This is a genomic window from Streptomyces sp. NPDC051907 (assembly GCF_040681075.1).
Taxonomy (GTDB): domain Bacteria; phylum Actinomycetota; class Actinomycetes; order Streptomycetales; family Streptomycetaceae; genus Streptomyces.
The window spans coordinates 1-90610 of sequence record NZ_JBFAYB010000021.1; the positions used below are offsets into that span (position 1 = coordinate 1).

Annotated in this window: 65 protein-coding genes, 2 tRNA genes and 1 pseudogene; 21 read left to right on the plus strand and 47 right to left on the minus strand. The window is 71.6% G+C overall.

Annotated elements, in window-relative coordinates:
* Positions 1-62 precede the first annotated feature (62 nt).
* Positions 63-1361, minus strand: a complete 1299-nt coding sequence (locus AB0M39_RS14385; RefSeq protein ID WP_365364036.1) for an acyltransferase — start codon at positions 1359-1361, stop codon at positions 63-65.
* Positions 1362-1706: 345 nt separating this feature from the next.
* On the opposite strand from AB0M39_RS14385, the gene AB0M39_RS14390 reads away from it, so the two are divergent.
* Complete coding sequence (locus AB0M39_RS14390; RefSeq protein WP_365363899.1) at positions 1707-3728, plus strand: glycosyltransferase; 2022 nt, start codon at positions 1707-1709, stop codon at positions 3726-3728.
* A gap of 54 nt (positions 3729-3782) precedes the next feature.
* Positions 3783-4382 (plus strand): dTDP-4-dehydrorhamnose 3,5-epimerase, encoded by a 600-nt coding sequence (gene rfbC, locus AB0M39_RS14395; RefSeq protein WP_365363901.1) that lies wholly within the window; start codon positions 3783-3785, stop codon positions 4380-4382.
* A 158-nt stretch (positions 4383-4540) separates the two neighbouring features.
* Here rfbC and AB0M39_RS14400 read toward each other — a convergent pair whose 3' ends face one another.
* The 11 genes from AB0M39_RS14400 to rplU form a co-directional block, all read right to left on the minus strand.
* Entirely contained in the window at positions 4541-5335 is a 795-nt protein-coding gene (locus tag AB0M39_RS14400; RefSeq protein WP_365363903.1) for a class I SAM-dependent methyltransferase, read from the minus strand.
* Between the two features lie 77 nt (positions 5336-5412).
* Positions 5413-6312 carry a dTDP-4-dehydrorhamnose reductase gene (rfbD, locus tag AB0M39_RS14405; protein ID WP_365363905.1) on the minus strand — a complete coding sequence of 300 codons (900 nt, stop codon included), beginning with the start codon at positions 6310-6312 and terminating at the stop codon, positions 5413-5415.
* Positions 6309-7295: a dTDP-glucose 4,6-dehydratase gene (gene rfbB / locus AB0M39_RS14410; RefSeq protein ID WP_365363908.1), complete on the minus strand. Its 987-nt coding sequence runs from the start codon at positions 7293-7295 to the stop codon at positions 6309-6311. Before rfbB ends, rfbD begins: the two co-directional genes overlap by 4 nt.
* Positions 7292-8359 (minus strand): glucose-1-phosphate thymidylyltransferase, encoded by a 1068-nt coding sequence (locus tag AB0M39_RS14415; RefSeq protein WP_365363910.1) that lies wholly within the window; start codon positions 8357-8359, stop codon positions 7292-7294. The genes rfbB and AB0M39_RS14415 overlap by 4 nt, the downstream gene beginning before the upstream one ends.
* A gap of 73 nt (positions 8360-8432) precedes the next feature.
* On the minus strand, positions 8433-9665 hold the full coding sequence (locus tag AB0M39_RS14420) for a glycosyltransferase family 2 protein (RefSeq protein ID WP_365363912.1): 1233 nt from the start codon (positions 9663-9665) through the stop codon (positions 8433-8435).
* A gap of 207 nt (positions 9666-9872) precedes the next feature.
* Positions 9873-11948 (minus strand): hypothetical protein, encoded by a 2076-nt coding sequence (locus AB0M39_RS14425; protein ID WP_365363914.1) that lies wholly within the window; start codon positions 11946-11948, stop codon positions 9873-9875.
* Positions 11949-12090: 142 nt separating this feature from the next.
* A complete protein-coding gene (locus AB0M39_RS14430; RefSeq protein WP_365363916.1) occupies positions 12091-13590 on the minus strand; it encodes a bifunctional cytidylyltransferase/SDR family oxidoreductase in 1500 nt (499 codons plus the stop codon).
* A 428-nt stretch (positions 13591-14018) separates the two neighbouring features.
* Positions 14019-16046 (minus strand): glycosyltransferase family 4 protein, encoded by a 2028-nt coding sequence (locus tag AB0M39_RS14435; protein ID WP_365363919.1) that lies wholly within the window; start codon positions 16044-16046, stop codon positions 14019-14021.
* A gap of 1234 nt (positions 16047-17280) precedes the next feature.
* Positions 17281-18717 carry a GTPase ObgE gene (gene obgE, locus AB0M39_RS14440; protein WP_365363922.1) on the minus strand — a complete coding sequence of 479 codons (1437 nt, stop codon included), beginning with the start codon at positions 18715-18717 and terminating at the stop codon, positions 17281-17283.
* A 135-nt stretch (positions 18718-18852) separates the two neighbouring features.
* Positions 18853-19110 carry a 50S ribosomal protein L27 gene (gene rpmA / locus AB0M39_RS14445; RefSeq protein WP_326649883.1) on the minus strand — a complete coding sequence of 86 codons (258 nt, stop codon included), beginning with the start codon at positions 19108-19110 and terminating at the stop codon, positions 18853-18855.
* A 14-nt stretch (positions 19111-19124) separates the two neighbouring features.
* Entirely contained in the window at positions 19125-19445 is a 321-nt protein-coding gene (gene rplU, locus AB0M39_RS14450) for a 50S ribosomal protein L21 (protein WP_016643790.1), read from the minus strand.
* A 335-nt stretch (positions 19446-19780) separates the two neighbouring features.
* Here rplU and AB0M39_RS14455 point away from each other — a divergent pair, with 335 nt between their 5' ends.
* Complete coding sequence (locus AB0M39_RS14455) at positions 19781-22891, plus strand: glycosyltransferase (protein ID WP_365363925.1); 3111 nt, start codon at positions 19781-19783, stop codon at positions 22889-22891.
* 123 nt (positions 22892-23014) lie between these two features.
* Here the strand turns inward: AB0M39_RS14455 and AB0M39_RS14460 are convergent, their stop codons facing one another.
* The 13 genes from AB0M39_RS14460 to AB0M39_RS14520 form a co-directional block, all read right to left on the minus strand.
* Complete coding sequence (locus AB0M39_RS14460) at positions 23015-26995, minus strand: Rne/Rng family ribonuclease (RefSeq protein ID WP_365363927.1); 3981 nt, start codon at positions 26993-26995, stop codon at positions 23015-23017.
* A gap of 230 nt (positions 26996-27225) precedes the next feature.
* Positions 27226-28005 (minus strand): TIGR03936 family radical SAM-associated protein, encoded by a 780-nt coding sequence (locus AB0M39_RS14465; protein ID WP_365363929.1) that lies wholly within the window; start codon positions 28003-28005, stop codon positions 27226-27228.
* Positions 28006-28130: 125 nt separating this feature from the next.
* Entirely contained in the window at positions 28131-29303 is a 1173-nt protein-coding gene (locus AB0M39_RS14470; RefSeq protein ID WP_365363932.1) for a hypothetical protein, read from the minus strand.
* A 300-nt stretch (positions 29304-29603) separates the two neighbouring features.
* Positions 29604-31532: a TIGR03960 family B12-binding radical SAM protein gene (locus tag AB0M39_RS14475; protein WP_365363935.1), complete on the minus strand. Its 1929-nt coding sequence runs from the start codon at positions 31530-31532 to the stop codon at positions 29604-29606.
* A 51-nt stretch (positions 31533-31583) separates the two neighbouring features.
* Positions 31584-33224, minus strand: coding sequence for a CYTH and CHAD domain-containing protein (locus tag AB0M39_RS14480; RefSeq protein WP_365363937.1), 1641 nt, complete (start codon positions 33222-33224; stop codon positions 31584-31586).
* A gap of 49 nt (positions 33225-33273) precedes the next feature.
* Entirely contained in the window at positions 33274-34476 is a 1203-nt protein-coding gene (gene rodA / locus AB0M39_RS14485; RefSeq protein WP_365363939.1) for a rod shape-determining protein RodA, read from the minus strand.
* A gap of 4 nt (positions 34477-34480) precedes the next feature.
* Positions 34481-36643 (minus strand): penicillin-binding protein 2, encoded by a 2163-nt coding sequence (gene mrdA / locus AB0M39_RS14490; RefSeq protein WP_365363941.1) that lies wholly within the window; start codon positions 36641-36643, stop codon positions 34481-34483.
* A 13-nt stretch (positions 36644-36656) separates the two neighbouring features.
* Positions 36657-37331, minus strand: coding sequence for a rod shape-determining protein MreD (gene mreD, locus AB0M39_RS14495; RefSeq protein ID WP_365363943.1), 675 nt, complete (start codon positions 37329-37331; stop codon positions 36657-36659).
* 15 nt (positions 37332-37346) lie between these two features.
* A complete protein-coding gene (mreC, locus tag AB0M39_RS14500; RefSeq protein ID WP_365363945.1) occupies positions 37347-38402 on the minus strand; it encodes a rod shape-determining protein MreC in 1056 nt (351 codons plus the stop codon).
* A 144-nt stretch (positions 38403-38546) separates the two neighbouring features.
* Positions 38547-39566, minus strand: a complete 1020-nt coding sequence (locus AB0M39_RS14505) for a rod shape-determining protein (protein WP_020610253.1) — start codon at positions 39564-39566, stop codon at positions 38547-38549.
* Positions 39567-39820: 254 nt separating this feature from the next.
* Positions 39821-40234, minus strand: coding sequence for a nucleoside-diphosphate kinase (gene ndk, locus AB0M39_RS14510; protein WP_365363947.1), 414 nt, complete (start codon positions 40232-40234; stop codon positions 39821-39823).
* A gap of 250 nt (positions 40235-40484) precedes the next feature.
* On the minus strand, positions 40485-40820 hold the full coding sequence (locus AB0M39_RS14515; protein ID WP_365363949.1) for a DUF4233 domain-containing protein: 336 nt from the start codon (positions 40818-40820) through the stop codon (positions 40485-40487).
* 6 nt (positions 40821-40826) lie between these two features.
* A complete protein-coding gene (locus tag AB0M39_RS14520) occupies positions 40827-42317 on the minus strand; it encodes a folylpolyglutamate synthase/dihydrofolate synthase family protein (protein ID WP_365363951.1) in 1491 nt (496 codons plus the stop codon).
* Between the two features lie 100 nt (positions 42318-42417).
* On the opposite strand from AB0M39_RS14520, the gene AB0M39_RS14525 reads away from it, so the two are divergent.
* Positions 42418-42567 carry a hypothetical protein gene (locus AB0M39_RS14525; RefSeq protein WP_365363953.1) on the plus strand — a complete coding sequence of 50 codons (150 nt, stop codon included), beginning with the start codon at positions 42418-42420 and terminating at the stop codon, positions 42565-42567.
* Here the strand turns inward: AB0M39_RS14525 and AB0M39_RS14530 are convergent.
* Together AB0M39_RS14530 and AB0M39_RS14535 are read right to left on the minus strand one after the other, a co-directional pair.
* Positions 42564-43721 carry a histidine kinase gene (locus AB0M39_RS14530; RefSeq protein ID WP_365363955.1) on the minus strand — a complete coding sequence of 386 codons (1158 nt, stop codon included), beginning with the start codon at positions 43719-43721 and terminating at the stop codon, positions 42564-42566. The two genes, AB0M39_RS14525 and AB0M39_RS14530, sit on opposite strands and share 4 nt — an antisense overlap.
* A gap of 171 nt (positions 43722-43892) precedes the next feature.
* Entirely contained in the window at positions 43893-46514 is a 2622-nt protein-coding gene (locus tag AB0M39_RS14535) for a valine--tRNA ligase (protein ID WP_365363957.1), read from the minus strand.
* A 136-nt stretch (positions 46515-46650) separates the two neighbouring features.
* Here AB0M39_RS14535 and AB0M39_RS14540 point away from each other — a divergent pair, with 136 nt between their 5' ends.
* Positions 46651-47568, plus strand: a complete 918-nt coding sequence (locus AB0M39_RS14540) for a hypothetical protein (RefSeq protein WP_365363960.1) — start codon at positions 46651-46653, stop codon at positions 47566-47568.
* Positions 47569-47637: 69 nt separating this feature from the next.
* Here AB0M39_RS14540 and clpX read toward each other — a convergent pair whose 3' ends face one another.
* From clpX to AB0M39_RS14565, 5 genes are all read right to left on the minus strand, one after another.
* Entirely contained in the window at positions 47638-48930 is a 1293-nt protein-coding gene (gene clpX / locus AB0M39_RS14545) for an ATP-dependent Clp protease ATP-binding subunit ClpX (protein WP_365363962.1), read from the minus strand.
* 145 nt (positions 48931-49075) lie between these two features.
* Positions 49076-49759, minus strand: coding sequence for an ATP-dependent Clp protease proteolytic subunit (locus AB0M39_RS14550; protein ID WP_365363964.1), 684 nt, complete (start codon positions 49757-49759; stop codon positions 49076-49078).
* 71 nt (positions 49760-49830) lie between these two features.
* Complete coding sequence (locus AB0M39_RS14555) at positions 49831-50436, minus strand: ATP-dependent Clp protease proteolytic subunit (RefSeq protein WP_365364038.1); 606 nt, start codon at positions 50434-50436, stop codon at positions 49831-49833.
* Positions 50437-50746: 310 nt separating this feature from the next.
* Entirely contained in the window at positions 50747-52141 is a 1395-nt protein-coding gene (tig, locus tag AB0M39_RS14560) for a trigger factor (RefSeq protein ID WP_365363966.1), read from the minus strand.
* 196 nt (positions 52142-52337) lie between these two features.
* Positions 52338-52414, minus strand: a tRNA-Pro gene (locus AB0M39_RS14565).
* 164 nt (positions 52415-52578) lie between these two features.
* Between AB0M39_RS14565 and AB0M39_RS14570 the strand changes: the two genes are divergently transcribed.
* Positions 52579-52649 (plus strand) — tRNA-Gly (locus AB0M39_RS14570).
* A 199-nt stretch (positions 52650-52848) separates the two neighbouring features.
* Here AB0M39_RS14570 and AB0M39_RS14575 read toward each other — a convergent pair.
* On the minus strand, positions 52849-53043 hold the full coding sequence (locus AB0M39_RS14575; RefSeq protein ID WP_365363969.1) for a hypothetical protein: 195 nt from the start codon (positions 53041-53043) through the stop codon (positions 52849-52851).
* A 424-nt stretch (positions 53044-53467) separates the two neighbouring features.
* On the opposite strand from AB0M39_RS14575, the gene AB0M39_RS14580 reads away from it, so the two are divergent.
* Positions 53468-54634 carry an acyltransferase family protein gene (locus tag AB0M39_RS14580; RefSeq protein ID WP_365363971.1) on the plus strand — a complete coding sequence of 389 codons (1167 nt, stop codon included), beginning with the start codon at positions 53468-53470 and terminating at the stop codon, positions 54632-54634.
* 69 nt (positions 54635-54703) lie between these two features.
* Here the strand turns inward: AB0M39_RS14580 and AB0M39_RS14585 are convergent, their stop codons facing one another.
* The 4 genes from AB0M39_RS14585 to AB0M39_RS14600 form a co-directional block, all read right to left on the minus strand.
* Positions 54704-55168 (minus strand): HD domain-containing protein, encoded by a 465-nt coding sequence (locus AB0M39_RS14585; RefSeq protein WP_365363973.1) that lies wholly within the window; start codon positions 55166-55168, stop codon positions 54704-54706.
* A 67-nt stretch (positions 55169-55235) separates the two neighbouring features.
* Positions 55236-57689, minus strand: a complete 2454-nt coding sequence (locus AB0M39_RS14590; protein WP_365363975.1) for an FtsX-like permease family protein — start codon at positions 57687-57689, stop codon at positions 55236-55238.
* Entirely contained in the window at positions 57689-58498 is an 810-nt protein-coding gene (locus tag AB0M39_RS14595) for an ABC transporter ATP-binding protein (RefSeq protein ID WP_365363977.1), read from the minus strand. Before AB0M39_RS14595 ends, AB0M39_RS14590 begins: the two co-directional genes overlap by 1 nt.
* A 151-nt stretch (positions 58499-58649) precedes the next feature.
* A complete protein-coding gene (locus AB0M39_RS14600; RefSeq protein ID WP_365363979.1) occupies positions 58650-59795 on the minus strand; it encodes a PP2C family protein-serine/threonine phosphatase in 1146 nt (381 codons plus the stop codon).
* A gap of 106 nt (positions 59796-59901) precedes the next feature.
* On the opposite strand from AB0M39_RS14600, the gene AB0M39_RS14605 reads away from it, so the two are divergent.
* Entirely contained in the window at positions 59902-61131 is a 1230-nt protein-coding gene (locus tag AB0M39_RS14605; RefSeq protein ID WP_365363982.1) for a GNAT family N-acetyltransferase, read from the plus strand.
* 51 nt (positions 61132-61182) lie between these two features.
* On the opposite strand, the gene AB0M39_RS14610 is transcribed toward AB0M39_RS14605, so the two are convergent.
* Positions 61183-61992, minus strand: a complete 810-nt coding sequence (locus AB0M39_RS14610) for a DNA-formamidopyrimidine glycosylase family protein (RefSeq protein ID WP_365363985.1) — start codon at positions 61990-61992, stop codon at positions 61183-61185.
* Complete coding sequence (locus AB0M39_RS14615; protein WP_365363988.1) at positions 61992-62480, minus strand: ribose-5-phosphate isomerase; 489 nt, start codon at positions 62478-62480, stop codon at positions 61992-61994. Before AB0M39_RS14615 ends, AB0M39_RS14610 begins: the two co-directional genes overlap by 1 nt.
* A gap of 183 nt (positions 62481-62663) precedes the next feature.
* Between AB0M39_RS14615 and AB0M39_RS14620 the strand changes: the two genes are divergently transcribed.
* Positions 62664-64151, plus strand: coding sequence for an amino acid permease (locus tag AB0M39_RS14620; RefSeq protein ID WP_365363990.1), 1488 nt, complete (start codon positions 62664-62666; stop codon positions 64149-64151).
* On the opposite strand, the gene AB0M39_RS14625 is transcribed toward AB0M39_RS14620, so the two are convergent.
* Positions 64148-66115, minus strand: coding sequence for a serine/threonine-protein kinase (locus AB0M39_RS14625; RefSeq protein WP_365363993.1), 1968 nt, complete (start codon positions 66113-66115; stop codon positions 64148-64150). The genes AB0M39_RS14620 and AB0M39_RS14625 overlap by 4 nt on opposite strands.
* Before the next feature lie 133 nt (positions 66116-66248).
* Between AB0M39_RS14625 and AB0M39_RS14630 the strand changes: the two genes are divergently transcribed.
* Entirely contained in the window at positions 66249-66968 is a 720-nt protein-coding gene (locus AB0M39_RS14630) for a hypothetical protein (RefSeq protein WP_365363995.1), read from the plus strand.
* Positions 66969-67330: 362 nt separating this feature from the next.
* On the plus strand, positions 67331-68671 hold the full coding sequence (locus AB0M39_RS14635; protein ID WP_365363999.1) for an FAD-binding oxidoreductase: 1341 nt from the start codon (positions 67331-67333) through the stop codon (positions 68669-68671).
* On the opposite strand, the gene AB0M39_RS14640 is transcribed toward AB0M39_RS14635, so the two are convergent.
* A complete protein-coding gene (locus AB0M39_RS14640; RefSeq protein WP_365364001.1) occupies positions 68652-69245 on the minus strand; it encodes a biotin transporter BioY in 594 nt (197 codons plus the stop codon). The two genes, AB0M39_RS14635 and AB0M39_RS14640, sit on opposite strands and share 20 nt — an antisense overlap.
* 275 nt (positions 69246-69520) lie before the next feature.
* Here AB0M39_RS14640 and AB0M39_RS14645 point away from each other — a divergent pair, with 275 nt between their 5' ends.
* Together AB0M39_RS14645 and AB0M39_RS14650 are read left to right on the plus strand one after the other, a co-directional pair.
* Complete coding sequence (locus AB0M39_RS14645) at positions 69521-70909, plus strand: amino acid permease (RefSeq protein ID WP_365364003.1); 1389 nt, start codon at positions 69521-69523, stop codon at positions 70907-70909.
* A 120-nt stretch (positions 70910-71029) separates the two neighbouring features.
* Entirely contained in the window at positions 71030-72460 is a 1431-nt protein-coding gene (locus AB0M39_RS14650) for an amino acid permease (RefSeq protein WP_365364005.1), read from the plus strand.
* A 141-nt stretch (positions 72461-72601) separates the two neighbouring features.
* Here AB0M39_RS14650 and AB0M39_RS14655 read toward each other — a convergent pair whose 3' ends face one another.
* Positions 72602-73240 carry a histidine phosphatase family protein gene (locus tag AB0M39_RS14655; RefSeq protein ID WP_365364007.1) on the minus strand — a complete coding sequence of 213 codons (639 nt, stop codon included), beginning with the start codon at positions 73238-73240 and terminating at the stop codon, positions 72602-72604.
* Positions 73237-74634 (minus strand): FGGY family carbohydrate kinase, encoded by a 1398-nt coding sequence (locus tag AB0M39_RS14660; protein ID WP_365364009.1) that lies wholly within the window; start codon positions 74632-74634, stop codon positions 73237-73239. The genes AB0M39_RS14655 and AB0M39_RS14660 overlap by 4 nt, the downstream gene beginning before the upstream one ends.
* Positions 74635-74979: 345 nt before the next feature.
* Here AB0M39_RS14660 and AB0M39_RS14665 point away from each other — a divergent pair, with 345 nt between their 5' ends.
* From AB0M39_RS14665 to AB0M39_RS14675, 3 genes are read left to right on the plus strand one after another with little or no spacing between them, the layout of a single operon-like run.
* Complete coding sequence (locus tag AB0M39_RS14665) at positions 74980-75774, plus strand: DeoR/GlpR family DNA-binding transcription regulator (protein ID WP_365364011.1); 795 nt, start codon at positions 74980-74982, stop codon at positions 75772-75774.
* An 18-nt stretch (positions 75775-75792) separates the two neighbouring features.
* Complete coding sequence (locus AB0M39_RS14670; protein ID WP_365364013.1) at positions 75793-75945, plus strand: hypothetical protein; 153 nt, start codon at positions 75793-75795, stop codon at positions 75943-75945.
* Positions 75942-76955 (plus strand): 2-hydroxyacid dehydrogenase, encoded by a 1014-nt coding sequence (locus tag AB0M39_RS14675; protein ID WP_365364015.1) that lies wholly within the window; start codon positions 75942-75944, stop codon positions 76953-76955. The genes AB0M39_RS14670 and AB0M39_RS14675 overlap by 4 nt, the downstream gene beginning before the upstream one ends.
* Before the next feature lie 61 nt (positions 76956-77016).
* Here the strand turns inward: AB0M39_RS14675 and AB0M39_RS14680 are convergent.
* A pseudogene (locus AB0M39_RS14680) lies at positions 77017-77154 on the minus strand (5-methyltetrahydropteroyltriglutamate--homocysteine methyltransferase); the annotation flags it as partial.
* Between the two features lie 286 nt (positions 77155-77440).
* On the opposite strand from AB0M39_RS14680, the gene AB0M39_RS14685 reads away from it, so the two are divergent.
* The 4 genes from AB0M39_RS14685 to AB0M39_RS14700 all read left to right on the plus strand — a co-directional run bounded on the left by AB0M39_RS14685 (position 77441) and on the right by AB0M39_RS14700 (position 83234).
* Positions 77441-78226: a 2,3-dihydro-2,3-dihydroxybenzoate dehydrogenase gene (locus tag AB0M39_RS14685; protein ID WP_365364017.1), complete on the plus strand. Its 786-nt coding sequence runs from the start codon at positions 77441-77443 to the stop codon at positions 78224-78226.
* 180 nt (positions 78227-78406) lie between these two features.
* The gene (locus tag AB0M39_RS14690; RefSeq protein WP_365364019.1) at positions 78407-79048 is read left to right on the plus strand and encodes an isochorismatase family protein; all 642 of its coding nucleotides are present in this window, start codon (positions 78407-78409) and stop codon (positions 79046-79048) included.
* Between the two features lie 5 nt (positions 79049-79053).
* Complete coding sequence (locus AB0M39_RS14695; protein ID WP_365364021.1) at positions 79054-79284, plus strand: phosphopantetheine-binding protein; 231 nt, start codon at positions 79054-79056, stop codon at positions 79282-79284.
* The gene (locus tag AB0M39_RS14700) at positions 79281-83234 is read left to right on the plus strand and encodes an amino acid adenylation domain-containing protein (protein ID WP_365364023.1); all 3954 of its coding nucleotides are present in this window, start codon (positions 79281-79283) and stop codon (positions 83232-83234) included. The genes AB0M39_RS14695 and AB0M39_RS14700 overlap by 4 nt, the downstream gene beginning before the upstream one ends.
* A 112-nt stretch (positions 83235-83346) precedes the next feature.
* On the opposite strand, the gene AB0M39_RS14705 is transcribed toward AB0M39_RS14700, so the two are convergent.
* Genes AB0M39_RS14705 through AB0M39_RS14715 form a run of 3 tightly spaced genes read right to left on the minus strand, consistent with a single transcriptional unit; the run spans position 83347 to position 89128 of the window.
* Positions 83347-84405: an iron chelate uptake ABC transporter family permease subunit gene (locus tag AB0M39_RS14705; protein ID WP_365364026.1), complete on the minus strand. Its 1059-nt coding sequence runs from the start codon at positions 84403-84405 to the stop codon at positions 83347-83349.
* Complete coding sequence (locus tag AB0M39_RS14710; RefSeq protein WP_365364029.1) at positions 84402-85460, minus strand: iron chelate uptake ABC transporter family permease subunit; 1059 nt, start codon at positions 85458-85460, stop codon at positions 84402-84404. Before AB0M39_RS14710 ends, AB0M39_RS14705 begins: the two co-directional genes overlap by 4 nt.
* On the minus strand, positions 85457-89128 hold the full coding sequence (locus tag AB0M39_RS14715) for an ABC transporter ATP-binding protein (protein ID WP_365364031.1): 3672 nt from the start codon (positions 89126-89128) through the stop codon (positions 85457-85459). The genes AB0M39_RS14710 and AB0M39_RS14715 overlap by 4 nt, the downstream gene beginning before the upstream one ends.
* Positions 89129-89367: 239 nt before the next feature.
* On the opposite strand from AB0M39_RS14715, the gene AB0M39_RS14720 reads away from it, so the two are divergent.
* Positions 89368-90525, plus strand: a complete 1158-nt coding sequence (locus AB0M39_RS14720; RefSeq protein WP_365364034.1) for a nucleotide disphospho-sugar-binding domain-containing protein — start codon at positions 89368-89370, stop codon at positions 90523-90525.
* The last annotated feature ends 85 nt before the right edge of the window (positions 90526-90610 follow it).

Genomic DNA, 90610 nt, shown 5'->3' on the forward strand with positions numbered 1-90610 from the left:
GCCCGTACGGCGATCTATACGCCGTACGGGCCCCGCTCCACGTCCAGAGGCGCTCGGCGGCCTCAGCGACCCCCGCCGCTCGGGGCTGGGCCCGTGCCGGTACCCGCTCCCGCTCCGGTGAGGACCTTCTCCGGCTCCGGCGGCGCGGCAGCCGCCGGGACGCCCGGTCCCGGGCGCCCGCGGCCCAGGTCCTTGAGCTTCATCGCCGGACGCTCCACCAGATGCCAGGAGAGCACGGCCGCCAGCAGGGTGCCGGCCAGCGCCATGGCCAGGTAGGGCCAGAACCCCCAGCGGGCCAGGTCGAGCACGACGAGGGACTGCTCGACGACGAAGCCGTAGATGTAGATGCCGTACGAGTAGTCGTGGCGCGCGCCGATACGACGGAAGGGCGCCGGCAGCCGGATCGCGAGCCACAGCAGCAGATAGGCGAAGGCCGGCAGGCCGACCGTGTAGAGGTACCCGAAGCGCAGGCTGCCGAGCAGCGCGAGGGCGCTGAGCACGCCCAGCACGTCGCTGACGGGGATCCGCTCACGGTAGAGCTCGATCAACGTGCCCAGGGCGAACGCGAAGCCGAGGTAGACGATCACGTCCGGGTCGACCGAGCCCATCGCCGGGATCAGCGTGATGCTCTTGTAGTAGGAGGCGTCCGGGGTCCCGCTCCAGAACGCGTGACCCACGGACTCCCTGACGACCAGCCAGCCCAGCACGGCCGTGATCAGCAGGACCATGCGACGGGCCCGGGCGAGCGCGCCCGTCAGCGCGAGGAGCGCCACGCCGAAGTAGCAGAGCACCTCGTAGCGGAGCGACCAGAGCGCGCCGTCGAAGCTGGGGCTGGTGGCAAGGCCGGACTCACGGGCGGTGGCCATCACCCCGGAGATGTCGCGCTGCTCGAGCGCGACGAACCAATTGGAGCGCAGATAGTCCAGCGGACCGGACGCATGGCCGAAGAAGCCGTCGAGCGTCCCCTGCTGCCGCCAGTAGAGGAACGGGGCGACCAGGAAGGCGGTCACGGCGAGGCAGACCCAGAGGCCGGGCAGCAGTCTCAGCGCGCGGTGCCACAGGAAGCGCCCGATCGGGAGCCGCTTCCCGCTGCGGGTGACGAGGATGCCGGACAGGACGAAGAATCCGTATACGGAGAACTTGCCAAGATCGGTCTGTCCTTGGCTGAAGTCGTGGCCGAACTCGGAGTCGCCGAAGCCCAGGATGCTGGCGTGGGAGACCACGACCGCCGTCGCGAGGCACAGCCGGATGAAGCCCAGACTGTTGTCCCTGCCGGAGAAGCGCTCAGCGACCGAGCCGTGAGACCAGCGCAGACGATCGGCCGGGCTGCCGAGTATGTGCCGAGAAATGGTGCCCCCAATGACGAACTCGGGCGCCAGTCTCCCTATCGCTCACAGGCCTGTCAAAGGATCGTAAGGTACGTCACTTGAGCACGCTGCTGTACGACAGAAGCACGCAGAACCTCCATATCTCCTCACCACATCGTGAACCAGGATTCACAGCTACCACACAGCTCACTCCAGGTATGGTCGTGCACACTCACCGCATGCGAAGGTGGCCGGGGTCGGGAACAAAGTGTTCGATCGGTAGCGGATAGAGTGCTGGGCGGGCGGTAGCCCTGCGCCCCTCGTCGGCCGAGCCGGCTCAACCCCCCACCTTCTAGTCATGGTTTCCACAAGAGATGGGGCACAGTCGTGTCAGTCAAAGTGAGTGTCGTCATCCCGGTGTACAACCCCGGAAAGTACATCGATCCGTGTGTCGACTCGCTGATTCGCCAGACGCTCCCGGCAGAGGACTTCGAGGTCCTCTTCGTCAATGACGGATCGACCGACGACACCCCGGCCAGACTGGACGCGCTGGCGGCTGAGCACCCCCACTTCCGGGTCATCCACATTCCGAATTCCGGCTGGCCCGGAAAGCCGCGGAACATCGGCGTCGGCGAGGCCAAGGGCGAGTACATCCAATTCGTCGACCAGGACGACTATCTGGCGACGGACGCGCTGCGTCGGCTGTACGAGATGGGCCACCGCAACGGCTCGGACATCGTCATCGGCAAGGTGGCCAGCAACTTCCGCGGCGTTCCGCACGGGGTCTTCAAAAAGGACCGCGAGAAGTGCACCCTCCAGGACGCACCGCTGTACGACAGCCTCACACCGCACAAGATGTTCCGCAAGGAATTCCTCGTCGAGAACAACATCGCCTACCCCGAGGGCAAGCGGCGGCTCGAGGACCAGCTCTACATGATGGAGGCGTATTTCCCCGCCAAGGTCGTGTCGATCCTCGGCTCGTACACCTGCTACCACTATTCGCGGCGTGACGACGGCAAGAACGCGGGCTCCGCGAAGATCGTGCCGTCCGGCTACTACGGAAACCTCCGCGAGGTCCTCGACGTCGTCGTCGCCCATACCGAGCCCGGTAAGTTCCGGGACCAGCTGCTGCGCCGCTTCTACCGTGTGGAGATGCTCGGCCGGCTCAGCGAGCCGCAGATCCTCAAGTACGAGCCCGAGTACCTCGCCGAGGTCGCCGACGCCGTCCGCCCGCTCGCCGAGGACTTCATGGGCGAGGGCGTGCGCAAGGGCCTCGGCCCCGTACTGCGCCTCCGCTCCACCCTGCTGCGCGAGAACGACCAGGAAGGGCTGGTGCGGCTCGCCCGCCTGGCCTCCTCCGTCAAGGCCGCGGCCCGCCTCGAGGAGCTCGACTGGCAGCCGGACGGCCGGATCGCGATCAAGGTCAGCGGCCACCTGGTGCACGGCGAGGAGAAGAAGCCGCTGACGCTGCTCCGCCGCGACGGCCGGCTGTTCGTGCACCCCGAGGTCACCGAGGGACTGCTGCCCGAGGGCGAGCTCCTCGACGTCACCGACGACCTGGGCACGTTCCACGCGGAGATCTCGCTGCGCAACCGCGAGACCGCGGTCGAGTGGTCCTGCCCGTCGTCCTTCAGCACCGAGGTCGAGGACCTGGGCGGCGACGTCTGCCAGGTGGTCCTGCACGGCAGCGGCTACCTCTCCTCGGAGGGCGGCCCCGGCCGCGGACCGGTCGAGCGCGGCTTCTGGGACGTGTGGGTGCCACTGCGCGGCCTGGGCCTCGTGCGCAAGGCGCGTCTGGGCGCCGACCGCGCCGGCCACGTCGACGCGAACTGCCTGCCGGGCCTGCTCGCCTCCCCGGCCCGCGCGGTCATCCCGTACTTCACGGACCCGCACGGCAACCTCACCCTCGACGTCGCCCGCCGCGGCAAGAAGATCGTCACCTACCTCGAGGGCCGCCCGGTGGTCCGCATCCCCGGCGCTGCCAACGAGCTCCGGCTGGACGTCTTCACCACCGCATCGACCGGGAACGCCAAGGCGGAGCTCCTGCTCAGCGCCCCGGGCGCGGCGGAGGAAGCCGAGCCCGTGCACACCGTCGCCGTCCCGCTGCGGGCCGTCCTGGGCCGCGCGCACCTGACCGTGCCCGGCCGGGTGCAGGGCACGCCCGAAGGCGCCTGGCGCCTCTCCGTCCGGCTGGACGGCGCGAAGGGCCCCCAGCTGCCGCTGTGCGGCGTCACGGTGGACAAGGGCGGGCGGTTCCGGCTCGACGAGAGCCTGCCCGCGGCCGACGAGGCCCTTGTGCGCGAGCTCGCGCACCTGCGGCGCAACTCCAAGCTCAAGCACGCGCTCGGCCCGCTCGTGAGCAAGCTGCCCGCCGGCGCCCGCAAGAAGGTCCGCCGCCTCGCATCCAAGGTCATCGGCTGACCGGCCCTCCTGTCTCCACCAGTACCTGAAGCATCAGAACAAGGACGTGATCACGTGCGGCAGCTCTCCATCGCCGGAGCCTGGGTGCATGAGCCGAAGATCTTCCCGGACAGCCGGGGCAGCTTCCACGAGTGGTTCAAGGGCCCCGACTTCTCCGAGGCGGCCGGGCACGCGCTGAACCTCGCGCAGGCCAACTGCTCCGTCTCCAGCAAGGGCACGCTGCGCGGCGTCCACTTCGCCGACGTCCCGCCGAGCCAGGCCAAGTACGTGAAGTGCGTGCGCGGCGCGGTCCTGGACGTCATCGTGGACATCCGCGTCGGCTCCCCGACGTACAAGCAGTGGGAGGCGGTCCGCCTCGACGACGTCGACCACCACTCCGTGTACCTGTCGGAGGGCCTCGGCCACGCCTTCATGGCGCTGACCGACGACGCGACCGTGGTCTACCTCTGCTCCGAGGGGTACTCCCCCGGCCGCGAGCACGGCATCAACCCGCTCGACCCGGACCTCGGGATCGAGTGGCCCGAGGGCATCGAGGCGCTGCTGTCCGACAAGGACGCCGCGGCCCCCTCGCTGGCCGAGGCCGAGGAGCAGGGCCTGCTGCCGACGTACGAGGCGTGCCAGGCGTACTCCGCGGAGCTGCGCGCCCGCGGCTGACGCACGGACGCACAGAAGCCCCCGGGGTCCTGCGTGGACCCCGGGGGCTTCTGTCGTGTCTGCGGAGCAGCCGCTGATCGGCCGCGTGTCCGCGGAGCAGCGCTGATCGTCCCGCGCGCCCGCGGATCAGCCGGCGACCTTCTGTGGTCCCTGGCAGATCAGCCGGTGATCGCCTTGATGCTCCTGCGCACCGGGGCGAAGGCCGAGCGGGGCCGGCGCAGCGTGCGGGCCCGGACCAGGCCGGGCCAGAAGTCGGCGCTCAGCAGCGCCTCGGGCTGCACGGCGTTCTTGCGCACCAGCACCTCGTCCGGGACCTTCTGCGGGTCGGGGACGACGTACTCCTCGATGATCTTGTCGTACGCGTCCTTGAGCACGGTGCTCTCGGGGTTCGCCCCGAAGACCGCGACCACGCCGGTCGGCTGGGTGTCGACCTCGACGACCACCAGGTCGGGGCGGTACTTGCGGAGCACCTCGGCGACCTTGTAGACGTCGCCGGCCCAGAACTTGGTGTGGCGGTCGCGCGCCGCCTCGTCGACGTCGCGCGGCAGCATGTCGTCGAGCACGATCACGCTGGACCAGCGGGAGTGCTTCTCGACGTTCATGAAGTCGCGCAGCGCGTACTCGAACAGGTGCATGCCGTCGATGAACGCGAGCTCGAGCTTGGGATCCGCCCCGAGGAGATTCATCGGGTCCTTGCGGGCGAGCGCGCGGAACGGATTGCGGCCGTTGCGCAGGTGCAGCAGCGGGTCCTTGCGTGCGAAGAAGTCGTCGCTGGTGGCTCTGACCAGGTGGACGTCGCAGCTGATGTCCGTCACCACCTTGAAAGCCGGGTCGATGGCGACGGAGGGAACGCGAGACAGCGCCAGACTGCGCCCGTCGTTGACCCCGATCTCGAGGTAGTTCCGGGGCTTGGAGACGCGGTGCAGATGGCGCAGAAAACCGTGGCGGTCCACCTATGGGGCCCTTCACTGGGAATCAACTTGATTGATTCCCAGTGAAGTTAGCCTGTCTCTGGCCTGTACGTAAACATCTACTGGTGAGTAGAACCGATTCCGCGCTCAGCTTCGAGGAGCGAGGGGAACGCTTCCGCCAAGGCCTCGCGCCAGTCCCGAATGGGTTCGACGCCCGTCTGAAGCCACCCCTCATGGCCCAGCACGCTGTAGGCCGGACGGGGGGCCGGCCGCACGAACGCCGCGCTGGTCGTCGGGCGCACCCGCTCCGGGTCCGCTCCCAGCAGCCGGAAGATCTCCCGGGTGAACCCGAACCAGGTGGTCTCGCCCGCGCTGGTGCCGTGGTGGACGCCCGCCTTGGCGCTGCCGTCCAGGGCCGCGAGGCCCAGCTTGACCAGCTGGTCCGCCAGGTCCACGGTCCAGGTGGGCTGGCCGCGCTGGTCGTCGACGACGTCCAGGGTGTCCTTGACCCCCTCGAGCTTGATCATGGTGCGGACGAAGTTTCCGCCGCCCGCGCCGTACAGCCACGCCGTACGGACCACATGACCGGTCTCCGGGAGGATCTCCAGCACGGCGCGCTCGCCGGCCAGCTTGGTGCGCCCATAGGCGCTGCGCGGGCCGGTGGGGGCGTCCTCGGCGTACGGCTGGTCGCCGTCGCCGGCGAAGACGTAGTCCGTGGAGACCTGGAGCAGCACGGCGCCGCTCTCCTTGCACGCCTCGGCCAGGACGCGGGGGCCCGTGCCGTTGACGGCGAGGGCCGCCTCCTCCTGCTCCTCGGCGCCGTCGACGTCGGTCCAGGCCGCGCAGTTCACGACCACGGCTGGACGGTGGGCCGCCATGGCGGCGCGCACCGAGTCCGGGTCGGTGATGTCGAGGTCCGCGCGGCCGGCGGCGACGGCGTCGACGCCCTGCGCCGCCAGCCGGGCCATGACGTCGCGAGCGAGCATCCCGCGACCGCCGGTGACGAGCCAGGCGCTCACAGCGCCGCACGCTCCTTCAGGGGCTCCCACCAGGCGCGGTTGTCGCGGTACCACTGCACTGTCTCGGCCAGGCCGGTGGCGAAGTCCTTGCGGGGCTCGTAGCCGAGCTCCTCGCGGATCTTGGTGCAGTCCACGGAGTAGCGGCGGTCGTGGCCCTTGCGGTCGGTGACGTACTCGACGCTGGTGTCCCAGTCCGCTCCGCACGCCTCGAGCAGCAGGCCGGTGAGCTCCTTGTTGGAGAGCTCGGTGCCGCCGCCGATGTTGTAGACCTCGCCCGCGCGGCCCTTGGTGCGGACCAGCTCGATGCCCTGTACGTGGTCGTCGATGTGCAGCCAGTCGCGGACGTTGCCGCCGTCGCCGTACAGCGGGACCTTCTTGCCGTCCAGCAGGTTCGAGATGAACAGCGGGATGACCTTCTCGGGGAAGTGGTGGTGCCCGTAGTTGTTGGAGCAGCGGGTCACGCGCACGTCCAGGCCGTGGGTGCGGTGGTACGACAGCGCGATCAGGTCGCTGGAGGCCTTGGCCGAGGAATACGGCGAGTTCGGCTCGAGCGGGTGCGTCTCGGGCCAGGAGCCCTCGTCGATGGAGCCGTAGACCTCGTCGGTGGAGATGTGCACGAAGGTCTGCACGCCGGCCCGGTGGGCCGCGTCGATCAGGGTGTGGGTGCCCACGACGTTCGTGCGGACGAACTCGGCGCCCCCGTCGATGGAGCGGTCCACATGCGACTCGGCGGCGAAGTGCACCACCTGGTCGTGCTCGGCCATCAGCTTGCCGACCAGCTCGGGGTCGCAGATGTCGCCCTGGACGAAGGAGAAGCCGGGGTGCTCGCGGACCTCGTCGAGGTTGGCCGGGTTGCCCGCGTAGGTGAGCTTGTCCAGAACGGTGATCGCGACGTCGCCGGGGCCCTGGGACCCCAGCACCGTACGGACGTAGTGGGAGCCGATGAAGCCGGCGCCGCCGGTCACCAGGATCTTTGTCGTCATGAGGAGATCTGCACCTTGCTGTGGTCGCCGAGCACGAGTCGGTGGGCTGAGGGGTTGCGGGGCGCGGGGGTCACCTCGACGTCGCGGCCGATGAGCGAGGCCTCGACACGGCGTACGCCGGTGATGGAGGCGCCCCGCAGGACGATGGAGTACTCGATCTCGCTGTCCTCGATCCGGCAGCCCTCGGAGACGGACGTGAACGGGCCGACGTACGCGTCGCTGATCACGGTGTCCGCGCCGATGATCGCGGGGCCGACGATCCGGCTGCCGGTGACCTTGGCGCCCGCCTCGATCCGGACCCGGCCGATGATCTCGCTGGCCTCGTCGACGACGCCCTCGACGACCGGCTCGACCGTCTCCAGCACGGAGCGGTTGACCTCCAGCATGTCGGTGACGTTGCCGGTGTCCTTCCAGTAGCCGGCGATCGTCGTGGAGCGGACGTCGCGCCGCTGGTCGATCAGCCACTGGATGGCGTGCGTGATCTCCAGCTCGCCGCGCCAGGACGGCTCGATGGAGCGCACGGCCTCGTGGACGGCCGGGGTGAAGAGGTAGACGCCGACGAGCGCGAGGTCGCTCTTGGGCTTCTTCGGCTTCTCCTCCAGGCCCACCACACGGCCGTCGCCGTCGAGCTCGGCCACGCCGAAGGAGGTCGGGTTGGGGACCTTGGTCAGCAGGATCTGCGCGTCGGGGCGCTCGGCGCGGAACTCGTCGACCAGGCCGCTGATGCCGCCGACGATGAAGTTGTCGCCGAGGTACATCACGAAGTCGTCGTCGCCGAGGAAGTCCTTGGCTATGAGCACCGCGTGCGCCAGGCCCAGCGGCTTGTCCTGCGGGATGTAGGTGACCTGGATCCCGAGCTTGGAGCCGTCGCCGACCGCTTCGCGGATCTCGTCGGCGGTGTCGCCCACGATCACGCCGACCTCGGTGATGCCCGCGTCCGCGATGGCCTCGAGCCCGTAGAAGAGCACGGGCTTGTTCGCCACCGGGACCAGCTGCTTGGCCGAGGTGTGCGTGATGGGACGCAGGCGAGTGCCTGCGCCGCCGGAGAGTACGAGTGCCTTCACGAGTTCCTGTCCTCGAATTGAAAGTGTGTTCCCCGAGCGGGTATCGCTCCGGCGGCTCGATTTTACCTATGCGTCAGGTTCTTTCCGCGCCAGACCGTCGCGTTCCGGCCATCAGGCTCCTTACATGCCGGCGGACTTTGCGGACGCCGCGCCGGGCCAGGGACGGCGTCTGCTTCGGCGGCAGCACCCGTCGGCTGCCCGCCCAGTCCGGCACCGTGACGGCGTACGAGGAGACGGGGATGCCCGCCCGGCCGTCGCGGAAGTGCGGATAGACGAGATACGGCTGTTGGAGTCGCCCCTCGATCACGACCTCCGGCGTCTCCTTGGCCGCGACGAACGCCAGCACGTCTTTCAGCAGGTCGAGCCTGCCCAGGGCGACGCACTCCAGGATCAGCCGCTCGCCGACCTTGATCTGGTCGGCGACGCCCTTCGTCCAGTACGCGGTCGCCATAGGCGCCGCCAGCGCCATCTTGTGCAGCTGCTCGCTCTCCGGCCGCCGCAGCAGGCTGGGGCCGAACTGCTGGAGCAGCCCCACCGTGAACGGCCTGACCATCAGCCGGTCGCGCCGGACGCCCGGCGGCTCCCGTCGCGCGATGAGCTCCATAAGCGCCCCAAGGGCCTGGAAGCGGGTCTCGTAGCCGCCCCTGCCGGTGACGTGCTTTCCGTCCTCTCGGCCGACCAGGTAGTAGCAGGCGTAGTCGGCGACGATCGAGACGCCGGCGCCCTGGAGGTAGGCGTCCATGGTGAACAGGGCGTCCTCGCCGGTCGCCAGCTCCTCGTCGAAGCGCAGGCCGAGGCGGTCGAGCAGGGCCCGCCGGTACAGCTTCTGGGCGCTGAGCGCGAAGATGATCCGCGAGGTATAGACGTCGGCGCGCTCCTGGGTGCGGGTGAACATCGATCGCGGGACGCTCCGGTTCACGCCCTCCATCTTGCCGAGGACCACGTCGGTGCCGGCCAGGTCGGCCATGGCGACCATTCGCTCCAGCGCCTCGTCGCCGAAATAGTCGTCGGCGTCCAGGAAGAAGACGTAACGGCCGCGAGCCAGGCCGAGGCCCACATTGCGGGGGCCGCTGGGCCCGCCGGAATTGGCCTGGTGGATCACCCGGGTGGACACTTTGGATTTGGCGGCGAATTCCTCGAGGTACTCGCCGGTCCCGTCGGTCGAGCCGTCGTCGACGGCGACGATCTCGATTCGGTCGGCTCCCAGCGTCTGCGTCTCGACCGACTCCAGGCAGCGGACGAGATAGGGCATGGCCTCGTACGCTCCGACGACCACGGTGACATCGGGCTCAGGTTTGTCATCCATGAACACCCAGACAACCCGACAAGAACAAAGGTTGTCCGGAATGAAACCATCCATATACATTCACGGCGCCTGCACAAACAGCGGGCGAAAGGCCGAGAACGACGGCGGTCCGGGGCCGCCCCCGTGCTGGGGGCGCCCCCGGACCGTGTCCGAAACCGCGGAGGGCCGGCTAGGCCGTACGAGTGGCCTGCCGTGCCGTCGTCCGGCTCAGCCGCCGACGGTCGAGTCGTCGAGGCCCGGCGACTGCTCCGGCTCGGCGAGCCGCTTCTCCACGCCGACGTTGCGCGCCTCGGACTTCAGCGCCAGCGCCTGCACCGCCGCGTTGAACTGCGCCATGGAGGTCGGCTCGTCCGGGCCCAGCAGGTACTCCTTCAGCGCGTGGCGCGCCTCGGCGCGGGTGTCCGCCGCCGGGTCGGCGACGGCCGCGAGCAGCTCGTCGAGCTCCTCAGCGCTGTTGGAGAGGATCACCGCGGCCCGCACGGCGGTGTTCTGCCGCTTGAACTCGGCCTCGCCGAGGCCGGCGGAGTCGGTGACCGCGTACGGCTTGCCGCTCGCGATGAAGTCCGACACCACGCTGGAGATGTCGGAGACCATGCCGTCCGACTCGTTGAAGCAGTCGTACAGGCGCGGCTCCGGGCCCGTGACGACCCGGTGCTCCCACCAGCCGAAGGAGCGCCAGTACGCGGCGTTCCACTCGTCCTTCAGCCGCGCCGTCTCGGCCTCGCGCGCCGGGTCGGCCAGCGAGTCGCGGGACTCCTCCGCCTCGTCGCGCACGGGGCGGGCGGTGCTGGAGAGCGCGGCCAGACGGTCCTCGACGCGCTTGAGCTCGGCGAGCGCGGCGGCCTGCTCCTCGGCGTACGAGGCGGCCTCCTTCGCCCAGCGGGGGTCGGCGGCACGGGCCGCGGCGGCCTGCTCGACCATTGCGGTGACGCGCTCGTGCACGGCCTTGGCCTGCGCGCTGCGGGTTCCGGTGAAGGGGTGCGGCTTGTAGAGCAGCCGGACCGGCTTGTCGGCGCCGAGCAGCTTCCTGACGATGTTCTCGCCGGCCAGCAGCAGGGAGGTGTTGCCCGGGTTGTCGTCCCAGCCCTCCCAGGTGGGCGCGTACAGCACGGTCGGGATGGGGTTCTTGGTCGTGCCCGAGCCGGTCTTGATGGGGGCGAGCTGGGGGCGGCCCACCTCGGCGATGTCCTCGCCGCGCACGCCGACGTCGGCGAGGGCGTACCGGTCGCGGCCGGCGCGGCCCGCGGTCCACACCTCGTCGTAGGCCTTGCTGAACGGGTTGACGCTGGCCAGCTTGTCGCTGTCGCCGTGCCCGATGAAGACGTGCTTCATGGTCGGGACCCGCAGCAGGTGGATGTTCTTGCCGACGTTGGCCGCGTACAGCGCGACCCGCACGGACGACAGGTCCATGTTCATCAGGTGCACACCGCCGGGCACGCACACCACCGGGACCGACGTGGAGCCCAGCTGCGGCACGATGTTCCGCTCGCGCAGGAAGATCACCGGCCGGCCCTCGAGCTCGGCCATGGTCTCCAGCCACATGTTGACCTGGTAGGCGGAGTCCTTGGAGCCGGAGAAGTACAGCATCACCGTCGGCTGGTACTCGCGCAGCCAGACGTCGACGCCCGCGAGCACCTTGTCGGCGGGCGGGACGAGCCGGCTGGGGCGCAGGTAGGGCATCAGCACGCCGAGGTAGCCGAACGCGAGGCCCAGGGTGAGGGCGAGGCCGATGTACGCGAAGACGTTCTCGTCGGTCCCTATGGCGACCAGGACGCCCACGACGGCGAAGACGTCCAGGTGCAGCATCTTCTCGGCGGAGCGGTCCAGCAGCACGCGCGGCGGCGCGTCGGGGATGCGGATCGTCTTGAGCTCGATGTTGCGGGTGACCACCGGCAGCTTGCGGCGCAGGCGCAGCAGCGTGACCATCGCGCCGTGCGGGGCCTGCAGACCGTAGAAGCCCAGCAGGCAGGCGACGGTCACATAGAACACCGCCTCGTCCGCCAGGCCCATGCGGGCCATCAGCAGCACGAGCAGCAGCTGGCGCACCAGGAAGCGGATCGAGAGACCGGCCCGCACCTTGGCGAGGCGATTGATCAGATAGCTGGAGCGCTGGTGCAGAAACTGATCCGAGAGGTACGTGACGGCTACGGCCGCCGCGAAGAACCAGATATTGGGGATTATCGCCGCGAGCATGACGCACGGGAATCCCAGCACCAGCAGCAGTGCGGCGGCCAGCTCTGATCCGCTGCCTACGCGAGCCAGGCGAATGGCTTTCGAAATCACGAAGAACCTGCTCCAGAAGGTGCCGACGTTGGTATTGCACATTGTCTTGCGAAGGAGGTGTGAAGGCGCGCCCTCACGAGTCGGGCCCCCGCAGTGCGCTATGACGGCGACTACAGAGGCCCGAAAATATTGTCAGGAAGTATTACACATCTTCCTGACGGTCCAGGACGGAGGCGAGCGCCTGCTCGAAGCCCGACGCCTCGGACGCGCCGCGGGTCGGGTCCTGCTGCCGTACGTCGATGACGTGGCCGGTCAGCTCGGAGAGCAGCACGTCGAGCGAGGTGCGGGCCACCGCCTCCGAGGAGAGCAGCGAGCCGGCGGGCTCCTCGCCGAAGGCCTTGGTGCGCATCGGGGTCGCGGTGCGCTCCGGGTTCACGCAGTTCACCCGGATGCCGTCGCCGGCCCACTCGTCCGAAAGGGCCTGGGTGAGGTTCACCATGGCGGCCTTGGTGGAGGAGTACAGGCTGTACTCGGCGCGGCCGCGGGTGTAGCTGCTGGAGGTGTAGAGCAGCAGCTGGCCCTTGGTCTCGGCGAGGTACTTGTGCGAGGCGCGGGCGATCTGCACCGGGGCCAGGTAGTTGACGTTCAGCGCTTCCTGGATGGTGGTGTTGTCCGTCTCGGCCAGCTTGCCGATGCGCAGCACGCCCGCCGTGTTGATGACGTAGTCGATGCGGCCGGTCTCGCCGTACGCCGTGGACAGCGCGTCGTCGACGTGCTCCGGGTTCTCCACATGGGTGCCGGTGGTGGAGCGGCCCAGGGCGTAGACCTTCGCGCCGTAGGACTCGGCGAGCGAGGCGATGTCCGCGCCGATGCCGTACGAGCCGCCGAAGACGACCAGGGTCTTGCCGGCGAGCAGCTCGCGGTAGGCGGCCTCGTCGGCCTGGCGCGGGGCGGCGGTGGAGGCCAGCTGGAAGAGCTTGTCGGCGATGAAGACGTCGACCGGCTGGGTGACCTTCATGTTGTACTCGTCGCCCGCGACGACGTAGATCGGCACGTCGGGCAGGTACTTGAGCACGACGGAGCAGTCGTCGGTGGCCTGGAAGTTGGGGTCGCCGGCCGCGACCTCGTACGCCTTGCGGATCGTCGAGAGCTTGAAGGCCTGCGGCGTCTGGCCGCGGCGCAGCCGCGAGCGGTCGGGGACGTCGGTGATGAACTCGCCGTCCTCGCCGTGGGTGCGGGTCACGATGATGGTGTCCGCGGACGGGATGGCGACGTCGACGGCCTGGTAGCGGTCGAGGGCGTCCACGCAGTCCTTGATGACGCGCTCGGAGAGCAGCGGGCGCACGGCGTCGTGGAAGAGGACATTGCGGTCCTCGCCCTCGGCCAGGCCCTCGCCGAGGGCCGCGATGGCGCGCTCGGTGGTCTCGTTGCGGGTCGAGCCGCCCTCGATCACCTTGGTGACCTTGGTCAGGCCGGACTTGGCGATGATCTTCTCGACGTCGGGCACATAGCCGGGCGCCATCAGCACGATGACGTCGTCGATGCAGTCGGCCTGCTGGAAGATCGACAGCGTGTGCTCGATGACTGCCTTGCCTGCGATCTTCAGCAGCTGCTTGGGGATGGACAGGCCCACCCGCTGACCGGTTCCACCGGCGAGCACGACTGCTGTGGTTCGGGGTTTGGCTATGTGCTGCACAGACACAGACGACCTACCTTGCGAGGGCTGGGGAACAAAACTGATGGTTGCACTCTCCGTTACCGTCCCGCAAGGCGAGTGACGCCCGGCCCACAGTACGGGGAAACCTTCTGTTCACTGCGCGATCAGGGGGATTGGCCGGGGCCGGGAGCGGCGAAAGGGTGACCGACGCCACACATCTGAGTGGCGTGAACCACTCTTGAGCGGGACAGGGGCGGATGAGGCGCCCCTGTGCGCCGCGAACCGGGCCCGGCCTGCGCGCGAACCCGGCCCTGGCCTGCGCGAGTCCGTTCCCAGCCCGCACGCGTCCGGTTCCAGCCCGCAGACGGACGAGTCCCAGCCGCACGTTAACCCGGTCCCAGTCCGCAGACGGACCAGTCCCAGCCGCACGCTAACCCGGTCCCAGCCAGATGGAGCAGTCCCGGCCCGCTCGGCTACAGGTCGACGACGTTCAGCGCGACGTCGTTGGAGAGCGTGTAGTAGACGCGGGTGCGGACCCGGGCTCGTGGCTTGCCCAGGGCTCTCTTGGCCACCGCGCGGGCGAGGCTGCCCGTGCGCCGCTTGGGCAGCACGCTCTGCGGGTAGATGTAGATGTCCTTCTTCATCACCACGTCGTCCAGGACCCGGCCTATCTTGACCGGCTTCGCGTCCGGCGCGTACCGCACGAAGGCGTCCCAGACGTCGTGCGCGGTGACCTGGGCAGCGGCCGGCGCGGTGGAGGAGAAGGTGAAGCAGAAACCATTCGCCCCGTGCTTCTCTCCGGGGAAGGAGATCTCGTCGGCGGGCTTGCCGCGGCGGCGCAGCAGCAGGGTCGGGGCGCCGGTGACCTTGGCCGGGCCGAACAGGCTGCCGGTCAGCGTTATCTCGTCGCCGTCGACCTCGACGTCGTCCGCCTCGGCGTGGACCGGCCGGGACCAGGCGCGCAGCATCAGGGCGTTGCCCTTGGCCTTGTCCTCGTACGGGACGAGGTTGCGCACGGCCTCGCCGGGGGCGAGCCGCTCGGCGGCGTGCATGGCGCCGCGCTGGTCGATGACGCGGGCGGTGACGCGGCCCCGGGAGCCGGAGCCCTGGATCTCGACGTAGACGTTCCACAGGCCCTCGGCGAAGGGCTCGTCGGCGGGGACGGTCACCGAGCCGCCGCCGTTGAAGTCGAACGCCCGGACCTCGGCGCGCGCGCCGGTGCGGGTGCAGATCAGCCGCGCGCCCCGCTCGGCGCCCTCGGGCAGCGGGGTCGTCAGGGTGAGGGTGAGCGACCCGTCGGCGGCGACCGCGCAGTCGGCGACGGGCTTGATGCCGGGACCGGCCACGCGCTCCGCGGCCTCGGCGAGGAGCTCGTCGAAGAGCGACTCGTACTGCTTGGTGACGACGCCGGGGTCGAAGCGGCGGGCGTTGCGGACGGCGGCCGCGCCCATCTGGCGGCGCAGGTCCTCGTCGTCGATCAGCTTCAGCAGCGCCTGGGCGATGGCCTTGACGTCGCCGACGGGGACGAGGAGGCCGTCGACGCCGTCCTCGATGATCTCGCGCGGGCCGTAGTCGCAGTCCGTGCTGACCATCGGGACGCCGCAGCGCATGGCCTCGACGAGGGTCATGCCGAAGGACTCGTGGCGCGAGGTGGAGGCGGCGATGGCGCCCTTGGCCCACTCGGGCTCGATGGGCGAGTGGGCGCCCATGAGGTGGATCTGGTTGTAGAGGCCGAGCTCGTCGATGCGGGCGCGGAGCTTGTTGCGCTGGTCGCCGGAGCCGTAGATGCGCAGCACCCAGTCGGGGCGTACGGCGACGACCTTGGCGAAGGCGTCGACGAGCACCTGGTACTGCTTCTCGGACGCGAGGCGGCCGGCCGCGACGACGGTCTTGCCGGTGCCGTCTGACGGAGCGACGGGCGGCTCGGGGACGCTGTTGGGTATGGAGAGCACCCGGGTGGTGGGCAGCGGCATCTTCTGCCGCCAGACCGCGGCGTCGCCCTCGGAGACGGTCACAAAGGCGTCGATCGCGTCGAGGTGCTCGTACATCTCCTCCCGCAGCGCCGCCTTGTGGTGATTGTGCGTCATGTGCTCCTGCCCGACGCGCACGGCGCCGGCGGGGGCGAACTGGGCGACGTAGGCGACGAGTCCGGGCCGGGTGCCGATGACGATGTCGGCGTCGGAGGCGGCGTAGTGGTCGCGCACGCGCTCGTCGATGAGCTGGTTGTACTCCTTGTAGCGGGCCTCGGCGCGGGGGAAGGCCTTGGCCGGCTGGGAGTAGAGGGGGTGCTTCTGGTCGTTGGCAGGGCTGTTGGGACGGGTGTCCACGAGCGGTACGACCGTGATGCGGGGGTCGATGGCGAAGGCGGATGTGTCGCGGTGGTGGAAGACCGAGACGATCTCGACCTCGTGCCGGTTGGCGAGTTCCTCGGCCAGATTCAGCGTCGTGCGGATCGTTCCGCCGATGCCGTAAATGGTGTGGATGAGGAAAGAGATCTTCATCAGCGCTCCGTTCAATTCTGCTCGGGGACGAACGGGTAGTCCCGTTGCGGCTCGCAGGCTCTACGACTCTTGGCCTTGGCGAGGGCAGCCCCAGCCGGAATTTTACGGCATTTCCGATGATGTCCGCCCCGTCACGAAATGTTCCGCAACCGGACGAGCAGCCCCGCCATTCACCCACATGAGACGGGTAAAGCCGGGGAAGGGTTGCGTCGCGGGCGGGGGTGAGATGGGTGGCGTACACAACATAGTTGGTACGGCGATTCGGGTGGCGTGGGGGGCGGGGCGTGGGGTGCGGCGGGGGGCCGGCGGGCCTCCAACTCCCCCGGCCTGGGGGCATGGCTGGGAACCGTTCCTCGAGGCGGGACGCACCGGACGCGGGGACGAGATCCCCGGGCCCCAGACGCGGTCTGGGGTGACCCCAGCGAGGCGGGATTGGGCACCCAGGCCCGGGTGCCGGGCCACGCCCGAGAAAGGACGGGCCTCCGGCCGAGGACCCGGGCGCCGCCCCGCCCTGCGGGCGTTGGCGGGAACCGGCCTCCGAGGCCGGGCGCGAGACGGCACCGGTCAGGGGGTGCCGCCCCAGACGCCGTCCGGGGGAACTCCTAGCGAGGCCGGCTTGGGCACCCCGGCCCGGTGCCGGGCCACCACACGGCAAGCACCGGCCTCCGGCCGAGGACCCGGGCGCCGCCCCGGCCTCCGAGGCCCGGCACGCCGGACCCGAGACAGCACCGGCCAGGGGGCACCGCTCCAGACACCGTCCGGGGGGACCCAGCAAGGCGGGATTGAGCCCCGGCGCACGTGCCGGGCCACCACACCCGAGGAGGCACCAGCCCCCGGCCGAGGACCCGGGCGGGCGTGGGCGGGAACCGGCCTCCGAGGCCCGGCACGCCGGACCCGAGACGGCACCGGTCAGGGGCGCCGCCCCAGTACACCGTCCGGGGAGACCCCGGCGAGGCGGGATTGGGCCCCGGCCCAGTGCCGGGCCACCACACCTGAGGAAGCACCAGCCCCCAGCCGAGGACCCGGGCGCCGCCCCGGCCTGCGGGCGACGCCAGGAACCGGCCGGCCCGGCACGCCGGACCCGAGACGGCACCAGCCCCCAGCCGAAGACCCACGGCACCGCCCCGGACCCCAGCGAGGCTGGCCCCGGCGCCCCAGCCCAGGCACCCCGCCGCCACCCGCGAGAAAGCGGCCGCCGAGAACCAGCCGTCCCAGCCCGCCTGAGCAAAACGCGCTAGAAGGGCTCGAAGCCCTCGTACTCCTTCTGCGCCTCGTCCCGTTCCGCGTCGCGGTCGCGGCGGCGTTGCGCGGCCGGGCGGGGGGCCTCCAGGCGGTGGTCCTCGCCTCGGCGGCCGAGCATCTCCGCGCCCGCCATCATCGTCGGCTCCCAGTCGAAGACGACCGCGTTGTCCTCGGGGCCGATCGCCACGCCGTCGCCGGACCGTGCGCCCGCCTTCATCAGCTGGTCCTCGACGCCCAGGCGGTTGAGACGGTCCGCGAGGTAGCCGACGGCCTCGTCGTTGTTGAAGTCCGTCTGGCGCACCCAGCGCTCCGGCTTCTCGCCGCGCACCCGGAAGAGGCCGTCCTCCTCCTGGACCACCGTGAAGCCCGTGTCGTCGACCGCCTTCGGGCGGATGACGATCCGGGTCGCCTCCTCCTTCGGCTTCGCCGCACGCGCCTTGGCCACGACGCCCGCGAGCGCGAAGGACAACTCCTTCAGACCCGTGCGCGCCACGGCGGAGACCTCGAAGACCTCGTAGCCGCGCGCCTCGAGATCCGGGCGGATCATGTCCGCGAGGTCCTGGCCGTCGGGGATGTCGATCTTGTTGAGGACGACCATCCTGGGCCGGTCGTCCAGCCCGCCGTACTGCCGCAGCTCCTCCTCGATCACATCGAGGTCGGAGAGCGGGTCGCGGTCCGACTCCAGCGTCGCCGTGTCGAGGACGTGCACGAGCACGCTGCAGCGCTCGACGTGGCGGAGGAATTCGAGGCCCAGGCCCCGCCCCTGGCTCGCACCCGGGATCAGGCCCGGCACGTCGGCGATGGTGTAGACCGTCGAGCCGGCGGTGACGACGCCCAGGTTCGGGACCAGCGTCGTGAAGGGGTAGTCCGCGATCTTCGGCTTCGCCGCGGACAGGACGGAGATCAGCGAGGACTTGCCCGCGCTCGGGTAGCCGACCAGGGCCACGTCCGCCACGGTCTTGAGCTCGAGGACGACGTCACGCGACTCGCCGGGCTCGCCGAGCAGCGCGAAGCCGGGCGCCTTGCGGCGGGCCGAGGCCAGCGCCGCGTTGCCCAGGCCGCCGCGGCCGCCCTGGCCCGCGACGAAGGTGGTGCCCTGGCCGACCAGGTCCGCCAGCACGTTGCCCTGCTTGTCGAGGACGACCGTGCCGTCCGGGACCGGCAGGACCAGGTCCTGGCCGTCCTTGCCGGAGCGGTTGTCGCCCGCGCCGGGCTGGCCGTTGGTGGCCTTGCGGTGGGGGCTGTGGTGGTAGTCGAGCAGCGTGGTCACCGACTGGTCGACGACCAGGATGACGTCGCCGCCACGCCCGCCGTTGCCCCCGTCGGGCCCGCCGAGCGGCTTGAACTTCTCCCGGTGAACGGAGGCGCAGCCGTGGCCTCCGTTACCCGCGGCGGCATGCAGCTCGACGCGGTCCACGAAGGTGGTCATGGGGTGTGCCTCCAGTTACGTACGGACAGTTTTTGTACGGAATGTCTTACGGGTAACACGCGAAAGGCGGACCCGCTTCCCGATGCCGGGAAGCGAAGTCCGCCCTCGCAGAAAATCGCTCTACAGCGGCCGAATTTATTCGGCGACCGGAACGATGTTCACGACCTTGCGGCCACGGTGGGTGCCGAACTGCACCGCACCGGCGTTCAGCGCGAACAGGGTGTCGTCGCCACCGCGACCGACGCCCGCACCCGGGTGGAAGTGGGTGCCGCGCTGGCGGACCAGGATCTCACCGGCGAGCACGACCTGACCGCCGAAGCGCTTCACGCCGAGCCGCTGAGCATTGGAGTCGCGACCGTTCCGAGTGGACGATGCGCCCTTCTTGTGTGCCATGTCTCCTCAGTCCCTTACTTCGCAGCCGTGGGGATACCGGTGACCTTGATCGCCGTGTACTGCTGACGGTGACCCTGGCGGCGGCGGTAGCCGGTCTTGTTCTTGTAGCGAAGGATGTCGATCTTCGCGCCCTTGTGGTGGTCCACGACCTCGGCCGTGACCTTGATGCCGGCCAGCACCCACGGGTCGCTGGTCACGGCTTCGCCGTCGACAACGAGCAGGGTCGAGAGCTCGACCGTGTCGCCAACCTTGGCAGTGGAAATCTTGTCAACCTCAACGATGTCGCCGACAGCAACCTTGTGCTGGCGACCACCGCTGCGCACGATGGCGTACACGCGGATCTCTCTCTCACTCGGGACGGAACCCCTGATGCCAGCCGCTCACACGGGCCGGGGCCCGGAGTGATCCGAATGGACGAGCGGCCTCTCCCGGCGGACCGGGAGGGAGTTGCTCAGGGATGGGCGCATAAAGGAAACACGCCGAGGGTCAAGGCTACGGGCCGCCGTCCGGCGGGTCAAACCGGGTCCCCGCCCCTCACCCTGCCTCCGACCCCATGATCCCACGCTCGGCCGCGCGTTCGAGCCTGTGTACAGTCCGTGAATCTGGCGTGAGGAGCGCGTGGTCCGCATGCGGGGATCGGCATGCGTGGAAAGAAAATATGGGGTGGGGGATGACCGTCAAGGTCACCGTGGTGGTCCCGACGTACAACTCGGGGAAGCTGATCGAACCGCTGATCGACTCGATGCTGAGGCAGTCCCTGCCGCCCGAGGAATTCGAGGTCCTCTTCGTCGACGACGGCTCGAAGGACGACACCCCCGCCCTCCTGGAGGGCCTGGCCGCCGAGCACGAGCACTTCCGCGTGGTCCGGATACCGAACTCCGGCTGGCCCGGAAAGCCCCGCAACGTCGGCGTCGAGCAGGCCAGGGGCGAGTACGTCCAGTTCCTCGACCACGACGACCGCATGGCGCCCCAGGCGCTGGAGCGGCTGTACGAGACCGCCCGGCGCAACGGCTCCGACATCGTGATCGGCAAGGCCGCGAGCAACTTCACCGCCCGCGGCGTCGCCCACGCCCTGATGAGCCGCGCCCGCGAGTCCTGCACCGTGTGGAACGCGCCGCTCGTCGACAGCCTCACCCCGCACAAGATGTTCCGCACCGCGTTCCTGCGCGAGAACCAGATCGTGCACCCCGAGGGCCCCTGGATCCTCGAGGACCAGCTGTTCATGGTCCGCTCCTACCTCAAGGCCGCCGTGGTCTCGATCCCGGGCGACCACGTCTCGTACTACTACTGGGCCCGCGAGGACGAGGGGAACAGCGGCGCCCGCGCCTTCGAGCCGCGCGAGTACTACGGGAACCTGCGCGAGGTCATGCGGACCGTCGTCGACGGCACCGAGCCCGGCCCCCAGCGGGACAGGCTGCTGCGCCGCTTCTACCGGGGCGAGATGCTCAGCAGGCTCGGCGTCCCGGCGCGGGGCGTGACCCACGACCCGCCGTTCACCGAGGACCCCTTCGAGGTCGTCCGCGAGCTCGCCGAGGAGTTCGTCACCGACGGCGTCCACGACGGCATGAACGCCGGCCAGCGGATCCGCTCCACGCTGCTGCGGCAGAACCGGCAGGGCGACCTCGCCGAGTTCACCCGCCGCCAGTACGACCTCAAGGCCCGCTCTGCCCTCGAAGGCGTCTCCTTCGGCCGCGAGCGCGTCCGGGCCTCCTTCACCGCCCGCTTCGAGGAGGAGCCCGGCGGCCCCGGCCTGGTGCTGGCCCGCCGCGGCGACCGCTACTACTACGCGCCCGCGCTCACCGAGGGCGTCCTCGACGAGCTGGTCGACGTCACGGACGAGCTGAAGAGCTTCAAGGCCGAGGTGCAGCTGCGGCACACCGAGACCGCGCACCTGTGGGCGCTGCCGCAGAAGGCGTCCCTGGACCTCCAGGAGGAGGGCGAGCCGGACGCCGAGGGGACCGTGCTCGTACGTCCCGTCGTGCGCGGCGTCGTCGCCGTCGACCCGCGCCGGGCCGCGGGCGGCGGCCCGCTGGAGGACGGCGTGTGGGAGCTGCGGATCCGGCTCACCGGGGCAGGCTTCGACCGCTATGCGCGCCTGGGCGAGAGCAGGGCGGAGGATCTGGCGACGGCCGGACCCGAGGTCGTCGACGGCCGCGCGATACGGCCGGTCCTCGCCGAGGACGGGCTGAGCATCGAGATCGCCGCGACCGACGCGGCGCCGGCGCCGCGCGGCCCGAAGGTGAGCGTGGTCCTGCCGACCGCCGGCGCCGCGCCCGAGGCCGTCCAGGAGACCCTCGCCTCGCTGGCCGCGCAGTCGCTGCCGGCCGCCGACGTCGAGGTGGTCGAGGTCGACGCGAGCGCGGTCCCCTCCGGCGCCGACCCCCGCAACGCCGGGATCGACGCGGCCGGCGGCCAGTACGTCCTGTTCATGGAGGCCGGCGACAGGCTCGCCCCCGAGGCCCTGGAGCGGATGTACGCGTACGGCATGGAGCACGACGCCGACGTCGTCGCCGGCAAGCTCGCGGGCAAGGGCCGGGCCGTGCCGCGGGAGCTCTTCGTGCGCGACCGGCCCGACGCGAGCCTCGCCAAGGACCCGCTGGCGGACAGCCTCACCGCGAACAAGCTGTTCCACCGGGACCTGCTCGCCGCGCACGGCCTGCGCTTCCCCGAGGGCGGACGGCCGCTCGCCGAGCAGGAGTTCACGGTCGTCGCCTATCTGCGGGCGCTGCGCACCGCGGTGCTCGGCTCGTACGTCTGCTACCACTACGGCCCCGCCAAGGCCGCGCCCGCCCCGGCGTGGAGCGCGTACTACACCGCCCTGCGGACCGTCCTGGAGACCGCGAACCGGCTGAGCGAGCCCGGCCCCGCCCGCGACCGGCTGCACCGGCGCTGGCTGCGGGTCGAGATGCTCGACCGGCTCAGCGGCAAGCGGCTGCTGGAGCTGGACGAGGAGGCCCGGCGCGAGCTGTTCCAGGAGATCCGCACGGTCCTCGCCGCCGGCGTCTCCGACAGCGCGATCGGCGGGCTGCCCGTCTCACGGCGGCTGGCCGTCGGCCTGATCGCCGACGACCGGCTGGAGGACCTGGTGGCTCTCGCCGCCTGGGAGGACTCGGTCGCGGGCCGGGTCCGCCTCGACGAGCTGTCCTGGCAGCAGGGCGATCTGTCCCGGCAGCAGGGAGAAACGATTCACCTCGCCTTCGAGGCCGAACTCCACGCCGCCGACGGCCCGGTGGGGGTCGCCGCCACCAGCCCCGGGCAGTACGCGCTCGCCCCGGCCGGACTCCCCCAGGGCCTGCTCGACCGCTTCGCCGGCGAGCCGCTGACCGGCGGCGCCGCCCCGGGCAAGGCCACCGCGGTGCTGGTGCTGCGCGAGCGCGGCAGCGGCGCCGAGTACCGGCTGCGCACCGAGACGACCGTGCGCGGCGCGGACGGCGACAGCCCGCTGACCGTACGGGGAACGGCGCGGCTCGACCCGGCGACGGCGGTCGGCGGCGCACCCCTCGGCGACGGCGTCTGGGACCTGTCCGTGCGCCTGAGCGCGCTCGGCTGGACCAAGTCCGCCCGGCTCGGCGCCCGGCGCGGTCCCCAGGTCCCCGAGGAGCTCGCCGCCATAGCGCACCCGACCGAGCGGGACCGGCGCATCACGCCGTACTGGACCAAGCCGCACGGCGACCTCTCCCTGCGGGTCGCCGTGCCCAAGCCGCCGAAGCCGGCCCCGGCGAAGCCCACGCCCAAGCCGAGCCTGCTGCGACGGGTGGTCCGTCGGCTGCGCCGCGGCTGAGGGCCGGCAGAGCCCCGCGTACGAGACTCGCGTACGAAAAGGGCGGTGGCCCCCTCCGAGGAGGGGGCCACCGCCCTTCGTGCCGAGTGCGACGACCGCGGTCACCAGACCCGCGAGCGAGGCCTACGAACCGGACGCGTCCGCGGACACTCCCGGAAGCGACGTCTGCTCGGCGGCCGCGGTCTTCTTCGAGACCTTCTTCGCGGCCGTCTTCTTCGCCGTCGTCGTCTTCTTCGCCGTCGTCTTCTTGGCGGCGGCCTTCTTCGCCGTGGCCTTCTTGGCGGTCTTGCGAGCCGCCTTCTTGGCCGGAGCGGGAGCCTCGGCGTCGACGTCGGCCGCGGCCTCGGCCGGGGCTTCGGCTGCGGGCTCGGGCTTGGCCTCCGCGGCCGCGGGGACCACGACGATCGCGGTCTCCTCGGCGCCCGAGGGCGAGCCCGCGGGGGCGGTGACCTTGCGGGTCACCCGACGGCGCGCACGCGGCGCCGCGACCGGGGCCGCCTCGGCCGCAGGAGCCACAGGGGCCTCGACCGCCGCCTCGGCCTCGGGGGCCGGCTCGGGCTTGGCCTCGATGACGATCTCCGGCTCGGCGGCCTTCGGGGCGCCGGCGGGAGCGGACGCCTTGCGGGTCGCCCGGCGACGGCCACGAGCGGGCGCGGCCTCGGGCTCTACGGCCGGCTCGGCGACGGGCGCCTCGACAACGGCCTCGGCGGCGGCCTCGACCGGGGCCTGAGCCTCGGCCTTCGGCTCCGTGACGATCTCCGCCGCCGCGGCCTTCCTCGGGGCGCCGGCCGGGGCAGACGCCTTGCGGGTCGCCCGACGACGGCCACGACCGCGTCCTGCGGCCGCCTCCGCCTCGGCGGCGCTGCTGTACAGCTCCTCGTCCGGCACGAACTCCGGCTCCGGGAGCGCCGCCGGGGCGGCGACCTCCGCGGCGAGCTCCGCCTCGGACTCGGCCTCGGTCTCGACGGCCTCGACCTCGTGGACGTGGTCGGCGCCGCCGCGGCCGCGCTTCTTGGCGCGCTTGCCGCCACCGCCGCCGGCCGACGTGGGCTGCTCCATGTGGACGATCACGCCGCGGCCGTTGCAGTGGACGCAGGTCTCGGAGAAGGACTCCAGCAGGCCCTGGCCCACCCGCTTGCGGGTCATCTGGACCAGGCCCAGCGAGGTGACCTCGGCGACCTGGTGCTTCGTACGGTCCCGGCCCAGGCACTCGAGCAGTCGCCGCATGACCAGGTCCCGGTTGGACTCCAGCACCATGTCGATGAAGTCGACGACCACGATGCCGCCGAGGTCGCGCAGCCGCAGCTGGCGCACGATCTCCTCGGCCGCCTCCAGGTTGTTCCTGGTGACGGTCTCCTCGAGGTTGCCGCCCTGACCGGTGAACTTCCCGGTGTTGACGTCGATGACGACCATGGCCTCGGTCTTGTCGATCACCAGCGAGCCGCCGCTGGGCAGCCAGACCTTGCGGTCCAGCGCCTTCATCAGCTGCTCGTCGATGCGGTACGTCGCGAAGACGTCGACCTCGCTCGTCCACCGCTGGAGGCGGTCGACCAGGTCGGGCGCGACGTGCGAGACGTAGCCGTGGATGGTCTCCCATCCCTCGTCGCCGCTGACGATGACCTTCGAGAAGTCCTCGTTGAAGATGTCGCGCACGACGCGGACGGTCATGTCCGGCTCGCCGTACAGCAGGGTGGGGGCGTTCGAGCTGCCGCCGCCCTTGGCCTTCTTCTGGATCTCCTCCCACTGCGACTGGAGCCGCTCCACGTCACGGCGCAGCTCGTCCTCGCTGGCGCCCTCCGCGGCGGTGCGGACGATGACGCCCGCGTCCTCGGGAACGATCTTCTTGAGGATGGTCTTCAGCCGGGCGCGCTCGGTGTCGGGCAGCTTGCGGCTGATGCCGGTCATCGAGCCCTCGGGCACGTAGACCAGGTAGCGGCCGGGCAGGGACACCTGGCTGGTCAGACGCGCGCCCTTGTGGCCGATCGGGTCCTTGGTCACCTGGACCAGGACCGACTGGCCGGACTTGAGCGCGGCCTCGATGCGGCGGGGGCCGTTGGCCATGCCCAGCGCCTCGAAGTTGACCTCGCCGGCGTACAGGACGGCGTTGCGGCCCTTGCCGATGTCGACGAAGGCGGCCTCCATGGACGGCAGGACGTTCTGCACCTTGCCCAGGTAGACGTTGCCGACGTACGAGGTCGACTGCTCCTTGTTGACGTAGTGCTCGACGAGCACGTTGTCCTCGAGGACGCCGATCTGGGTGCGGTCGCCGTGCTGGCGGACGACCATCACACGCTCGACGGCCTCGCGGCGCGCCAGGAACTCCGCCTCGGTGATGATCGGCACCCGGCGGCGGCCCTGCTCGCGGCCCTCGCGGCGGCGCTGCTTCTTCGCCTCCAGACGGGTCGAGCCCTTGATGGACTGCACCTCGTCGGACGGCTCGTCGCTCTTGCGCGGGGCGCGCGGCTCACGGACCTTGACGACCGTGCGCTCCGGGTCGCTGCCCGCGGACTCCTCCTCGCCCCCGGGCTCGCCGCTGCGGCGGCGACGGCGGCGACGGCGACGGCTGCTGCTGGTGCCGGCGGCCGACGGGGTCTCGGTGTCGCCCTCCTCGTCCTCGGCGCCCTCTTCGTCGTACTGCGCCTCCTCGGCGGCGGGCTCCTCGGACTGCTCCTCGCCGCTCTCGTCGGACTCGGCGCTCTCGCCCCGACGGCGGCGACGGCCGCCACGGCGGCGGCGACGCGACGGGCGGTCCTCGTACTCGTCCGACTCCTCGCCCTCGCCGGCCTCGGCGGCCTGCTCGGGCTCGGCCTCGGGCTCCTCGGCGGCGGCGGGCGCGGGCGTCTCGACCGGCTCGGCCTGCTCACCGCGGCGACGGCGACGGCGGCGTCCGGCGGGCTCGGGAGCGACGGTCTCGGCGACCGGCTCGACGACGTCCTCTTCCTCTTCCTCCTGCTCCGCCACGGCGGCGGCGGCCGCGGCGGCGGCCGTCTCCGGGGTCTGGAACATCGGCTCGGTGAACACCGGCGCCTGGAAGACGGCCACGGCGGGCCGCGCGGCACGACGGCCGCGTGCGGGGGCCTCGGACTTCTCCTCGGCCTTCTCGGCCTTGGCGGGCTTCTCCGCCTTCTGGGCCTGCGCCGGCTGGGCCGTGAACTCGGGCGAGACCGCCCGGCGGCGGGAGCGGCCACGGGTGGCGGCCTTCTCGGCGGCGGCGACCTCGGCCTCTTCGGAGGCGATCTGGGCGACCGCGTCGGCGGGCAGGCTCTCGCCGTCCTCGGGCTCGGTCTCCTCGGCGCCGGCCTCGGCGGCCTTCGGGGTCTTGGGGGCGCCGGCGGGCGCGGAGGCACGGCGGCGGGAGCGGCCACGGGGCGCGGGGGCCTCAGCGGGCGCCTCGGCGGGGGCCTCAGCGGCCTCCGGCTCGGCGACGGCCTCGGGGGCCTCAGCGGCTACCTCGGGCTCGGGCGCGGTGACCTTGCGGGTCGCACGACGACGCGTACGCGGCGCAGGGGCCTCAGCAGCGGCCTCGGCCTCCGGCTCGGCGGCAACCTCGGCCACAGGGGCCTCAGCGGCAACCTCAGCCTCGGGCGCGGTCGCCTTACGGGTCGCACGACGACGCGTACGCGGCGCGGGAGCCTCAGCAGCGGCCTCGGCCTCCGGCTCGGCGGCAACCTCGGCCACAGGGGCCTCAGCAGCTACCTCAGCCTCAGGCGCGGTGACCTTGCGGGTCGCACGACGACGAGCACGCGGCGCAGGAGCCTCAGCAGCGGCCTCGGCCTCCGGCTCAGCGGCAACCTCGGCCACAGGAGCCTCAGCGGCAACCTCAGCCTCAGGCGCGGTCGCCTTACGGGTCGCACGACGACGAGCACGCGGCGCAGGGGCCTCAGCAGAGGCGGCCTCCGGCTCGGCGGCGGCGGAAGCAGCGGCGGACCCCGTCTCGGCAGCGGCGGCGGCAGAGGTCTCCGTGACCTCCGCGGACTCGCCCGCGGCCGCCGACGGCGGACCCGCGGGACGCGACGCGGCGCGACGCCTACGGCGAGGCGGCAGCGTGTCGCTGGGGGAATTGTTCTCGGTCTCTCCGGCGGTGCCGGATTCGTTCTCGAGCATGCGGGCGGTTCTCCCGTCACGCTCCCGGGCGCCGCGCCTGATCCGGTCCGGCCGGCGGCCGCGTGATGTGCGCGGCCCCGCCGTCCGGGGCGCGGGCGCCGCACGGGAGCTGATGTATGGCTCGCCGGTTCCGTACGCGATGTACGCACGGCCTGGCGAAAGTCTCCTGGTCTTGCGCGGCCCGACCCAGGTGGCTCCCGAGTACCAGGGCTGCGCTACAACGACTGTCCTTACGCGGCGGGACCTTCGGGCGCCGTCGCTGGGGCGGTCTCGGCGGCCTTGGGTGGGGCGGCCAGGACTGCCTCGCGGTCGGGCGCGAGCGGGTCGGTCACCGTGCCGGACTCCTCGTCGAAGAGCCCCTGCGCCAGCCTGGTCACCGCTGCGGGGACCGGCGGCGCCAGGTCGGCCACAGCTCGGAGACCAGACAGGACGTCGTCGGGTCGTACGGCAGGTGTCACGTGCCGAACAACCAGCCGCAGTATCGCACAGGGCCCGACCCCGGGCCTATCAGCCTGGGGAGGAAGTGCCTGCAGCTCGGCGACGGCGCCGCGGGCGTCGAAGGTCCGCATGCCGTTCTTCGTCCGCCGTTCGACCTCAACGGTCTCGGCGGCGAGGAAGGCGGCGACGGCCGACGACGCGCTGTCGACGTCCACGCCGTCCAGCCGCAGCTCCCACACGGAGGCGGTCAGCCGGTCGGCGAGCCCGGAGGTGTGGGCCTCCACGGCGTCGGTGATGTCGAGCCCGTCCGGCAGCGACTCGTCGAGCAGCTCGCGCAGCTTGTCGGGGTCGCGGTGCTGGGTGAGGGCGATCTCCAGATACTCGGCCTCGCTGCCCGTGCCGGTGGGTGCGGCATTGGCGTAGGAGACCTTGGGGTGCGGGGTGAAGCCCGCCGAGTACGCCATGGGCACCTCGGCGCGGCGCAGCGCCCGCTCGAAAGCGCGCTGGAAGTCGCGGTGGCTGGTGAACCGGAGGCGGCCGCGCTTGGTGTAGCGCAGTCGGATGCGCTGCACCGCCGGTGCGGGCGGCGGGCCTTCGGGCTGTCGCTTGCCCAGTGGTTCTTCTCCTCGGTGCGGGGCGGGCGCGGGTGGCGCGCCGCCCTCGGTGCGTTGCGTGTGCTCCCCGGGGCCCGCCCGGCTCACCCCTGCTTGTGCAGGGAGATCTCGGGTCCGGGCGCCGCGCCGGGAACAGTAGTCGTGCTACCCAGAGTACGCGCATGACGCACACCCGGTTCCACAGCCTCGGGCGGCACGGGGCCGCCGACCAGCGCGCGCCAGCCGTCGCGCCGGGCCTGGCGGACCATCTCGCCCGCCGAGCGGAGAGCGTCCCGGGTCGCCCGGCCCGCCGCGACGGCGGCCTGCTTGGCCGGCCGCCAGACCATGTCGCGCACGGCGTGCCCCACAGGGGTGCACACGCTCTGGTAGAACCAACGCGCCGGGCACCCGACAAGATTCCAGGCGAGCCACTTGATCCCGCGGCCGACGGCGCGCGAGATGTACCCGGCGACGCGCCAGGCGACGCGGACCGCCTCGACGATCTCGCGGCCCAGGGGGGCGAGGACGCGCCGGTACACCCAGACCACGGGCGCGACGAGCAGGGTCGTCGTCAGCCAGACGAGCGCGGCCCAGACTCCGCGGCAGACTGCGGCGATACCGTGGCCGAGCGGGGTCAGCACCCACCGGTAGATCCACACGGCGGGGGCGACCAGCCCGTACATCACCACCGGCACGACGAGATACCGCCACAGCGCGACCCACGGCCAGACGAAGAGCGCCTTGCCGACGAAGGCCAGCACCGTCGCGATGCCGTGGCCGAGCGGGGTCAGCAGCGTCCGGTAGATCCAGACGACGGGCGCGACCAGCAGATTCTCGACGAGCCAGGCGATCCCGTGGCCGAGCGGGGTGAGCAGCGTGCGGTAGATCCACACCGCCGGGGCGACCAGCCCGTACATCACCACCGGCACGACGAGATAGCGCCACAGCGCCACCCACGGCCAGACGAAGAGCGCCTTGCCGACGAAGACGGCCAGCCAGAGCACGCCCATCCCCAGCGGGGTGAGGACCTTCTCGTAGAACCAGCTCAGCGCGCGGCCCAGTGGGCGCAGCAGCGCGCGGTCGATCGCCCGGCCGCAGACGACGAGCAGATCCCAGACCATCCGCAGGGGAACGACGAGGACGAGCACGACGATCCGCACCGGAATCCGGATGACCGTGGTCAGACAGCCCTCGCCCGGCTCGTAGTGCGCCGGCGCCTGGTGGCTCCCGTACCTCTGAGGAGGCTGGGGCGGCTGAGGCGACTTCTCGAAGTTCATGTCAGACATGACGCGTCACAGCCCCGCTCGGATCCCGTACCTGCGCTTCTGCCTCGCGGACGCCCTCGAAGAGGCCGCCGTTCGCCCCGACCGCCGTACGTGACTCCGAGTTGACGGACCGACAGCCGACGAGAAGGCCGCGGCGGCGGGAAAGACGGCCCCGCGTCGCACCGCCGAACGACGCGTGCGCACGCACGACAGGGGCTATGAGCTGGGGCATTGGGCCATTGTGCCCGGCACGCAGAAAGGCCCGGCCAGGGGGGCGCCCCTATGGCCGGGCCTTCTTCCAAGCCCTGTGCGCTACTTGACGACCGTCAGCGGCAGCAGCTTCTTGCCGGTCGGGCCGATCTGGATGTGCGTGTCCATCTGCGGGCACACGCCGCAGTCGAAGCACGGCGTCCAGCGGCAGTCCTCGACCTCTGTCTCGTCCAGCGCGTCCTGCCAGTCCTCCCAGAGCCAGTCCTTGTCGAGACCGGAGTCCAGGTGGTCCCAGGGCAGGACCTCCTCGTAGGTGCGCTCACGCGTCGTGTACCAGGCGACGTCGACGCCGACGTCGGGCAGCGTCTTCTCCGCGCACTTCATCCAGCGGTCGTACGAGAAGTGCTCGCGCCAGCCGTCGAAGCGGCCGCCGTCCTCGTAGACCGCGCGGATGACGGATCCGATGCGGCGGTCGCCGCGCGAGAGCAGGCCCTCGACGATGCCGGGCTTGCCGTCGTGGTAGCGGAAGCCGATGGAGCGGCCGTACTTCTTGTCGCCGCGGATCTTGTCGCGCAGCTTCTCAAGACGCGCGTCGGTCTCCTCGGCGCTCAGCTGCGGGGCCCACTGGAAGGGCGTGTGCGGCTTGGGCACGAAGCCGCCGATGGAGACCGTGCAGCGGATGTCGTTCTGACCGGAGACCTTGCGGCCCTCGGCGATGACGTTGACCGCCATGTCGCCGATCTGCAGGACGTCCTCGTCGGTCTCGGTGGGCAGGCCGCACATGAAGTACAGCTTCACCTGGCGCCAGCCGTTGCCGTACGCGGTGGAGACGGTACGGATCAGGTCCTCTTCCGAGACCATCTTGTTGATGACCTTGCGCATGCGCTCGGAGCCGCCCTCGGGGGCGAAGGTCAGACCGGAGCGGCGGCCGTTGCGGGTCAGCTCGTTGGCCAGGTCGACGTTGAACGCGTCGACGCGGGTGGACGGGAGGGACAGACCGATCTTGTCCTCCTCGTACCGGTCCGCGAGGCCCTTGGCGACGTCGCCGATCTCGCTGTGGTCCGCGGAGGAGAGCGAGAGCAGGCCGACCTCCTCGAAGCCGGTCGCCTTGAGGCCCTTCTCCACCATGTCGCCGATGCCGGTGATGCTTCGCTCCCGCACGGGGCGCGTGATCATGCCGGCCTGGCAGAAGCGGCAGCCGCGGGTGCAGCCGCGGAAGATCTCCACGGACATCCGCTCGTGGACGGTCTCGGCGAGCGGGACCAGGGGCTGCTTGGGGTAGGGCCACTCGTCCAGGTCCATGACGGTGTGCTTGGACACGCGCCACGGCACGCCGGAGCGGTTGGGCACGACGCGGGCGATACGGCCGTCGGGGAGGTACTCGACGTCGTAGAAGCGCGGGACGTAGACGCCGCCGGTCTTCGAGAGCCGGAACAGCACCTCGTCGCGCCCGCCCGGGCGGCCCTCGGCCTTCCAGGCGCGGACGATCTCGGTGATCTCCAGGACCGCCTGCTCGCCGTCGCCGATGACCGCGCAGTCGATGAACTCCGCGATCGGCTCGGGGTTGAAGGCGGCGTGGCCGCCGGCCAGCACGATCGGGTCGTCGAGGCCGCGGTCCTTCGCCTCCAGCGGGATGCCCGCGAGGTCGAGCGCGGTGAGCATGTTGGTGTAGCCGAGCTCGGTGGAGAAGCTCAGCCCGAAGACGTCGAAGGCGCCGACGGGGCGGTGGCTGTCCACGGTGAACTGCGGGACCTTGTGCTCGCGCATCAGCTCCTCGAGGTCCGGCCAGACGCTGTACGTGCGCTCGGCCAGCACGCCCTCGCGCTCGTTGAGGACCTCGTAGAGGATCATGACGCCCTGGTTGGGCAGCCCGACCTCGTAGGCGTCCGGGTACATCAGCGCCCAGCGCACGTCGCACGAGTCCCACGGCTTGACCGTGGAGTTGAGCTCGCCGCCGACGTACTGGATCGGCTTCTGCACGTGCGGCAGCAGAGCTTCGAGCTGTGGGAAGACAGACTCGGCAGCAGACATCTCCGGACCTTCGTGAGCTGGCAGGGGTGACCATCAAGCGTAACCCGAGGCTCAGCCGCTCAGCGCCGCCCGAAGATCCACATCCGACGCCTTCCGCCAGACCTCGGGCAGCTCGCGCTCGCGCTCCGCGCCCGCCGCCTCCTCCTGGCCGTAGAGAAGTCCCCAGGTGAACGCCGACTCGCCGGCCGCGTGCGCCTGGATCCCCAGGTCGCGCAGGGCCTCGCGCGCCACCACGCTGTCCTGGTGGTCGCCGAGCACCGTCTGCACGGCCTTCATCCGTTTGGCGAACCGCTTCGCGGGCTTGCCCAGCGCGGGCGTCGCCGCCTCCGCCGCGTACCGGGCGCGCTTGGCGGCCTTGCGGGCGTCGTGCATGGCCAGGTCCCGGTCGTGGCCCGGGGGCAGGTCGAGGGCGTGCTCGACGCGGGCGGCGAGGCGGTCGTAGTCCTTGAGGACCGCCGCGGGCAGCACCCGCGCGGCCGGTCCCGCGGCGGCCTTGCGCAGCGGCGGGTCGGCGAGCAGCGCGTCCAGGGAGTCCAGCAGCTCGAGGTAGCGCTTGCCGTCGAGGACGGCGAGCGTTCGGCGGCGGGAGCCCGCGCCGTGCGCTCCCGTCCAGATGCGCAGCCTGCCGCGGACCGGGCCGAGCAGCAGCGTCCTGGGGACCTCGTCGATGCGGCTCTTGAGCCGCTCGGTGAGCACCTCTTGGTCGCGGGCGACGCCCAGCTCGGCGGCGAGCCACTTGAGCTCTTCGCCGATGGGGTCGGTGACCGTGCGGTCGACGACTTTCCGGTAGGTCTTGAACGCGCTGCGCAGCCGGCGGGTGGCGACGCGCATCTGGTGCACGGAGTCGGGCAGGTCGCGGCGGACGGCGGGGTCGTAGGCGAGGATGGCGTCTACCTGTTCGCGCAGGTAGGCGAGGATGTGGTGGCCGGCGCTGTCGGGCGCGGCGCGCTCGTCGGCCTCGTCGGCCTCGGCGGCCCTCCCGCCCGTGGACGCCTTAGGGGCCTGCTCGCCCGTGGACGTCTCGGAGTCCTCGGCCGCCTTCGAGTCCTTGGCTCTCTTGCTCTTCTTGGTCTTCCCGGGCCCCTCGGGGGCCGTCTCCGTCAGCGCCCTCGCCAGCTTGGACGGCGAGTCCGCCGGCCGCACGCCCGCCTTGCGGAGCTTCTTGTCGACCGCGTCCAGGAACGCCGGGTCCCCGTCGTCCGCGAGCTCGACCTCGATCTCGTCCCACTGGGCCGTGCGCCCGCCGCCGCCCTTCGACAGCCGCTCCGCGCGGACCGCGTCCCTGCTCACCTCGGCGAGCAGCGCCCCGTCCGCGTCGACCAGATGGAGGACCTCCCTGGCGGAGATCAGGCGTACGACGGGGATCGGCTCGGCGTCCCGGGTGCGGGCGTGCACCAGGCCGGCGAGGCTGCGTGGAATCTCGTCGGACAGGGGCGCGGCGATCTCGTCCCGCACGCCCGGCGCGACCGGGAGCTTGAGATGCCAGCCGGCGTCCGCGCCGCCGGTGCGGCGGCGCAGGGTGATGCCCGCGGCCGCGAGTCTGAGGTCGGCCGTGTCGTAGTAGACGGCGTCGAGTTCGACGACGCCCTGGTCCAGCACGGAGGAGACGCCGTCCACACGGGTCAGGTCCGGCAGCTCGGTCTCGGGGGTGGCTTCGTACTTCCGCTCGATCTCGCGCTTGGTGTCCGCCATGCACCGAATTTAGTTCCCTATTCGGTCTTGCGGCAGCCCTGTGCGCGATCTAGGCCGTTATCGGTCGCTGGACCCGGATCGACTGGAGCAGTCCGATCGCCACCCACACCGCGAACATGGACGATCCGCCGTACGAGACGAACGGCAGCGGCAGCCCGGCGACCGGCATGATGCCGAGGGTCATGCCGATGTTCTCGAAGGACTGGAAGGCGAACCAGGCGATGATGCCGGCCGCGACGACCGTGCCGTACAGCTCGGTCGTCTCGCGCGCGATCCGGCAGGCCCGCCAGAGCACCACGCCGAGCAGCAGCAGGATCAGTCCCGCGCCGAGGAAGCCGAGCTCCTCGCCGGCGACCGTGAAGACGAAGTCCGTCTGCTGTTCGGGGACGAATTGGCCGGTGGTCTGCGAGCCCTTGAACAGGCCCGTGCCCAGCAGTCCGCCGGAGCCGATCGCGATCCGCGCCTGGTTGGTGTTGTAGCCGACGCCGGCCGGGTCGAGCTCGGGGTTGGCGAAGGCGGCGAAGCGGTTGATCTGGTACTCGTCGAGCAGGCCGAGGGCGGTGACCAGCACGGCGCCGCCGACGCCCGCGCCGACGAGTCCGAGGACCCAGCGGTTGGAGGCGCCGGAGGCGAGCAGCACGCCGAGCACGATGACCGCCATCACCATCACCGAGCCGAGGTCCGGCATGAGCATGACGATGGCCATCGGCAGGACGGCGAGCCCGAGGGACTTGGCGACCGTGCGATGGTCCGGATGGACCAGGTCGCCGGCGTCGACCCGGGCGGCGAGCATCATCGCCATCCCCAGAATGATCGTGATCTTCACGAACTCCGAGGGCTGGAGGGAGAAGCCGCCGCCGAGCACGATCCACGCGTGCGCGCCGTTGATCGTCGCGCCGAGCGGGGTGAGGACCAGCAGGACGAGCACGACGGACAGCCCGTACAGCACCGGGACCGCGCCGCGCAGGGTGCGGTGTCCGAGCCAGATCGTGCCGATCATCAGGGCGATGCCGATGCCGGTGTTGAGGGCGTGCCGGAAGAAGAAGTAGTACGGGTCGCCCTGGTTGAGCTCGGTGCGGTTGCGCGTCGCCGACCACACCAGGAGCGAGCCGACGGCGGAGAGGGCGATCGAGCAGAGCAGTATGGGCCAGTCGAGTCTGCGCACCACGGAGTCGCGGGCGCTCATTCTCGACCAGAGCCCGCCGCGCTCGGGCCCGTAGCCGGAGACGGAGAAGCCATTGGCGCCGGCCATGTCGCTAGTCCCTCCACGCGGGCGGGCCCGCGAGCTGCTGCTTGTCGGCCGGAGGCTTCGGCCGCTGGTACGGCTTGATCTTCGGGGCGTCGATGGAGCCGTCCGACTGGATCTTGGGCAGCCCCTTCTGCGGCTGGGGCAGCAGGGCCTTCTTCAGGTCCTGGCTGCCCTCGTCGTCGAGCCCGTACATCGCCTCGTAGATGTTGCGGACGGCGGGGCCGGAGGCTCCGGAGCCGGTGCCGCCCTGGGCGATCGTCATGATGATCGTGTAGTCGTCGGTGTACGAGACGAACCACGAGGTCGTCTGCTTGCCGTAGACCTCGGCGGTTCCGGTCTTGGCGTGCATCGGGATCTTGTCCTGCGGCCAGCCGCCGAATCGCCAGGCGGCCGATCCGCGGGTGGTGACTCCCGCGAGTGCTTCGTCTATCTGCGACCTGGTCTTGGCGTCCATGGGCAGCTTGCCGTGCGCCTTGGGCGCGATCTCCTCGACCGACTTGCCGTCGGGGCTGACGACGGCCTTGCCGATGGTGGGGTTGTAGAGGGTGCCGCCGTTGGCGATGGCCGCGTAGACGGTGGCCATCTGGATCGGGGTGACGAGGGTGTCTCCCTGGCCGATGGAGTAGTTGACGGAGTCACCGGCCCTTATCCGGTTGCCCTCCAGGCAGCCCTCGTACGCGATCTTCTCGACGTACGTGCCGTTCTTCTTGCCCTGCTTGCACCAGGCGTCCTTGTTGGCCTCCCAGAAGCTCTGCTTCCACTGGCGGTCGGGGACGCGGCCGGTGACCTCGTTGGGGAGGTCGATGCCGGTCTCCTTGCCGAGGCCGAACTGGTGGGCGGTCTTGTAGAACCAGTCCGCGGTGTTCTTCTTCGGCTTCATGCCCCCGTCCTTCAGCCACTCCTGGTGGGAGAGGCCGTAGTAGACGGTGTCGCAGGAGACCTCGAGGGCGCGGCCGAGGCTGATGCTGCCGTAGCCCTTGGACTCGAAGTTCTTGAAGACCTGGCCGCCGACGGAGTACGAGCTGGGGCAGGGGTAGTCGCCGTCGAACTCGTACCCGGCGTTGACCGCGGCGGTCGAGGAGATCACCTTGAAGATCGAGCCGGGGGCCGCCTGGCCCTGGATCGCGCGGTTGAGCAGCGGATAGTTGGAGTTCTTGCCGGTCAGCCGCGCGTAGTCCTTGCCGGAGATGCCGCCGACCCAGGCGTTGGGGTCGTACGTCGGCTGGGAGGCCATCGAGACGATCCGGCCGGTCTTGTTCTCCATGACGACCACGGCGCCGGCGTCGGCCTTGTAGTTCTCGTTCGTGTTCCGGTCGAACCCCTTGCGGGCTTCCTTCATCGCGTCGTTGAGCTCGAACTCGGCGACCGCCTGGACGCGCGCGTCGATGGAGGTGACGAGGTTGGCGCCGGCCTGGGCCTCGTCCCGCTCGGCCTCGCCGATGACCCGGCCGAGGTTGTCGACCTCGTAGCGGGTGACGCCGGCCTTGCCGCGCAGGGCCTTGTCGTAGGTGCGCTCCAGGCCGGAGCGGCCGACCTGGTCGGAGCGGAGGAACGGCGAGTCCGTGTCCTTGGCCTTCTCGATCTCCTCGTCGGTGACGGGCGAGAGGTAGCCGAGGACCTGGGCGGTGTTGGTCTTGCCGGGCGCGCTGTAGCGGCGCACGGCGGTGGGCTGGGCGGTGATGCCGGGGAAGTCCTCGGCGCGCTCGCGGATCTGGAGGGCCTGCTTGGGCGTCGCCTCGTCGGTGACCGGGATCGGCTGGTAGGGCGAACCGTTCCAGCAGGGCTGGGGGGTCTTGGCGTCGCAGAGCCTGACCTTGTCCATGACGTCTTTCGGCTTCATGCCGAGGACGCCGGCGAGGCGCGTGAGGACGGCCTCCCCGTCGTCCTTCATCTTCATGAGGTCGGTGCGGGACGCGGAGACGACCAGCCGGGTCTCGTTGTCGGCGAGCGGGACGCCGCGGGCGTCGAGGATCGAGCCGCGGACGGCGGGCTGGACGACCTGCTGGACGTGGTTGTTCTTCGCCTCGTCGGTGTACTCGTCGCCGTTGCGGATCTGGAGGTACCAGAGCCGGCCGCCGAGGGTGAGCAGAAGGGAGAAGACGAGTACCTGGATGATGATCAGCCGGATCTGGACCCGGGGGGTCCGCCCGGTCTCCGGAATGTTGCTCACGCTGCCCCCTCGGTCACAGTCGCTTGACTCCCTTGATACGCCCGGCGCGTGAGGCCCGCGTCCTGGCCGCCTTCACTCGCAGTCCGCCCCGCTGGCGCCCGATGCGCAGCCCGGTGCCGGAGGAGAGCCAGCCGGACGCGACGTCCGTGCCACTGCCTCCGCCACCCGAGGACTCGGCCAGCGGATCGTTCTCGGCACGTCTGGCGAGCCCCATGATCAGCGGCACGGTGAACGGCGCGAGCAGCAGGTCGTAGACGGCGGCCGTGAACAGCAGGCTGCCCAGACCCACATGGCGGGCGGCGGTGTCGCCGACGAGCGCGCCCACTCCCGCGTACAGCAGGGTCGAGCCGACGGCGGCGGCGACGACCACCAGCATCGGTCCGGTGGCGGACTTGAGCTGGCCGCTGTCGGGCTTCACCAGGCCCGCGAGGTAGCCGATCACACAGAGCACCAGCGCGTAGCGGCCGGCGGCGTGGTCGGCGGGCGGGGCGAGGTCGGCGAGCAGGCCCGCGCCGAAGCCGATGAAGGCGCCGGCCATGTGTCCGTAGACGAGGGCGAGTCCGAGGACCGTGAGCAGCAGCAGATCGGGGACGGCGCCGGGGAGCTGGAGGCGGGCGAGCACGGAGACCTGGACGACGAGGGCGACCACGACGAGTGTCGTGGAGAGCAGCACCCGGTTGAAACGCATGGGACGGATCAGCTCCTACTGCTCGTCGTTCAGGCCGTCGGCGCCGCCCGGGTCCTGGGCGGCTGGATCCTCGGTTCTGCCCGGCTCCGGGCTCAGGCCCGGGATCGGGGCGCCGCCGCCCTGCTGCTGGAGGCCGCCCTGGCCCTCGAACTGGCCGCCCGCGGACGGGGTGACCGTCACCGTGACGGTGGGCGTGGGCTTCGGCTTGGCCGGCTTGGGCGGCAGCACCGCGTCGCGCGGGTCGGAGCGGGGAGCCTGGACGACGACGCCGACGATGTCGAGCTTGGTGAAGCCGACGTACGGACGGACGTAGATGTTCCGGGTGAGGTCGCCGCCGGAGGGGTCGACGCGGACGACCTCGCCGACCGGGACGCCGGGCACGAAGGGCTTGTCGGCCTGGGAGCCGAAGGTGACGAGCCGGTCGCCCTTGCTCACCTTGGCCTTGCCGTTGAGCAGCTGCACCATCAGCGGCCGGTCGCCCTGGCCGGTGGCGAAGCCGAGCTCGTCGGTCTTCTCCATCCGGGTGCCGACGGTGAAGTCGGGGTCGTTGGCGAGCAGCACGGTCGCGGTGCTGGGTCCGACGGTGGTGACCCGGCCGACGAGTCCGTCGCCGTTGAGCACGGTCATATCGCGGCGGATGCCGTCGTTGGAGCCGGCGTCGATGGTCACGGTCCAGGAGAAGCCCTGGGCCGCTCCTATGGCGATGACCTCGGCGCCCTTGATGCCGTACTGGCCGGCGCCCGCCGTCTTGAGCATCTTGTCGAGCTCGCGCAGTCTGCTCTGGTTGCGTGTGTCGCTGCCGAGCTTCTGCTTCAGCTCGGCGTTCTGCCGCTCCAGCTCGCTGATGCGGTCATGGCGCTCGCCGGAGTCCCGAACGGCTCCGATCGCGTTGCCGATCGGGTCGACGGCGGCCGCGACGCCATTCTCGACCGGTCCGAAGACCGTGGCGGCGGCCTGCCGGGCGCCGTCGACCGGCGACTCCTCGCCTCCGCGGATATCCACCGTGATCAATGCGAACGCGATGGCGATCAGCAGCACCAGGAGCAGCCGGCTCTCTCGTGTGTCCCTCACGTGCGGCGGCCGTGCCTTCCTCATAGGAATATTGGTGTCTGTATATCAACGATCCGCCGTACGGGTCGGCAGGCCCCCATACGGGCGGTCCCCCTGCGCCAGCAGCGGCGCAGGGGGTGGACGGTACGATCCGCCGCTGCGCCGCTAGCGGCGTGGCTGGGCGTCCAGCACTTGCTGGAGCGCCTCGAACTCCTCGACGCACTTGCCGGATCCGAGGGCCACCGAGTCCAGGGGGTCCTCGGCGATATGGATCGGCATCCCGGTCTCGCGGCGCAGCCGCTCGTCCAGGCCGCGCAGGAGCGCGCCGCCGCCGGTGAGGACGATGCCGCGGTCCATGACGTCGCCGGAGAGCTCCGGCGGGCACTTGTCGAGCGTGGTCTTCACCGCGTCGACGATCGCGTTGACCGGTTCCTCGATGGCCTTGCGGACCTCCGCCGCGGAGATGACCACGGTCTTGGGCAGACCGGAGACGAGGTCACGGCCGCGGATCTCGGTGTGCTCGTCCTTGTCCATGTCGTACGCGGAACCGATGGTGATCTTGATGCTCTCGGCGGTCCGCTCGCCGAGCAGAAGGGAGTATTCCTTCTTGATGTGCTGGATGATCGCGTTGTCCAGCTCGTCGCCGGCCACGCGGATGGACTGTGCTGTGACGATTCCGCCAAGAGAGATGACGGCGACTTCGGTGGTCCCGCCGCCGATGTCGACGACCATATTGCCGGTGGCTTCATGGACCGGGAGTCCGGAGCCGATGGCCGCGGCCATGGGCTCCTCGATGATGTGCACCTGTCGGGCGCCCGCCTGCGTCGAGGCCTCGATGACCGCGCGGCGCTCAACGCCCGTGATGCCGGAGGGCACACAGACGACGACGCGCGGACGGGCGAGGTACCGGCGCTTGTGGATCTTCAGGATGAAGTAGCGGAGCATCCGCTCGGTGATCTCGAAGTCGGCGATGACGCCGTCCTTCAAGGGTCGGACGGCAACGATGTTGCCCGGTGTCCGACCGATCATCTTCTTCGCCTCGGCGCCGACCGCGAGAATGCCGCCCGTGTTGGTGTTGATGGCGACGACGGACGGCTCGTTGAGGACGATCCCCCGGCCCCTGACGTACACCAGCGTGTTGGCGGTCCCGAGGTCGACAGCCATGTCACGGCCGATGAACGACATGTTGTACCCCATGAGGATGCGTCTGGCCTTCCCAAATCGAGCATTGATGGCTTATTAGGACGGCGAGGTGGGTGCTGTGGCGTGAAGGCTTCCATCGTAGTGCCGCCTACACGGACACCGCGCGGTGGACCACCTCCCTATAGGTGACGAGGTGTCGCAGCGATGCGTTCCCGCAATACGCTCGCATATACCTGGGGGCGACCGAAATTCAATCGGTCGCCCCAGGTCAATGGGCGCGTATGGCTGACGCCCAATCAGGAAAGGCCGGGGAAGAAAATCTTGAGTTCCCGAATGGCGGACTCCTCGGAGTCCGAGGCGTGGATCAGGTTCTCCCGCACGATGGTGCCGAAGTCACCGCGGATGGAGCCGGGCGCGGCGGCGATCGGGTCGGTGGGGCCGGCGAGCTGGCGCACGCCCTCGACGACCCGCTCGCCGTCGACGACGAGGGCGACGACCGGACCGGACTGCATGAACTCGACGAGCGGCTCGTAGAACGGGCGGCCGACGTGCTCGGCGTAGTGCTGCTCGAGGAGGGCACGGTCGAGAGTGCGCAGCTCCAGCGCGGCGATGGTCCAGCCGGCCTTGGCCTCGATCCGGCCGATGATCTCGCCGACCAGACCGCGGCGTACGGCGTCGGGCTTGAGCAGGACGAGCGTGCGCTGGCTCACGGGGGTGGGCTCCTTCTGTCACAGGTATGCGGTAGTCCGAGGCTACCGGTCCCCCACGCCTTCCCCACGTCCACCCCGGCCCTCAGCGAAGGGCCCCCATTCAGCCCCGCCGGCGATTGAGGCGCACCCCACCCTGGCAGGCGGCCCGCACGTTCAGCCTCGCTGGGGCCCCCCGGACGGAGTCTGGGGGAGATTGAGGCGCGGGGCCCGGGGCGGAGCCCCGCAGGCAACCCGCACGCAACCCCCACCCTCAGCCCGCCTCCGCCGCCCATCTCGCCTTCGCCTCGTCGATCTTCCGCCCGTAGTACACCGACGCCCCCCACAGCCCCGCGAACAGCGCGCCCAGGAAGAACATCGTCGGAAGCACGAACCCGCTGACGATCAGCGCGATCTGCAGCGCCCAGCCCAGCTGGACCCCGCCCGGGCGGGTGATCATCCCGCACAGGACGACGGAGAGCAGCATCGCCACCCCGCACACCGTCCACACCGTCGCCATGGAGTGGTCGTCGGACTTCATCGCGACCAGCCCCGCGAAGCCGATCACGAAGACCTCGCTGATCAGCGTGGAGGCACAGAGCGTACGCACCGGATGTCAGCCCTTCCCCAGCAGCAGCCGGGCTTCGCCGACCGTGATCACGGAGCCGGTCACCAGGACGCCCGCGCCCGCGAACTCCGACTCCTCCTCGGCGAGCGTGATCGCCGCCTCCAGGGCGTCGTCCAGCCGCGGCTCCACGACCACCCGATCGTCCCCGAAGACCTCGACGGCGACCGCCGCCAAGTCGTCCGCGTCCATCGCGCGATGGCTGGAGTTCTGGGTGACCACGACCTCGGCGAAGATCGGCTCGAACGCCTCCAGGAAGCCCCGGACGTCCTTGTCGCCGCTCGCTCCGACCACGCCGATGAGGCGGGAGAAGCCGAAGGACTCGGTGACCCCCGCCGCGGCGGCTCGCGCCCCCGCGGGGTTGTGCGCGGCGTCCAGGACGACCGTCGGGCTGCGGCGCACGACCTCCAGACGGCCGGGCGAGGCCACCGAGGCGAACGCGCCGCGGATCGTGTCCATGTCCAGGGTGCGCGCCTCCCCGGCGCCGACGCCGAAGAACGCCTCCACCGCCGCCAGCGCGACCGCCGCGTTGTGCGCCTGGTGCGCGCCGTACAGGGGGAGGAAGACCTCTTCGTACTCCCCGCCGAGCCCGCGCAGGGTCACCAGCTGGCCGCCGACGGCGACTTCGCGGGAGACCACGCCGAACTCCATGCCCTCGCGGGCGACCGTCGCGTCGACCTCGACGGCCTTCTTCAGCATCACCTGAGCGGCGTCCACCGGCTGCTGCGCCAGGATGACCGTGGCGCCCTGCTTGACGATCCCGGCCTTCTCCACGGCGATCTCGGCGGTCGTGGAGCCCAGCCGGTCGGTGTGGTCCAGGTCGATCGGGGTGACGACGGCGACCGAGCCGTCCATCACGTTCGTCGCGTCCCAGCTGCCGCCCATGCCGACCTCGACGACCGCGACGTCCACGGGCGCGTCCGCGAAGGCGGCGAAGGCCATGCCGGTCAGCACCTCGAAGAAGGAGAGCCGGTACTCCTGCTGGCCGTCGACCATCTCGATGTACGGCTTGACGTCGTCATACGTCTCGATGAAGCGCTCGGCCTCGATCGGCGCGCCGTCCAGGCTGATCCGCTCGGTGATCGACTGCACGTGCGGCGAGGTGTACCGCCCGGTGCGCAGGTCGAACGCGGCGAGGAGGGCCTCGATCATGCGGGCCGTGGACGTCTTGCCGTTCGTCCCCGTGATGTGGATCGAGGGGTACGCCCGCTGGGGCTCGCCCAGGACGTCCATCAGCGCCGCGATACGGGTGACCGAGGGCTCCAGCTTGGTCTCGCCCCAGCGCGTCGCCAGGTCCGCCTCGACCGCCCGCAGCGCCTTGTCCACCTCCGGGTCCGCGGGCCGGGCGGGCACCGGGTCGCCCGTCGGCGGCCCGGCCTGCGTGCGCAGGGTACGGCTGCCGGCCTCGATCACCGCCAGGTCGGGGTCTCGGTCGGTCTCGGTGTCGACGATCTCGTCGAATGGGTCGGGCTGCTCGCTCACGGGACCAGTCTACGGAGGAGGTCGGACAGGACGTTCGGCCCGCCCCTCTCGGGTCTCTCGGCCCCCGGGTTCGCGGCGGACCCGGCCAGACTTGGCGATCATGGACATAGGCGTCGACCTCGGCACGGCCAACACGCTGCTGCGCTACGCCCGAGGCCAGTGCGTGGAGGCCGTCGAAGCCTGCAGCGTCTGCCGGCGGGCGCCGGCCGGTCCGGCGGCTGAGCTCCCCGGGCCGGCCGCGTACGGCTAGCGCCCGAGCCCCGCGGGCAGCAGCGCCACCACCTCGTACATCCCGTCCCGCGCTCCCGCCGTCAGCGTGCCGCCCATGCTCTCCACCCGCTCCCGCATGGAGAACGTGCCGGTGCCGCTGGAGACCGGGGCGGTGGGCGGCGCCAGGGCCGGCAGCGCGTTGCGCGCCGCCGCCCGCAGCCGGCCGTCCCGCAGCGAGATCGTCACCGTGACCGGCTCGCCCGGCGCGTGCTTGGCCGCGTTGGTCAGGCACTCCTGGACGACCCGGTACACGGCGGTCTGCCGCAGCGGCGAGAGCCGGTACGCCTGGTCGGCGATGTCCATCGTGACGGGGCTGCCCATCCGCTCGCTCTCCCCCGCGAGCGCCCGCAGGCCCTCCAGGCCGGGCGTGGCGCGTTCGTCGGCGCGGTGGACGATGGTCTCGTTGAGCATGTGGTGGGCGCGGCGGGCGGTGTCGGCGAGCTCGTCGAAGTCCTTCTGGTGGGCCGCGCCTCTGGCCCGTGCAGCCAGCACCTCGGCGCGCACCGCGAGGACCGTCAGCTCGCGGCCCACCAGATCGTGGACGTCCCTGGCGACCGAGGTGCGCTCGTCCTGGACGGCCTGGAGCGCGGCGGTCTCGGCGCGCTGGTCCTCCAGCGCGGCGACGAGGTCCTGGCGGTACGCGGCGATGCCGACGCCGGACGCGAGCACGCCGATCGGCACGACCAGGCTGAGGAACTCGCTGAGCGTGTCCGCGCGGTGCTCGGGCCAGCCGGGCAGGTTGAACAGGGTGTAGGCGCAGACGACATAGCCGACCGTGGCGAGGACTCCGGCGGTCCGGCCCCGGAAGCGCCCCAGCGAGTAGAGCGCGAACTGGATCAGGGTCAGCTCGTGCAGCCAGCCCAGCAGGACGAGGGCGACGAGGTAGGGCAGCCAGGGCAGCCTCCGGCGCGCCAGCAGGGTCGCGGCGCCGGCGGCGAGGACGAGGGTCGCTGTGAGCCCGGAGAGGGAGTTGTCCGCCTCCGCCAGGCCCGGCACGTCCAGGACCATCAGCGACAGGCAGCTGAGCGCGGTGATCACGTCGACGGCCCGCGGCGAGGCCGCCCAGCCCTCCGCGCGCCGGCGCCCGGCCGCGGAGACACGGCGGAGCGCGAGGGCGGCGGGCGTGAAGGGCATGCCCTCCATCATCCAAGGTCGACCGACCCGGACGGCTGGCCTTCCGTCCCGATTGGTGTGAATTCGGGCACGAGGGCCGGGCGGGACGCGGACGAGGGCGCAGACGCGGGCGGACACAGCGAGAGGGCCCCGGGTCTCCCCGGAGCCCTCTGTCGTCGCGTCCGCGTGCCGTTACGCCTGGGGCAGGCGCTCCAGCTGGGCGGCGATCCGCTCGATGTCCGCCTCGGCCTTGGCGAGCCGTGTACGGATCTTGTCGACCACGTTGTCCGGCGCCTTGGCCAGGAACGCCTCGTTGCCGAGCTTCGCCAGCGCCTGGGCCTTCTCCTTCTCGGCGGCGGCCTGGTCCTTCGTCAGCCGCTTGCGCTCGGCCTCGACGTCGATCGTGCCGGACAGGTCGAGCGCGACCGTGGCGCCGGCGACCGGGAGCGACGCGGTGGCGTGGAAGCCGTCGGTCTCCGGCTGGAGACGGAGCAGCTGCCGGATGGCCGCCTCGTGCGGGACCAGCGGGGTGCCGGCCAGCTCCATGCGGGCGGGCACCTTCTGGCCGGCCTTGAGGCCCTGGTCGGTGCAGAACCGGCGGACCTCGGTGACCACCTGCTGGACGAGCTCGATCTCCTTCTCGGCGGCGTCGTCGCGGAAGCCGCTGTCGGTCGGCCAGTCGGCGATCACGACGGACTCGCGGCCGGTGAGGGTGGTCCACAGGGTCTCGGTGACGAAGGGGACCACCGGGTGCAGCAGGCGCAGGGTGACGTCCAGGACCTCGCCGAGGACCCGCGCGGACACCTTGGCCTGCTCGCCGCCCGCGAAGAACGTCGTCTTCGACAGCTCGACGTACCAGTCGAAGACCTCGTCCCACGCGAAGTGGTAGAGGGCGTCGGCGAGCTTGGCGAACTGGTAGTCGTCGTAGTACGCGTCGACGTCGGCGACCGTCTTGTTGAGCCGGGAGAGGATCCAGCGGTCGGTCGCGGACATCTGCTCGACCGGCGGCAGCGGTCCCTCGACCGTCGCGCCGTTCATCATCGCGAAGCGGGTGGCGTTCCAGATCTTGTTGGCGAAGTTGCGGGACGCCTTGACCCAGTCCTCGCCGATCGGGACGTCGACGCCCGGGTTGGCGCCGCTGGCCAGGGTGAAGCGGACGGCGTCGGAGCCGTACGCGTCCATCCAGTCCAGCGGGTTGACCGCGTTGCCGAAGGACTTCGACATCTTCTTGCCGTACTGGTCGCGGACCATGCCGTGCAGGGCGATGGTGTGGAACGGCGGGGTGCCGTCCATCGCGTACAGGCCGAACATCATCATCCGGGCGACCCAGAAGAAGAGGATGTCGTAGCCGGTGACCAGGACGGAGTTCGGGTAGAACTTCGCGAGGTCGTCGGTCTGCTCCGGCCAGCCCAGCGTGGAGAACGGCCACAGGCCGGAGGAGAACCAGGTGTCCAGGACGTCCGTGTCCTGGCGCCAGCCCTCGCCCGTCGGAGGCTGCTCGTCCGGTCCGACGCAGACGATCTCGCCGTTCGGGCCGTACCAGACGGGGATGCGGTGGCCCCACCACAGCTGGCGCGAGATGCACCAGTCGTGCAGGTTGTCGACCCAGTCGAAGTACCGCTTCTCCATCTCCTGCGGGTGGATCTTGACCTTGCCGTCGCGGACGGCGTCGCCGGCGGCCTGCGCGAGCGGGCCGACCTTGACCCACCACTGCATCGACAGGCGGGGCTCGATGGTGGTCTTGCAGCGCGAGCAGTGGCCCACGGAGTGGACGTACGGGCGCTTCTCGGCGACGATCCGGCCCTCGGCGCGCAGCGCGGCGACGATGGCCGAGCGTGCCTCGAGACGGTCCAGGCCCTGGAAGGGGCCGTGGGCGGTGATGACCGCGCGCTCGTCCATGACGGCGAGGTTCGGCAGGCCGTGGCGCTGGCCGATCTCGAAGTCGTTCGGGTCGTGGGCGGGGGTCACCTTGACGGCGCCGGTGCCGAACTCGGGGTCGACGTGCTCGTCGGCGACGACCGGGATCCGGCGGCCGGTCAGCGGCAGCTCGATCTCGACGCCGACCAAGTGCTTGTACCGCTCGTCGTCCGGGTGGACGGCGACGGCCGTGTCGCCGAGCATCGTCTCGGCGCGGGTGGTCGCGACGACGATGGACGCGTCGCCCTCGCCGTAGCGGACGGAGACGAGCTCGCCGTCGTCGTCCTGGTACTCCACCTCGATGTCCGAGATGGCCGTCAGACACCGCGGGCACCAGTTGATGATGCGCTCGGCGCGGTAGATCAGCTCGTCGTCGTAGAGCTTCTTGAAGATGGTCTGGACGGCCTGGGAGAGGCCCTCGTCCATGGTGAACCGCTCACGGGACCAGGCGACGCCGTCGCCCAGGCGCTTCATCTGGCCGGAGATCTGACCGCCGGACTCGGCCTTCCACTGCCAGACGCGCTCGACGAACGCCTCGCGCCCCAGGTCGTGGCGGGACTTGCCCTCCTTGGCGAGCTCGCGCTCGACGACGTTCTGGGTGGCGATGCCGGCGTGGTCCATGCCCGGCTGCCACAGCGTCTCGTAACCCTGCATCCGCTTGCGGCGGGTGAGGGCGTCGATCAGCGTGTGCTCGAAGGCGTGGCCCAGGTGGAGGCTGCCCGTGACGTTCGGCGGCGGGATGACGATGGTGTACGGCGGCTTGTCGCTGTTCGCGTCGGCCTCGAAGTAACCACGCTCTACCCAGCGCTCGTACAGCTTCCCCTCTACTTCGGCCGGCGCGTACTGGGTCGGCAGTTCGGGGTTGGCTGCTGGCTGCTGCTGAGTGTTGTCGGTCACGGGGCTCAGTTTAGTGGTGTCACAGGGCCGTACTGAAACGGGAATCTTCCGTAACGGTGTGACCCCCGCCGCCCCAAGACGTGGGTGCTTGGGCCAGGATGTTCGGACCACATAAATATCCGAGGGGAACGCAGTAATGAGCTACAACCAGCCGGGCCCGTACGGCGGCCAGCCTCAGCAGCCCGGACCGTACGGTCAGCCGGGTCCCTACGGCCAGCAGCCGCAGGCCCCGCAGCCCGGCTACGGCTATCCGCAGCAGGCTCCTCCGGGTGTCCCGCCGCAGCAGCCGGGCTACGGCCAGCCCCAGTACGCGGGCGCGCCCTACGGCCAGCCCCAGTACCCGGGCCAGGTCCCGCCCCCGCCGCCGGCCCCGAAGAAGAAGACGGGCCTGATCATCGGCGCCGCGGTGGTCGCACTCGCGGTGATCGCGGGCGGCGCGTACTTCCTGCTGGGCACAGGCGGGAACAGCGACGTGGCGGACGACACCAAGGGGTACAAGCTCACCCCGGCGGCGTCGGTCGACGAGTACAAGAAGAACGGCGCCGACTCGTCGACGCGCATGTCCGACGACGACAAGAAGAAGGCCGAGGGGATCGGCGTCAAGAACCCGACGCAGGTCGCCGCCTCCTACAAGTCCGGCTCGGACAGCGACCCGCTGAAGGGGAAGGTGGCCAGCCTGAGCGGGCTGTGGGGCGAGATCTCCGACCCCGAGAAGGCGATCGACGGCTACTTCGAACTGATCAAGAAGGGCGACGACGACAGCAAGAAGAGCGAGGTCGAGCTCGTCGGCAGCCCTTCCTCAGTGACGCCGTCCGGCTTCGATGGCGCCCTGATGAAGTGCCAGACCGTCAAGTCGAAGCCCGCGGCAGGGGGGTCGGCCGGCGGCGCCAAGGAGTTCGAGACCCCGATCTGCGTGTGGGCCGACTACAGCACCGTCGCCGCGGTCACCGTCTTCGACATGAGCTCGATGATGACCGGCGGCAAGGGCCTGGACCAGGACAAGGTCGCCGAGCTGGCCGCCAAGCTCTACAAGACCTCGCGCACCAAGGTCTGATCCTCGGGAAGCCCAACGCGAAGGGGCGCCCGGCCAGTTGGCCGGGCGCCCCTTTCGGGTGGCTGAGACCTACGCCGACTTCTCGTGGCGGCCGTCGTTCTTCACGATCCTCGGCTCGCGCGGGACCAGCGTCGGGTTCACGTTGTTGTGGACCACGTCCTCGGTGATGACCACGCGGGCCACGTCCTTGCGGGACGGGACCTCGTACATCACCGACATCAGGACCTCTTCCATGATCGCCCGCAGGCCTCGCGCGCCCGTGCCGCGCAGGATGGCCTGGTCGGCGATGGCCTCCAGGGCCGGGCGGTCGAAGTCCAGCTCCACGCCGTCCAGTTCGAACAGCCGCTGGTACTGCTTCACCAGCGCGTTCCGCGGCTCCACCAGGATCTGCAGCAGCGCCTCGCGGTCGAGGTTGTGGACCGAAGTCAGCACGGGGAGACGGCCGATGAACTCCGGGATCATCCCGAACTTCACCAGGTCCTCCGGCATGACCTCCTGGAACTGGTCGCTCGCCTCGATCTCGCGCTTGGAGCGGATCGTCGCGCCGAAGCCGATGCCCTTCGCTCCCGCGCGCGACTCGATGATCTTCTCCAGGCCGGCGAACGCGCCGCCCACGATGAACAGCACGTTCGTCGTGTCGATCTGGATGAACTCCTGGTGCGGGTGCTTGCGCCCGCCCTGCGGCGGCACCGAGGCCGTCGTGCCCTCGAGGATCTTCAGCAGCGCCTGCTGGACGCCCTCGCCCGACACGTCCCGGGTGATCGACGGGTTTTCGCTCTTACGGGCGACCTTGTCGATCTCGTCGATGTAGATGATCCCGGTCTCGGCCTTCTTGACGTCGTAGTCCGCCGCCTGGATCAGCTTGAGCAGGATGTTCTCGACGTCCTCGCCGACATAGCCCGCCTCCGTCAACGCGGTGGCGTCGGCGATGGCGAACGGCACGTTCAGCATGCGGGCCAGGGTCTGCGCGAGCAGCGTCTTGCCGGACCCGGTCGGACCGAGCAGCAGGATGTTGGACTTGGCGAGCTCGATCGCGTCGTCCCGGCCCTGCGCGCCGCCGTTCTCGCCGGCCTGGACGCGCTTGTAGTGGTTGTAGACCGCCACCGACAGGGCCTTCTTCGCGGGCTCCTGCCCGACGACGTACCCCTCGAGGAACTCGTAGATCTCGCGCGGCTTGGGCAGTTCCTCCCACCGCACCTCGGAGGTCTCCGCGAGCTCTTCCTCGATGATCTCGTTGCAGAGATCGATGCACTCGTCGCAGATATAGACACCGGGGCCTGCGATGAGCTTCTTCACCTGCTTCTGGCTCTTTCCGCAGAACGAGCACTTGAGCAGGTCGCCGCCATCACCGATGCGTGCCACGAGGTGCTTCCCCTTCGCCTGGGAGCAGCTTGGTTCAGCCAGCTCCTGGTGCCTCATATCCGACGGTACCTTGCCGGGCCCCCCGTTCGGGCCCCCCTTGGCGCGGTTCACATGGTCGTGCACCGCGCCAAGGGCGCCGGTCCGCTCAGGCGGCCGCTGCGGCCGTGCTCTTGCGGGTCGACACGATCTGGTCCACGAGGCCGTACGCGAGCGCGTCCTCGGCCGTCAGGATCTTGTCGCGCTCGATGTCGTCGCGCACCTTCTCGATCGGCGTGGTGGAGTGCTTCGCCAGCATCTCCTCCAGCTGCTCGCGCATCCGCAGGATTTCATTGGCCGCGATCTCCAGGTCGGAGAGCTGCTCACGGCCGGTCTGCGAGGACGGCTGGTGGATCAGCACGCGGGCGTGCGGCAGGGCCATCCGCTTGCCGGGGGTGCCGGCGGCGAGCAGCACGGCCGCGGCGGAGGCCGCCTGGCCCATGCAGACCGTCTGGATGTCCGGCTTCACGAACTGCATCGTGTCGTAGATGGCCGTGAGGGCCGTGAACGAGCCGCCGGGGCTGTTGATGTAGATGGAGATGTCGCGGTCCGGGTCCATCGACTCCAGGCACAGCAGCTGCGCCATCACGTCGTTGGCGGACGCGTCGTCGATCTGCACGCCGAGGAAGATCACGCGCTCCTCGAACAGCTTCGCGTACGGGTCGTACTCGCGCACGCCCTGCGAGGTGCGCTCGACGAAGCGCGGGACGACATAGCGGTTGTCCACCTGGGGGCCGGTGTAGAGGCCGCTGGCGGAGGCGCCGGGGAAGTTGCTCATTTCGGTGTTCACCATCCTGGTGGCGTTCTGTGGGCTGGGGAGGCTGGGGCGTGGAGCCGCCTGGTGCGGAGCGCGGGGCTCGACACTCAGGCGCCCGTCCCGCCGCCGCCCGGAACGCCCGATGCGGCGGAGATGATCTCGTCGATGAGGCCGTACGACTTGGCCTCCTCGGCGGTGAACCAGCGGTCGCGGTCACCGTCGCGGATGATGGTCTCCACGGTCTGGCCGGAGTGCAGCGCGGTGATCTCCGCCATGCGCTTCTTCGTACGGAGCAGGTACTCGGCCTGGATCTTGATGTCCGAGGCGGTGCCGCCCAGTCCGGCCGAGCCCTGGTGCATGAGGATGTCGGTGTTCGGCAGCGCGAAGCGCTTGCCGGCGGCGCCGCCGGTCAGCAGGAACTGGCCCATCGAGGCCGCCATGCCCATACCGATCGTCACCACGTCGTTCGGGATGTACTGCATGGTGTCGTAGACCGCCATGCCTGCCGTCACCGAGCCGCCGGGGCTGTTGATGTAGAGGTAGATGTCCTTGTCCGGGTCGGCGGCCAGCAGGAGCATCTGTGCCGTGATCTTGTTGGCGATCTCATCGTCGACCTGCTGGCCGAGGAAGATGATCCGCTCGCCGAGCAGCCGGTTGTAGACATGGTCGCCGAGGCCACCACCGATGGACGGCTCACCCGCGGCGTAAGGCATCAGATTCGTCACGTATCCACCTGCTCGTCTCTGACGGCTTCGGCCGTCTCAGCGTCTTCGTACTGGGGGCGGGGACTCCCCTGCCCTCGTATTCATGGACCCTAACGCGCAGGTAGGACAACGCCATCCCGGTTCCCGAACTGTTCGCTCGGAGCGCAAGGTGGTCCAGGGCGCGGGCGGCCGGTTTCAGCCGCGCTCCCCGGGGACGCCGTCAAGGCCCCTCAGGGGCGCTCACAGGGCGTGCGGAAAGCGCGCCGGGCCCCGGGCGCAGCGTGGCGTCCGGGGCCCGGCGAAGGGGTCTGCTCGAGGCTCAGGCCTCGTTCTTCTCCTCGGCCGGGGCCTCGCCCTCGACGACGGCCTCGACCGTCTCGGCGGCGGCCTCGGTCTCGTCCTCGTCGTCCTCGAGCTCGACGGCCTCGCCGTTGGTGTCGACGACCTTGGCGGCCTCGACGACCACGGCCAGCGCCTTGCCGCGGGCGACCTCGCCGACGAGCATCGGCACCTGGCCGCCCTCGACGACGGCCTGGGCGAACTGGTCCGGGCTCATGCCGGAGGAGGCGGCGCGCCGCATGAGGTGCTCGGTGAGCTCCTCCTGGTTGACGTTCAGCTTCTCCTTGTTGACCAGCTCGTCGAGGATGAACTGGGTCTTGATGCCCTTGACCGCCTGCTCCTTGGTCTCGGCGTCGAACTCCTCCTCGGTCTTGCCCTGGATCTCCAGGTACTTCGCGAGGTCGATGCCCATCTGACCGAGCTGGTGGTGCTCGAGGTTGTGCTTGCGGGTGTTGACCTCGTCCTCGAGGAGCTTCTCGGGGATCGGCACCTCGGCCAGCTTCAGCAGCTCGTCAAGGACGCGCTCCTGGGCCTGGGTGGCCTGGTCGTACTGCTTCATGTTCTCGAGGCGCTTGCGGCTGTCCGCCTTCAGCTCCTCGAGGGTGTCGAACTCGCTCGCCATCTGCGCGAACTCGTCGTCGAGCTCGGGGAGCTCACGGGCGGCGACGGCGGTCACCTTGACGCTGACCTCCGCCTCCTTGCCCTCGGCGGAGCCGCCCTTGAGCTCGGAGGTGAAGGTGGCCTCGCCGCCGGCCTCGAGACCGGTGACGGCCTCGTCGATGCCGTCGAGGAGCTCGCCCGAGCCGATGGTGTACGAGACGCCGCTGGCGACGCCGTCCGCGAGGACCTCGCCGTCGACCTTGGCCTCGAGGTCGATCGTCACGACGTCGCCGTCGGCGGCGGCGCGCTCGACCGGGTTGGTGGAGGCGAAGCGCTCGCGCAGCTGCTCCACGGACTTGTCGACGTCCTCGTCGGTGACCTCGACGGCGTCGACGGTCACCTCGATGCCGGAGTAGTCCGGGATCTCGATGGCCGGGCGGATGTCGACCTCGGCGGTGAAGGCCAGCGTCTCGCCGTCCTTCAGCTCCGTGATGTCGACCTCGGGCTGGCCGAGCGGGTTGACCTCGGCCTCGTTGATCGCCTCGGTGTAGAACTTCGGGAGGGCGTCGTTGACGGCCTCCTCCAGCACCGCACCACGGCCGAACCGCTGGTCGATCACTCGGGCCGGGATCTTGCCCTTGCGGAAGCCCTTGACCGTGACCTGCTGGTTGATCTTCTTGTACGCCGCGTCGAGGCTGTCCTTGAGCTCCTCGAAGGGCACCTCGACAGTGAGCCGAACCCGAGTCGGGTTCAGGGTCTCCACGGCGCTCTTCACGGTTCGGTCTCCTTGGTGGCTGAATTCTGGGGTTCTGCTGCGTCCGCCGCACTGGAGGCGGCTCAGCGGATTCGGCCCGGCTCGTTCGGCAGACTCGGTGAGACTGAGACTCGGCAGACACACGGGCACGCAGCTTGCATAGTAGCCGCAAGGAGGATGAGCCCCACAACGCGATCTTGCAGGGCGGTCGTGACATTGGTCGGGGTGGCCGGATTCGAACCGACGACCTTCCGCTCCCAAAGCGGACGCGCTACCAAGCTGCGCCACACCCCGTCGGTGCGACACGTAGGGTACATGCCCGCAGGCCATGCGGCTGCCGCATTCTGGGGGCCGGACGACGGCACGACTTCGAGGCGTGAATGGGGTGTGCGAGAGCGGCCCCGGACCCGCTACGATGCTCTTCGTACCGCGGCCTCGTGACCTGCGGTGCGACGCTTGCGGGCGTAGCTCAATGGTAGAGCCCTAGTCTTCCAAACTAGCTACGCGGGTTCGATTCCCGTCGCCCGCTCTGCAAGACCTCGGGCCCGGCTCGGTGACGTGTTCACCTAGTCGGGCCCGAGGCGTTCCCGGTCTGCCCACCGCGACTCCATAGAGCGCCGTCGCCGACCGGCGCAGGGCGAGGGCGGCGGGTCCAGTGCGTAGCCGCCGATCTCGGCGGGAGCCCCGTCACGCAGGGCGATCGCCGTCTCGCCGTGGGGCGCGGGAGGCTAGAAGCTGATCTGGTTGATCGTGTCGGCTATGGAGTCGAGGAACCTCTGGATGGACGGGGCCATGCCCGTCGACGCGAGGAAGAAGCCGAAGAGCACGGCGACTATGGCCGGTCCCGCCTTGAGAGAGCCGCCGCGGATGAGCACCACGAGGACGATCGCCAACAGCAGCACCACTGACAGCGAAATGGCCACAACTGATCACACCCTCGGTCGTTCCCGCCTGACCCGCCCGGGGTTGTACGACCCAGCACACCCCCGCATGGTCCATCGTGCCACCAACATCCCTCAGAACGCTGCCCGCTGACGAATCGTCGTCGTCTGGATCACGCCATCCGTACACGTGTGCCCATCCGGCGCAGGGCGGGCGGTTCCTCCGGCAGAGTGAAATACGAGAGGGAATTCACAGTGATCGCTTCTATGCCTGCACATGTCGTTCACGGGAAATTCAAGAGCGCGCGGTGAGGTAATTCACTCGCATGGACGGTGGAGGCGAAATGCCCCCTTTCATGGGGATTAACTAGGGCATATCACCCGGTTGGCGGCTGTTTCAGATACGAATGGACCTTCCCCGCAAGGGGTTTTACGAAATCGAATGAGCGCGGCTAAGGTGCCTCAGATGTTCCACGCTCCGCACGGATATCAAAGGGCTCCGCTCCCCCAGGCCCGGGAGCCGGATCCCGTTCCGACGACGCAGCGGCCGGGCTCCCCGGCCCCCGCCGCGCCTGGCGAGAAGTGCACCCCGCGGTCCGCTCCGCCGTCCAGCCAGCGAGACGCGTACTTCGACAACGCGAAGTACCTGGCCATCGTGCTCGTCGCCATGGCGCACGCGTGGGAGCCGCTGATGGACGGCAGCCGCCTGACCCGCGCGCTCTACATGGTCGTCTACACGTTCCATATGCCGGCCTTCATCCTGGTCTCCGGCTACTTCTCGCGGAGCTACACCGGCAAGCCGCACCAGCTCAGACGGCTGCTGACCGGCATCGCCGTGCCGTACGTCGTCTTCGAGATCGCGTACTCGCTGTTCGCGCGGTGGGCGAACGACGACCCCGGGCACCCCATCAGCCTGCTCGACCCGTTCTATCTGACCTGGTTCCTGGCCGCGCTGTTCGTCTGGCGGCTGGCGACACCGCTGCTGCGCGTGATCAAGTGGCCGCTGCCCGTGGCGCTCGCCCTCGCCTCCCTCGCAGCGCTGACGCCCAACATCGGGGACGACCTCAACCTCCAGCGGGTGCTCCAGTTCCTCCCCTTCTTCGTGCTGGGCCTGTGCATGAAGCCCGAGCACTTCCAGCTGGTGCGCCGGCGCGAGGTGCGGCTGCTGGCTCTGCCGCTGTTCGCCGTCGCGGGCGTGGTGGCCTACTGGGCCGCGCCCCGGATGAACCTCGCCTGGTTCTACCGGGGCAGCAGCGCCCAGGAGCTGGGCGTGCCGTGGTGGTCGGGCGTGGTGATGACCCTCGCCTTCTTCGGCTGCGCGGTGCTGCTCACGGCCGGCTTCCTGGCGTGGGTCCCGCGCCGCAGGACCTGGTTCACGGTGCTGGGCGCGGGCACGATCTGCGGCTATGTGCTGCACGGCTTCCTGGTCAAGGCCATGGGCTACTCCGGCCTCGTCGAGGAGAACCCCTGGCTGAGCTCGCCGGGCGGCGAGATCGTCGTGACGCTGGTCGCGGCGGCCGCGGTGACGCTGATGTGCACGCCTCCGGTGCGCAGGGCGCTGCGGTGGGCGACGGAGCCGGACATGAAGTGGGCGTTTCGGCGGGACGCGGCGGAGCTGGGGCCGGCGCGCTGACCCGTTGAGGCCGCGGGCCCCGGCACCCGTTCCGGCCCCCGGTCAGGCGTCTTCGGCCCCGGCCCGCGGTCAGGCGTCGTCGGCCGCGGACAGGCCCAGCAGGCCCCGGACCTTCGCGTACTTCGCCGTCAGCCGGGTGCGCGTCGCCTCGTCGAGGACCGCGAGCCGCGCCGGGTCGGCGTTGTGCGCCAGGTCCGCCTCCTTGACCAGGCGGGCGCCGGGCGTGGCCAGGATGCGGGCGGTGTACGCCTCCAGCTCCTCGCCCTCGCGCTTGGTGAGCGCCAGGACCATGTCCTTGACCGACGGGGGCAGCGCGGCGGCCTCCAGCCACTGGCGGGAGAGCGCGTCGTCCTCGACGGCGTCGTGCAGCCAGCCCGCGGCGATCTGCTCGTCGCTGCCGCCGCGGGCGCGCACTCCCTCGGCGACGGCCTGGAGGTGCTCGGCGTACGGCCGCCCCGCCTTGTCCTGCTGAGCCGCGTGGGCCTCGCGGGCGATGGCCTCGACCTCGGCCAGGGTCAGGGTCTGCTCGGGCATGTCCCCGACTGTACGGCCCCGTTCGTCGGGACGGACCCCTTCCACGGACCCCTTCCCCCGCCGCCGCTCAGCGCCGCAGAGCCGCCCTCGCGGGGACCCCGGTGGCCGTGAGCCCCAGCGCCAGGGCCGCGGCGACGAACGATCCGTACAGCACCGGCGGAATGTACGGGCCCTGGCCGGTCAGCCCGTTCATCATCGGGACCAGGGTGGCCAGGGCGATGCCCGTGCCGAGGGCCACGCCGGCCACAGTGACCAGCAGCGCCTCCCAGCGGACCATGCCGAGCACCTGGCGGCGGGTGGATCCGATGAGGCGGAGCATGCCCAGCTCGCGGCGGCGGTCCAGGACCGTCATCACCAGGGTGTTGCCGGCGGCGACGGCCGCGAAGCCGCCGAGGACCGCGGCCATGGTCGTGTTGGCCCAGGCGTTCAGCTCGCGGTCCACGCTCTGGGCGGCGGCGTAGCCGTCCTCGTCGCTCACCGTGCCGAGGGAGGAGAGCTGCGCCGCCGCGGCCGGGGCGGCGCGCACCAGCAGGTCCGTGGGGAACGGCGAGGTGACGTGCGGGGTCAACGCGGCTGCGGGGAGGGTGACCTGGGAGAGTCCGAGGCCCCGCCCGTACACGGCGACGATCTGCGGGGACGCCTTCGTGCCGTCGGGCAGCCGCAGGGCGAGCCTGTCTCCCGTGCCCACATGGGCGGACTCGGCGAGCGCGGCGGACACGGCGACCTTGCCGGGGCCGAGCGCGGCCAGCGACCCCGTGCGGACGTCGAGGTCCTGCACCTTCGTCAGATCGCGTGCGTCGCCGCCGACTCCCTGCGCGGAGGCGCTCTCCAGCCAGCGGTCGCCGCCGGAGCCGACCGGGACCAGGACCGAGGTGCGCAGCAGGGACACGGAGGCCGAGACTCCGGGGATCTGGGCGGCGCGCTCGGCGGCGTCCGCGGACAGTCCGCCCGGTGCGGTGACGATGTGGTCCGCGGTGATGCCGTCGCGCTGCTGCTGGGCTGTGACCCGCTCCTCGCTCGTGTGCATGAAGACCAGCGTCGAGGAGAACGCCATCGCGAGCACGATCGGGGTGATCGCGGAGGCCAGCCGACGGGCGTTGGTACGGGAGTTGGCGGCGGCGAGCGCGCCGGCCGCGCCCGCCGCGCGCAGCGGGAGGCCGAGCAGGCCCGCGCAGAGCCGGGCGATCAGCGGGCCGAGCAGAGCGACGGCGAGCATGAAGAGCATGACGACGCCGAGGGCCGCGTTCGCCGCGTCCTCCCCGGTCTCCCGTGCCGCGACGCCCGCGAAGACGGCGCCGCCGACGAGGGCGGCCAGGCCCAGCGGCGTACGGATCCAGCCGATGCCGAGGCGCTCGACCGAGGCTTCGGCCAGTGCCTGGCCCGGCTTGATCCGCGACGGGCGGCGGGCGGCCAGATAACCGGCGAACAGCGCGGTGAGCAGGCCCCCGCCCACGGCGCAGACGATCGGTATCCAGGAGACGCTCAGCTCGACGGCCTCGGGGACCGCTCCCTTGTCCTGGAGCTGCCCGAACCACCAGGCGGCGAGGGCGACTCCGGGCAGGCAGCCGAGCGCGCCGGCGGCCGGGGCGACCAGGAGGGCCTCGGTGGCGATGGTGCGGCGGATCTGCCGCGGGGTCGCGCCGATCGCCCTCAGCAGCGCGAACTCGCGGCCGCGCTGGCCGACGGAGAGGGCGACGGCGCCCGCGGCGGTGAAGACGGCGACCAGGGCGGCGATGCCGCCGAAGGAGCCGCCGAGGCCGGTCAGGACCTCCTTGGCCGCGGGCAGCCCGGAGTTCTCGGCGAGGCTCCGGTCGTCGCCGGTGTACACCTTCGCCTGGCCGCCGACGAGCTTCTTGGTCTGCGCGGCGAGGGCGTCGGCGGAGGTGCCCTGCTTGGGCAGTACGACGACGGCGTCGACCTCGTCGGGATGCCCCGAGAGGGCGGGCGCCTGCGCGTCGGCGAAGTAGAGGGCGGCGCCGGCGCCGGTCAGGCCCGAGACGCGGAACTCCCGCTTGCCCGCGGGGGTCTCCAGGCTGACCCGGTCGCCCGCCCGTGCGCCCGCGCCCTTCGGCATGACCACCTCGTCCGGGCCGGGGGCCGAGCCCGACGACAGGGTCGTCCCGGTGAAGGACGCCGAGCCCCAGCCGTGGGCGGTGAGCGCGGAGCCGTCCGCGCGCACGGGGAAGCTCACGTCCCCGACGGCCGCCGACGCGCCGGGGGCGGCGGCCGCCTTGCGCACCAGCGCGGCGTCCACGCGGGCCCGGTCGGGGAGCGGAGCGCCGGCGTCGTAGCGCTCGTCGCCGCTGCCGACCTCGTACTTCGCCTGCTGGTCGGCGGCGGCGACCACCGGCGCGTCGGCGTAGCGCACGGGCGCCGCCGAGGCGCGTACGCCGGTCTCCAGCAGGATGCCGCAGGCGGACACGATCACCGCGGCCATCAGCAGCGCGACGAACGTGCCGACGAAGGAGGCGGGCTTGGCCCGGACGGCCGCCCTGGCCAGGCCGTTGGGGAGGAGGGACATCAGGCCGCCGCTCCCGCGTAGCTGGGGGCGGTCAGAGTCGTCATGCGGGCGGCGATCTGGGCCGAGGTCGAGCGGGGCAGGCTGTCGGCGATCGAGCCGTCCGCGAGGAACAGGACGCGGTCGGCGTAGGCGGCGGCGGCCGGGTCGTGGGTGACCATGACGACCGTCGCGCCGAGCCCGTCCACGGCCGACCGCAGCAGCGCGAGGACCTCCGCGGCCGTGGTGGTGTCCAGCGCGCCGGTCGGCTCGTCCGCGAAGACCACGTCGGGCTGGGTGACGAGCGCGCGGGCGATGGCCACGCGCTGCTGCTGTCCGCCGGAGAGCTCGGCCGGGCGCCGCCGCCCCTTGTCGGCGAGGCCGACCTGGCCGAGGACCTCGGCGGCCCGGCGACGGTCGGGGCGGCGGCCGGCGAGGCGCATCGGCAGGACGACGTTCTGCTCGACGGTCAGGGACGGCAGCAGGTTGAAGGCCTGGAAGACGAAGCCGAGTCGGGTCCGGCGCAGTGCGGTGAGCTTGTTCTCGCTCATGCCGGTGATCTCGGTGCCGCCGAGCCGTACGGAGCCCGCGTTCGGCCGGTCGAGTCCGGCCGCGCACTGCAGGAACGTGGACTTGCCCGAGCCCGAGGGGCCCATGACCGCGGTGAAGCTGCCGTGCGGCAGGGCGAGGTCGATGCCGCGCAGGGCGTGCACGGCGGAGGCGCCGCGGCCGTACTGGCGGCGTACGCCGGTCAGCTGCACGGCCGCCCCGCCGTCCGGCCCGGGGACCGCGTCGTGCTCGTCCTGCCGGCGCTTTCCGCGTCGCAGCCCCATGGTGTCGTCCGCCTTCCGTGCGTCGCTGTCGTCGTCGAGATCGACGACAGTTCGAACGTACGGAAAGGGGGTCTGACCAGGCCATGACGGCTGCTGGCGGATCGGGGGTGGGGAAAGCCCCACCGTGGGGGCGCCGAGGCGGCGCCCGGGCTCACGCCTCCCGGCAGAGCAGCAGCAGCGCCCGGTCGTCGTTGACGTCCTTGGCGACCGCCTCGATCAGATGCCAGGCGGCGCCCTCGAAGCCCGAGGCGACATAGCGGTCGGCCTCGCCGGAGAGCCGGTCGATGCCCTCGCTGATGTCCCGGTCCGCGGCCTCGACCAGTCCGTCGGTGAAGAGCATCAGGACGTCGCCGGGGCGCAGGGTCCCCTTGACGGAGTCGAACTGCGCACCGTCGTAGACGCCGAGCAGCGGTCCTTCGGCGTCCTTCTCCTCCCAGCGTCCGCTGCCCGCGTGGAGCTGGAGCGCGGGAAGGTGGCCCGCCGACAGCAGTTCGTAGTCCCCGGAGTCCAGATCGAGGACGAGATGGATGGAGGTGGCGAAGCCCTCGTCCCAGTCCTGGCGGAGGAGGTAGCCGTTGGCGGCGGACAGGAAGCTGTGCGGCGGGAGCGAGCCGAGGAGTCCGCCGAAGGCGCCCGACAGCAGCAGGGCGCGCGACGCGGCGTCCATGCCCTTGCCGGAGACGTCGGTGAGGACGACCTCGAGGGTGCGGCCGCCGTTGGTGCGGGCCGCGACCACGAAGTCGCCGGAGAAGGACTGGCCGCCGGCCGGGCGCAGCGCCATCTCGCGGTGCCAGCCCTGGGGCAGCCTCGGCAGGGCGCTCTGCACTCGGATGCGTTCGCGCAGGTCGAAGAGCATGGTGCCGCCGCGCCGCCAGGGCACGCCGACTCTGGCCCGGAACTGGGCGATCAGCAGCCCGAAGAATCCGCAGGCCGCCACGGCCAGCACCGTGCCGGGGGTGACCCTGGCCGGGCCCTCGGTGTACGGGCCGAGCACGACCGACTCGACGATCAGGGCCCCGGCCGCCGCCGCGTAGAGGCCGAGCAGGCTCGCCGGCCGCAGCAGCAGCCCGCCGGCCACGATGGGCAGGACGAGCGCCGCCGGGGAGACCCAGATGGGCATCACGATCGTGCCCCAGGTGAAGGCCGGGATGGTCAGCAGCAGACCGGCCAGCGCGATCCAGTCGGAGCCGTCGCCGCGGAAGTAGTCGACGCCCGATTTGCGCAGCGCTATGCGTGCCCGGTGCACCGTTCTCCGCAACCGGGCCGTGTACGAGTCTGCTGCAGAGCCACGGGCCATTGCCGTGGACCCTATCCACCCGTCCGCCCTCCGTGCAGGGGGACCCCTATGACAATGTGTTCGATATCGGTCGCCTCGACGCCCTTGCCGGTGGTAGGGATGGCATATGACGATCGATCTCCGCGTGCTCCAGCTGTCCGAATGGGACGACTTCTACGGGAAGTTGACACGCGCCTTCGGCGGCGTCCCGGTCTCCGACGAAGAGCGCGAACTTTGGATTTCGCTCGCCGAGCCCAAGCGGTCGATCGCGGCCTGGGACGGTCCGGAGATCGTCGGAACGGCCGGGTCCGTCACCTTCCAGGTCTCCGTCCCGGGCGGAGGCATGGTTCCGGCGGCGGGCGTGACGCTGGTGAGCGTGGCGGCGACGCACCGCCGGCGCGGGGTGCTCACCTCGATGATGCGCCGCCAGCTCGAGGACGTGCACGCGTGGGGCGAGCCGCTCGCCGTGCTGAACGCGTCCGAGCCGGCCATCTACGGACGTTTCGGATACGGCGTCGCGACACAGCGGATGACCGTGGACATCGACACGGTCCATGCCCGCATCGAGGCCCCCGAGGGCGTCGACGACGTCCGGCTGCGGTTCGCGGAGGTCGCCGACGTCGCCGACGCCTGCGAGGCGGTGTATCTGCGGAGCATCGGCTCGCGCCCGGGCATGCTCGCCCGCACGCCGGGCTGGGAGGGCATGCAGCTGCTCGACGCGCCCTCCCAGCGGGGCGGCGGCTCGCCGATGCAGTGCGTGGTCGCCGAGCGGGACGGCGAGATCGTCGGCTTCGTCCGCTTCCACAACAAGCCGGACTGGGAGGAGCGAGGTCCCAAGGGCCGCATCACGCTGCGGCAGATCGACGCGCTCGACCCGGTCGCCTACGCCGCGCTGTGGCGCTTCCTCTTCTCCGTCGACCTGACGACGAGCGTCACGGCCCGCAACCTGCCCGCGGACGACCCCCTGCTGCATCTGGTCAACGACGTGCGACGGTGCCAGGTGCTGATACGCGACGGGCTGTTCGTACGGCTCGTGGACGTCGGGGCGGCGCTGGAGGCCAGGACGTACCAGACGCCCTTGAGCGTGGTCTTCGAGGTCGAGGACTCCTTCTGCCCGTGGAACGCAGGCCGGTGGCGGCTGACCGGCGACGCGAAGGGCGCGACGTGCGAGCGGACCGACGAGCCGGCCGACCTCGCTCTGACCGTGCGGGAGCTGGGAGCGGCGTATCTGGGCGGGGTGTCGCTTTCGGCGCTCGCGGGCGCGGGACGGGTGCGCGAGCTGCGCCGGGGCGCGCTCGGCGAGGCGTCGACGGCGTTCGCGTCCACGGTCGCGCCCTGGCTGCCGCACGGCTTCTAGGCCGCACGGCTACTTCTGGGCCGGGCGGCTACCGCCAGGCCGAGCGGGCGGCTACGCGGGCTGGCAGGCCGGGCACCAGAAGAGATTGCGGGCGGCGAGACCGGCGGTGCGGATCTCGCCGCCACAGATATGGCAGGGCAGCAGGGCCCTGCGGTAGACGTAGACCTCGCCGCCGTGGTCGTCGACGCGCGGCGGGCGGCCCATCGCCTCGGGGGTGTGCTCGGGGCGGACGGTGTCGATGCGGTTGTTCCGCACGCCCTCGCGCATCAGCTCCACGAGGTCCCTCCACATCGCCGTCCACTCGGAGCGGCGGATGTCCCGGCCCGCGCGGTAAGGGTCGATGCCGTGCCGGAAGAGGACCTCGGCGCGGTAGACGTTGCCCACGCCCGAGACGACCTTCTGGTCCATCAGCAGCGCGGCGATCGTGGTGCGCGAGCGGGAGATCCGGGCCCAGACGCGGTCCGGGTCGTCGTCCGGGCGCAGCGGGTCCGGGCCGAGGCGGTCGTGTATCGCCTGCTTCTCGCCGTCGGCGATCAGCGCGCAGGCGGTGGGGCCGCGCAGGTCGACGTACGCGGCCGAGTTCGCCAGCCGCAGTCGGACCGTCTCGGTCGGCGGGGGCGCGGGGGCGTCGCCGAAGGTCACCTTGCCGAAGAGGCCGAGGTGGACATGGACCCAGCCGAGCCCGCCGAAGCCGAGGAAGAGGTGCTTGCCGTGCGCCTCGGCCGACTCCAGGCGCTGGCCGTCGACCAGCGCCGCGCTGTCGGAGAACTTCCCCTGCGGGCTCGAGGCGCGCACAGGCCGGCCGCCGAACCTCTCCCAGTGGTCGGCGGCCAGTCGGTGGATCGTGTGCCCTTCGGGCATCAGGGCTGCTGCGGGTGGTGAGCCGGGATCGGGGGCAGCTCGCCCGTGGTCTCGTAGGCGCTCAGCATCTCGATGCGGCGAGTGTGACGCTCCTCACCGGAGTACGGCGTGGTGAGGAAGATCTCGACGAACTTGGTCGACTCCTCGACCGTGTGCATCCGGCCGCCGATGGCGACGACGTTCGCGTTGTTGTGCTCGCGGCCGAGGGCGGCGGTCTGCTCGCTCCAGGCGAGGGCGGCGCGCACCCCCTTGACCTTGTTCGCGGCGATCTGCTCGCCGTTGCCGGAGCCGCCGATCACGATGCCGAGGCTGTCCGGGTCGGCGGCCGTCTTCTCGGCCGCACGCAGGCAGAACGGGGGGTAGTCGTCCTGGGCGTCGTAGATATGAGGACCGCAGTCGACGGCCTCGTGGCCGTGGGCCGTGAGCCACTCGACGAGGTGGTTCTTGAGTTCGAGGCCGGCATGGTCGGAGCCGAGGTACACGCGCATGTTCCGAGTGTGGCACGCGCGCGGCGGGGTAGCGGTCAGCGGGGTCGGGACCTAGAGCACGTCCGGTCCTGCGCACAGGGTCCTTCCCTAACGATCCGGATTCGGGTCTTCCGTACCCGGGAGTCACGGGTTTGAATGCGGGGGCTCGTAACCCGAGTGCACTCGAAACTTAAGGAATCGTCCATGACCTCGCAGCAGACCCTCACGAAGGAAGGCGGACAGTCGGGTACACCCGATAACCCGCAGTCCTCCGACGGTCTCCAGGCCGGACTCAAGAACCGGCACCTTTCCATGATCGCCATCGGTGGTGTGATCGGCGCCGGCCTGTTCGTCGGATCCAGTTCCGGTATCGCGGCCGCGGGCCCGGCCATCCTTCTGTCGTACGCACTCGTGGGCGCGCTCGTCGTCTTCGTGATGCGGATGCTCGGTGAGATGGCCGCCGCCAACCCCACCTCCGGCTCCTTCTCCGCCTACGCGGACCGTGCGCTGGGCCGCTGGGCCGGCTTCTCGATCGGCTGGCTGTACTGGTTCTTCTGGGTCGTGGTGCTGGCGGTCGAGGCGACCGCCGGCGCCGTGATCCTGGAGGGCTGGGTCCCGGCCGTTCCGCAGTGGGCGTGGGCGCTGATCGTGATGATCGTCCTGACGGCGACCAACCTGGCGTCGGTGTCGTCGTACGGCGAGTTCGAGTTCTGGTTCGCGGGCATCAAGGTCGTGGCGATCAGCGCGTTCGTGCTGATCGGCGTGCTGGCCGTGTTCGGCGTGCTGCCGGGCTCGGACAACCCGGGCGCGGGCTTCGCGCATCTGACGGACGCCGGCGGATTCCTGCCGAACGGCGCGGGCGCGATCCTCACCGGTGTGCTGATGGTCGTCTTCTCCTTCATGGGCAGCGAGATCGTCACCCTCGCCGCCGGCGAGTCCGAGGACCCGCAGCGCGCGGTCACCAAGGCGACGAACAGCGTCATCTGGCGTATCGCCGTCTTCTACCTGGGCTCGATCTTCGTCGTCCTGACGCTGCTGCCCTGGAACGACAAGTCGATCGTCGACAAGGGCTCCTACGTCGCGGCGCTGGACTCGATCGGCATCGCGCACGCCGGCCAGATCATGAACGTGATCGTGCTGACGGCCGTGCTCTCCTGCCTGAACTCGGGTCTCTACACCGCCTCGCGCATGGCGTTCTCGCTGGGCCGGCGCGGCGACGCGCCGAAGGCGTTCGCGCGCACCAACGGCAAGGGCGTGCCCACGGCGGCGATCCTCGGGTCGGTCGTCTTCGGCTTCCTCGCGGTCTTCTTCAACTACAAGTGGCCCGACACGGTCTTCGCGTTCCTGCTGAACGCCTCGGGCGCCGTGGCGCTGTTCGTCTGGCTGGTCATCTGTGTCACGCAGCTGCGGATGCGCGGGATCATCCTGCGGGAGTCGCCGGAGAAGCTGATCGTGAAGATGTGGCTCTTCCCGTATCTGACCTGGCTGACGATCGGCATGATCGTGTTCGTGCTGGGCTTCATGATCTACGACGGCGGCAGCGCGCGGGAGCAGGTTCTGTGGTCCCTGCTGGTCGCGGGCATCGTGATCGCCGTCGCGGTCGTCCGTGAGCGGCTCGGCAAGGGCGGCGCGCCCGTCGCCGACGCCGTCGACTCCGTCGATTCGGACAGCAGCGAAGTGAGCGCCTCCTAGAGCGGTGTGAAGGAGTCGGACACCTCGTCGTAGGCCGCCAGGGCGTCGTCCTGGGAGGCCTGGTCGAACCAGACGTTGAGCTGGTACGACTTCCCGCCGACGGTGAAGCCGAGCTGGCGGGCGCGCCAGGGAGCGCCGTCTTCGGTGAAGACGTACTCCCAGACGATGGCGGGGCGGCCACGGAACTCCGTGCGCTCCAGACGGATCTTGCGGTAGCCGGGAACGTCGTTGCTGTCCTGTTCGAACTGCTGCCATTGGGTGAGGAGATCGCCGCCTCGTGCGAGTGCGTACGAGGCGGCGATCTCTGTTTTTCCGTCGGGCGAGTGGTAGTGGACGTTGGAGGGGCTCTTGGCGCTCCGGGTCCAGCCCTCGGGGGGCGTCCAGGCGAATCCGGTCTCGTTGCGGTGGCCGGGGGGCGGGGTCGAGGTGCCGGCGACGGTGGGGGGCGGGGTGGAAGGGGAGGCCGGGTCGGTGGCCGGGTCGGTGGCCTGATCGGACGCTGCGGGGTCGGACGCCTGGCCGGATGCCGCAGGGTCGACGCTCGTCGAGGAGGCGGAGGCCGGGCGGTCGTCGCCGCCGGGGGTCTTGGCGGTGAGCAGGACGAGGACGGCGGCCGTGGCGGCCGCGAGAAGGATGGATAGGACCGCGAACCGGGCGCGGGCTCGGGGACTGGGGCCGGCGGCGGGGTCGCGGACGGGGGCGCGGGTGGGGACGAGGGCCGGCCGCGGCGGGGGCGGGGCGAGCTTCAGGCCGAGGGTCGGGTTCGTCGGCGGGGGCGGGGGCTCAGGGGGCTCGGGCCGAGGCGCCGGCTCAGGGGCGGGCGGCGGATCAGCGGGCTGGGGCGCGGGCTCAGGCGCGGGCGCGGGGGGCGGCTCAGGGGGCCGCTCCGGCGCGGGCCCAGGGGGCACAGGCTCGGGTGCCCGCTCGGGCGCGGGCTCAGCGGGCTCAGGCCGGGGCTCGGGCTCAGGGGGCTGCGGCTCGGGCGGCCGCTCCGGCTCAGGCTCAGGGGGCATCGGCTCAGGCTCGGGCTGCCGCTCGGGCTCGGGCTCTGCCGGCAGCGGTTCCTGGAGGCGTGCCGGGTCCACTCGCCGTGTCGGGACGTACCCGGCCGGGGGCGGGGGCTCGCTCGGATGCGGGTCCGGGACCGGCGGCAACGCCACCGGGGTCAGCGCCGCCTCCAGCTCGTCCAGCGTGGGGCGCTCCTGAGGCGGCTTGACCAGGAGCGCGGCGAGGACGGGGGTCAGCTCCCCCGCCGACGGCGGCAGCTCCGGCTCCTCGTACAGCACCGCGTGGAGCGTCGCCAGAGTCGTCGGGCGGGCGAAAGGGGAGTGGCCCGCCAGCGCCGCGCACAGCGTCGCGCCCAGGGACCACAGGTCCGACGGCGGGCCCTGCGGGCGACCGCCCACCCGTTCCGGGGCCATGTAGTCCGGCGAGCCCACCAGCATGCCCGCCACCGTCAGCTGCGTCGCGTCCTGGATCGCCGCGATGCCGAAGTCCGTCAGCACCACCCGGCCGGTCCGGCCCACCAGCACATTGCCCGGCTTGATGTCCCGGTGCAGTACCCCCACCGCGTGCACCTCCCGCAGCGCGCCGATCAGGCCGAGGCCGATGCGCGCCGCCTCCCGCGGGGACAGCGGACCCTCCCGGAGCAGGACCTGCTCCAGCGAGGGCGCGTCGACCAGCTCCATGACGATCCACAGCCGGTCGCTCTCCTCCACCACGTCGTACACGCGCACCACGTTGGGGTGGTCGATACGGGCCGTCGCGCGCGCCTCCCGGCGCACGCGTTCGCGGCGGACGCGGCTGTCCTCCGCGTCCTCGCCGTTCATCCGCATCTCCTTGACGGCGACCGGGCGGTCCAGAATTCGGTCCGCCGCGCGCCACACGCGCCCCATTCCCCCCTGTCCAATGCTTTCGTCCAGCCGGTAACGCCCCGCAACCAATAGCCCTGGAATACCCGGCATTCCCGTCCTCCCCCTCAGCTCCCGCAGCGACCAGGAAAGAGGTATGAACTTCCCCCCATCACAGCATAGTTAGGCGCAATCTTGTGGAACCCTTCTCCTACGCACTGCACAACACGCGTAAGGGGGCTGGGAAATGGACCACGCATACCGTGGATCAATAGTCGCGGCTATTGCCGCCGGCTTGCTCGTACTGCCGTTCACCGCCTACGCCGACGATCCCGCGCCGGGAAGCAGCCAGGGCGGCAAGCCCGGCCCCGCCGCGACCGCCGACGTGAAGATCACCACTGAGCTGCCGAAGCAGATCAGCGTCGACAACTCCACCGAGAAGACTGACCTCACGGCGAAGATCGCCAACAGCGGCTCCAAGGACAGCGGTCCCGTGACCCTCATGGTCGTCGGCTTCGACGGCATGCGGATCACCGGCGTCCAGGGCTGCGCGAAGATCCCCGACGACAAGCTGCCGGCCGGCTCGAACAGCGGCTATGCCTGCGCCGTCGACAAGCTCGAGGCGGGCAAGGCGCGCACGTACCAGGTCACCGCCTCCTTCGATCTGCAGAAGACCGGCAAGATCTGCCTGCCGGTCACCGAGGGCAAGACCGACAAGCTGCTCTGGCAGCAGGGCCCCGTCCCCTTCGGCACCTCGAAGCCGACCCCCAACGCCCCCGACACCCCCCTGCTGCTGGGCACCGACAACGTGCCCTTCGGCCCCGACAAGCCGCCGGCCGTCGACGAGCTCCCGCGCACCGGGCCCTCCGACGCCGCCGTCCCGCTCGGCCTCTTCGCCCTCACGCTCCTCGCGATCGGCGGCACCGGGATCTGGTGGACCACCCAGCAGAAGTCAGGACGGCCCTGAAAACCGGCGAATCGACAACCGGAACGCCCTGAATACACGCTGATTCGAAAGCAGCGCTAATCGGAAAGCAGTACGAAAAAGGCCCGCAGTCGTTCGCACGATCGACTGCGGGCTCGTGCGTGCGCGCAAAAGCCGGGAAAGCAGCTCCGGCTCGTCGGGCCCATCCGGTATTCCACGGCGCCGGCGTTGTCGCGGTACGACGTGACGACGGAACGCGGATGGACGCCGTCGGCCGCGCCGACGCAGGCGCCCGGACAGCGCCGATCCATACCTGACGGCGGATGTCAGGTATCTGGGAGAGGCTCTCCCCACAGGCCGACGAGGACCGACCGGCCCACAGGACCGAACGGAGTGCCCTTCCCATGCTTCCCCACGTCACGACCGCCTTCCGCCCCGGCGACGCCGGCTACGAGGACGAACTCGCCGGATTCCAGACCGGGTTCGCCCTGCGTCCCGAGCTGATCGTCGCCGCCGCGGACGCCGAGGATGTGCGCCGGGCCGTGGCGTACGCAGCCGAGCACCACCTGCCCGTCGGCGTGCAGGCCACCGGCCACGGGCTGCCCGGCGCCGCCGAGGGCGGGGTGCTGATCAGCACGCGGCGGATGGACGGCGTACGCGTCGACCCGGCGGCGCGCACCGCTCGCGTCGAGGCGGGCGCGCGCTGGGAACAGGTCGTCGAGACCGCCGCCGAGCACGGTCTGGCCCCGCTGAACGGCTCCTCCCCCGGCGTCGGCGTCGTCTCGTACACCCTCGGCGGCGGACTGGGCGTCCTGGCACGGGAGTTCGGCTACGCAGCCGACCACGTCCTCGCCCTGGACGTCGTCACCGCGGACGCCGAGCCGCGGCGGGTGACCGCGCAGAGCGACCCCGACCTGTACTGGGCGCTGCTCGGCGGCGGGCACAACTTCGGCGTGGTGACGGCCCTGGAGTTCGGCCTGGTCCCGGTGGCGAGGCTCTACGGCGGGTCGCTGCTGTTCGACGCGGACCTGGTCGAGCGGGCCGTGGAGAGGTACCTGGAGTGGACGGCCGACCTGCCGGAGGCGATGACCACGTCGATGGCGCTGGTGCAGTTCCCCGACCTGCCGATGGTCCCGGCGCCGATGCGGGGCAGGTACACGGCCTCGGTTCGAGTGGCGTACACGGGGGACGCGGCGGCAGGAGAGCGGCTGGTCGCGCCGCTGCGGGCGATCGGGCCCGCGCTCGCGGACTCGCTGCGGGAGATGCCGTACTCCGAGAGCCACACCGTCCACAGCGACCCGGACTTCCCGCACGCCTACTACGGGGACAGCGCGGTGCTCAGCGGTCTCGACGCCGGGACGGCGCACAAGGTGCTGGCGCTGACCGGGCCCGACGCCCCGTCGATGACGGTGGTGCAGATCAACCATCTGGGCGGGGCGCTCGCCCGGGCGCCGAAGTCCCCGAACGCGGTGCCGTTCCGCGACGCCCGCTTCCTGGTGCGGGTGCTCAACCCGCTCCAGGGGCCGGACAGCCTGGCGACGGTCCGCGCCCTGCACCGCGAGGTCTTCGACGCGCTCGCCCCGCTGGCGGCGGGCCGCGCGCTCAACTTCGCCTTCGGCGGCGGGGAGCGCACACAGGGGCTGTACGACCCCGAGACGCTGAAGAGGCTCGCCGGGCTGAAGGCCGTGTACGACCCGGCGAACCTCTTCCGCAGGAACTACAACGTCAGCCCCGGCGCTCGATGAGCTTCCAGGCGGCGGGCAGCAGGCCCATCGCCAGCGCGGCCTTCAGGGCGTCGCCGATCAGGAAGGGCGTCATTCCCTTGGCGACGGCCTGAGACAGCGTCATGTCGGCGGCCAGGGCGAGGTACGGGACGCCGACCGCGTAGACGATCAGGGAGCCGACGGCCATCGCGCCTGCGGTGCGCAGCACCGAGCGGTCCGCGCCGCGGCGGGCGAGCGCGCCGACGACCGTGGCGGCGAGCAGCATGCCGAGGACGTAGCCGAAGCTCGGCATGGCGAAGCCGGACTGGCCCTCGGCGAACCACGGCATGCCCGCCATGCCGGCCACGGCGTACAGCCCGAGGGCGAGGAAGCCGCGGCGGGCGCCCAGCGCGGTGCCGACGAGGAGCGCGGCGAAGGTCTGGCCGGAGACCGGGACCGGGGTGCCGGGGACCGGGAGGGAGATCTGGGCCGCGAGGCCGGTGAGCGCCGCGCCGCCGACCACCAGGGCCGTGTCCACCGCGTACTTGGTCCGTGCGGCGGGCAGCAGGTCGGCGAGGACCGCCCCGGGGCGAGAGGTGACGGAAGCAGTGCTCATCGGGACTCCGGGCGAGGTGGGGGCAGGTAGGGACAGGCTGAAGGTAGCCCACCGGCGATCACTCGATCACCATTGGCCGTCCACAAACCGGCGGTTGGCCGCTTGGTGGGGTTCGCACAAAGAGGTCTCCCTAATCCCGTCCCCCTCTATGGATCACGTGACGCTCGTCACTGAGGTCGGGAGCGGGCGCTCTGGTTTTGGCGTGAAGGAGGGGGCTCGGCGAGACTGTAGGTTCCCCATAACTGATCCAGAGTGATCCGAGAGTTACGAGCACCATGCACGACGCGTCGCCCACGCCCCTGGCCACTGAGGCCGAGCCCCTCTCCCACGGGCTCAAGCAGCGTCATCTGACCATGCTGGGACTCGGCGGGGTGATCGGCGCGGGGCTCTTCGTGGGCTCCGGCGCGGGCATCGCCGTCGCCGGTCCCGGCATCGTCCTGTCGTATCTGATCGCGGGCACGATCGCGCTGCTGGTGATGCGGATGCTCGGCGAGATGTCCGCGGCGATGCCGGCCTCGGGCTCCTTCTCGGTGCACGCGGAGCGGGCGCTGGGCCGCTGGGCGGGGTTCAGCGTGGGCTGGCTGTACTGGTTCCTGCTGGTGGTCGTCCTCGCCGTGGAGGCGACGGCGGCGGCGCAGATCGCGCACGGCTGGGCCCCGGCCCTCCCGCAGTGGGGCTGGGTGCTGGTCTTCATGGTGGTCTTCACCCTCGCCAACCTGGCGGCGGTGAAGAACTTCGGCGAGTTCGAGTTCTGGTTCGCCGCCCTCAAGGTCGGCGCGATCGTGCTCTTCCTCGGGCTCGGCACGCTCGCGGTCTTCGGGCTCCTGCCCGACACGGACCCCGTCGCCCTGGCCAACCTCACCGGCCAGGGCGGCTTCCTGCCGCACGGCTGGGAGGGCGTGGTCTCCGGCGTGCTCGCCGTCGTCTTCGCCTTCGGCGGTCTCGAGGTCGTCACCATCGCCGCGGCGGAGACCGCCGACCCGGCCCGCGCGGTCGGCCGGGCGGTGCGCAGCGCGGTGTGGCGCATCCTCTTCTTCTATGTCGGCTCGATGCTGGTCATCGTGACGCTGCTGCCGTGGACCGCGCAGCGCGCCGGGCTGAGCCCCTATGTCACGGTGCTCGACTCGATCGGGGTGCCGCGCGCCGGCCAGATCATGGAGATCGTCGTGTTCGTGGCGCTGCTGTCGGCGCTCAACGCGAATCTGTACGGCTCCTCGCGCATGGTCTTCTCGCTCGCCGAGCGCGGCGAGGCCCCGCGCGGCCTGCTGAGGGTCTCCGGCGGCGGGGTGCCGCGGCGGGCGGTCCTCGCCTCGGTCGCGTTCGGCTTCGTCTCGGTGCTGCTCAACCTGAAATGGCCGGACTCCGTCTTCCTCTACATGCTCAACTCGGTCGGCGCGGTGCTCCTCTTCGTCTGGGCGCTGATCGCGATCTCGCAGCTGCGGCTGCGCCGCCGTATCGAGCGCGAGGCCCCCGAGCGGCTCACCGCCCTGAAGATGTGGGCTTTCCCGTGGCTGACCTGGGCTTCGCTGGCCGCGATGGCCGCCGTGCTGGTGCTGATGCTCACCGACGAGGCGGCGCGCGGGCAGGTGCTGTGGTCGGCGGGGGCGACGGCGGCGGTGCTGCTGGTCGCCATCGTGCGGGAGCGGCGTGCCCGACGCGTGTGAGGTTGTGTTCACCATGTGTGAGCATCGTGACCGTATAGCGGACATCTGTTCCCTGTAAACGGTGAACGCACCCAGACTGTTCGGCGCTCTCCCGTCTCAGCTACTGAACAGGGCACGCCCATGTCTCCGACTTCCGCGCCCGAGACCGTCGACCAGAAGGCCGACGGCTCTCTCTCGCACGGACTCAAGCAACGCCACCTGTCGATGATCGCGCTCGGCGGCGTGATCGGAGCCGGGCTCTTCGTCGGCTCCGGCGCCGGCATCGCCGCGGCCGGCCCGTCCATCGTCATCGCCTACACGCTCTCCGGGCTGCTCGTCATGCTCGTGATGCGCATGCTCGGCGAGATGTCGGCGGCGAACCCGGCCTCCGGCTCCTTCTCCGTGCACGCCGAGCGGGCCATCGGCCCGTGGGCCGGGTTCACGGCGGGCTGGTCCTTCTGGTTCCTGCTCTGCGTGGCCGTCGGCCTCGAAGGCATCGGCGCTGCCAAGATCATGACCGGCTGGATGCCCGACACCCCGGAGTGGGCCTGGGTGGCCCTGTTCATGCTGGTGTTCTGCGCCACGAACCTGGCCGCGGTGAAGAACTTCGGCGAGTTCGAGTTCTGGTTCGCCGCCCTCAAGGTCGGCGCGATCACGCTCTTCCTGGTCATCGGCGTCCTCGCCATCCTCGGAGTTCTGCCGGGCACGGACGCGCCGGGCACGGCCAACCTCACCGGAGACGGCGGCTTCCTGCCGAACGGCAGCGAGGGGCTGATCATCGGCCTGCTCGCCTCCGTCTTCGCGTACGGCGGCCTGGAGACGGTCACCATCGCCGCGGCCGAGTCCGAGCACCCGGTGCAGGGCGTCGCCAAGGCCGTGCGCACGGCGATGTGGCGCATCGCGCTCTTCTACATCGGCTCGATGGCGGTCATCGTCACGCTGGTCCCGTGGGACGACCCGAAGGTCGTCGCGAAGGGCCCGTACGTCGCGGCGCTCGACTTCCTGGACATCCCGGCCGCCGGCGAGATCATGAACGTGGTCGTGCTGGTCGCCCTGCTCTCCGCCATGAACGCCAACATCTACGGCGCGTCCCGGATGGCCTGCTCGCTGGTCGCCCGCGGCCAGGGCCCGAAGGCGCTCGGCAAGGTCTTCGGCGGCGTTCCGCGCATCGCCGTGCTGGTCTCCTCCGTCTTCGGCTTCGGCTGTGTGCTGCTCAGCTACTGGCGGCCCGACGACGTCTTCCTGTGGCTGCTCAACATGATCGGCGCGGTGATCCTGGTCGTCTGGTTCTTCATCGCCGTCTCCCAGCTGCTGCTGCGCCGCCGCACCGAGCGCGAGGCGCCCGAGACGCTGGTCGTGCGGATGTGGCTGTACCCGGGGCTGACCTGGGTGGCGCTGGCGGCCATGGCGGCGGTCTTCGTCCTGATGTGGCGCGAGCCCGGCACGCGTACGCAGCTGTACTACACGGGCGGTCTGACCCTGGCCCTCGCGGCGGCGGGGTATCTGCTGCAGAAGTCGAAGGAGAAGGAGCGGGGCGGCGAGAGCGAGAAGGTGACGGACGCCGTCGGCTAGCCGTTGGCTCTCTCCTCTTCTCCTTGCCTCAGGCGCCGGACGGGCTGGTTCTCCAGCCGTCCGGCGCTTCGGCGTTCACGGCCGCGGGCCGCCCGGCGCTTCGGCGTCACGGCCGCGAGCCGCCCGGAGCCTGAGACGTTTTCACGGCCGCGGGCCGCCCGGCGGCGGCTCGCAGGGGACGTTCAGCCCGAGGAGCCCGCAGCGCGACCCGCTCCCGTCCATCCGCACCTCGGTGAGCGCCGTGTTCCGCAGCTGCGGGAAGACCCTGCGGTACTCGCCGAGCGGGATCGACAGCAGCTCGCACAGCACCAGCCGGAGCAGGGTGTTGTGGGCGACCACCAGCACCCGCTCCCCCTCGTGCTCCGCCGCGATGGCCCGCAGCGCCCGCGCCCCCCGCGCCGCCGCGGCCCGGGGGTCCTCCGCGTCCGGGAAGGGGTGCTGCGCCGGGTCCGCGCGGAAGGCGGCGGCCCGCTCGGGCTGCTCGGCCTCGAACTCCGCGAGGGTGCGCCCCTCCAGCACCCCGAAATCGCATTCGCGCAGCTCGTGTTCGCGCCGCGGCACGAGAGCCAGCGCCCTGGACGCGGGCTCCGCGGTGTCGATCGCGCGCGAGAGCGGAGAGGTCCAGATCGCGTCGACGGGGTGGCGGGCCGCCCACAGCCCCAGCCGGTGGGCCTGCCTGCGGCCCTCGTCGGTGAGCGCGACGTCGCTCGCCCCGGCGTACCGGTTCTCCGCGTGCCAGACGGTCTGGCCGTGCCTGACCAGCAGCAGTGTCGCGGTCATGGGGTCCCCTTCGTCGTGTCCGTGCGGGCGCGGGCGTGCGCGGCGACCGGCTCGGGCAGCCAGCCGCGCCGCTCCAGCTCCCCCACCATCGTCAGATACGGCTCGGCGAACCGTTCGCTGCGGCGCGGCCGCACCACATGGCGGAGCCGGACCATCCGCTCGGCGGCCTCGGCGAGAGTGGGGGCCGCGCCCGCCCCGTACGCGGCGAGGACGGCCATGCCCAGGGCGGGCTCGCTGTACCGCGGGATGCGGACGGACCGCCCGAGCACGTCGGCGCGCAGCTGGGTCCAGTAGTCGCTGCGGACGGCCCCGCCGGTGAAGGTGAGCGGCCCGTGCAGCGGCGCGCCCAGCAGGTCCAGGTAGTCCAGGCAGAGCCGCTCGGCCAGGCCCACGCCCTGGAGGAGCGCCGCCCAGTGCTCGGCCGGCGAGGCGGGCGCGCCGAGCAGGAAGCCGGTGGCGTCGGGGGCGAGGAAGGGGAAGCGCTCGCCCTGGGCGCCCAGCGGGTAGGCGACCGGGCCGGCCGGGTCGAAGCCGTGGGCGAGGGCGTCGAGGCGGGCCGGGTCCGCGTCGGGGAAGGCGGCGCGCAGGGCTCCGCCGCCGACGCCCGACGCGCCGCCGGGCAGCCAGCTCCCGTCCGGGGCGCGGTGGTTGTAGACGACGCCGGTCGGGTCGCGCAGGGGGGCGGCGGTGACTCCCTTGAGGACCAGGGTGGTGCCGAGGACCGAGTTCCACGAGCCGACGGCGAGCGAGCCCGAGGCGATCTGGGCCGCGCAGCCGTCGGTCATCCCGGCCACGATCAGCGTGCCCGCCGGGACGCCGGTCTCCTCGGCGGCGGCCCGGCACACCTCGCCGACCTTCGCGCCGGGCCGCACGACCTCGGGCAGGACGCCCTTCGGCAGGCTCAGCGCGCTGTCGTCGTAGCTCTCGCGCTCCGGGTCGTAGCCGGTCTTCAGAGCGTGGCTGGAGTCCGTGGGCAGGATCCGCCCGGCGAGCCTGGCGAGGATCAGATCGGCCTGGTGCAGCACGCGTACGTCGCGCCCGGCGCCGTGCTCCTTCAGCAGCAGCAGCGCCTTGCCCGGCCCGCGGGAGGGGGCGCGCCCGTCGTCGTACATCAGGGCGGGACCCAGCGGGCGGCCGGCCCGGTCGGCGAGGAGGACGGTGCCGGAGGTGGAGCAGACGGCGAGCGCGCGCGGGCCGGCGCCGGGGCCGGCCTCGCTCAGGGCCTCGCGGGCCGCGGCGCACACGGCCCGCCACCACTGCTCGGGGTCCTGCTCATGGCGCACGCCCTCCCGCCGCCCGGCCAGCGGGGCCGAGCCGCTGCCGAGGACGTCCCCGCGGTCGGCGGCGACGACCGCGCGGACGCTCTGTGTGCCGAGATCGATGCCCATCCACATACCGGCTCCCTCTGTGAACTTCACACTCTGCACCGAGAATTTCCGTTGCGCGAGGGATTGACGGCCAACTGGCGCTGTTCCAAGCTCTGTTAACCAGTCGGCTGAACGTGTTCGTACGACCGGGGTCACCCCTGTGCTTCGCGCCGTACGCCCTCTGCCCACACCGCACCGCCCACGACGACTCGGTCCCTCCGCTCCGCTCGCCGCGTCACCGCCTCCCCGCGGACCAGGCGCGCGAGCGGATCGGCTGGTCGCCGAGCTGCTGGCCGTCCGGCCTGAGAACCTGCTGCTGTTCGAGTCCGACAGGCCGGACAGACCAGGACGAAGGATCAAAGGGATCACCTCATGAGCACCCAGCAGCAGCGCGGCCCCGCCCCCCGCCAGGCGGCCATCGCCGAGTACGTCCTCGCCCAGGGCGAGGGGACCGCGGCCGAGCTCGCCGAGCGTTTCGACGTCAGCCTGATGACCATCCACCGGGACCTGGACGAGCTCGAACGGCAGGGCATCGTCAGAAAGTTCAGGGGCGGGGTCACCGCCCAGCCGTCGGGGGTCTTCGAGTCGAACGTCGCGTACCGGCTGAAGACCATGCGCGAGGAGAAGGCCGCCGTCGCCGCGCACGCGCTCACGCTGATAGAGCCGGGCATGGCGGTGATGCTCGACGACTCCACCTCCACCCTGGAGATAGCCCGCCGGCTCGGCTCGATCACACCGCTGACGGTGGTCACCAACTTCCTGGAGGCGCTGACCCTGCTCTCCGCCGAGCGCGGCATCCATCTGATGGCGCTCGGCGGCGACTACGACCCCCTGCACTCCTCCTTCCTGGGCGTGTCCTGCGTGGAGGCCGTGCAGTCGCTCCAGGTCGACCTCTGCTTCACCTCCACCTCCGCCGTCTCCGGCGGCTACGCCTACCACCAGGAGCAGCACATCGTGTCCGTCAAGCGGGCCATGCTCGACTCCGCTGCCCGCAACGTGCTGCTGCTGGACCACTCCAAGCTGGGCCGGGTGGCCCTGCACCGTCTCGCCCCGCTCTCCCGCTTCGACCTGGTGCTGGTCGACAGCGGCGCGCCGGCCGAGGCGCTGCGCGACCTCGACGAGCAGAAGGTCCCCTACCAGCTCTGCGAGGTGGGCGGTGCGTCATGAGGCAGGCGGTGGGCCGCCGTGACCGAGCCGGCCCTGCGCGGGCTCCCCAGGACGTACGCCCCTCTGGGCCGCCCCACGGTCGACGCGGTGCGCGGCCGGTCCGTGCGGGCCGCCGCCGACCCCGAGCACACCCCTGTCCTCGACGCCGAGACGGAAGAAGCCCTGAGATGAGAGTCCTCGCTGCCGGCGACCACTTCGTCCTCAACTCCCTGATCGCCGAGGCGCTCCGCCACGACCTCGCCGACACCCCCTTCGAGCTCTGCGAGCTCGCCCTGCCCTGGCCGCTGGAGCCCTTCGGCAAGGTCGCCGAGGTCGACGAGGCGAGCGACGTCGAGGACGCGCTGATCGAGGCGCTCGACGGGGTGGAGGCGTGCGTGACGCAGATGGCGCCCTTCACCGAGCGGGTGCTGGCCGCCTGCCCGTCGCTGCGGCTGATCGCCGTCTGCCGCGGCGGGCCGGTCAACGTCAACGCCGAGGCGGCGCGGGCCAGGGGCGTGCGGGTCTGCTCGGCGCCGGGGCGCAACGCCGCGGCGACGGCGGAGTTCACCGTCGGGCTGATGCTGGCGGCGCTGCGGCACATCCCCGAGGTCCACGACTCGCTGGCGCGCCAGGGCCGTTGGGACGCCTCGTACTACACCTACGAGCGCTGCGGGCTGGAGCTGGAGGACGCCCCCGTGGGCCTGGTCGGCTACGGCGCGGTCGGCAGCCGGGTCGCCCGGGTGCTGTCCGCGTTCGGAGCGGAGGTCGAGGTCTACGACCCGTATGTGCGCGGCGACGTGCACGGCATGCGCACCGACTCGCTCGACGCGCTGCTCTCCCGCTCCCGTGTGCTGACCCTGCACGCCCGGCTCACCCCCGAGACCCGGGGCCTGATCGGCGCCCGCGAGCTCGCCCTCATGCCCCGCGGCGCGGTGCTGGTCAACGTGGCGCGCGGCGGGCTGCTCGACACGGCTGCGCTGTGCGACGCCCTGGACAGCGGGCAGCTGGCGGCGGCGGCGCTGGACACCTACGAACAGGAGCCGCCCCCGCCGGGCTCCCGGCTGCTGGCCACGCGCGGCCTGGTGCTGACCCCGCATCTGGGCGGGGCGAGCCGCGCGGTGGCCCAGAAGGCGGCCCGCATCGCCGCGGCCGAGGTGGGCCGGCACGTCCGGGGCGAGCCGCTCGCGCACTGCCTGACCTGAGGCCGGCCGTGGCGGGGGGGGCGGCCCCGCCCCGCCCCCCCCCCCCCGGTGTTCCCGTGTGTCAGACCTCGGAGCGGACCGCGGCCACGAGGTGCTCCAGCGAGGTGCGGATCTCGGGCCGGCCGCGGGTCTTGAGCCCGCAGTCGAAGTTGGCCCACAGCCCCTCGGCCCTCATGGCCTCAAGTCCCTTGCGCAGCAGGGGCGATCTGCCGGCCGTCGCTTCCCAGACCGGCCCCAGTCCCGTACGTACGACAGCGGCGTTCCCCCTTGCCGCCGCAGGGCAGTGATCTCCACCAGATTCCCTCTCGCCACGCGCCTTTCTGGCCGACCGGGCGAGCCGTCCGCGGCGGCCGCCCTGCCCAGACCCGGCCAACAAACGCTGGAGACAAGCCACTTCGCCGCGCGCGCCCGTGCCGCGGCCTGACACTCACCCCGCAGCATGTTAGGTTAGGCAACCCTAAGTCGATCTCTGTGAGGGGTGCGGTGTGCGGGAACGGGAACCCGAACTAGCCGGGCGGACGGCGCTGGTGACCGGCGCCGGCCAGGGCATAGGCGAGGCCGTGGCGCGGCTGCTGGCCGACCAGGGCGCCTCCGTCGTCGCGGTCGACCGGGCCGCCGACGGAATCGCCGCCCTGGAGGCGGAGTACGGGAGCGACCGGATCGCCGCGCGCGCCGTCGACGTCACCGACCACGCGGCGGTAGACCGGCTGGTCGAGGAGACCGAACGGACCGTCGGCGAGCTGGACATCCTCGTCAACGTGGCCGGAGTGCTGCGCCCCTCCCGCGTCGTGGACCTCACCGACGAGGACTGGGACGACACCTTCGCGGTCAACTCCACCGGCGTCTTCCGCCTCTCCCGCGCCGCGGCCCGGAAGATGACCGCCCGGGGCGCCGGCTCCATCGTCACCGTCGGTTCCAACGCGGCGGGCGTCCCGCGCGCGGGCATGGCCGCCTACGCCGCGTCCAAGGCGGCGGCCACGCTCTTCACCAAGTGCCTCGGCCTCGAACTGGCCCGCAGCGGCGTGCGGTGCAACGTCGTGTCGCCCGGCTCCACCGACACCGCGATGCAGCGGCAGCTGTGGAGCGACCCCGAGGCGCGCAGCCGCGTCATCGACGGCGAGCCGTCCGCCTACCGCGTCGGCATCCCCCTCGGCCGGCTCGCCGAGCCCGTCGACGTCGCCGAGGCCGTCGCCTTCCTCGTCTCCGACCGGGCCCGCCACATCACCATGCACGACCTGTACGTCGACGGCGGCGCGACGCTGCGCGTGTGAGCCCGCGCCCACGAACCCGCCCGCTCCCCCGCGCGCTCCCCCAACCCGGCCCCCGCGCGGGCCGCCGAAGCGGCGACGCCCGTCCGCCCGCGCGCCCGGCCTGCGCTCAGCCCTGACCGGGCCCGCCCGCCTCCGCCCGTTTCCCGTTCCCCTCGCGCACCACTGAAAGGCACCGAACCCATGGCGCTCCCTGCCATCGCCCCCTACCCCATGCCCACCCCGGACTCCCTCCCCGCGAACAGGGTCGAGTGGACCGTGGACCCCAGCCGGGCCGTGCTCCTCGTGCACGACCTGCAGAACTACTTCCTGCGCGCGTTCGCCGAGGACGCCGCGCCGCTCACCGAGCTCCTCGACAACGTCGGCCGGCTGACCGCGTCCTGCCGCGCGGCCGGCGTCCCCGTCGTCTACTCCGCTCAGCCGGGCGGACAGACCCCGCTCGAGCGAGGTCTCCAGCAGGACTTCTGGGGCGCGGGCCTGCCCGACGACCCGCAGGCGGCGGCCATCGCGACGCCCGTGGCGCCCAAGGACGGGGACATCGTCCTCACCAAGTGGAAGTACAGCGCGTTCGCCCGCACCGACCTGGCCGAGCGGCTCGCCGAGCTGGGCCGGGACCAGCTGGTGATCTGCGGCGTCTACGCCCATATCGGCGTCATGACGACCGCCTGCGACGCGTGGATGCGGGACGTCCAGGCGTTCGTCGCCGCCGACGCCGTCGCCGACTTCTCCGCCGCCGAGCACGAGATGGCGCTGCGCTGGGCAGCCGGGCGGTGCGCCGTCGTCGCCACGACCGACACGCTCGTCCGCGGCGTCGAGGGGGCCTGAGGACCATGGCTCTGACGCTTCAGCAGATACGCGAGGACGTCGCCGACGCGCTCGGCGAGGACCCGGCGGACCTGCCCGACGACGAGAACCTTGTCGACTACGGCCTGGACTCGATCCGCATCATGAGCCTGGTCGAGCGCTGGCGGCGCGACCACGGCGTCGAGACGACCTTCGTCGACCTCGCCGAACGGCCCTCGATCGAGGTCTGGGCGAAGCTGCTGGGGGCCGTCTCATGACCCTCGCCGACACCGCCGCGCCCCGGGCGGAGGCCGGTGCGCGGGGCATGCCGCTCACGGCCGCCCAGAGCGGCATGTGGTTCGCCCAGGCCCTCGACCCGGACAGCCCCGCGCAGAACACCGCGGAGTGCATAGAGATCCACGGCCCGCTCGACCCGGTGCTCTTCGCCGAGGCGCTGCACCGGACGGTCGGCGAGACCGAGGCGCTGCGGGTCCGGGTCGAGGAGGGCGCGGACGGGCCGCGGCAGTTCGCGCTGGAGATCGAGCCGCCCGGACACGGCTTCCCGCTCCACGCGGCCGACCTGCGCGACCAGGGCGACCCGGACGCCGTCGCCGGGGCGTGGATGCACGACGACCTGGCGCGCCCCTTCGACCTGGCGGCGGGGCCGCTGTTCCGCCACGCCCTGTTCCAGGTGGGCGAGCGCCGCTGGCTCTGGTACCAGCGGGTGCACCACATCGTCCTGGACGGCTTCGGGTACTCGCTGGTCGCACGGCGGGTCGCCCAGGTGTACAGCGCCCTGGCCGCCGGCCGGGAGCCCGAGGGCAGCCCCTTCGGCCGGCTCGCCGACCTGGTCTCCGAGGACGCCGCGTACCGCGCGTCGGAGGCGTTCGACGCCGACCGGGCGCACTGGAGCGACGTCTTCGCCGACCGCCCCGAGGCGCCCAGCCTGGCCGCCCGCACCGCGCTGCCCTCGCGCACCTTCCACCGGCGCACCGTGCGCATCGGCGCCGACGTCACCGACCGGATCAAGGCGCTGGCCGGCTCCGTCCGCGCCACCTGGCCCGAAGTGCTGATCGCAGCCCAGGCGCTGTACCTCTCGCGCGCCACGAACTCCGACGAGGTGGTCCTCGGCCTCCCGTTGATGGGCCGTATGGGCTCGGCGGCGCTCCGCATCCCCGGCATGGTGATGAACGTGCTGCCCCTGCGGCTCACCGTCGCCCCGGAGGCGACGTTCGCAGAGCTGATCCGGCAGGTCGTCCTCGGCATCCGCGCGGCCCGCCGCCACCAGCGCTACCGCTACGAGGACATCCGCCGCGACCTCTCCCTGCTCGGCGGACGCCGGGCCCTGGTCGGGCCCCTGGTCAACGTGATGCCGTTCGACTACGGGCTGGAGTTCGCCGGAGCGCCCTCCGACGCCCACAACCTCTCCGCCGGCCCGGTCGACGATCTGACCGTCAACGTCTACGACCGGGCCGACGGCGCCGGGCTGCGCATCGACTACGACGGCAATCCCGAGCTCTACGAGGAGCACGAACTCGCCGTCCACCAGGACCGGTTCCTCGATCTGCTCTCCCGTCTCGCCGACGCCGACGCGCAGATCCCGCTCGCGGCGCACAGCCTCGCGTCCGAGGCCGAACAGGACCTGGTCCTCGCGGAGTTCAACGACACCGCCAGACCGGCGCCGCCCACGACGCTCCTCGCTCCGTTCGAGGCGCAGGCGGTCCGCACCCCAGGCGCGCCCGCGCTCGTCGCCGAAGGGCAGACCATCGGCTACGCCGAGCTGTCCGCCCGCGCCAACCGGCTCGCCCGGCATCTGGTCGCCCTCGGCGTGCGGCCGGGGTCGGTCGTCGCCGTCGCCGTGCCCCGCTCCGCCGAGCTGGTCGTGGCGCTGCTGGCGGTGCTCAAGGCGGGCGGCGCGTATCTGCCGCTCGACCCGGACTATCCGCCGGACCGGCTCGCCTTCATGGTCGAGGACGCCGCTCCGGCCTGCGTCGTCGTCGACGCTCCCGGCCGGGCGCCGGCCTCGGACGTGCCGACCGCGGTCCTGGAGGGCCTCGACCTCTCCGGGTACCCGGACACCGCGCCGGGCTGCGCCCTGACGCCCGATCATCCCGCGTACGTCATCTACACCTCGGGCTCCACCGGCCGCCCCAAGGGCGTGGTCGTGCCGCACTCTGCGATCGACAACCGGCTGCGCTGGATGCAGTCCGCGTATCCGCTGGCCGCCGACGACCGGGTGCTGCAGAAGACGCCGTCCGGGTTCGACGTGTCGGTGTGGGAGTTCTTCTGGGCGCTGCGCGAGGGGGCGGCGCTCGTCGTCGCCGAGCCCGGCGGCCACAAGGACCCGGCCTACCTCGCCCGGACGATCCGCGAACAGGGCGTGAGCGTCTGCCACTTCGTGCCGTCCATGCTCCAGGTCTTCCTCGCCGAGCCGGAGTCGGCGTCCTGCACGGGGCTGCGCCAGGTGTTCTGCAGCGGCGAGGCGCTGGCGCGCGAGACGGCGCAGGAGTTCGCCCGGGTGCTGCCGAACGTGCCGCTGCACAATCTGTACGGGCCGACCGAGGCCGCCGTCGACGTGACGTACCACGGCTGCCGGCCCGGCGACACCGGTCCGGTGCCGATCGGCCGGCCCGTCTGGAACACCCGGCTGTACGTGCTGGACGCGGCGCTCACGCCGTGTCCGCCCGGCGTCCTGGGCGAGCTCTATCTCGCGGGCGCGCAGCTGGCCTCCGGCTATCTGGGCCGGCCGGGCCTGACCGCGTCCCGGTTCGTCGCCGACCCGTTCGGCCCGGCGGGCGCGCGCATGTACCGCACCGGGGACCTCGCGCGCTGGAGCGCGGACGGCGAGGTCGAGTATCTGGGCCGCACCGACCACCAGGTCAAGCTGCGCGGCCTGCGCATCGAACTCGGCGAGATCGAGGCGGCGCTGGCCGCGGATCCGGCCGTGGCGGCGGCGTGCGCGCTGGTGCGCGAGGACCGGCCCGGCGACCAGCGGCTGGTCGGCTATGTCACCGCGGCCGACCTCCGGCCGGGGGCCGCACCGGACCCGGCGGCGCTGCGCGAGCGGCTGACGGCCGCGCTGCCCGACTACATGGTCCCCGGCGCGATCGTCGTCCTGGACGACTTCCCGCTGAGCCCCAACGGCAAGCTGGACCGCAAGGCGCTGCCCGCGCCCGCCTCCGCCGCCGCGGGGAGCGGTCGCGCGCCGGCGAGCCATCTGGAGGAGACCCTCGCCCGGCTGTTCGCCGACGCGCTGGGGCTGGAGTCGGTGGGCGTGGACGACGCCTTCTTCGACCTGGGGGGCACGTCCTTGCTGGCCGCGCCGCTGGTGCGGCGGGTGCGCGAGACGCTGGGGAGGGATCTGACGATCGGCGCCCTCTTCCAGGCGCCCACGCCCGCCGCGCTCGCCGCGAGGCTGGGCGCCGGGGACGACGGCGGATCGCAGGACGCGCTGGGCGTGCTGCTGGCGCTGCGCGCCCGCGGCGAGCGCACCCCGCTGTTCGTCCTGCATCCCGCGGGCGGCATCAGCTGGTGCTACTCGGGGCTGCTCTCGCGTCTGGCGCCGGATCAGCCGGTGTACGGACTCCAGGCGCGCGGGCTCGTCCACGACGAGGAGCTCCCCGCCACCATGGAGGAGATGGCGGCCGACTACGCGGAGCACATCCGAGGCGTCCAGCCGCACGGCCCCTACCGGCTGCTCGGCTGGTCCGTCGGCGGGGTGCTCGCGCACACCGTCGCCGTGCGCCTCCAGGAGGCGGGCGAGCGCGTGGAGCTGCTGGCGCTGCTGGACGCCTACCCCTCCGACCAGTGGCGCGACCAGGCCGTCCCGAGCGAGACGGACGCCCTGACCGCGCTGCTGCGGATGGCCGGCTTCGACCGCGGCGGCGAGCTGACCCGAGAGGACGTGCTGGCCACCCTTCAGCGGGAGGGCAGCGCGCTGGCCGGGCTGTCGGAGCGGACCCTGTCGGCGGTCGTCGACATCGTGGTCAACAACGCCCGGCTGATGCGCACCCACGACCACCGGGTGTTCGAGGGCGACACGCTGTTCTTCACGGCGACCGCGCCCCGGGCGGAGGACTGGCTGACGCGCGAGGCGTGGTCGCCGTACGTCAGCGGCGCCGTGCACAACCACGACGTCGGCTGTCTGCACCCGCAGATGACCCAGTCCCCCTACATCGAGCCGATCGCGGCGGTGCTCGCCGCCCGGCTGAGGGAGCTCGACGGCTGACGCGCCCCGGCGTCGAGGGACGGCGCGGTCCGGCGCCGTCCCTCGACGCGCGTTGCCGGTCGACGCGCACGGCGGCCCCGGCGGGGCGGCGCCGCCCCGCCGGGGCCGCCCGCTACAGGCGTCCTGAGCGGCGCTCTTGCAGGAGCAGCCAGGCGAGGTAGATCCCGCCGCCGACTCCGGTCACCACGCCGACGGGCAGCAGCGCCGAGTCGGTGATCCGCTGGGTCGCCCAGTCGGCCCCCGCGACCAGCACCGCGCCCGTCCACGCGGCGGGCAGCACGTTCGGGCCGGGGGCGCGGGTGATGCGCGCGGCCAGCTGGGGCGCGGCGAGGGCGACGAAGGGGATGGGGCCGGCCGCCGCGACCGCCATGGCGGTCAGACCGGTCCCCGCCGCAAGCAGCACCAGCCGGCTGCGCTCCGGAGCGACGCCGAGCGCCGCAGCGGTGTCGTCGCCCATCTCCAGCAGCGTGAGCCGGCGCCCGTACAGCAGCACGACGGGCGCCACGGCGGCCAGACCGATCACGGCGATCCATACGTCGCTCCAGCCGCGGCCGTTGAGCGAGCCGACCATCCAGGTGGCCGCCTGCGCGGCCTTGCCGATGTCCGCCCGGACGTAGAGGTAGCTGGTCGCCGAGCCCAGCACGGCGGACGCGCCGATGCCGACCAGGATCAGCCGGTAGCCGTGCACGCCCCGCTTGAAGGCGAGCAGATAGACGGCGACGGCCGTCGCCAGTCCGCCCAAGACCGCTCCGAGCGCGGTCTGCGGCGCTCCGGCGTCCAGCACGATGATGGCGACCAGGGCCCCGGCCGAGGCGCCGTTGCCGAAGCCGATGATGTCCGGGCTGCCCAGCGGGTTGCGGGACAGGGACTGGAAGACCGCGCCGGCCATGCCCATCGCGAAGCCCACGAGCAGTCCGTCCAGGGCTCGGGGGAGCCGCAGGTCCAGCACGATGAACTCGGCGCCGGGCGGTCCCCCGCCGGCGATCGTCTGCACCACCTCCCAGGGGCTGAGCTGGTAGCGGCCGCTGCCGACGGCGAGCACCGTCACCGCGGCCGCGATCAGCATCAGGGCGGTGCACGCCGCCAGGGACCGCCGGTCGTAGCGCAGGGACCAGCCGCCCGGGGCGCGCACATGGTCCCGTGCGACGCTCGTGTACTTGAGCAGGGTCACAGCTGGACTGCCTTCCGCTGCCGGACCAGATGGATGAAGAGCAGCCCGCCGACGAAGGCGGTGACGATGCCCACCTCGATCTCGGACGGCGGCACGACGACGCGTCCGACGACGTCGGAGGCGAGCAGGAGCGCCGGCGCGTAGAGCGCGCAGGCGGGGAACAGCCAGCGCGGGTCGGGTCCGGTGAAGGCCCGTACCGCGTGCGGGATCATCAGGCCGACGAAGCCGATGGGCCCGCAGACGGCGGTCGCGGCGCCGCACAGCAGGGTGATGGCGACGATCGACAGCACCCGGGTGCGGCCCACGTGCGCGCCGAGCGCTCGGGCGGAGTCGTCGCCGAGGGCCAGCGCGCCGAGCGGCCGGGACAGGGCGAAGGCCAGCAGCGCGCCCGCGACCAGCAGGGGCAGGGCTTTCAGCAGCAGGCCGGCGTCGCGTCCCGCGAGCGTGCCTATGGCCCAGTGGCGCATGGTCTCCAGCGCGCCGAGGTCGACGAGCTGGAGTCCGTTGACGTAGCCGAACAGGGCGGCGTTGACGGCGGTTCCGGCGAGGGCGAGCCGGACGGGGGTGGCGGTGCGGCTGCCGCCGAGCAGGTTGACCAGGACGGCGGCGGCGCCCGCGCCGGCCAGGGCGAACCACAGGTAGACGTCGAAGGAGCGGATGCCGAACAGGCTGATGGCGGTGACCACGGCGGCGGAGGCGCCCGCGTTGACCCCGAGCAGCCCGGGGTCGGCGAGCGGGTTGCGGGTGAGGGTCTGCATCAGCGCCCCGGCGACGCCGAGGGCCGCGCCCGCCGCGATGCCGATGAGGGTGCGCGGCAGGCGAAGTCCGCGGACGATGCCGTCGTTCTTGGCGCCCGACGGGTCGAACAGGCCGGAGAGGACCTGGTCCAGGGGGATCTGCTTGGCGCCGACGGCCAGACTCGCCGCGACCGCCGCCGCCAGCAGGACGAGCCCGAGGAGGAGGCCGCCGGCGCGCAGGGCGGCGCGCCGACGGGCGGGTGTGGGCGCGGATTCGTCGGCGTCGGCGCCGCGCAGCGTCTGGGCGGTGGCGCTCATCGGGTCCGTTCCGTCTCGGGAGCGGCGATGTGCGCCTCCGCTACGGGGGCGTCGATGCGCGTCCGTGTTTCCGGGGCGTCGGTCGGCGTCGGCGTTTCCGGGGCACCGATCTGGCGGGTCTCCGTTCCCGCCGTGTAGTGCTTCCACAGCCCGCTGTACACGCCGCCTTGGGCGAGCAGCTGTTCATGGGTGCCCTGTTCGGCGACGCGGCCCTGGTCCAGGACGACGATCCGGTCGGCGCGGGCGGCGGTGGCGAGCCGGTGGGCCACGACGACGGTCGTCCGCCGCCCGGCCAGTCGCTCTCCCGCGCGTGCCACGGCCTGTTCGGTGGCGGGGTCGAGCGAGGCGGTGGCCTCGTCGAGCAGCAGCAGCCCCGGGTCGACGAGTTCGGCGCGGGCGAGGGCGACGAGCTGCCGCTGACCGGCGGAGAGCGACGCTCCGCGCTCGCCGACCGGCTGGCGGAAGCCGTACGGCTGGGCGGCGACGGCTTCCAGCGCGCCGACCGCACGCGCGGCGGCCTCGACGTCGGCGTCGGTGGCGTCGGGGCGTCCGTAGCGGATGTTGTCGGCGATGTCGCCGGTGAAGAGGTGGGCCTCCTGGGGGACGTAGCCGATGAGCCGGCGGTAGCCGGAGGCGGGCCAGTCGCGGACGTCGGCGCCGTCGACGGTGACCCGGCCGGCGGCGGGATCGTAGAACCTGGCCAGCAGCTTGACGACGGTGGACTTGCCCGCGCCGGTCGGGCCGACCAGGGCGACGGTCTCGCCCGCCTCGACCGTCAGCGCGGCGCCGCGTAGCGAGGGGGCCTCGGCGCCGGGGTAGGAGTGGGTGACGTCGTGCAGCTCGACGCGGCCGGCCAGCCGCTCCGGCAGGGGCGCGGGGTCGGCGCTCTCCGGCACGGACGGGGCGATGCGCAGCAGCTCCACCGTGCGGCGCAGGCCGACGGAGGCCTGCTGGTAGCTGTCGAACGCCTGGGAGAGCTGCTGGATCGGGGCGAAGAACATGCCCAGATAGAGCATGAAGGCCACGAGCACGCCTGAGCTGAGGTCGCCGTCCGCGACCAGGGTCGTGCCGGTCAGCAGGACCAGGGCGCGCGAGAGCTCGGCGCAGAGGTTGACGGCGGGGAAGTAGACGGACGCGTAGCGCTGGGCGCGCAGCCGGGCGGCGCGGTAGGCCTCGGACAGCCGGCCGAAGTCCTGTGCGGAGCCCTTCTCCTGGACGTGGGCCTGCGCGGTGCGCAGTCCGCTGACGTTCTCCTGGAGGCTGGAGTTGACCTCGCCGATACGGCGGCGGGCTTCGTCGTACGCAGCCGACGACAGCCGCCAGAACACGAAGGCGGCGGTGATCACGAGCGGCAGCAGGGCCAGTGCGGCGAGCGCGAGCGGCGGGTGGACGAGGGTCATGGCGCAGATCGCGCCGGTCACGGTGGCCAGGGAGGCGACGGAGGTGAGCAGTCCGGTCTGCAGGAAGGCGGAGAGCGCGTCGACGTCGTTGACGATGCGGGTCATGATCTGGCCGCCGCGCTCGCGTTCGTAGAAGTCCATGCCGAGCCGCTGGAGCTGGGCGAAGGCGCGCACGCGCAGTCCGTACAGGACGCGTTCGCCGGCGCGCCGGGTGACGCGGCCCTGGAGGGTGAACGCGGCCCAGCCGACGGCCACCGCGAGGGCGGCGAGGACCGCGGAGAGGGCGAGGGCGGCCGAGTCGTCGGCGCCGACGCCCTCGTCGAGGCCGTGGCGTACGAGCAGCGGCAGGGCGACCGCGGCGGCGGTGTCGACGACGAGCAGGGCGAGTCCGAGCAGCAGCGGCAGCCGTACGGGCCGCAGCAGTCGGCGCAGCGAGATCTTCTCGTCGTGGGCGCGCAGTTCGCCGTCGTCGAGCCGGGGGTCGTCGTCGGGTACGTCGTCGGGCGCCGGCCCTGCGGCGTCGGGGCGGTCGGGCCACAGGTCGGGGGTGATGCCGTCGACGGCGTGCCGGGGCGGGGCGGTGCGCTCGTCGAGGGAGCCGCTGGCGCCGGCGAGCAGTTCGTTGAAGAGCGGGCAGCGGGCGGTCAGTTCGGCTTCGGAGCCGACGTCGACGAGGCGTCCGCCGTCCAGGACGGCGATGCGGTCGGCGAGGGCGAGGGTGGAGCGGCGGTGGGCGATCAGGACCGTGGTGCGCTCCTGGGCGACGGCGCGCAGGGTGGACTGGATGGCCGCCTCGGTGGCCGGGTCGACGGCGGAGGTCGCGTCGTCGAGGACCAGGACGAGGGGCGCGGAGAGCAGCGCTCGGGCGAGGGCGACGCGCTGGCGCTGTCCGCCGGACAGGCCCAGTCCGCGCTCGCCGACCTCGGTGGCGTAGCCGCCGGGGAGTTCGCTGATGAAGGCGTGTGCTCCGGCGGCCTCGGCGGCGGCCCGCACGTCGTCGTCGCTCGCGTCGGGCCGTGCGTAGGCGATGTTGTCGCGGATGGAGCAGGAGAAGAGGAAGGGGTCCTCGAAGACGGTTCCGACGGCTGAGCGCAGGGAGTCGAGGGCGATGTCCTTGACGTCGGCGCTCGCTGCGGGCGGGCCGATGCGGACGCTGCCGTTCTGCGGGTCGTAGAACCGGCTGAGCAGCAGGGAGACGGTGGACTTCCCGGAGCCGGGCGGGCCGACGACGGCGAGCGTCTCGCCCGCGCGGACGGTGAGGGAGACCTCGCTGAGCACCGGGTCGCTGGGCGCGTAGCCGAAGGTCACGTCGCGCAGCTCGACTTCGAGCGGGCCGTCGGGGACGGGGGCGGCGTGCGGCGCGTCCGTCACGTCGGGCTTGGCGTCGATGAGTTCGTAGACGCGTTCGGCGGCGGCCCTGGCCTGCTGGGCGGTGATGGTGAAATTGGCCAGAAGTCGCGCAGGTCCGGCGAGCAGGGTCAGATAGCCGGCGAAGGCGAGGAAGGTGCCGACGTCGATGGCGCCGCGCAGGGCGAGGGCGCCGCCGAGGGCGAGCACGGCGACCTGTCCGGCGGGCGGGAGCGCGGCCATGGTCGCGGTCGCGCCGGCCTGGAGGCGGGAGACCCGGATGCGGTGGGCGAACAGGCGGCGGGCGGCGGCGGTGAGCCGGGCGGTCTCGCGGTTCTCCTGGCCGAAGCCCTTGACGACGCGTACGCCGGTGACGGTCTCCTCGACGTGCTCGGCGATGGCGGCGGCCCGTGCCTGTGCGCCGCGGGTCGCGGGCACGAGCCGCTTGCGGCTGCGGGCGGCGACGAGCGCGAGCGTGGGGACGACGGCCAGGGCGACGACGGTGAGCGGCGCGGAGAGGTAGAGCATCGCGGCGACGGAGACCAGGAACAGCGCGCTGACGCCGATGGGGATCGGCAGCATGCCGAGCATGACCTGGACCTGCTGGAGGTCGCTGTTGGCGCGGGAGACGACCTGCCCGGTGCGCAGGGCGTCCTGCTTCACGCCGTCGTAGCGCTGCACCGCGTCGAACACCTGGGTGCGCAGCTGGTGTTGGACGGCGAGGGCGAGCTTGCCGGCGTAGAAGCGGCGGGTGAACTCCGCGCCGAACTGGACGAGGGCCAGTACGGCGAGCAGTGCGACGAGCGGGCCGATGCGGTCGGTCCGGCCGGCGACCGCGTCGTTCACCGCGATGCCGGCCAGCAGGGGCCCGAACGCCTCGAGTCCGGTGCCGAATACGGAGCTGAGCAGAACGGCGGCCATGAGCTTCGGACGGCTGCGGCACGCGGCGGCCAGCCGTCGTATCCAGCCAGAGTCAGTTCTGGGGGGTGTCGTTGATCCAGTAAGCACGAAGTTAGCTTAGGCTAAGCTAACTATCAGCTGCTCCGGGTGGCTCGATCACGCTCGCCCACGACGGCTCGCCGACCGCCAGCGCACCTTGCCACGACCACTTTTGACGGTGCGTCACAGGCGGTCAACAGTACAGATGAAAGCGGGGAGACATGCGTGTCCTGTTCGCCGGGCCGCCCTTCTTCGGGCTGCTCTATCCCATGGTTCCGCTGGCCCACGCGCTGCGCGCCGCGGGCCACGAGGTGCTCGTCGGCACGTGCGGCGCCGCGGTGGAGCACGCCGCGCGCGCCGGGCTGCCCGTCGTCGACTGCGCGCCGGGCATCGACCCCGACGCCCTGTACGCCCAGATGGAGAAGGACCGCCGAGGACGCAAGCCGCCCGCCCCCGGCGAGGGCGAGGAGCCGCCCCGCGGGAGGGGTTTCTCCTTCTTCAGCGACGAGATGGCAGACCACATGGTGAAAGTGGCCGAAACTTGGCGACCGGACCTCGTGGTGCACACCCCCCTCGGCGTCGTGGGCCAGCTCGTGGCCGCGAAGCTGGGCGTTCCCTCGGTGCTGCACGCCGTCGGCTTCGGGCACACCGGCGCGCATGTACGCATGATCAATAACACCCTCGCGGAAGCCTACGCCCGCCACGGCCTCGACGGCCCCGAGCCCGTCGCGGCCTGGCTCGATGTCGCCCCTCCGTCCATGAGCAGCACCGACGAGCCGAACCGCTGGTTCCTGCGGTACGTGCCCTACAACGGCGGCGCGGCCCTGCCCGACTGGCTCTACGAGAAGACGGACCGGCCGAGGATCGCCGTCACCCTCGGGACCGTACGGCCGGTCGTCGACGGCGTCTCGCCCGTGCAGTGGGTCGTGGACGCGGCCCGCGAGATCGACGCGGAGTTCGTCCTGGCCCTCGGCGGCGCCGACCTCAGCTCGCTGGGGCCGCTTCCGGACAATGTCCGGCCCGTCTCCTGGATACCGCTGGGCGCGCTGCTCGCCGCCTGCGACGCCGTCGTCCACCACGGCGGCGCGGGCACCACCCTCACCGCCCTCGACTCCGGACTCCCCCAGATCGTCCTCGGCGAGGGAGCCGACCGCCCGGCGAACGCCGCGGCCGTACGCGCCAGGGGCTGCGGCCTCGTCCCCGACGGGCCCGCCTCGCTCACCCCCAAGCTGGTCGAGCAGCTGCTGAGCGACGAGACGCTCCGCGTCAACGCCCGTGCCGCGGCGGCCGAGATGGCCGCGATGCCCAGCCCCGCCGACGTCGTCGTACGGCTCGTGGAGCTGGCGCGCGCCCGACGCACCGACGGGAGCGAGGGGTGAACGGCACGGCCCCCACCGCACGGGGCGCCTCCCACGACCCGGCCGCGGCCGTGTCGACCGGCGCCCAGCCGGGCGCTCCCCTGGC

Excerpts from the sequence above, each read along its gene's own strand:
- rfbB (WP_365363908.1), bottom strand. The coding sequence starts at position 7,295 with ATGACGACAAAGATCCTGGTGACCGGCGGCGCCGGCTTCATCGGCTCC.
- AB0M39_RS14420 (WP_365363912.1), bottom strand. The coding sequence starts at position 9,665 with ATGGATGACAAACCTGAGCCCGATGTCACCGTGGTCGTCGGAGCGTAC.
- AB0M39_RS14435 (WP_365363919.1), bottom strand. The coding sequence starts at position 16,046 with ATGAAGATCTCTTTCCTCATCCACACCATTTACGGCATCGGCGGAACG.
- obgE (WP_365363922.1), bottom strand. The coding sequence starts at position 18,717 with ATGACCACCTTCGTGGACCGCGTCGAGCTGCATGCCGCCGCGGGTAAC.
- rpmA (WP_326649883.1), bottom strand. The coding sequence starts at position 19,110 with ATGGCACACAAGAAGGGCGCATCGTCCACTCGGAACGGTCGCGACTCC.
- AB0M39_RS14455 (WP_365363925.1), top strand. The coding sequence starts at position 19,781 with ATGACCGTCAAGGTCACCGTGGTGGTCCCGACGTACAACTCGGGGAAG.
- AB0M39_RS14460 (WP_365363927.1), bottom strand. The coding sequence starts at position 26,995 with ATGCTCGAGAACGAATCCGGCACCGCCGGAGAGACCGAGAACAATTCC.
- AB0M39_RS14470 (WP_365363932.1), bottom strand. The coding sequence starts at position 29,303 with ATGAACTTCGAGAAGTCGCCTCAGCCGCCCCAGCCTCCTCAGAGGTAC.
- AB0M39_RS14475 (WP_365363935.1), bottom strand. The coding sequence starts at position 31,532 with ATGTCTGCTGCCGAGTCTGTCTTCCCACAGCTCGAAGCTCTGCTGCCG.
- AB0M39_RS14480 (WP_365363937.1), bottom strand. The coding sequence starts at position 33,224 with ATGGCGGACACCAAGCGCGAGATCGAGCGGAAGTACGAAGCCACCCCC.
- rodA (WP_365363939.1), bottom strand. The coding sequence starts at position 34,476 with ATGGCCGGCGCCAATGGCTTCTCCGTCTCCGGCTACGGGCCCGAGCGC.
- mreD (WP_365363943.1), bottom strand. The coding sequence starts at position 37,331 with ATGCGTTTCAACCGGGTGCTGCTCTCCACGACACTCGTCGTGGTCGCC.
- AB0M39_RS14505 (WP_020610253.1), bottom strand. The coding sequence starts at position 39,566 with ATGTCGTTCATCGGCCGTGACATGGCTGTCGACCTCGGGACCGCCAAC.
- AB0M39_RS14525 (WP_365363953.1), top strand. The coding sequence starts at position 42,418 with ATGGACATAGGCGTCGACCTCGGCACGGCCAACACGCTGCTGCGCTAC.
- AB0M39_RS14530 (WP_365363955.1), bottom strand. The coding sequence starts at position 43,721 with ATGCCCTTCACGCCCGCCGCCCTCGCGCTCCGCCGTGTCTCCGCGGCC.
- AB0M39_RS14540 (WP_365363960.1), top strand. The coding sequence starts at position 46,651 with ATGAGCTACAACCAGCCGGGCCCGTACGGCGGCCAGCCTCAGCAGCCC.
- AB0M39_RS14550 (WP_365363964.1), bottom strand. The coding sequence starts at position 49,759 with ATGGTGAACACCGAAATGAGCAACTTCCCCGGCGCCTCCGCCAGCGGC.
- AB0M39_RS14555 (WP_365364038.1), bottom strand. The coding sequence starts at position 50,436 with ATGCCTTACGCCGCGGGTGAGCCGTCCATCGGTGGTGGCCTCGGCGAC.
- AB0M39_RS14580 (WP_365363971.1), top strand. The coding sequence starts at position 53,468 with ATGTTCCACGCTCCGCACGGATATCAAAGGGCTCCGCTCCCCCAGGCC.
- AB0M39_RS14585 (WP_365363973.1), bottom strand. The coding sequence starts at position 55,168 with ATGCCCGAGCAGACCCTGACCCTGGCCGAGGTCGAGGCCATCGCCCGC.
- AB0M39_RS14590 (WP_365363975.1), bottom strand. The coding sequence starts at position 57,689 with ATGTCCCTCCTCCCCAACGGCCTGGCCAGGGCGGCCGTCCGGGCCAAG.
- AB0M39_RS14595 (WP_365363977.1), bottom strand. The coding sequence starts at position 58,498 with ATGGGGCTGCGACGCGGAAAGCGCCGGCAGGACGAGCACGACGCGGTC.
- AB0M39_RS14600 (WP_365363979.1), bottom strand. The coding sequence starts at position 59,795 with ATGGCCCGTGGCTCTGCAGCAGACTCGTACACGGCCCGGTTGCGGAGA.
- AB0M39_RS14605 (WP_365363982.1), top strand. The coding sequence starts at position 59,902 with ATGACGATCGATCTCCGCGTGCTCCAGCTGTCCGAATGGGACGACTTC.
- AB0M39_RS14610 (WP_365363985.1), bottom strand. The coding sequence starts at position 61,992 with ATGCCCGAAGGGCACACGATCCACCGACTGGCCGCCGACCACTGGGAG.
- AB0M39_RS14615 (WP_365363988.1), bottom strand. The coding sequence starts at position 62,480 with ATGCGCGTGTACCTCGGCTCCGACCATGCCGGCCTCGAACTCAAGAAC.
- AB0M39_RS14620 (WP_365363990.1), top strand. The coding sequence starts at position 62,664 with ATGACCTCGCAGCAGACCCTCACGAAGGAAGGCGGACAGTCGGGTACA.
- AB0M39_RS14625 (WP_365363993.1), bottom strand. The coding sequence starts at position 66,115 with ATGCCGGGTATTCCAGGGCTATTGGTTGCGGGGCGTTACCGGCTGGAC.
- AB0M39_RS14630 (WP_365363995.1), top strand. The coding sequence starts at position 66,249 with ATGGACCACGCATACCGTGGATCAATAGTCGCGGCTATTGCCGCCGGC.
- AB0M39_RS14635 (WP_365363999.1), top strand. The coding sequence starts at position 67,331 with ATGCTTCCCCACGTCACGACCGCCTTCCGCCCCGGCGACGCCGGCTAC.
- AB0M39_RS14640 (WP_365364001.1), bottom strand. The coding sequence starts at position 69,245 with ATGAGCACTGCTTCCGTCACCTCTCGCCCCGGGGCGGTCCTCGCCGAC.
- AB0M39_RS14645 (WP_365364003.1), top strand. The coding sequence starts at position 69,521 with ATGCACGACGCGTCGCCCACGCCCCTGGCCACTGAGGCCGAGCCCCTC.
- AB0M39_RS14650 (WP_365364005.1), top strand. The coding sequence starts at position 71,030 with ATGTCTCCGACTTCCGCGCCCGAGACCGTCGACCAGAAGGCCGACGGC.
- AB0M39_RS14655 (WP_365364007.1), bottom strand. The coding sequence starts at position 73,240 with ATGACCGCGACACTGCTGCTGGTCAGGCACGGCCAGACCGTCTGGCAC.
- AB0M39_RS14660 (WP_365364009.1), bottom strand. The coding sequence starts at position 74,634 with ATGTGGATGGGCATCGATCTCGGCACACAGAGCGTCCGCGCGGTCGTC.
- AB0M39_RS14665 (WP_365364011.1), top strand. The coding sequence starts at position 74,980 with ATGAGCACCCAGCAGCAGCGCGGCCCCGCCCCCCGCCAGGCGGCCATC.
- AB0M39_RS14675 (WP_365364015.1), top strand. The coding sequence starts at position 75,942 with ATGAGAGTCCTCGCTGCCGGCGACCACTTCGTCCTCAACTCCCTGATC.
- AB0M39_RS14690 (WP_365364019.1), top strand. The coding sequence starts at position 78,407 with ATGGCGCTCCCTGCCATCGCCCCCTACCCCATGCCCACCCCGGACTCC.
- AB0M39_RS14695 (WP_365364021.1), top strand. The coding sequence starts at position 79,054 with ATGGCTCTGACGCTTCAGCAGATACGCGAGGACGTCGCCGACGCGCTC.
- AB0M39_RS14700 (WP_365364023.1), top strand. The coding sequence starts at position 79,281 with ATGACCCTCGCCGACACCGCCGCGCCCCGGGCGGAGGCCGGTGCGCGG.
- AB0M39_RS14710 (WP_365364029.1), bottom strand. The coding sequence starts at position 85,460 with ATGAGCGCCACCGCCCAGACGCTGCGCGGCGCCGACGCCGACGAATCC.
- AB0M39_RS14715 (WP_365364031.1), bottom strand. The coding sequence starts at position 89,128 with ATGGCCGCCGTTCTGCTCAGCTCCGTATTCGGCACCGGACTCGAGGCG.
- AB0M39_RS14720 (WP_365364034.1), top strand. The coding sequence starts at position 89,368 with ATGCGTGTCCTGTTCGCCGGGCCGCCCTTCTTCGGGCTGCTCTATCCC.